This is a genomic window from Rhodoferax sp. SPJ21 (genome assembly GCF_058216335.1).
The window spans coordinates 1-111,540 of the sequence record NZ_JBYZMO010000002.1 but is presented as its reverse complement, the minus strand read 5'-3'; the positions used below and the strand labels follow the sequence as shown (position 1 = coordinate 111,540).

Sequence of the window (111,540 nt, the reverse complement as noted above, 5' to 3'; positions counted from 1 at the left end):
ACGGCGACCCGGCGGCCGACCATGGACGTGACCTGACCGGCTTTGAAGACGGCACCGAAAACCCCGAAGGCGACGAGGCAGTGGCCGCCGCGCTGCAGCAGGACGGCTCCAGTTTTGTCGCCATCCAGCAATGGGTGCACAACCTGGACGCCTTTGACGCACTGGGCACGGACGGGCAGAACAACGCCATGGGCCGGCGCATGGCCGACAACGAAGAGTTGGACGACGCGCCCATCTCTGCCCACGTCAAACGCACCGCGCAAGAGAGCTTCAGCCCCGAGGCCTTTGTGCTGCGCCGCTCCATGCCCTGGGCCGTGGGCCACCAATGCGGCCTGTTCTTTGTGGCCTTTGGCGCCACGCTGAATGCTTTCGAGGCGCAGATGCGCCGCATGGCCGGCCAGGAAGACGGCGTGGTGGACGCGACCTTCACTTATTCCAAACCCGTCACCGGCGCCTACCTGTGGTGCCCGCCGCTGCACCAGGGCCGGCTGGACCTGCGCCAGCTGGGTTTGTGATATTTGCTATTTAATTGATAGCTGCTAGCGCAGGTATTTGCTGCGCTAGCGCCTTGTTTTTTATGAATTCCTCTCCCTCCACGTTGCGCCTGTACCTGAACCTGATCCGCTGGGACCGGCCTGCCGGCTGGCTGCTGCTGCTGTGGCCCACGCTGGGCGCGCTGTGGGTGGCGGCTGGGGGCTTCCCGGGCTGGCATTTGCTGGTGGTGTTTGTGCTGGGCACCATCCTCATGCGCAGCGCGGGATGCTGTGTGAACGATGTGGCCGACCGCGAATTTGACAAGCATGTGAAGCGCACGGCGCAGCGCCCGGTGACCAGCGGCGCGCTGTCGGTGGGCGCGGCCCTGCGCTTTGGTGCTCTGCTGGCGCTGCTGGCGTTTGGCCTGGTGCTCAGCACCAACCCGGCCACGGTGGTGGCATCGTTTGCTGCGCTGGCCGTGACGCTGGTCTACCCCTATGCCAAGCGCTTTGTCTCCATGCCGCAGGCGGTGCTGGGCGTGGCTTTCAGCGCGGGTATTCCCATGGCCTTTACCGCCGTGCATGCCGGGCCCACGGGAGATTGGGGCACGGTGTTTTCCGCGGCGGCCTGGCAGGCGCTGAATCTGCGCCAGGTGTGGGCCAGCATTCCGGCGCTGGCCTGGTGGCTGGTGCTGGGCAATCTGTTCTGGGTCTTGGCCTATGACACCGAATACGCCATGGTGGACCGTGACGACGACCTGAAGATCGGCATGAAAACCTCGGCCATCACCCTGGGCCGTTTCGATGTGGCGGCGGTCATGGTTTTCTATGTGCTGTTTTTAGCCATTTGGGTGCTGGCGCTTATTCCGTATGCGCTGGGTGCTATTTTTTACATAGCAATTGGGGTGGCCGCGCTGCAGGCGCTGTGGCATTGGCAGCTGATACGCAGCCGCCAGCGCGCCGGCTGCTTCAAGGCCTTCCGGCTCAACCACTGGCTGGGCTGCGCGGTGTTTATCGGGGTGGCCGGCGGCTTCGCTTTTTAGGCTGCTGCTTACGAACACTTACAAAGGGTAGGCCTAACTGGCCGATTGGTGTCGCAATTTGGCCAGAGTCACCGTTCCTCCGCACTACGATGGGACGCGCGTCTGCCTGCAGGGCAGATGGCGTATCCGTATTCACGTGTGTATGAAGAACAAAGGAGACAAACGCCATGTCAGATAACAGAGGTGTCGTGTACCTGGGGCAAAACCAGGTCGAGGTGCAATCCATACCCTTTCCCAAACTCATCAACCCGCTGGGCCAGAAGGCCGAGCACGGGGTGATTTTGAAAGTGCTGTCCACCAATATTTGCGGCTCCGACCAGCACATGGTGCGCGGCCGCACCACCGCCATGTCCGGCCTGGTGCTGGGCCATGAAATCACCGGCGAGGTGCTGGAAGTGGGCCGCGACGTGGAGACCCTCAAGAAGGGCGACCTGGTGTCCGTGCCCTTCAACGTGGCCTGCGGCCGCTGCCGCACCTGCAAGGAGCAGCACACCGGCGTCTGCCTCAGCGTCAACCCCTCGCGCGCCGGCGGCGCCTATGGCTATGTGGACATGGGTGGCTGGATCGGTGGCCAGGCCGAGTACGTGATGGTGCCGTACGCCGACTTCAACCTGTTGAAGTTCCCGGACCGCGACCGCGCCCTCGCCAAGATCAAGGACCTGACCTGCCTGTCCGACATCCTGCCCACCGGCTACCACGGCGCGGTGACCGCCGGCGTGGGCCCGGGCAGCACGGTCTATGTGGCCGGCGCCGGCCCGGTGGGCCTGGCGGCAGCTGCCTCGGCGCGCCTGCTGGGTGCGGCCGTGGTCATCGTTGGTGATGTGAACCCGGCCCGCCTGGTGCACGCACGCAAGGTCGGGTTTGAAACCGTGGACCTGTCGCAAGACGTGAGCCTGGCCGACCAGATCGCCGCCATCCTGGGCACGCCCGAGGTGGACAGCGCTGTGGATGCCGTGGGCTTCGAAGCGCGCGGCCACGGCCACGCCGGGTCGCAGGGCGAAGCGCCCGCCACCGTGCTGAATTCGCTAATGGAGATCACCCGCGCCGCCGGCAAGATCGGCATCCCCGGCCTGTACGTGACGGACGATCCAGGTGGTGTGGACAAGGCTGCCAAGAGCGGTGCACTCAGCCTGCGCTTCGGCCTGGGCTGGGCCAAGTCGCACAGCTTCCACACCGGCCAGACTCCGGTGATGAAGTACAACCGTGCGCTGATGCAGGCGATCTTGTGGGACCGCATCCACATCGCCGACATCGTCGGCGTGCAGGTCATTTCGCTCGACGACGCCCCCAAGGGTTACGCCGAGTTCGATGCCGGCGCACCCAAGAAGTTTGTGATCGACCCGCACCAGCAGCTGCGCATGGCGGCTTGAACTGTTTCTGAGGTTTGGATGAAATAGGCTGCTAGCGCAGGTATTACCTGCGCTAGCAGCTATTTTTTATGTAGCAATCTAAATCAGGCCTTGGGCTTGCGCGGCTTGGCCGGCTTGGGCTCCGGCAGCGCATCGGCCGTGGTGCGCACCAGCTGGCACAGCCATTCGCGTTCGTCCCAAGCGTCGGGGGTGATCAGCAGGTAGGGCTTGGCGCCAGGGTAGGGGAAGCCTTCGGTGGGCTTGGGGATCAGGCCACGGCCCTCGGGAGTGGGCTTGAGGAAGAGCTGGTCGTCGCAGACAAAGCCCACCGGTTTGCCGGCCAGGTACACGCAGTATTCACCGAACATCTTGCGGGCTGTGACGCGGCCCGCAGCGCTCAGCTGGTCCAGCAGGAAATCGATCGTGCCTTGCTGCGTGGCCATGGCGCGGTCCGGGCTTAGTCGCCGAACTCGTCGCCCAGCTCGTGGGCGCGGTGCTGGGCGGCCTGCATGGCGCGGATGAAGTGCGCCTTCACCTCGCTCTGGTCCATGGAGGTGGTGGCAGCAAACGTCGTGCCGCCCTTGGAGGTGACGCGCTGGCGCAGGATTTCGGGCGGCTCGTTGGACGCATGGGCCAGGGCCGATGCACCGTAGAAGGTGCCCACGGCCAGCTTGTGGGCCTGGGCGCGGCTCAGGCCCATGTCGGCGCCGGCCTGGATCATGGCTTCGATGAAATAGAACACGTAGGCCGGGCCGGAGCCGGACAGGGCGGTGACCGCGTCCAGCTGGGTTTCGTCGCCCACCCACAGGCTTTCACCGGTGGCGGCCAGCACTTTCTCGATGACATGGCGGTCGCTGTCGGACACGGCGTCGCGGGCGAACAGGGCGGTCATGCCCTTGCCGATCAGCGCGGGCGTATTGGGCATGGCGCGCACGATGCGTTCGCTGTCCAGCCAGCGGGCGATGCTGCTGCTGCGTATGCCGGCGGCCACGCTGAGGTGCAGGGCCTGTTTGGTGTGGAAGCGGGCTTGCAGGGCCGCGTCTTTGAACACCTGGGGCTTGACGGCCCAGACCACGGTGCGGGCGTTGGCCAGCGCGGGGCCGGGCATTTCATGGGCCACCAAGGCGAAGTCGGCCAGCAGTTTGGTGCGGGCCTCCGCCCAGGGCTCGACGACCACGATGTGGTTCGCCGGCACGCCTTTTTTGATCAGCCCGCCGATGATGGCGCTGGCCATATTGCCGCCGCCAATAAACGCGATGTGCTCATGCGCGGCGGTGCTGCCACGGGTGTCGGAGGTGGAGGGAGTGCCTTGCGCGGCCAGGGAGGGTGCCATGGTGGGTCCAAAAATCCAGGGGGAAATTACTTGCCGTTGATGGCCAGCAGCTCGACTTCAAATTGCAGTGTGGCGTTGGGCGGAATGACGCCGCCGGCGCCGCGTTCACCGTAGGCGATGCTGGCCGGGCAAGTCAGCTTGGCTTTGCCTCCGACCTTGATGCGCTGCACGCCTTCGGTCCAGCATTTGATGACGCCATTGAGTGGGAATTCAATGGGTTCGCCGCGCTTGTAGGAGCTGTCGAATTCCTTGCCGTCCAGGAAGGTGCCACGGTAATGGACCTTGACCTTGTCGCTGGCCGTGGGGCTGGCGCCGGTGCCGTCCTTGAGCGAGCGGAACACCAGGCCACTGGATGTGACGACGGCGCCGGGCTCCTTGGCAGCATCGGCGGCGTCTGCTGCCATGGCGCTGAAAGTGCTGCTGATCACGAGGCAGAAGGCGGCGGTACACAGGGGGAATTTCACAAATTACCTTTGGGTGGAGCGTAGAGGCTGCCATTATTGCGATTTATGCGCGGCAGGGCCGCGATGTTTCATTAAAAAAGCTAATGGCGCAGTAAGCGCTTGTTTCTCAAGCTATTTTTTTCATAGCAAAATGTGGCTTTACACGCCGCACACATAGGAGTCTCTGGAATGTCTGCATTCACATTCGATTTATTGGTAGTGGGCGGTGGCAGCGGCGGTGTGCGGGCCGCACGCATGGCGGCCCAGCGCGGCGCGCGGGTGGCGCTGGTAGAGGCCGGGGCCTTGGGCGGGACCTGCGTCAACGTGGGCTGCATTCCCAAAAAGCTCTATAGCTACGCGGCCCACTATGCCGAGTCCTTTGAAGAGGCGGCGGGCTTTGGCTGGCATGTGGAGCGGCCCCGTTTCGATTGGGGTCTGCTGAAGACCCGGCGCGCTGCAGAAATCACTCGGCTCAATGGCGTGTACCGCCAGTTGCTGGTGGGCGCGGGTGTGACGCTCATCACCGGCTGGGCCTCGCTGGTGGACGCGCATACCGTCCAAGTCGGTGACCAGCGCTACAGCGCCCAGAACATCTTGCTGGCCACCGGCGGTACGCCCACCGTGCCCACGGTGCCGGGCGCCGAGCACGCCGTGGTGTCAGACGCGATGTTCGACCTGGACCCGTTTCCGCCGCGTCTGCTGGTGGTGGGCGGTGGCTACATTGCCTGCGAATTTGCCTCCATCTTCAACGGACTGGGCTCCCAGGTGACCCAGGTGTACCGGGGCCAGCAGCCGCTGCGCGGTTTTGACGACGATGTGCGCGCCTTTCTGGCGCAAGAGGTGCGCAAGGCCGGTGTGGATCTGCGCCTGGGGACGGAGGTGGCCAGCATCCTGCGCACCGCCGAAGGCCTGGAAGTGCGCCTGGACAATGGCGGCACGCTGACGGTGGACCAGGTGCTGTACGCCATCGGCCGCGTGCCGAATGTGCATGGTTTGGGCCTGGAGGCCGTGGGTGTGGCAAGGGCGGCAGACGGTGCAATCCAGGTGGACGCGCATTACCAGACCTCGGTGCCCTCGATCTTTGCGCTGGGCGACGTGACCTCGCGCGTGCAGCTCACGCCAGTAGCGCTGGGCGAGGCCATGGTTCTGGTAGACCATTTACTCGGCCCCAAGGCAGGCAAACCTGTGCGGCAGATGGACTACGAGTTGATTCCCACCGCCGTGTTCACCCACCCCAACATCGGCACGGTAGGCCTGACGGAGGCCGACGCGCGCAAACAGTTCGGCCGGGTCAGCGTCTACCGCAGCGAGTTCAAAGCGCTCAAGCACACGCTGAGCGGCAGCACCGAGCGCACGCTGATGAAGCTAGTGGTGGACGACGCGACCGACCGCGTGGTCGGCCTGCACATGGTGGGCGCGGACGCGGGTGAAGTGGTGCAGGGCTTTGCCGTAGCCATGAAGGCCGGCGCGACCAAGGCCGTGTTTGACAGCACCATCGGCATACACCCCACCGCCGCCGAAGAATTTGTAACCATGCGTGAGCCTTTTATCGCCTCTTCTTCTTGACCTTGTTGCGTTGCACAATAGCCTTATGCCCTACCTGCCCCCCTTTATCGCCCCGACCCGTTTCACCGACCCGGATGCTGCATTGGCCCAGGTCCAGCGGATTTATGACCAGCAGATCGAGCACTTGCGCCAGGCCATGCAGCGCTTTGTGGCGGGCGAGACACTGCCCGGCCATGTGCGTGCCTGCTACCCGTTTGTGCGCCTGCATACCGAGACCGTAGCGCGCGCTGATGTGCTGGAAAGCGCCCACCTGAGCTACGGCTTCGTGGCGGGCCCGGGCCGCTTCGAGACCACGCTGACGCGCCCCGATCTGTACCGCAGCTACTACCTGGAGCAGTTCCGCCTGCTGCTGCAAAACCACCGTGTCGAGCTGGAGATCGGTACCAGTGCCTTGCCTATCCCGGTGCATTTCTCGTTTGCCGAGCACGACCATGTGGAGGGCCATATGGACGCTGCACGCCGCATGCTGATGCGCGATGTGTTTGACCTGCCCGACCTGGCCGCCATGGACGACGGCATTGCCAACGGCACCTACGAGCCCAAGGCCGGCGACCCGCTGCCGCTGTCGCTGTTCACGGCGCCGCGCGTGGACTATTCGCTGCACCGCCTGCGCCATTACACCGGCACCGGGCCCGAGCATTTCCAGAACTTCGTGCTGTTCACCAACTACCAGTTCTACATCGATGAATTCGTGCGCATGGGCCACGCCGCCATGGCCGACCCGAATAGCGAATACTGCGCCTTTGTCGAGCCCGGCAACGTGATTACGCGCCGCGTGGGCCTGCCCGCCGAGGCCGTGGATGCGCTGGGCGCCGCGCCGCCGCGCCTGCCGCAGATGCCGGCCTACCACCTGGTGCGCTCGGACAGCGCTGGCATCACCATGGTCAACATCGGCGTCGGCCCGGCAAATGCCAAGAACATCACCGACCACATTGCCGTGCTGCGCCCGCATGCCTGGATCATGGTCGGCCACTGCGCCGGCCTGCGCAACAGCCAGCAGCTGGGCGACTACGTGCTGGCCCACGGCTATGTGCGCGAAGACCATGTGCTGGACGAAGAACTGCCGCTGTGGGTGCCCATTCCGGCGCTGGCCGAAATCCAACTTGCGTTGGAGCGGGCCGTGGCCGACGTGACCCAGGTGAGCGGCGTGGCGCTGAAGAACATCATGCGTACCGGCACCGTGGCCAGCACCGACAACCGCAACTGGGAGCTGCTGCCGAATAACCAACCCCAGCGCCGCTTCAGCCAGAGCCGCGCTGTCGCGCTGGACATGGAGAGCGCCACCATCGCCGCCAATGGCTTCCGCTTCCGTGTGCCTTATGGCACGCTGCTGTGCGTCAGCGACAAGCCGTTGCACGGTGAAATCAAGCTACCCGGCATGGCCAACCACTTCTACCGCGAGCGCGTGGACCAGCATTTGCGCATCGGCATCCGAGCTATCGAGCTGCTGCGCGCCCAGGGGCTGGAGCAGCTGCACAGCCGCAAGCTGCGCAGCTTTGCTGAGGTGGCGTTCCAGTAGGCGCGCCGCATTGGTCAGGCCCCTTACCAATCTTCCCGTAACACGATGCAGTTAGACATACCCACTCTGCTGGTGCTGGCCACTGCCAACCTGTTTGTGTTGTCCCTGGCCTTGCTTGCTTTGATGGGCCGGCACACCACGTCGCCCACGCGCTGTGCGCAATTGGCGGTTGCTATGCATATGCTTGGCGGGGTGTTGGCGATGGCCGCGTCGTACAACTGGCAGACCGTGTGGGGCACCTTGGCTGTTGCCGCTTTTGGCTGCGGCCAGTGGCTGCTGCACCGGGCGCTGGGCGGCTGGCTGGGGCACCGCGCACGTCTCAGCCCGACCCGCAAGCGGCCGCGCCGCCGTGGCCCGCAAGATTGGTTGAGCTACCGTTGGGCCACCCGCTGCATGCTGGTGCTGGTGCCAGCTGTACCCGTGGGCTATGCCTTGGGCTGGGACTACTCGGGCTTCCAAATGGCCTGGTCGCAGGTGGGCCTGGCGGCCATGCTGCTGCTGGTGGCGCGTGCCACGCTGTTCCCTTTGCGTGCTGCGGGGCGGGATTGGCGGTGGTTGCTGTGTGCCTGCTTGGTGGGCATGGCGATGCTTTTGCTGGCGCGCGCTGCGGCGGGTGCGCTTCTGGCCGAACGGGTGCTGCAGTTGTTCAACCTGCTGCTGGCACTGGCTGTGAATGTGGTGTCCTTGGTGGCCACGCTGGCCTTGCTGGCGGCCTGGCGTGATGAGGCCAAGGCCCGTCTGCGCAGTCTGGCCATGACCGACGGCCTCACCGGCCTGCTGAACCGTCGAGGCTGGGAAGAGCGTGCCGAAGGCCTGTTCGCCAATGCGCAGCGCTACCAGCAGCCCATGACCCTGATGATGCTGGACATTGACCATTTCAAGCGCATTAACGACACCCACGGCCACGAGGTGGGCGACATGGCGCTGAAGCTGTTTGCTCGGCTGCTGCGTGAGAGCCGGCGTACCGGTGACCTGGTGGGGCGTTTGGGTGGCGAGGAGTTCTGCATCGTGCTGGCCAACACCCACAAGTCGGCTTGCTATGGTTTTGACCAGCGTTTGCGCAGCGTGCTCAGCCAGCGCGCCGAGCAGGAGCTGGGCTTCCCCCTGGATTTCAGCGCCGGCGTGGCCGTGCTGAAAGATGGCGACGGTACCTTGACCGGTCTGCTGGCCCGCGCCGATGCTGCGCTGTACGAGGCCAAGCGCCAGGGCCGGGGCCGCCTGCTGCAGTCCGAGGGCGGCATGGGGCAGACGGTTATTTAGCTAAAAAGATAGCTGCTCGTGCTGGTGAAATAAGCGCGAACTGCCGATTTCACCTGATTAGCTACTTGCCTCAGACACACCACCACAACCGTTCGCCCTGAGCTTGTCGAAGGGCTCAGTTTGCAAGCCCTTCGACAAGCTCAGGGCGAACGGGGCTCTTTCATGGGCGCGGTTGAGTTCTGAGGCATGCACCTAATCAGGCGATTTCATCACCTATTTTTACGCCGCCGTCAGGCACCGCTGAAGGCCCCCTGGGTACAGGTGTTGACCCGCACTTTCACCCACACCCCCACGCTGTCGGGAAAGCACAGCGTGCCATCAGCAAACACCGACTTCCAGTACGACAGTACCGTGCCCGGCGTCTGCGGCGCGGTGAATTCCACGCTGAGCTGCACCGTCGCCCCCGGCGCGGTGGTGGGCACCGCAATGCGGCTGCTGGCGGGCACCAGGTTGTGCGCCAGATGCAGGGTTTCGCCGGTGCGGGTGGCAACCACCACCTCTTCGTCCATGCACTGTAAGAACCGTCCCTGCCAGGGCACGTTGCCCGCGTTTTGCAGCTCCCAGGTTTTGGTGAAGCGCTGGCCCGGCAGCACCAGCGCGCCATCCGGGGCCGTCACATCCCGCACAAAGGCGCTGCGGTCGCCCTGCTGCTGGGCCCGTTTCACTGCCGGGTTGATGGGCACCACATCAAACACCAGGTGCAGGATGCGCAAGGGGTGTACCTGCAACACATCGGCCAGCGCCACCACCGTTTGCATAGACGGCAGCTTGTCGGGAATGCAGGCCAGGTCGTACAGGGTTTGCCGCCCTATGCCGGCCTGCTTGCACAGTGCGCTCAGGTTCAAACCCAGCTCCCGCGCCCGCTGACGCATCCAACCGTCCAATGTCTCTTGCATGTATTTTTTTGTGTAGAAAGGTGAGGGAATGTGTCGATTGTCCGGTGAAACAGACAGTTAGCTCTGAATAATCCGGCGCAGCCTGTGCCCGCGATGGGGCGAGACCCTTTTGATGAGAAAAACTATGCAAATCCCCCACTGGAATTCCCGTTTCACCTTGTTGGCCAGCGCGGCAGCGGTTGCTGTGTTGGTCAGCGCCTGCGGTGGCGGCAGCGGCGGCGGGGGTGACAGTAGCTCGGCAGGCAGCAGCATCACGCTCTCGGGCTATGCCGCTACAGGCCTGGCCATGGCCGGGGCCACTGTCAACATCAAGTGCGCCACCGGCAACGCCACGGCCAGCACCATTGCCAGCGGTTTCTACACCACGACGCTGGACAATGCCGCGCTACCTTGCGTCTTGCAAGTCCGCTCTGCCGATGGCCTTACCACCCTGCATTCGGTAGCCGCAGGCAGCGGGGGCGGAACTGTGGTGGCCAACGTCACCCCATTGACCGAACTGGTGCTGGCGCAGGCTGCAGGCCAGGCACCTGCTACATTTTTTAATGCTTTCAGCAGCACCCAGACGGCGACGGTCAGCGCAGACAGTTTGGCGGCGGCAGTGACCAAGGTGGCGACCGCGCTGTTTTCCTCGGTGAGCATCACCACGACCAATCCATTCACGGACGCGTTAGTCCCGGCGACCCTGGACAGCCCTGCCACGGGCAACGCCTACGACCGTTTGCTCGACCAACTGGCCGCATCCGTGGCCAACGCCCGGACCACACTGCCGGCGATCGTCAGCCAGGTGGCGGCGGGCAGCACCACCGTCGGCTCCAGCCTGCAATCCACCCTGGCGACCGACTTTGCCGCGGGCATTTTTGGTGTGCACTACGATGACTACCGCAGCCATTGGAATGCCGAAGTACACCGTTCGACCAGCGGCCCGGCCAATGGCGTGTACAGCTTTACCGGCAACAGCTATGTCTTTGCCAACGGTGCCTGGGGCGCGGCTGACAACAGCGATAACAACCGCGTATTGACGGCCAGCGGCTGGGTGCTTGACGGTGCAAATCTGCCTGCCACCGTGAGGCAAACCGGACTGACCAGCTTTTTGTACACCAGCGCCACCCAATCGACCCAGATGACGATGGTGTCCAGCAGCCCTGCGACCTACCGCTACGGCGATTCAACAAACGTCACTTTGCCTACCGGGTCCAAGGTGTTTGAGTTCACCCAAACCTATGTGTCTGAAAAGTACCAGCTCAACGGCGGCACCGGCTTTAGCAATGTGACCTCGTTGGCCGACTTCCGCAGCCAGCACAGCAGCAGCTCTGACCCCGTGCAGTGGTATGGCGGCAGCTTGGCACAGGGTGCCCTGCTGCAATGGCGCTTTGGGCCAGGCACCACCAGCGGTGCGCTGCTGCTGTCCATCAACTACCCTGACCAAAACCCACCCGCGCTGGCCGACGGCACCTGGGAAGTCAAAACCGTGATGGGCACAGAGGTGATGGTGTTGACCATTCCGGCTTCGGTGGATGCCAGTGCATCGACCCACTCCGGCCTGGCCGCTGGCCAAAAGTTCATCTACGCATTGACCCCCGAAGGCAATGTGCAAGAAGGCCGTTACTTCCCTGCGGGCGCCAGTGGCGGCTCGTTCACCAACTTCAACCGCATTGCCGCCAATGCGATCATCGCGGCGATTGGCGGCCTGGCCAGCCTGCCGAACTAACTTTCATGGACTCGGGTGCAGAGCACTCCGGGCCATGCAAGTTACCGCTTGTTAAATCAGGCGCTGTAGCTGCGCATACTGCAGCAGCATGATGGTCTTGCCGTCGCAGATGCGCCCATCTAACCCTCGGAGCTGGCTGGCCCGCGCCTATGCTGTGCGGTATGAGGCCAAGCGCCAGTGCCGGGGCCGCCTGCTGCAGTCCGAGGGCGGCATGGGGCAGACTGCTATTTAGACCGAGGCGGCACTGGACGGATGGTCAAGGGTCGCAGCAGCGCTGGGGTTTTTGTCGATCAGGTGCGCCAGCAGTTCCAGCTGTTGCTTCTGGATAGCCAGCAACTCGCCCCACTGGCCTTGGCGCAGCAGGTCTACCTTTTCATGCAGCAGCATGATTTCCAGTTCGGCCTTCAGGTTGACTTCGTAGTCGTGCTCGGCATGCAGGCGATCCTTCACGGCCTGGCGGTTTTGCGACATCAGAATGATGGGCGCCTGCACTGCGGCCAGCATGGACAGCACCAGGTTCAACAAGATGAACGGGTAGGGGTCAAACACCGCGTTGTAGTGGGTCAGCAGCAAGGTGTTGAGTCCGACCCACACTACCAGCACGGCGGCAAACAGGCTAATGAAGGCCCAGGACCCGCCAAAGCGTGCCACCGCATCGGCGGCTCTTGCGCCTAGAGAGGTGTCTTCGTCCAGGTCGTTGGCCGTGTTGCGGGCGATGTGCTTGTGTTCAGCAATGTGGCGCGCGACCTTTTCGGCATGCAGGTCTATGGCTTGGCCGGACTGGCGGGGCCGTTTGGGGGCGGGGGAGTCAGCTGCTTTCATGGGATGCCCCCACGGGAATGACAAAGCAGGCGGGGCCTGCCAGGGTGCTCCATGGCAGAGCCTCACCGGGCAGCAGCAGACGCGCATCCATAGCGCCTGCTGCTGCCAGCGCGGTGTCTGGTGTGGCACGGACCAGTATGAAGCGCATCTGCAGCGTATCGCGGCGCAGCAGCAGTTCGGCCCGTGGCCAATGCGTGGGCAGGCAGGGCTGGAAGCACAGACTGTGGGCGCCTTGCTGCAGGCCGAAGATCGACCCGATCGCGGCGCGGTGCATCCAGGCTGCCGACCCGGTGTACCAGCTCCAGCCGCCACGCCCCACATACGGCGCATGGGTGTAGACGTCGCCGGCCATCACATAGGGCTCGATGCCGTAGACGGCATTCTGGGCCGTGTTGCCTGCCCGGTGTGCCGGGTTCAGATAGCAGAAATAGCGGTAAGCGGTGTCGCCATCGGCGGCTTGGCCCTGTGCTTGCTGCGTGGCATAGGCCGCCTGGGCCATCACAGCCCAGGCGCCAGCGTGGGAATACTGCCCGCCGTTTTCACGCACCCCCGGCGGGTAGGCCTGGATGTACCCGGCGCTTGGCACGGCATGGGCCAGGGGTGGGTCCAGCAGGCGGATCAGTCCCGCAACCGGGTCCACCAGATGCTCTTCCACCGCAGCCAGGGCCATGCGTTGCAGTGCGGGTGAGGCAGCGCCCGAAAGTACCGCCCAAGCCTGGGCAATCAGGTCAATCTTTGCCTCGGGATTGGCGTCTGAGCCCAGGGGCTCGCCATTGTCGAAAAAGGCGCGCTTGAACCAGCGCCCGTCCCATGCGGGGCCGCTGAGTGCGGCTTTCCAGCCCTCGGCGGCCTGCGTCCAACGCTCGGCTCTGGCTCCGTCTCCGCGTTGGGTGGCAATCGGTGCGAAGCCCGCCACCACCTGGCACAGGAACCAGCCTAGCCATACGGATTCACCTTGGCCCGCAATGCCGACGCGGTTCATGCCGTCGTTCCAGTCGCCGCTGCCCATCAGCGGCAAGCCGTGTACGCCCACCGCCAGGCTGCGGTCTATGGTGCGGGCTGCGTGCTCGTACAGCGTGGCGCTGTCTTTGCCGATGGTGGGTGTGTAGTAGGCATCTTCCGCACCCTCGGGGATGGCCGCGCCCTCCAGGAAGGGCAGGCTGTGTTCCAGCAAGCTGGTGTCACCCGTGGCGTGCAGATAGTGCAGGCAGGCGTGGGGCAGCCACAGCAGGTCGTCCGAGAAGTGGGTGCGCACGCCCGCGCCGCCCGGGTTGTGCCACCAGTGCTGTACATCCCCTTGCGGAAACTGGCGCGCCGCGCACTCGATGATCTGCGCGCGCAACATCTCGGGTGCGGCCCAGGCCAGAGCCATGGCGTCTTGCAGCTGGTCGCGGAAGCCGGTTGCGCCGCCGGCCTGGTAGAAAGCGGCCTTGGCCCACATGCGGCAGGCCACAGTTTGGTATAGCAGCCAGCGGTTGACCATGGCGTCGAACAGCGGGTCGGGCGTGCTCACCGTGGTAGCGCCCAGCAGGCGGTCCCAGTGTTGGTTGGCGTCTGCCAGGCGCTGATGTGCCGGAATGTCGGCGGCGATGCTGGCCAGTTGTTGGGCGGCTTCAGGGCTGTCTGCATAGCCCAGCAGGAACACCCGCTCAATGGCCTCGCCCGCAGGTAGCTCGATGATGCTGGCTATGGCGGCGCAGGGGTCCAGCCCGCCACCGCTGCGTTGGTTGAAATGGTCTGGCATGACCAGGCGGCCCCGGGCATCGAAGCATTCGCGCCGGTCGCAGGTCCAGTCGTCGGCATCTTCATCGGTCGCCGCCAGGGCCAGGAAGGCAGTTCCGTTGCCAAAGCCGGCAGAGCGCTCGGCCTGGGTGCACAGCAGGGCAGTCACACTGTGTTGCCGGCCTGCCAAAGGAATATGCGCGTGCAGGGTGTGGGTGCTGCTGCGGTCACTGCGGTTGGCACCCATCATCCACTCCACCATGCCAATCACACGCAGTTGGACGGCGCGCAAACCCCGGTTTCGTATGTGTAACCGTATCTGCTTGACCGAGCTGTGGATGTCCACGCACCAGCTGGTGGTCACGTCGATATCGCCGTGGCGGTGTCGGATGCTGCTGTGGCCTTGCCCATGGGCGATCTGGTAGCTGACATCTGCGCCACCGCAGCCGTGCGGGGCCACGTTCCAGATGTCCTGGGTCTTGCAGTCTTGCAGCAGAAACCATTCTGCGGGTGGGTCGGCCACCGGGTCGTTGGACCAGGCGGTGAGCTGGTTCATGCGGCTATTGCGTGCCCAGGTAGTGCCGCCCCCGGCTTCCGTCAGTTGGCAGCCGAATGCCGGGTTGGCCAGCAGATTGGTCCAGGGTCGTATCGGACGCTTCTGGGGGCTGACATCGAAGTGAAACTCTCCGTTGTCTGCATCGAAGTGGCCTGTGGGTGGTGCTGGTGTGGTGACCGGGCTGGTAGCGACCGGAATGGCCACGGTAGCGGTGTTTTGCCGTTCCTCCAGCGCCGCTTCATGCAGCGCCGCCCAGGCCTGCACGTGGTGTACCAGGGGGCGGCCATCGGCGCGCAAATGCAGGCGGGCCAGGGCGTGCAAGGTGTTGAGTTCGTCGGCCGAGATTTCTTCCGAGCGCAGCAGGTAGAAGCCGGTGGGGGTAGATTCCGCGCTGCTGTCGGCCAGGTGGCGGTCACGCAGCATGCCGATCTCGCGGTGCAGCTCCATCTGGTAGGACGCGGGCTCGGTATTCACCACCACCAGGTCACAGCCCAGGCCGCCCCAGGACCAGACCCGCAGGGCCTGGGCCAGCGCCCGTAGCAGGCCCAGGCCCTCTGCGGCGCCGGCGGTGACCAGCAGGATGGGGCGGTCGCCCGAGATGTCCAGACGCCACAGCAAGCGCTTGTCGCACACGCCCAGCCAGGGTGACCGGTTGGTAGTGCGCCCCATGCGAGTCAGGTTGAGCAGCAGCGGGGTGGTCATGGTCTGGATGGCCGCCAGGTTGTCAGGCGTCAGGCCCAGCATGCGCAGGCGTATGCCGGTCAGGGTGTCCGACATCAGCGAAGCCCGCTGCACATTGCTGTGCTGGCGGTATTTGTCTATCACTGCCCCCAGGGTGGCCCCTGAGTCTGAGGCGGCCGTGGCAAAGGTGATGCGCGCCTTGCCCAGCGGGGCGATGCGCAGGCGCACCGCGAGCGCGCTGACCGGGTCCAGCCCGGTGTGCAGTGGGCCGGAGGCCGTTGGGCGCGCGTCCATGGCTGCATGGGGTTGGCTGGCGTCCTGGTTGCGGCCCCGCCACTGCTGCCGGTCGGTCTGGATGCGTATGCCTACCACCTGGGGATCGGTATCGACCAGGAAGTGGGCGGCCTGCAAGGCCTGCTCCGTGGGGAGGCGCGGTGTGCGCTGGAATAGCAGCGCCTGGTCTTCGTCCTCCCACTGCGCCTGCACGAACAGGTTGGCGAAGGCAGGGTGGGCCTCGTCCGCGCGTGCATCGCTCAAGGTGACTTCGAAGGCCGACAGCAACTCGATCTCCAGGGGGCGGTCGCCCAGGTTGCGCACCTCCACCTGGCGGAATTCGATATCGTCCTCGGGGCTGACCCATACCGTGGTGTGGGTTTGCATCCCGGGCCAACTGGCGTCGAAGCAGACCCGGTCGGCATGGAAGGTGCTTTGGTAGTGCGCAGCCGGGTCGGGTGCCGGGTGTTGGGTGATGGACACCGGCTGGGCGTGCCCGCTCCAGCGCAGGTAGAAGAAGTGGCCGAAGGCGTCACGCAGCGCATCGTCGCGCCAGCGGGTGATGCCCGTGGTGCGCCAGCGGCTCCAGCCCGCGCCATTGGCCCGCAGTGCCACGTGGTAGTGCCCGTTGGACAGCAGGTGGGTGGGCTCCAGTGCCGTGGCGCCGGGTATGAGTTCGCGCAGCAGGCTGGGGCGGCTGTTCTGCATACCCATCGTCGTGGGGCGCGCGGGCGGGGTGTGCAGCAGCGCCACTTCGCGCGGCGGGCTCTCGTGCAGCAGGGATGCGACCGCTTCGATATGCACATTCGCCATGCCCCAGCGCTGCGCCGGGCCGTTCAGCAGCACATTGGCCAGGGCCACGATCGTCATGCCCTGGTGGTGGGCCATGAAGGTTGCCACGGGGGTGAACACTGCGTTGTCTGACTGCCGTTCGGGCGTGTAGTCCAGTGCCTCGATAAAACCATAGCGGCCGCTTGCCATGATTGCGCTGAGTGCTTCTAAATTTATAGCGGATTGGTGGGGTGAAATCTGTGCGGCCAAGGCGCTGGCATAGGGTGCGATGACCAGTTCGTCGGGGGGCGTGCGGCGCAGCGCCAGCCGTGGCACGCCCTGGGGCGCGTACTGGTAGGCCAGGGTGTAGTCGCGGCCGGCATAGGCCGATTCGGAGATGCCCCAGGGTACTTTGCGGCTTTTGGCGAAGGCGATTTGCTCGCGCAGCGCGCCGTGGCAAGCCTCTTGCAGCACGCTGCCCGGGGGCTCGTTCAGCACCAGGGTGGGCATCAGGTATTCGAACATGGAGCCAGACCACGAGCGCAGGCCGGTGTCCGTGCCCACGGCGAAGAATGGCCGGCCCAGCGAGGCCCAGTGGCGCACTGGCACATCACCCTTGGCAATGGCCAGCAGGCTGGTCAGCCGCGATTCGGACGCCAGCAGATCGTAGAAGCCGGCATCCAGCTGCTGCTCAGCCACCCGGTAGCCAATGTGCAGCAAATGCCGCCTGCGGTGGTACAGAAAGCGGTAGTCCGGCGCCCAGGCCAGCGCCTCGAATGCCAGTGCCAGTGCGTGCAGGCGTTGGGCTGCAGGGTGGTTGCTGGCATGGGCCTGGGTATCCCGCGCCGCCGAAATGCGGGTAGCCCGGTGGTCGGCCAACTGCCATTGCAGCTGTTGGCGCTGCACCGGCGTCAGGGTTGTGCGCTCGGCCAGCAAGGGTGTTAAGCGCTGGCGCACTTGCTGCAGGGCGGCTTGTGTTGCACTGGCGTCGTAGGGTGCGGTTGCCAGTTCTTGGCAGGCCTGGGCGACTGCCAGCAGATGGCCGCTCAAGTTGCCACTGTCCACGGTGGAGATATAGGTTGGCAGCAGGGCTGCGCAGCTTTGCGTGTCGTACCAGTTCAGGAAGTGACCACGGTGGCGTGGCAGGCGTTGCAGTGTGGCCAGCGTGGCCTCCATACGCTCCAGCAGGTCTTGGGTGCCGATCCAGCCGAACTGGCGTGCACAAGCCACACTGAGCAGGTACAGGCCGATGTTGGTGGGCGAGGTGCGGTGGGCCACCATGTCGTGGGGCAGCACCTGCAGATTGTCCGGTGGCAGGTGGTTGTCCTCCGGGCCTACACAGCGTTCAAAGAAACGCCAGGTGGCGCGCGCGGTGCTCTCCAGAATGGCGCGGTCCTTGTCTGGCAGCACGGAGTCGCTGCGCGGTGGACGCGGCATGCTGGTCCACCATGTCCATACTGGGGACGCGGCCCACAGAGCGCACAGGCACAGGCTCAGCACCGGGTAGGGTGTGCCGCCGGCCAGCAGTGCGCCAGCCAGCAGTACGGCCATTGCGGGGATATTCCAATGGGCGCGTAGCAAGGCGGGCAGATGGGTGCTGGCCTGGGACTGCGCGGTGGCGGCCGTGGTCCATTGCAATAGATGGCGGTGGCTAAAGACCATGCGGTACAGCGCCCGCGCAATCGCGTCCAGATTCAGCATGGCTTGCGCCAGTAGTTGGGCCAGATGCCACAGCCCGCCCCAGCATGCGCGCGCCAGGTCGGCGCCGGCGTGGCGGTAAAAGTGCAGTTTGGCCAGGTCGTCACGGCTGGGCGAGAGCCCGGCAATGGCCCCCATCAATGGGCCGGCCGCAAATGCTGCGATGACCAGTGCCAGCGTCCACCCGGGCGGTATGCTGCCGGTGGCCAGGGCCAGCAGCAGCAGGCCCAGCGACATGGGGGCCACCAGCGAACGGCGCAGGTTGTCGAACATCTTCCACAGGTGGATGGGCCGCAGGTGGAACAGCCGTGGCCGCAGCAGAAACGGCAGCAGTTGCCAATCGCCCCGCATCCAGCGGTGCACGCGGGACGCGGCCACATCGGCGTGGAAGGGCGCGTCTTCGATCAGCGTGATGTCGCTGATGGCCGCACAGCGCACCATCGAACCTTCGAGCAGGTCGTGACTGAGCACTGCGCCTTCAGGCAGGCGACGGACCAGCACGGCGTGCAGGGCCTGTACCACCAGCAGGCCTTTGCCTGTGAAGGTGCCTTCGGCAAACACATCCTGGTAAATCTCGGACGAGGCCGTGCTGTAGGGATCGATGCCGCATTGCCCGGCAAACAGCCAGTGGTAGAGCGTGAAGTCTTTGGGGGCGGGCAGCGGTGTGGAGACCCGTGGCTGCAAGATGCCATAGCCAGTGACGACGCGCCTGCCAGTGGCGTCCAGCTGCGGCTGGTTGTAGGGGTGGGCGGCTACGCCGACCAGGTCGCGCAGGCGTCCCGGGGGGAGCTGGGTGTCGCTGTCCAGCGTAAGTATGTAGGGCGTGTCGGCTGCAATGCGCGAGGCTTCGCCCCATTCGATGAAGGCTTGGCGCTCGCCAGTGGCCATGGCTTCCACCAGCAGCTCCAGCTTGCCGCGTTTGCGCTCCCAGCCTATCCAGCGTTGCTCGGTTTCACTGAAGCTGCGTTCCCGGTGCAGCAGGATGAAGCGGGGTGCTGCTCCCGCCGCGACGGGGTAGCGCAAGTTGAGCGTGGCCAGCTGCTCTATGGCCAGCTGTACCAATGCGTTATCAGTCGGCAGGTGCTGGGCGTCTGCATCGGCGTAGTCGCTTAGTAGCGCGAACTGCGCTTCGGTTTCCGGGTTGGCAATATGGTGCAAATGCAGTCGGCGTACCAGGGCCAGCACGGAGGCGGCATCGGTCAGCAGTGCCGGTATGGCCACCAAGACGCGGTGCTCCGCTGGAATTCCGTCCACCAGGCCCATGCGCGGTAGCGGCCGGGGCCGCGCGGACTCGCTGACCAGGCGGTTGATGACCGCCACGATGGCCTCGGACGCAGGCCAGACCATCAACGCGGCTGCCAGCCACATCCAGCCATTGTTGTTCTGGACGCTTAGGGTGGCCACATGCGGTCGTTGCAGCAGCCAGGCCACGACACCGGCACTTCCTAGCAATAGCGACAACAGATACACCGGCAAGGCTGTGCGCTGCCGTACCCTGCGCCAGAGTTCCGATGCCTTCTCCTGCAGGCCCAGGCCCAGAGCTTGGGACAGTGTGGGGCGGCCTGCGCCGCGCATCCAGTAGCTGGCAACCGTGCTGGCGGCGTCAGTGTCCGCTGACTTGCGCATCAGGCCCAGCAGCGTTTGGGCTACGGCGGCTTCGCTGCGGCCGCTGCGCCGCGCCAAGCGCTCGATGCCGTGCAGCGTTTGGTCGCGCGTGCTGGGGTGCTCGGCTTCGAATGCGGCAGAAGTCAGCATGAGCTGCATCAGCACGCTGGCCTGGGCGATGATGTCCGGCCAGTCGGCGTCGCCAATGGCCCGCAATGATTTGACGGCGTTGCTGACACTCAAGTTGTCGGCGGCCTGGTCGGCGTTGTGTTGCGTGTGGGCCGCAGCCGCATCGGGCAGTGCGTGGTTCAGCCAGCTGGTGCACGCCCCGTCGTCACTGCCTTGGCGCTCCTGCAGGCGCAGTGCCATCTGGGCCAAAAATACGCGGCCAACACCGCGTTGGTTCAGTAAGTGCAGCAAGCTGTCCAGGCTCTGCGGGGAGTAGAGCTCAAGTTTGTCGCAGCACAGATTGGCCACTTCGCGTGCAGCCTTGTTGGTGGCAACGCGTTCGGCCAGGCGGCGCAGGTTTTCCACCAGCACCACACGCAAGGTGGTGGGCAGGGCCCAGATTTCGGCCAGATGCAGTTCACGGCTATCTTGGTAGGCAGTCAGGAATTGCTGCAGCAGCTCTTCGTTGAACGCCCCGTCGGTGTGTGCCACGAAGGCCCAGGCCACGCCGTAAATCCTTGGCAGGCCCGCCAGCGGTTCATCCTCCAGAATGGGCAGCGTGCGGAAATAGCTGCGCGGCAGGCCCGTGCGGATTTCTTCGAGCTGGGCCTCGATGAGGTGAAAGTTGTCCAACAGCCACTCGGCTGCGGGGCTAATGTCGTAACCCGTGGCGGCCTGAGCGCCGATGTAGCGGTGGGCTTCCTGCAGCGTGTGGATGTTGTCGCGCAGGCGGGGGAAGAAATTGCCGGCCCGCAGGCTGGGGCGGCTAGCGCGGTGGGTGGCACCCAGGCTGTGGCCATGCTGCGCGAAGCGCTGCAGGCCGAAGATTTCCGAGCGGATGGGGGCCAGCACCGGCCCACGTGCTTCGTCCAGCATCTGGCACACCGCCGGTGGTGCATCGGGTACCAGTTGCTGTAGCTCTGCGATAGACATGGCGTTACAAGGCCAGCAAGCAGCCACCCATCAGCAGTGTCACGATGAATAGGGTCGTTACAAACCTTGCGGCGACGAAGCCGTGCAGCCTCTCACCGCAGTACTGCAGCACAGACAGGCCGCCAGGTGCGGCTCGGCAATGGTCCAGATGCTCGCCCAGGGCAGCGAGTTCCATGGGCGAGGTATCTGCGGTGGCACCAAAAGAAGACGTGCTCCAGCGCGAGGTAAGAAGTGTCTGGCAGCTCATGGGCGTTCCTTATGCCAAGCGCTCGGCCCTTTGGGGCACATGTGGCGCATGTGCTTCAGGGGGAACGCCTTGGCGGGCCCGCGGTGCAGGCCACGTGTAACCAAGCGGCAACCTCAATGTAGGCCGCATGGAGGCGGCTGTATGTCGGAGAGCAGGCTGCGCCCTGTAAGACAACACGCGGTGTATGTCCATGTTGCCTGTGTGGCGGTCTTTGCAATGCGGCCGTAATGGGTGCCGCCGATACACTGGGGTTCGGTGGGATGTCCCGCATATCTGTTTTTTTTCATGGATAAGGTTGTTACACGCATGCCCACTAGCGCTCCTTCTGAACCTTCGGCGCGCCCTGTAGTTTCGCGTACGGCGTCTTTCTCTTGGAGGCCTTGGTCTGCCGCAGTCGTTTGCGTATTGTTGGCGGGCGTTGCGCTGGGCGAGTGGTGGGGTTGGCCGTTTCTGGCGGCGCCGCTGCAGCGCATGCTGGGGGATTCCATGCAGCGGCGTGTGGTGCTGGCTCCGCAGGGTTTTCAGATCCGCTTCGTGGGAGGGCTTAGGCTGCAGACTCCGCTACTGGAAGTGGCAGCGCCGGAGTGGAGCAAGACGCCGCATATGCTGCTGGCGCAAGACCTGGCCCTGGAGCTGCGTTACCTGGACCTGTGGCGTGCCTACCAGGGCCAGCCCCTGCGTATCCAGAGCTTGCAGGCGCGCACGCTGGACAGTGATTTAGAGCGCCTGGCCGATGGCCGGGCCAGCTGGCAATTCGGGCCGGCACAACCCACGACCAAGCCGTCTAATAGGCTGGCACAGTTGCCTTTGTTTGGCCATCTGCAGGTAGACCAGGGTGCTGTGCGTGTTAACGACGCACCGCTGGGCTTGGCGTTGAAAGCCCAGCTTTCGCTGGCTCCTAGCCAGGCCGCGCAAGCGGAGGGGCCGGTGGCCAGCGTGCTGCAACTGCAGGGCAATGGCCGTTACCGCAATTTGCCCTTGAAGCTGGAGGTGCAGTCCTCTGGTGTGCTGCCTTCCGAGCTAGGTGCTGCACCCACGTTGCCGGTCAGCCTGGCACTGGACCTCAGCGTGGGCCGCGCCAAGATCCATTTCAATGGCCGCGCAGCGGACGTGCTGCAGCCCCGCGACTTCCAGGGTAGCTTCAATGTCCAGGGGCCGTCACTGGCCGCCGTGGGCGACCCGCTGGGCGTGACGCTGCCGACCACATCAGCGTTCCGTACCACCGGTGCCATCGCCCGCAAAGGAACAACCTGGAGCGTGGTGGTGGGCGATGCCACCGTAGGCACCAGCAGTCTGAACGGCGCTTTCACCTATGAGACCGCGCGCCCTGTGCCGCTGCTGGCCGGCCGCCTGGGCGGCAAACGCCTGCAATTGGCCGACCTGGGCCCGGTGGTTGGGACCACGCCGGCCACCATGGCTGCCAGCGAGGACGCCAGCGTAGCCGTGCCAGCGACGCACGGCAAAGGGCGCGTGTTGCCAAACCGCCCGTTCGACCTGGCGGCCATGCGCGTTATGGATGCGAATGTGCTGATCGACATCCAGCAGGTGGACCTGAATTCCCGCCTGCTGGAGCCTCTGCAGCCGCTGAGCGGCCATCTGCAGCTCCAGGCCGGCTTGTTGACTTTGCAGAATATGGTGGCGCGTACGGCCCAGGGCCAAGTCATGGGCGCGTTTTCACTGGACGGGCGGGCGGACGAGGCTTTGTGGAAGACCGATTTGCGTTGGAGCGGTGTGCAGTTGGACCACTGGCTGCGCCAGACGCGGGACGAGGGCCAGCCACCCTATGTCAGCGGCCAGTTGCAGGGCCAGGCCCAGTTGCAGGGCAAGGGGCGTTCCACCGCCGAGATCCTGGCCAGCCTGCAGGGACAGCTGCGCATGGACTTGCGCAATGGCGCGGTGTCGCACCTGGGCGTGGAGTTGCTGGGGCTGGATCTGGCGCGCAGTCTGGGGGTTTGGATCAAGGGAGATGATGCGCTGCCCGTGTCTTGTGCGGTGGCCGACTTGACGGCTGCGGGCGGCGTGTTCCGTCCCAAGGTGATGGTGGTGGACACTGACAATTCGACCGTGTGGACGGAGGGCTCACTCTCGTTGGCCAGCGAGACCATGGATCTGCGCCTGGTGGTCAGCCCCAAGGATTTCAGCCCGCTGGCCCTGCGCACTCCCATCCGCGTAAGTGGCAGCTTCAGCAAGCCCGATGTGTCGCTGGAGAAAGGCCCCTTGGGCCTGAAGGCCGCCAGCGCCGTGCTGCTGGGCTTGATCAACCCGTTTGCAGCGCTGATTCCGTTGATGGACCTGGGTGACAGTGAGAAGGCCCAGCAGGGGGCTGCCGGTTGCCAGGGCCTGCGCCAGCGCACTACGGCACTGGTGAAGAAGCCGGCCAAGTAGGCAAGGTAGGCCTACACCAGCGGCCTGGGGGGCGGCTTGCCGTCGCCATACAGGTCGGCAAGCCGGGTCAGTGCCTTGACGTCGCGCAGGTACAGGCGCCCATTGTCGATACGGTGTAGTCCGCGTTTCTCCAGCTTGCGCAGGGTCTTGTTGGTATGCACCAGCGACAGACCCAGCCCGTCGGCTACATGCTGCTGCGTCAGGGGGAATGGCACGCCATGCGCACCACCATCCGGCTGTAAGGCAGCGGCCCGCTTGAACAGCAGTATCAGCAACGTCGCAATGCGCTCTTCGGCGCTGCGCCGCCCGACCGACAGCAGGGTGTCATCCACCAGCGACTCTTCATGGGCCGTCAGCCAGGTGATGTTGAAGCCCATGGTGGGCGAGCGGCGGTGCAGCTCCCAGAGCGCATCGCGCTGGAACACGCACAGGCTGGCGTCGGTCAGGGTCTGCACGCCGTGGGCCGATGCGTCGCCCATCTTTTGCTGTACACCCACAAAGTCACCGGCCAGCAAAAAAGACAGGATCTGGCGCCGCCCGTCGCTCAGGGTTTTGAAGCGAAAGGCCCAGCCCGTCAGCAAGGTGTACAGCGGTGCATCGGTCTGACCTTCGTGGATCAGCGTCTCACCCGCAGTCAACTGAACCTCGCGCCGCTTCAATGACTGCACCAAGTCGAGCTCGTCCCCGCTGTGAGGTATGAACAGAGGAAGTTGCCGCAAAGGGCAGGCACTGCAATGGGTTTCACTCATGGGGGCCTCGTGGTCGGCAGTGTTGTTTGGTGTGCCGTCATGTCTTATGACACATGGCTTGCGCACCAGCACACCTACATTGCAGTTTTGGTCTTCTATTCCGCTTACATGCAAGTATCTTACCCACCAGATAACGCGCCCCAGCTTGCGCCAGAGGCGGTTGTGCCCGCAGAGGACTGGGATGTCTTGTTTCGTGCCGTACTGGAGCGGCTATGCGCGGCAGTCGCCTCCCAGCGCGTCGATGCGTCGGTGCGTGCCTGCGTGTATGAGTGCGTGGAGTCGTTGAAGCTGCTGCAACATACATTGCCGGGTGCGCGCGCAAGCCATGCGCCGTAGCCATTGGCCACGCGGAGCACGGCTTCTGCGTCCGACTGAAACGCTGTGTCGCAAGACTCTATAGCCGGCCGGTTAGCAGCAGCACGATCAGCACGATCAGCACCAAGCCCAGCCCGCCGCTGGGCCCATAGCCCCAGCCCGAACTGTGCGGCCAAGTGGGCAAAACGCCAATCAGCATCAGAATCACAACGATCAATAAAATGGTGCCTAAGCCCATGGTCATCTCCTGGTTAAAAAACAAGTGAGGGCGGTACAAACCTAGCGCAGTGCGGGACCTCCCCGTCATCCGAATGGGTGGCGCGGCTGCCCAAGGATGGGAGCTTGGTCAGGCAGGTACTCAGGGCTTGCCGGTAGGAGATGCGGGTGCCATGATTTCCACCTCGTGCATTTCACGCAGAATGCCGCCGCCGGCTACGCTGCCAGAGGCCGTTCCCTGGCCTTCGATACGAGCCCGGCAGGCAGCCTTATCGGCTCCATTCAGAGCGTCGCATCGCTGCAAGGCATTGGCTTGAAGATCTGCCTGGGCAGCGGTGCTCAGGCTTTGCTTCGGCACCGCATGGGCACTGCGTGCCTCGGTCAAACAGGTTGCCTTGTCTTGCTGGGTTTTGCCGTTGTTGCATGCCAAGACTTCCTGTTGGTAGTCCCCCGAGGCGTCCATGCTCACCTGTGCGGTGGCCGCCGTCACTGCCATCAGTATGGCTGCGCCAAAGTAGATATAGCTGCTAAGAGTGGGGCGTGCGTTGGCGGTGCGCATGGTGTGCTCCGGCACGTGCTTAGTTGCGCTGGCTGGAGCGGCGCGCCAGACCGGCAAAGACGGTCAGCAGGGCACCTGCGGCTACCGCAATGGCTACCGACTTGACTGGCTGCTCCTTGATGTAGTCGATAGTGTGGTCGGTGGCCCGGCGTGCCTGAGCGCGCAATTTCTCAGAACTGTCATGCAGTGCTGCCGAGCTGGATTGCAGCAGGGCGCTGGCTTTGGCTGCGGCACGGTCGAAGGCCTGGGTGCTCTGGCCGTGCAAGTCGTCCACTGTGTCGGCCAGGCCGTCCAGGGCGTTGTTGGCCGCGCGTCGGGTGGATTGGATGGCTTTTTCTGCGGACACTGCAGCTTCGTCGGCCAGGGTGCTGGTGTGGTCTGAGAGTTTGTTGTTAAACATGGGGTTTCCTTTGCAGAGTGGATAAAACGGTGTGGTCGGCTTGGATATCTGTGTGGGGCGAGCGATTGCTTAGCCCGACTTGATCAGGCTGAACAAGAAGCTGGCGACTGCCATGACGGCAAAGACGACGAACAAAATCTTGGCAATGCCCACGGCACTGGCAGCGATGCCGGTGAAGCCGAACAGGGCTGCAATCAAGGCGATGACAAAGAAGACGACGGCGTAATGCAACATGGCTTGGTTCCTGGTAAGGGGCCGCAAGGCCCCGGGTTTCAATGTTGTCGCAGCCTGTCACGTTGCGATGCCTTGAGTGTGAACCGGGGGGCGCTTGCGGCCCATAGGCGGCGTTGCCGCAGCCATGTCGGGAGAGGGCGACTGCCCGCGTAGGACGTTGCTGACAGGAGGGCGGCACACCCCCAGGCTGCACGCTGCGTGGTGTAACCATCCCCCTTGCAGGGGGCGAATCGGGTGGCCCGGCAAAGCCGGTTCAATGGCTCGCTGGGCTGAAAACCGTGGTGCCTTAAGTCGCCAGGACTTTCGACTCGGGCAGCGAGACGTGGATGCGCGTGCCCAGGCCCGGGGCGGAGTTCAGCGTCAGCACGCCGCCTTCGGCTTCCACGCGAAAGCGCATGCCCATCAGGCCGTAGGCGGAGATGGGTTTGATGCTGGTGTCGAAGCCCGCGCCATCGTCGCGTACCGAAACCTCTACACGGCCTTCCTGGGCAGTGAGGGAGATCCAGATGTTCTTGGCGTTGGCGTATTTGGTGATGTTGGTGATGGCCTCCTGCACCAGGCGGTAGACCACCAGCTCGGCGGACTTTGTCAGCTGCACGGCATCCAGGGTGCAGTGCACTGCCACGTCGGAGTGCTCGGCAAACTCCTTGGTCAGGATGTCCAGTGTGGCCACCAGGCCCAGGTTGCTCAGTGCGGACGGGCGCAGGTCTTCGATGATGCGCCGGCCCAGCGAGATGCAGCTGTTGATGGTGGAGACCAGGTGGCCCAGCAGGTCTAGCGCTTCAGGTGACGTGGCGCTGATGCGCGACTTGATGCGGGCCGCATCCAGCTTGGCCGAGGTCAGCAGCGAGCCCAGGTCGTCGTGCAGATTGCGCGCCAGCCGGTTGCGCTCGTCTTCGCGGGCGCTTTGCAGGTGGTGGGTCAGCTCGGTGAGTTGCGCCGTGCGCTGCACCACTTCGACCTCCAGCCGGTCGCGCTCTACCTGCACCATGTGCCGCAACTCCTGCTGCTGCAGGCTGAACAAGAAAATCTGGCGTAGGTACATGAACAGGGCCACCAGACTGAGCAGTGTCAGCGCGGCCACGCCTAGGCGGTTGAACATCAGCGTGGTGTAGATGCTTTTACGGCTTTGCGTGATGTTGTTCAGCTCGTATTCATGCAGGCTGCTGCAGAGCAGGCGGAACGCATCCATCTGCTCCTTGCCAATACCGCTCAGCATTACTTCCTTGACTGCATCCAGCTTGTCGGTTTCATACAGATGCAGGGTCAGGGAGAGCTCGGACAGCTTGGTCTCCGACACCGCATGCAGCTGGGCCATCATGGCCTCTGGCTCGGGTCTGCCTTTGTAGTACTGGTCCAGGAAATCGAACGCGGTCTTGATCTTTTTGAGCGCACCGTCGTAGGGCGCCAGGTATTCCTTGCGACCGGTCAGCAAATAGCCGCGCTGCCCGGTTTCTGCATCCACCAGGCTTTGGGACAGGATCTGCATATTGGTGCGTGCCTGTGACATGGTGGTCAGCGTGTCCAGACGGTCCACCGACTGGAAGTAGGAAACCTCACTGATCAACACCATGGACAAGGCCACGGCGCAAGCCAGTACAAACACGATGCGGTTGCGTTTGACGACCGTGAGGAATCTCATCTCCATCCCTTTGCCAAAAATGTGGGATCATGCAGCAGAAAGTACTGCTTCATACCATGATCCGAATTGCTATTGTTGATGACCACGCCATGGTGCGTGCTGGACTGCGCCAGTTCTTCGCGGACCAGATCGACTTCGCCGTCGTAGCCGAGGCTACCAATGGCCGCGAGGCGCTGGACATTGTCCGCAGGGGCGATGTGGATGTGATCGTGATGGACATCTCCATGCCCGACCACAGCGGCGTGGACGCCCTGGTCGCCATCAAGGCCCGCGAGCCGGATCTGCCGGTGCTCATACTCAGTGGTTTTGCCGAAGCGCATTACGCCACCACCTTGCTGCGCCAGGGCGCCAGCGGATACCTGAACAAGGACTGCGACCCCGAAGAGATCGTCAAGGCCATACGCACCGTGCACCGTGGCCGCAAGTACATTACCGCCGCCGTGGCCGAGCGCCTAGCCGACGGCCTGGGTGGCGACACCGACAAGCCCTTGCATGAGCAATTGTCCGAGCGCGAGTTGCAGGTGTTTTTGCGACTGGCCAAGGGCGAAACCATTGGCAACATGGCCGTCAGCATGTCACTCAGCGTGAAGACTGTCAGCACCTACCGTACCCGGGTAATGGAAAAGATGCAGCTGGAGTCGAATAGCGATCTGACCTACTACGCGCTGAAGAACGGCCTGATCCAGTAAGCCGCTTGCGCGGGCTCATGCCAGCGCGCCGGGGCCGGTACCACCGTTTGCCAGGTGGTCGCAGTAGGTGATCAGCGCGTCAATATCGTTGGATTTGTCAAACACCCGGTCGGCGCCCAGGTCCAGGCATTTGCGCCGCATGTCCTGGGTGGCGTAGTTGCTCAGCACCACCAGCTTGTGGTGCAGCGTGGGCGTATGCAAGGCCCGCAAAACCCCCAGTCCCGAGCCTGATTTCAGAAAAATATCCACGATCACCAGGTCCACCGCGTGGCTGGCATCGGTGAGCCACTGTACTGCCGTGCTTTCGTCTTCCGCCGTGCCTATCACCTGGACGGGGACGAGCTCCTCCAGTGTGGCGATCAGACTTTCCCGGATGACCGGGCTGTCTTCGACGATATAGGTTTTGAGCGGTGGCATGGCGGTGGCAATACTTTCGTTGGCTCCAGAACCTGCGTAGTGGCTCTGCAAGAGCGCATCAGGGGTGGAGTGGGGTCCACAGCTCACAGTAGATATATTCAAAAACGATGGTTGGAGTATGCCTGTCACCAGCTTGGTGCCACCATCGGGCATACGCGCAGCTACTTGTAAGACTTTTCCTACGCGGCTGTCAGTGCCGTGTTTTTTTGTAGGATTTCTACTACCCCCGGCCAAGCCACCGTCTGCTGGTTGCGCCGACTGGCTTGTAAGACACTGGACGGGAGGCGGAGTCCTATCCGCACATCTTCCATCCAGACAGAGGCAAGCATGCACACATTCTTCAAAACCGGCTTTACCCTGGCCACCCTGGTGCTGGCCGGCCATGTTGCCGCCCAGGTGACCTTTTACGAAAACGAAGGCTTCCAGGGCCGGGCCTTTACCGTAGAACAGCCTGTGGAGGACTTCCGCAGCCTTGGCTTCAATGACCGGGCCTCGTCGGTGGTGGTGCTGGGTGAGCGCCGCGAGGTGTGCGACGACGTGCGCTACGGCGGCCGCTGCGTGGTCTTGCTGCCTGGGCAGTACCCCTCATTGGCGGCCATTGGCCTGAACGACCGCATCTCCTCCGAGCGCCCACTGCGCGGCAATGAGCGCGCGGGTGATCACCGCTACGCGCCCCTGCCGCAGCCTGCCTACGACAACCGCCGCCGCGACAACGAGCGTCTGTTCCAGGTCCCGGTGACTTCGGTGCGCGCCATCATGGGTACGCCGCAGCAGCGCTGCTGGACTGAGCGCCAGCAGGTGGAGCAAAGCGGCGGGGCGAACATCCCCGGCGCCTTGGTCGGCGCACTGATTGGCGGCGTACTGGGGCACCAGGTGGGCGGCGGACGGGGTAAGGACATTGCCACCGCCGGGGGCGCCGTGGCCGGTGCGGCGGTCGGGTATGGCGTGGGCGGTGGCTATGGCGCCGCACAGACGCAGGATGTGCAACGCTGCAGCAGCGTGCCCGCCTCAGCCCGCCCCGCCTACTGGGACGTTAGCTACAACTTCCGGGGCCAAGAGCACCGCGTGCAGATGACCACCCAGCCCGGCCCCACCATCACGGTGAACCGCCAGGGCGAGCCGCGCGCTTAGACGTTTTTTAGCAAGCCCTGCAGCTGCGCGTACTGCAGCAGCAGGATGGTCTTGCCGTCGCAGATGCGGCCATCGGCCACCATCTGCACGGCTTCCGTCAGGGGCAGCTCCAGCACCTGGATGTCTTCGCCCTCGTGGTGCTCCCCGCCGCCGTCGGACACCTTGTCCGCAGCGCTGTATTCGCCGACGAAGAAAAACACCTTTTCCGTCACCGAGCCGGGGCTCATATACGCCTCGAACACCTTGCGCACCTGCTGGATGCGGAAGCCGGTTTCCTCCTCGGTTTCGCGGCGTATGCAGGTGGCCGGGTCGTCCTGGTCCAGCAGGCCGGCGCAGGTTTCGATCAGCATGCCGTCGGCATTGCCATTCACATAGGTGGGGAAGCGGAACTGCCGCGTCAGCACCACCGTGCCCTGCGCCGGGTTGTACAGCAGGATGGTGGCGCCGTTGCCCCGGTCATAGGTCTCGCGGCTCTGGCGCTGCCAGCTGCCGTCGCGCCGGCGCAGCTCGAAGCTGGTTTTCTTCAGCACATACCAGTCGTTGGACAGGACTTTTTCTTCGATAACGCGCAGGTTTGGCAGGGCTTGCATGCGGGCTCCAGGGGGTAGATTTGCCCACAGTCTAGCAAGTCGTGCAAAATCATGCAAAACGAGCAACTTCGTGCAGATTGACTATCCATGCTGACCCAGCAACGCAAACAACTCATCCTCGACACCCTGCGCCGCGACGGCCGCATCGTCGCCGCCGACCTCAGCGCCAGCCTAGGCCTGTCCGATGACACCATCCGCCGTGACCTGCGCGCCCTGGCCGCACTTGGCTTGCTGCAGCGCGTGCACGGCGGTGCCTTGCCGGCATCGCCTGCGGTGGGCAATTTCGCCGTACGCAGCCAGCTGCAAATGCCCGGCAAGCAGGCGATTGCCACAGCGGCCGCCGCCATGGTCCAGCCTGGCCAGGTGGTGTTCATCGACGGAGGCACCACCTGCCAGCAGCTGGCGCAGCGCCTGCCGCCCACGCTGCGGGCCACCGTGGTTACGCACAGCCCCACCATCGCCCTGGCCCTGGTGGAGCACCCGCTGGTCGAGGTGCAGCTGATCGGCGGCCACCTGTTCAAGCACTCGGTGGTGGCGGTGGGCGCGGCGGCTATCGAGGCGATTCGCCAGGTGCGCGCTGACCTGTATTTCATGGGCGTGACCGGCATCAGCGCCACCGCCGGCCTGAGCACCGGCGATATGGAGGAAGCCCATGTGAAACGCGCGCTGATGGCCCAGGCGGCCGAGACCTGGGTGCTGGCCTCGGCCGAAAAGCTGCACGCCGCCTCGCCCTATGTGATCGCTGCCTGCACCGAAGCCACCGGCCTTGTAGTCGAGCCCCAGACCACCGACCAGAAGGTGGCGGCGCTGACCGGCTTGGGCCTTGCTCTGGTGCGCGCTGGGTAAGGGGGGGCTGTGCCCGTCTTGTCTCTGGCTACATTTCTACAAGCATTTAAGGCCTGTGGCGCAGGTTTTGTCTGCGCGGCTAGCTATCAAATAAATAGCTGATAGTTTAGGGGGGGGAGGGCGGTGCGTCGCCCGACCGGAGGCTGCCGGGCCGCATTGCGCTCTGCGCAGGCCATGCACTGGGCTCCAGCGACACCACCAGGCGCTTGCGGGCAATGGCCTGCTGCCCGGCGCTTAGCTGGGCATACAGCGGTTTGACAGCATCCAGCACATCTTCCCAGGCGGCGCTGCGGTTGTTGGCGCGGTCGATCTGCGCGCCTATGCTGGCAATCGGGTTGGCTTCTGCCAGCGGCGCGCGTACCGCCCAGCTGTTTTCATCCAGCATCAGGCGCTGCAGGGCCTGCGCGTAGCGCTCAAACAGCGGCAGCTGGGCCGGCACCAGCGCCAGTTCTTCCGGCAGGGTGCGCAGCCTTTCCTCGGCATACAGCTTGATCAGCATGCTGCCCGCCGGCTCGGTCGCGCTGGACGCGCATTTGCTGCTGTCCGACTCGCGCACCCCGGGTGGCCGGCCACCACCCATGCCGCCGGGGGTTTGGGCCCAGCTGCTGTGCACCGCCAGCAGGCCCAGCAAGGGCAGGCTGAGCCAGGTGCGGCGCGGGCGCATGGAAGGTCGCTGGGAGGCCGGGGCAAAGAGCTGCATCAATACACTTTCGGGCTGTGAATTCAGCCGCTGATGCTAGGCCGGCAGCCGTACGCTGCGTATGTCCTTCGGGTGAAAAACTGCAAAGCCCTATAAGCCAAATGGGCCTGTAGTGCAGGCGCTATGTGAGCGAGTGGCTATGAATAGTGTAGCAATTGGGCTTCGGGCAGTAGGACATCTACTACAGCGATTCGACGCCCTGTCCGCTGTGTGCGCAACCGACAGAAGAACACACTGACCGCAGCACTTTTGCCTGTTCACCAAGGATCTCCATGCGTTCACTTTTCAAGCTCAAATCTTCTCTCGCCATTGCCGCTCTGCTGGCTCTGCCGCTGGCCCAGGCTGCGAACATCAGCAAGGACGAATACGCCAGCGGCAAGACACGCGTTGGCGCCGAATACAAGACCGCCAAGGCCGCCTGCGACTCGCTGGCCGGCAACACCAAGGACATCTGCCAGGAAGAGGCCAAGGCCAAGCACAAGGTGGCCCTGGCGGACATGAAGTACAGCTACACCGGCAAGCTGTCTGACCGCACCAGTGCGCTGGAAACCAAGGCTGAAACCGAATACGCCGTCGCCAAAGAGAAGTGCGACGACAAGGCCGGCAATGACAAGTCGGTCTGCGTGAAGGAAGCCAAGGCCATCGAAGTCAAGGCCAAGGCGGATGCGCGCACCAACGAAAAGGTCAGTGACGTGAAGGCCGATGCAACGGCAGAAAAGCACGACGCCGACTACGACGTCGCAGCGCAGAAGTGCGACGTGCTGGCCGGCGACGCCAAGACCAGCTGTATCAGCGCTGCCAAGGCCAAGTTCGGCAAGAGCTGATGGCTATAAGCCAGGGGGCTTTTTAGGCCTCTGGCGCTTATGAAACAAGCGCGGACTGCTGTCAAAGTGATAGCAGTCCGTGTACTTATTTGTGCCGCTGCAGCCAGCCCAGCCCGGCCGATGTGCCGCCTGGCACCGCGCCGCGCTGCGCCCGGTACTCGCAGCCCACGTGGCCGGCATAGCCCAGCTGGTCCAGCAGGGTGAACAGGTAGTCGTGGTTGATCTCGCCCACATCCGGCTCATGCCGCTCGGGCACGCCTGCGATCTGGATGTGGCCGACCTGGCCGGTCGGCAGGTACTGGCGCAGCTTCATGGCCAGGTCGCCTTCCATGATCTGGCAGTGGTACAGGTCCATCTGCACCTTCAGGTTGGGTGCGCCTACCGAGGCCACGATGGCATGCGCCTGGGACTGGTGGTTCAGGTAGAAGCCGGGCATGTCGCGGGTGTTGATGGGCTCGATCAGCACGTCCAGCCCAGCGCTAGCGGCCTGCGCTGCGGCCCAGGCCAGGTTGGCCTCGTACACCGGGTGCAGGCTGTCACGCGTCTGGCCTTCGGGCAGCAAGCCGGCCATCACATGGATGCGCGGGCAGGCCAGGGCGCGGGCGTAGTCCAGCGCCTGGGCAAAGCCTTGGCGGAACTCGGCCTCGCGTCCCGGCAGGCAGGCGATGCCGCGCTCGCCCGCGTCCCAGTCACCGGGCGGCGCGTTGAACAGCACTTGCTGCAAGCCGTGCTGCTTGAGTTGTGCGGCGATGTCGCTGGCCGAGAAGGCGTAGGGGAACAGGTATTCCACCGCCTTGAAGCCATCGGCGGCGGCGGCGGCAAAGCGGTCCAGAAAAGCGTGCTCCTGGTAGAGCATGCTGAGGTTGGCGGCAAATTGGGGCATGGTGGCGGCAGCGGGTTACAGCATGGAGCTGGCCACCGGCCCCTGCTCTTCCAGCGCCATGCGGTTGCGTGGCAGGTACTGCGGGTAGTCGCGCTGCAGGTAGGCTACCAGGCCTTCGCGTACGTCGCAGCGCACGCGCCACAGCAGGTCGGCATTGGCGGCGGTGACTTCCAGGCGGATCTGCACGCCGTTGGCGGCGGTATCGGTCACGTCCAGCTTGCAGTGGCGGCCGTCCCAGGCGGGCGATGCCAGGCAGATGCGCTGGGCCTCGCGGCGCAGCGGCTCCATGGGCATGCCGTAGTCCACCCACAAAAATACCGTGCCGATCAGCTCCGGGTTGCGGCGCGACCAGTTCTGGAACGGGTTTTCAATGAACCACTGCAGCGGAATGATCAGGCGGCGCTGGTCCCAAATCTTCAACACCACGTAGGTGCCGGTGATCTCTTCCACCCGGCCCCATTCGCCCTGCACGATCAGCACGTCGTCTATGCGCAGCGGCTGGCCCAGTGCGATCTGCAGGCCGGCCAGCAAGTTGCCCAGCACCGGCCGCGCGGCGATACCCACCACCAGGCCGACCACGCCGGCCGAGGCCAGCAGGCTGGCGCCAAACTGGCGGGCACCGGGGAAGGTCATCAGGATCGACGCCAGCCCGGTGACCAGGATGCCGAACACCAGGGTGTTGGCCAGCACCCGGGCCTGGGTGTGCACGCGGCGGGCGTTGAGGTTGTCCTCCACCTGCAGCGGGTGCATGGCGATCAGGCCCTTGGTGGTGCCGCGCACCACGCGCAGGCCCAGCCAGGTCAGGCAGGCCAGCAGCAGCAAGACGTTGGCGTGGCGCACGCCGGCAATCAGCGGGAAGTCGGGTGGTGCCACCTGCCACACCGCCTGCAGGGCTAGCAGCGGCAGCACGAAGCGGGTAGGCGCTTTGCACTCCCCGGCAATCGTCGACGCCATGGGCATGGTGCGCGTGACCCGCCGCACCAGGGCCACGCCGACGGTGTGCAGTACCAAAGCCAGCACCAGCACTACGCCCGCCGCGAGCAAAATGCGCAGCGCCGAGTCGTCGGCCCAGGCTATTAAATGGCTCACCCCCAGGCTCCACGCTGCGCCCCGGAATCGGCGGACGCCGAGAACGCAATTCCGCCAACCCCCCTCGCATCGGTTTGCAAAAACCGATGCGACACGCAGGGGGCGAACCCAGTGGCCCGGCCGAGCCGGTTCCACGGGTTCCTGGTGTGCGTGCCGTTGTGCCCGATACGGATTGGTTGCTCGACAAGCTGCATGGCGTTCAAGCGGTGCGGGGCTTGACCAGCGCGGCGGCCTGCTTGGCGCGGGTGCGGGCGACTTCCACGTCGGCGTCAAAGGCCAGTGCCACGCCCATGCGGCGCTTGACAAAGCTCTCGGGCTTGCCGAACAGGCGGATGTCGGTGTTGGGCACGCGCAGTGCCTCGGCCACGCCGTCGAACACGATGCCCTGGGCGTCCACGCCGCCGTAGATCACCGCGCTGGCGCCCGGGCTCTTCAGTGCAGTGTTCACCGGCAGGCCCAGGATGGCGCGGGCGTGCAGCTCGAACTCGTTTTGCCACTGGGTGCACAGCGTGACCATGCCGGTGTCGTGCGGGCGGGGGCTGACCTCGCTGAACCAGACTTCATTGCCCTTGACGAACAGCTCCACGCCGAACAGGCCCTGGCCGCCCAGGTTGTCGGTCACGGCCTTGGCGATCTGGCGCGAGCGCTGGATGGCAGGCAGCGGCATGGGGTGGGGCTGCCAGCTTTCCACGTAGTCGCCGCTGACCTGGATGTGGCCGATGGGGTCGCAGAAATGCGTTTCCACCTTGCCATCGGCGCCCAGGGCGCGCACGGTGAGCTGGGTGATTTCGTAGTCGAAGTCGATAAAGCCTTCGACGATGACGCGGCCGTGGCTGACGCGGCCGCCGGCCATGGCGTAGTCCCAGGCGGTCTTCACATCGGCCGGGCCGCTGATCTTGCTCTGGCCTTTGCCCGAGCTGCTCATCACCGGCTTGACGATGCAGGGGTAGCCGATCTTGCTGTCGATGGCGGCCTGCAGCTCGTCCAGCGAGTCGCAGAACACATACGGGCTGGTGGGTAGGCCCAGGGTTTCGGCGGCCAGGCGGCGTATGCCTTCGCGGTCCATGGTCAGGCGGGCGGCGCGGGCCGTGGGGATCACGCGCACGGTGCCGGCGGCTTCCAGCTCTTCCAGCATGGGGGTGGCGATGGCTTCAATTTCGGGCACCACCAGGTCGGGCTTTTCGGCCTCGATCAGCGCCTTCAGCTGCGCCGGGTCGCTCATGGTGATGGTGCGGGCGTGGTGGGCCACCTGCTGGCCAGGGGCGTTTTCGTAGCGGTCTACCGCAATGGTTTCCACGCCCAGGCGCTGCAGGGCGATCAGCACCTCCTTGCCGAGCTCGCCGGAGCCGAGCAGCATGACTTTGGTGGCAGAGGGGGACAGGGGGGTACCGAAGGTGGTCATGGGGAAATCCGTACAGAGAAAAAGGGCAGGGCGCGGACGCGCTGGTGGCCGGGATGGCGGAATTTACCGCATATATGGCCCGATAGACTCCCCTTTATGGGCTTTCCTGCGCGGCCGGCTTGTGGCCCAATCGCGGTCCCAGCCTTGCGCATCTTCCTACCTCCGTACTATCCATGAAGACTCGTTACTCTTTTGGCTTTGCCGTGTTGTTAACCTGCAGCGGCCTGGCGGCCCAGGCGCAGATCTGGATCGGCCAGACCGCCGGCTTCTCCGGCGCGGTGGCTGCGGGGGTGAAGGAAACCACCGACGGCGCCAAGCTGTACCTTGACCGCGTCAACGCCAAGGGCGGAGTGGCCGGCCAGAAGATCGAGCTGATCTCCATGGACGACAAGTTCGACACCCAGCAGGCGGTGGAAAACGCCCGCGCGCTGATCGAGGAAAAGAACGTGGTGGCCCTGTTCCTGACCCGTGGCACGCCGCATACCGAGGCCATCATCCCGCTGCTGGAAAAACACCGCGTGCCGCTGGTGGGGCCGTCCTCCGGCGCCATGGTGCTGCACCAGCCGGTGCGCAAATATGTGTTCAATGTGCGGGCCACCTACCAGCGCGAGGCCGAGAAGGCGATCGCCCAGCAGGTCAGCAGCGGCTTCACCAAGATCGCCCTGGTCTACACCGACGACAGCTTTGGCCTGGACGGCCTGGCCGGCGCACAAAAAGGCCTGCAGACCGCCAAGCTGGCGCCCAGCGGCGAATACAAGTTCGACCGCAGCAAACCCGATTTCTCGAAGATTGCACCGGCGGTGGCGCAGTCGGGCGCGCAAACCGTGTTGCTGGTGGCTTCGGGTGGCGCCACGGCGGAGGCCATCCACGCGTTGAGGGCGGCCGGCAGCAATGCCCAGTTTGTGACCCTGTCGAACAACGCCTCGGCCGGTTTCATTGCCAGCCTGGGGGCGAATGCGCGTGGCGTCATCGTCAGCCAGGTGTTTCCGCAGTCGCCGTCCTACGGTCTGGTGAAGGAATGCGCCGAGCTGTCCCGCGCCAAGGGCCTGGGCGACCCCAGCCCGGCCATGCTGGAAGGCTTTACCGCTGCCAAGGTGCTGGTCGAGGGGCTGCACCGCAGTGGCGGTAAACCCACACGCGAGCGCTTGCAGGCGGCGCTGGAGGGCTTGACCAAGTTCGACCTGGGCGGCCTGGAGCTGAGTTACAGCCCCACCGACCATTCCGGCCTGGACTTTGCCGACCTGGCCATCATTGGTATGGACGGAAAATTTAAACGCTAGGTACGTCGCTTACGCGATGCTGCAAGCCGTATCGAACGGCAGGCGCGGGCCGCGTGGGTAGGTGCTACCTACTTCGCCATAGCCCAGGTTGACCAGGAAATTGGCCTTGAAGCGGCCGTCGGGGAAGAACTGCTCGTTCACCTTGGTGGCGTCAAAGCCGCTCATGGGGCCGCAGTCCAGCCCCAGCTGGCGTGCCGCGATGATCAGGTAAGCGCCTTGCAGCGAGCTGTTGCGGAAGGCCGTGGCTTCGGCCATTGCGGCGTTGTTTTCGAACATGGGCTTGGCGTCCATGACCGGGAACTGCTCTGGCAGGTGGTCGTAAAAGCGGGTGTCCAGGGCCACGATGGCGGTGACCGGGGCGGCCATGGTCTTGTCGGCATTGCCCGGTGCCAGCGCCAGCTTCAGCTTGGCTTTGGCTTCGGGGGTACGCACAAAGACCAGGCGTGCAGGCTGGCAGTTCATCGAGGTCGGCCCCCACTTGGCCAGCTCGTACAGCTGGTGCAGGATGGCATCCGTCACCGGCTGGTCGGTGAATTTGCTGAAGGTGCGGGCGTTCAAAAAGCTTTGTTCCAGGGCGGCTGCGGGCAGGGGAGTGGACATGGTTTTCCTTGGGTTGGTGGGCTAGGGTTGCTATTGATTCAGTAGCTGCCAGCGCAGGTATTGCCTGCGCTGGAGGCCTATTTTCTCTAAATTTTGCAAGCTGCGCAGAGCCGGCCCCTAGCGCTGCTTCACCCGGCGCTGCGAGCTGCGCGCATGCGGTAGCCAGCCGTGCCAGTTCCAACGCGCCCACATCAGCAGGCCGCGCACCCATTCGTCGGCCGCATAGGCAATGAAGATGCCCGGCAGGCCGAAGTTGCGGCCCATGATGTACGAGCCCGCGCCCAGCACCAGAAAGAACGAGCCCAGGCTGGCCGCCACTGGGTAGATCACGTCGCCGGTGGCGCGCAGGGCGCCGGTGATGATCAGGTTGAAGGCGCGGCCGGTCTCTAGCGCTACGGCAATCCACAGCAGGGTGTGGGCGGCCTCGATCACATGCACATCCTTGGTGAAGACGCGCATCAGCCAGGGCGAGGCCAGTGCCGCCATCAGCGCCATGCCCCCTGAGGCCATGATGCCGTTGCGCAGGCCCTTGCGCACCAGCATGTGGGCCTGCGTGAACTGGCCTGCGCCGACCAGTCGGCCCACCATGATCTCGCAGGCCCAGCCAATCGCCAGGCTGATCAGCAGCACATAGCGCAGCAGCTGCAGGGTGTAGGCATGGGTGGCCAGGGCTGCCACGCCCAGGCGCGCCGCGCTGGCCAGCGACACCATGAAGGCCACCCGGTAGCCCAGCTCGGCACTGGCGCCCGGCACGCCGATGCGCAGCACTGGCGCCAGCATGCGCGGTTGCAGCACCCACCAATGGCGGGCGCTGGGTACCAGGTCCATACGCTTGCGCCACAGTATCAGGTGCAGCGCCAGGCCCAGGGCCCGGCTGATCAGTAGCGCCACCGCAAAGCCGTACAGGCCCAGGCCTTCCCAGGGCCCCATGCCCAGCATCAGCGGCACGGCCAGTGCCAGGTGCGTGCTGTGCATCACCACCATCACCTTCAGCGAGTCGCGCACATGCAGGTGCGCGCGCAGGATGGAGGCCATGGTCAGGTTGTAGCCGTCCAGCAGCGCGGCCGGTGCCAGTAGTTGCAGATAGGGACTGACCAGGGGCAGAATTTCGTCGGGCGCGTTCAGCAGGTCCAGGATGGCGTCGTTGCCCAGCACCAGAATGGCAACCACCAGCGCGCCGGCCCAGGTGCATGCGCCCAGCCCGGCCAGCGCGGTGCGCCGCACCAGTTCCAGCTGCTTGCCGCCCAGCAGCTGGGTGATGACCACGCCCATGCCGATGGCCAGCACGCGGAACACCACATACAGCGACTCCAGCACCTGGTTTGCCAGGCCCAGGCTGCCGGCTGCGCCGTCCGAGGTGTGCGATGCCAGCCACAGGCCGCCGATGACCACGGTGTAACCCAGTAAAAACTCCCCAAAGATGGGGCCGGCTACGGCATTCAGCCGGGGGCGTTCTATGAAGTTCATGCGGTGCGGTGCTTGGCAGCGGGTGGCAGGCGGCGGTGCACCATTATTGGAGCGATAAGTGCGAGCGTCAGACTATTTTTTCAAAATTCATAGCACTTCTGTGTGCGCTTGCAACATGCTGGCGGCCTTCTCGGCCAGCATGGCCACAGCGCCCTGGGTGGGGCCGCCCACGGTGCTGGGCATGACCGCTGCGTCCACCACCCGCAGGCCCTGCATGCCGTGCACCCGCAACTGACTGTCCACCACGTCCAGCGGGCCGTTGCCCATGCGGCAGCTGCCCACCGGGTAGCCCGCGGCAGTGGCATGGTCGCGGATCAAGTATTCGGTTTGCAATTCGCCCTGCTGCGCGGCCGAGCGGCGGGTTTCGCGCGCACCCAGGGCCGCCATGGCCGGCTGGGCGGCAATGTGGCGCAGCAGGCCCAGGCCGCGTTGCAGGCATTCCACGTCCTCGCGTTCGCCCAGCAGGTGCGGGTCCAGGCGTGGCGCCAGGAACGGGTCTTTGCCTTCCAGCAGCACCGTGCCTCGGCTGCGCGGGCGCAGCACCGTGGCCTGCAGGGTGAAGCCCAGGCCGGGCAGGATCTGGCGGCCATGGTCCAGCAGCTTGGCGCAGCCCAGGCCCAGCTGCAGGTCGGGGATGGCTTCGTCGGGCCGGCTTTTCACGTAGCCGCCGGCCTCCAGCAGGTTGCTGGTCAGCGGGCCGCTGCGGGTCTGGCGCCACTGCCAGGCGGCCCGCGCCAGGCGCAGCAGACCGGTGGGGGAGAGGCCCAGCAGGTCTTTGACGCGGGGTGCGTCGAACACCAGGGCTACCGTGGCCTGGTCGTGCAGGTGCAGGCCCACGCCGGGCAGGGCGTGGCGGGTGGCGATGCCATTCGCCACCAGATGCGCGTGCGGACCTATGCCGGACAGCATCAGCAGCTGTGGCGAGTGGTAGGCCCCGGCGCACAGCAGCACCTCGCCCTGGGTGTGTAGCTGCTGCAGCAGGCCGTCCTGCGCAAACTCCACGCCGGTGGCACGCGCGCCGCGCAGCAGCACGCGGGTGCAGTGCGCGTGGGTGAAAAGGTGCAGGTTGCTGCGCTGCAGCTGTGGCAGTACATAGGCCGCCGCCGTGCTGCAGCGCTCGCCCGCGCGGCGCAGCACCTGGTGCAGGCCTATGCCTTCGGGCTGCGGGTTGTGGAAGTGCGGCAGGTGCGGCCAGCCGGCCTGGCCGGCGGCGTCCACAAAGGCCTGGCTACAGGCCTGGGCGGGCGCCGCGTCGGCAATGGCCAGCGTGTCCTCCACGCGCTGAAGGAAGGGCCGCAGGTCGGCAAAGCCCCAGCCGAGGTTGCCCTCAGCGGCCCACTGGTCGTAGTCGCTGGGGTGACCCCGGCTGTAGAGCATGGCGTTGCTGGCACTGGCGCCGCCCAGCATGGGGGCGTGCGGCAGCTTGGCTACGCGGCCATTCAATCCCGGCTGGGGTGTGCTGTGCAGGCCTGTACGGCGCGCTAACAATGGCGCGGCGGCGGGGCAGCGCGACAGCAGGCTGGCGTCCAAGGGGCCGGCTTCTATCAGCGCCACGTTGACCTGCGGGTCTTCGCTCAGGCGGGCGGCCAGTACGCAGCCTGCGGTGCCGCCGCCGATGATGATGTAGTCGAACATGGAGATGGCGCAGCTTCTGCTTATTCAGTGCTTCTATGATGGCGGCAACCTTAAGGATGCTCTGCAAAACTCAAGCGAGGATGTGGTAGTGCGGATCGGGATGGGATGCAAGGCGCATTTTGCGGCCAATAGCCATAGCTATTGGCAAGAAATGCAACGCCGCAGACCGCCCGAGGCCGTGCTGCCACAGACCGCTGGGAGTTTTGCAGAGCGTCCTTAACCCATCTGCTCTTCAATTACCTATCTGTCAGGAGTTTGCTATGACCAGCACTTTCAACATCAGCACGGTCGGCGTCGTCGGCGCCGGCACCATGGGCAACGGCATTGCGCAGACCTGCGCGGCGGCGGGGCTGAGCGTGGTGATGGTCGATATTTCCGACGAAGCCGTGGCCAAGGGCCTGGCCACCATCGCCGGCAGCCTGGACCGGCTGATCAAGAAGGAAAAGCTCACGCCCGCCGACAAGACAGCCATCCTGGCGCGCATCCAGGGCTCGACCCGCTACGAAGACTTCCAGTCCGCCCAGCTGGTGATCGAGGCCGCTACCGAGAACTACGCGCTCAAAGTCAAGATCGTGCAGCAGCTCGATGCGCTGCTGGCGCCCGAGGTGCTGATTGCCTCCAACACCTCGTCCATCTCCATCACCAAGCTGGCGGCGGTGACGAAGCGGCCAGACCGCTGCATCGGCATGCACTTCTTCAACCCGGTGCCGCTGATGGCCCTGGTGGAAATCATCCGTGGCCTGCAGACCAGCGACGCCACCCATGATGCGGTGCACGCCATGGCGCTGGCGCTGGGCAAGACCCCGATCACCGTGAAGAACGGCCCTGGCTTTGTGGTGAACCGCGTCCTCATGCCCATGGTGAACGAGGCCTTCTTCGTGCTGGCCGAGGGTGTGGCCACGCCGGAAGACATCGACGCCGGCATGACCCTGGGCTGCAACCAGCCCATCGGTCCGCTGGCGCTGGCCGACATGATTGGCCTGGATGTGTGCCTGGCGGTGATGGAGGTGTTCCTCAACGAGTTTGGCGACAGCAAATACCGCCCCAGCCCGCTGCTGAAAGAAATGGTGGCGGCCGGCCGGCTGGGCCGCAAGACCAAGCAGGGCGTCTACACCTACTGATGGCGGGCATGCGGGTATTGCCGGTATTACCGATATTTCGTGATGCGCGGGTGGCGGACGCCACCCGGCTGTGTGCCGCCGAGCGCAGCACGGCCGCTGCGGCCGCCGGCCGGTTGATTGCCGAACCCGAGGAACTGCTGGTGGCCAGCTTTCAGAAACGTATCGCCTTCCTGGCTGAAGGTGCTGGAGGGCGTGGCAAATACCTGGTGGCCGAGGTGGACGGCCGCATGGTCGGCCATGCCAGCCTGATGCCCTTGCCCCGCCGCAACATCGCCCATGTGGTCACGCTGGACATCTGCGTGCACCCCGGCCAGTCGCGGCGCGGCTATGGCAAAGCCTTGCTGAGCGCGCTGGTGGACTGGGCACGCCAGCGCCCCGAGGTGCGCAAGATTGAGCTCTGGGTACGCGCCAGCAACCACCCCGCCATCGCCCTGTACCAGGGCATGGGCTTCGTGGAGGAGGGCCGGCTGCGCGAGCATGTACGGGTGGCCGATGGCGTGTATGTCGATGATGTGTGCTTTGGCTTGTCGGTGGCTTGATACAACTTTTTGCAATTAAGTTGCGAGCAATTTAATTGCTCGCTATAATTCAACCCATGGCACACACAGAACCCACCACTTACACAGCGTCCGAGATGCTGCAACTGGACAACCAGCTGTGTTTTGCGCTGTATTCCACTTCGCTGGCCATGACCAAGATGTACAAGCCCCTGCTGGACAAGCTGGAGCTGACCTACCCCCAGTACCTGGTGATGCTGGTGCTATGGCAAAACGACGGTTTGATGGTGTCTGCCCTGGGCGAGCGCCTGTTCCTGGACTCCGGCACGTTGACCCCGCTGCTCAAGCGCATGGAAACGGCCGGCTGGTTGACCCGCCAGCGCGACGCGCAAGACGAGCGCCGCGTCACCATACGCCTGACATCTGCCGGACGTAGCCTGCAGGCCCAGGCCGAAAAAATACCCGGCTGCATCCTGGATGCCAGCCAGTGCGCCCTGCCCGAATTGATTTCACTCACGCAGCAAGTACAGGCCCTGCGCGAGCGACTGACGAGTTTTCGCGCCTGACACACCCGTTTTTTCACCCACCCCTAAAGGAAACACCATGGTTACCAAACTCGACAAAGTGCTCTACACCGCCCACGCCCACACCACCGGCGGCCGCGAAGGCAAGTCAGTCAGCGACGACGGCAAGCTCAGCGTGACCCTGGCTCCCCCACCAGCCCTGGGTGGCAATGGCAACGGCACCAACCCCGAGCAGCTGTTCGCCGCTGGCTACTCCGCCTGCTTCATGGGCGCCATGAAGCACGTGGCCGGCATGAAGAAGATCAGCGTGCCCGCTGACGCCAGTATTGACGCCAGCATCGACATCGGCCCCATCCCCGCCGGCTTCGGCATCGCTGCCCAGCTGAAGATCAGCCTGCCCGGCATGGACCGCGCCGTCGCCCAGGACCTGATCGACACCGCCCACGGCGTGTGCCCTTACTCCAACGCGACCCGTGGCAACATCGAAGTCACTTTGACTCTGGTCTGAACTAGGCTCACCCCCAGGCTCCACGCTGCGCGTTTCCGCCAACCCCCTCGTATCGGTTTGAAAAACCGATACGACACGCAGGGGGCGAACCCGACGGCCCGGCAAAGCCGGTTCCGTGGGTTCCTGCGAAGGGGCTTGCTGCGCTCGCCTGGTGGCAGTGCGTTAGTTCTCTAAAAAGCCCGCGCCATACCCATGGCGTGGGCTTTTTGTTTTGCAGCGGTGACAATCAAAGCATGTCCACCCCCCATGCTTCCTCCAACGCCGCCCACCCTTACGAAACGCTCACCCCCGACGTGGTGATGGACGCGCTGGCCAGCGTCGGCCTGTATGGCGACGGCCGGCTGATGGCGCTCAGCTCGTACGAGAACCGGGTCTACCAGTTGCACCTGGAAGACGGCAGTGCGGTGGTGGCCAAGTTCTACCGGCCCGGCCGCTGGAGCCAGGCGCAGATTCTGGAAGAGCACAGCTTTGCCGCCGAGTTGATGGAGGCCGAAATCCCCGCCGTAGGCCCGCTGGTGCTAGAGGGCCGCACCCTACACGACTTTGCCGGCTTTGCCTTCAGCGTCAGCCCGCGCCGGGGTGGCCGCCCACCCGAGCTGGACGACTTCGAAGTGCTGGAGTGGATAGGCCGCTTCCTGGCGCGCATCCACACCGTGGGCGCCAAAAAAGCCTTTGTGCACCGCCCCGCGCTGGACCTGCAAAGCTTCGGCATCCACTCGCGCGACTGGCTGCTGAAGCATGAGATCGTGCCGCTGGACGTGCAAGGCGCCTGGCACAAGGCCTGCAATGAAGCTCTCGATTTGATAGCTGCCAGCGCACTACCTACAAGCGCTGGAGGCATAAAAGACACTGACGCCAAAATCCTGCGCCTGCACGGCGACTGCCACCCCGGCAACATCCTTTGGACGCCCACCGACGGCGCTAATGGCGGCCCGCACTTTGTGGACCTGGACGACGCCCGCACCGGCCCGGCCGTGCAAGACCTGTGGATGCTGCTCAGCGGCGACCGCGCCCAGCGCACCGGCCAGCTCAGCGGCCTGGTCGACGGCTACGAGCAGTTCCGCAGCTTTGACCGGCGCGAGCTGGCACTGATCGAGCCGCTGCGCACCCTGCGCCTCATCCACTACAGCGCCTGGCTGGCCCGGCGCTGGAGCGACCCGACCTTCCCCATCAACTTTCCTTGGTTTGGCAGCAGCGACTACTGGACCGGCCAGGTGAACATGCTGACCGAGCAGATCGAGGCCATGCAGGAAGAGCCGCTGTACGTGTAAATACCGGGGCAGGGCGGCCAAAATGTTGCGTCCATTTGTAACCGCAGTGCCATACTGCGGAAAGAGACAACCCGTTGCGGCACACCTGCCCTTGTATTCCTTGACGTTATGGCCGACCTGATACCACCCACCCCGGCCCCCAGCGACGCACCAGCGCCCGGCACGGACCACGGCACCTTGCTGGCCCTGCTGGCGCGCATGCGCCTGCAAAGCGACTTTCCGGCCATGTCGGACTCCATCATCCGCATCCAGGGCATGGCCAGCTCCGAGACCGAAAGCGTGGGCAGCGTCACCAATGAAATTTTGAAAGATGTGGCGCTGACCAACAAGCTGCTGCGCCTGGTCAACAGCGCGCACTTCGCAGCGCGCGGCGGCAGCATCAGCACCGTGTCGCGGGCCGTCAGCCTGGTGGGCTTCAACGGCATCCGCAATATGGCGCTCAGCCTGGTGCTGCTGGAGCACATGCGCGACAAGGTCCATGCCAGCCTGCTGAAGGAAGAGTTCGTGCGCTCGCTGATGGCCGGCGCCATCGCCAGCGAGCTGTGCACCGCGTCCAACGAGAGCGAAGAAGCCTTCATCGGCGCCATGTTCCAGAACTTGGGCCGCATGCTGGCCGAGCTGTACTTCCCGCAGGAGGCGCGCGCCGTGCGCAGCCTGCTGGCCGCGCCGCAGCAGCACCTGACCGAAGCCGCCGCATCCACCAGCGTGCTGGGCCTGAGCTTTGAAGCGCTGGGCGTGGGCGTGGCCCAATCCTGGGGCTTGCCCGAGGGCATGCGCCGCTGCATGCGCAAACCCGGCGGTGAACCTCCCCTGCGCCCGCCTGTCGGCCTGGAGGAGCGGCTGCGTTGGATCGCCACTGCTGCCAACGACATCGCCGACACCCTGCAGCGCGCCGACCCCAAAGACCTGCCGGTACGCCTGGCCCTGCTGTCGCGCCGCTACGCCAAAACCCTGGGCCTGAGCCCGGAAGCGGTACAAAAGGCCACGCTGCTGGCCCGCAAAAAGCTGATTGAAATGGCCGATGCCATGGAGATCCAGCTGCCGGCCAGCTCGGGCTCGGCCCAGCTGCTGAAGACGCCCAGCGACGACAGCATCCTGCCCACCGAAGACTTCACCGACACTTTGGCCCCGATGGCGCTGCAAGCCACCCCTGTGGAACCGGCCGAGGCGACCGCCGCTGCGCCAGAGCCCAGCGCCGCCGACATCCTGACCGCCGGCATCCTGGACATCACCCACGCCATGGTGGAAGACTTCAAGCTCAGCGACGTGCTGCGCATGATCCTGGAAACCATGTTCCGCGCCATGCGCTTTCAGCGCATCATCTTCTGCATGCGCGACACCAAGACCGACGCGCTGACCGGCCGCTTCGGCCTGGGCGAGGGCGTGGAAGCCCTGGCCAAATCCTTCCACGTGCCGCTCAAGGCGAGCGACAACCCCGACCTGTTCTCCGCCGTCTGCCTCAAAGGCGCCGACACCCTGATTAACGACGCCACGGAAGCCCGCATCGCCGAGCGCCTGCCCGCCTGGTACCGCCAGCAGTTCCACGCCCCTACCTTTCTGCTGCTGCCCCTGGCCATCAAAGGCCGGCCGCTAGGCCTGGTTTACGCAGACACCGCCCAGCCCGGTGGCCTGGTGGTGGACGAAAAAGAGCTGGCCCTGCTACGCACCCTGCGCAACCAGGCGGTGATGGCGTTCAAGCAGTCGGCGTAATGGCTTAGCTGGAGTTGCTATCTATTTTGTAGCTGCTGGCGCAGGTAATATATGCGCTAGAGGCCTAAAACATCCATTATTCTGCGCAGATCACGCCGCCACCCAGGCACACCTCGCCGTCGTACAGCACGGCCGACTGGCCGGGCGTCACGGCCCATTGCGCGTCGGGAAACTGCAGTGCAAAGCCGTCGGCGCTGGCGCTGGTCAGCGTGCAGGGCGCGTCCGCCTGGCGGTAGCGGCTCTTGGCGGCGTAGGCGCCGGGTGTGGGCGCATGGCCGGCGACCCAGCTGGCGTCGTCTGCGGTCAGCTGGTGCGACTGCAGCCAGGGGTGGTCGTGGCCTTGCACCACCCACAGGGTGTTGCGTTCCATGTCCTTGCGGGCCACAAACCAGGGCGCGTGCTCGCCGCCGCCGCGTAGTGCGCCTTTTTCCTTGATGCCGCCAATCCCTAAGCCCTGGCGCTGGCCCAGGGTGTAGAAGCTCAGGCCCACATGCTTGCCCAGCACACGGCCTTTTTCGTCCTTGATGGGGCCCGGTTCCTTGGCGATGTAGCGGTTCAGAAAGTCGCGGAACGGCCGCTCGCCGATGAAGCAGATGCCGGTGGAATCTTTCTTGGCGGCGTTCGGCAGCGCCATCTCGGCGGCGATACGGCGCACCTCGGTCTTGTGCAGCTCACCCACCGGGAACAGCGTTTTGCTCAGCTGCGCCTGGTTCAGACGGTGCAGAAAGTAGCTTTGGTCCTTGCCCGGGTCCAGGCCCTTGAGCAGTTGGAACTGGCTGCCCACCTCACGCACACGGGCGTAGTGGCCGGTGGCGATCTTCTCGGCGCCCAGGCGGATGGCGTGGTCCAAGAAGGCCTTGAACTTGATCTCGGCGTTGCAGAGTATGTCGGGGTTGGGTGTGCGGCCGGCCTGGTATTCGCGCAGGAATTCGGCGAACACGCGGTCTTTGTATTCGGCGGCGAAGTTGACGTGCTCGATCTCGATGCCGATCACATCGGCCACGGCGGCTGCGTCCACGAAGTCGATGTTCGACGAGCAGTACTCGCTGTCGTCATCGTCCTCCCAGTTTTTCATGAAGATGCCGATGACCTCGTAGCCTTGCTTTTTCAGCAGATAGGCGCTGACGGCCGAATCCACGCCGCCGCTCAAGCCGACCACCACCCGTTGTTTGCTGTGTGTTCCCATGGCTCGATTGTAAAAACCTGGGGCGCACCGTACAGGCCGGCGCCGCAGTGGCGCTAGACTGGCAAGGGTCTTACTTCAAAAATCGTAGCGCCTTGCGCAGGCGCTGATTGCGCTAGAGGTCTTTTTTATGAAAATCTGTATTTACGGTGCCGGCGCCATCGGCGGCTGGATGGGCGCACGCCTGGCGGCCCAGGGCGCGCAAGTGAGCGTGCTGGCGCGTGGTGCCACGCTGCAGGCGCTGCGCACGCATGGCCTGCGCCTGCAGCAGGACGGCAGCCTGTTGCAGATGCCCGTGCAGGTGGCCGACAACGCCGCCGCCCTGGGCGTGCAAGACCTGGTGGTGGTCGCCGTCAAAGCCCCTGCACTGGCAGAGGTGGCGCGCGGCATCGCCCCGCTGCTGGGGCCGCACACCGTGGTGCTGACGGCGATGAACGGCGTGCCGTGGTGGTTCTTCCAGGGCTTTGGCGGTGCTTACCAGGGCACACCGCTGCACGCCGTGGATGCCTCGGGCGCGATTGCGGCGGCCATACCGGCAGAGCAACTCATTGGTTGCGTGGTGCACGCAGGCACGTCCGTGCCTGAGCCCGGCCTGGTGCAGCACCATTTCGGCAACAAGCTGATCCTGGGCGAGCCGGCCGGCGGGCGCAGCCCACGGGTGCAGCAGCTGGCGGAGTTGCTCACGCGCGCGGGTTTCGAGGCTCCGGTGTCCGACTGCATCCAGAAAGACATCTGGTTCAAGCTGTGGGGCAATATGACCGTCAACCCGGTGAGCGCTCTGACCGGAGCCACCACCGACCTGATCATGGCCGACCCGCTGGTCTGCGGCTTCACCACCCGGGTGATGCTGGAGGCCAAGGAGATCGGCCTGCGGCTGGGTATTCCCATCGACCAGCAGCCGGAGGACCGCCACGCCATCACCCGCAAGCTGGGGGCTTTCAAAACCTCGATGCTGCAGGACGTGGAGGCCGGCAAATCTGTGGAGCTGGACGCGCTGGTGACGGCGGTGCAGGAGCTGGGCCGGCTGACCGGTGTGGACACCCCGTTCATGGATGCACTATTGGGCATGGCCCGCTTGCACGCGCGGGTGCGGGGCCTGTACCCGGGGGCCTAGCTTATTTCGGGCGCGGTGTACACCAGGTCCAGCGGGTAACGCCGCCCGGCCAGGTAGTCCTCCACGCAGCGCAGCAGCAGGGGGCTGCGGTGGCGGGCAGTGCTGGCGCGGATCTCGTCGGGCGTCATCCACAGGGTACGCACAATGCCACGGTCCAGCTTGCGCTGCGGCTGCAGGGCACCCAGGTCGCCGCAGAAGGCAAAGCGCAAATAGGTCGTGGTTTCCTGCGTACTGGCGTTGCGCAGCTGGGCCTGGTAGATGCCGACCAGGGCCGTGGGGGTGAACCGGTAGGTGGTTTCCTCCAGTGCTTCGCGCGCGCAGGCGTCCACCAGCGATTCACCCGACTCTAGGTGGCCAGCCGGATTGTTCAGGCGCAGGCCTTCGGGGGTGTGCTCTTCCACCAACAGGAAGCGGCCGTTGTGTTCGACCACGGCGGCCACCGTGACACTGGGTTTCCATCTGCTTTTCATGCACCGCATTATGCGGACTGGCTGTCGCCTGGGCGTCGGCGCGTCTGGCAGGCCTGCCAAACTCAGTTAAGCTAGCCGGCAGAAGACATTCACTTTGGCGAAATTCCGCGAAAAGTATGGATGTACACCATCCCTGATTCCATCCAGAGGAGACATATATGCTGATTGGCGTACCCGCCGAAACAGCGACCGGCGAGACCCGCGTTGCTGTCACCCCCGAAACCGCCAAAAAGCTCAAAGCCCAGGGCCACACGGTGCGCATCCAGTCGGGAGCCGGCGTGGCCGCCAGCGTGACGGACGAGGCCTACCAGGCCGCCGGCGCTGAGATCACCGACGCAGCCGGCGCTCTGGCCTGCGACCTGGTGCTCAAGCTGCGCAGTCCCTCTGAATCCGAATTGACGCAAATGCGCCCCGGCAGCGCCCTGGTCGGCATGCTCAATCCCTTTGATGCCGAAGGCCTGCAACGTCTGGCCGCTGCCGGCCTGACCAGCTTTGCCCTGGAAGCCGCCCCCCGCACCAGCCGTGCGCAAAGCATGGACGTACTCTCCAGCCAGGCCAACATCGCCGGCTACAAGGCCGTCATGATGGCCGCCGACAAATACCAGCGCTTCTTCCCCATGCTGATGACCGCCGCCGGCACCGTCAAGGCTGCGCGCGTCGTCATCCTGGGCGTCGGCGTCGCCGGCCTGCAAGCCATCGCCACCGCCAAGCGCCTCGGCGCGGTGATCGAAGCCAGCGACGTACGCCCCAGCGTCAAGGAACAGGTCGAGTCTCTAGGCGGCAAATTCATCGAAGTTTCTTACGACACGCCGGAAGAGAAAGAAGCCGCAGTTGGTGTCGGCGGCTACGCCAAGCCCATGCCGCCGAGTTGGTTGGCGCGCCAGCAGGTCGAAGTGGCCAAGCGTGTCGCACTGGCCGACGTGGTGATCTCCACAGCGCTGATCCCTGGCCGAGCCGCTCCCACGCTGATCACCGAGGACATGGTCAAAAGCATGAAGCCCGGCTCCGTCATCGTCGACATCGCCGCAGGCAAGGGCCCGAACGGTGGCGGCAATTGCCCACTGTCCGAAGCCAACAAGACCGTGGTCAAGCACGGCGTGACCCTGATTGGCGAAACCAATCTGCCCGCCCTTGTCGCAGCCGACGCCTCGGCCCTGTATGCCCGTAACGTGCTGGACTTCCTCAAGCTCGTCCTGACCAAGGAGGGCACGCTGAACGTGGACCTGGCCGACGACATCGTGGCCGCCTGCCTGGTTACGCAGGGTGGTGAAGTCAAGCGCAAGTAAAGAAACAAGGAGACAAGAGCATGGACATACTTTCCCACACGGTCACCAACCTGATCATCTTCGTACTGGCCATCTACGTGGGCTACCACGTGGTCTGGACAGTGACCCCGGCGCTGCACACCCCGCTGATGGCGGTGACCAATGCCATTTCCGCCATCGTCATCGTCGGCGCCATGCTGGCTGCTGCGCTGACCGAAACCGGCCTGGGTAAAACTATGGGCGTGCTGGCCGTGGCGCTGGCGGCGGTGAATGTGTTCGGCGGCTTTATGGTCACCCGGCGCATGCTGGAGATGTTTAAGAAGAAGGATAAGAAGGCGCCCGCCAAGGAGGCAGCATGAGCCTGAACCTTGTCACCCTGCTGTACCTGTTCGCCAGCGTCTGCTTCATCCAGGCGCTCAAGGGCCTGTCGCATCCCACGACATCTATCCGGGGTAATGTCTTCGGCATGCTGGGCATGGCGGTGGCGGTGCTCACCACCATCGCGTTGATCTTCAAGCTGGCCGGCCAGATGGGCGTGGACGGCGGCACCGGCATTGCCTGGGTGCTGGGCGCACTGGTGGTCGGCGGTAGCGTCGGCACGCTGATGGCCAAGCGCGTCGAGATGACCAAGATGCCCGAGCTGGTCGCCTTCATGCACAGCATGATTGGCCTGGCGGCGGTGTTCATCGCCGTAGCGGCTGTGGCCGAGCCCTGGGCGTTTGCGATTGTGGAAAAGGGTGGACTAATTCCCGGCGGCAACCGTATCGAACTGGCGCTGGGTGCCTTCATTGGCGCGGTGACCTTCAGCGGCTCGGTGATTGCATTTGGCAAGCTCAGCGGCAAGTACAAGTTCCGCCTGTTCCAGGGCACGCCGGTCAGTTTTGCTGGCCAGCACAAGCTGAACCTGGTGCTGGGCCTGGCGGCGGTGTTCTTTGTGTTCGGCTTCTGGCATTCGCAAAGCTGGCTCGACATCTGCCTGGTGATCGCGCTGGGCTTCCTGCTGGGCGTGCTGCTGATCATCCCCATCGGTGGTGCAGACATGCCAGTGGTGGTGTCCATGTTGAACAGCTATTCCGGCTGGGCTGCGGCCGGCATCGGCTTCAGCCTGAACAACAGCATGCTGATCATTGCCGGTAGCCTGGTGGGCTCCAGCGGTGCCATCCTGAGCTACATCATGTGCAAGGCCATGAACCGCTCGTTCTTCAACGTGATCGGCGGCGGCTTTGGCGGCGATGCGGCAACTGCATCAGCCGGCGCGGCTGTGCAGCGCGCGGTGAAGAGCGGCAGTGCCGATGATGCGGCGTTTGTGCTGGGCAATGCCGAAACCGTGGTCATCGTGCCCGGCTACGGCCTGGCCGTGGCGCGGGCCCAGCACGCGGTGAAAGAGCTGGCGCAAAAGCTCACGGCAAAGGGTGTGAACGTCAAATACGCCATCCACCCGGTGGCCGGGCGTATGCCGGGTCACATGAACGTGCTGCTGGCCGAGGCTGAAGTGCCGTACGACCAGGTGTTTGAGATGGAAGACATCAACGGCGAATTCGGCCAGGTGGACGTGGCCATCATCCTGGGCGCCAACGACGTGGTGAACCCAGCCGCGCATGTGAAGGGCAGCTCCATCTACGGCATGCCCATCCTGGAGGCCTATAAAGCCAAGACCATCATCGTCAACAAGCGCAGCATGGCCGCCGGCTATGCGGGGCTGGACAATGAGCTGTTCTACATGGACAAGACCATGATGGTGTTTGGGGATGCCAAAAAGGTGGTTGAGGATATGGTCAAAGCCATTGAGTAGGTGGGCGACGCTGCCTTTTTTTGTATTTTTCAAGGAATGTGAATGACCGAGCGCATTTGGCTCAACAGCTACCCACCGGGCGTACCCGCTGACATAGATCCGGCTTGCTACCCCTCTTTGCAGGCGCTGATCGAGGAGAGCTTCCAGAAGTATGCCGACCGCACGGCCTACAGCTTCATGGGCAAGGACTTGCGCTACAGCGAGACCGATGCGCTGAGCCGCAAGTTCGCCGCCTATCTGCAGGGCCTGGGCCTGGTCAAGGGCGACCGCGTGGCGGTGATGATGCCCAATGTGCCTCAGTACCCTGTGGCCGTAGCGGCCCTGCTGCGGGCCGGTCTGGTGCTGGTCAACGTGAACCCGCTGTACACCCCGCGCGAGCTGGAGCACCAGCTCAAGGACTCGGGCGCCAAGGCCATCGTGATCCTGGAGAACTTCGCCGCCACGCTGGAGCACTGCATTGCCGCCACGCCGATCCAGCATGTGGTGCTGTGCGCCATGGGTGATCAGCTAGGGCTGCTCAAGGGCGCGCTGGTCAACTACGTGGTGCGCAAACTCAAGAAGCTGGTGCCACCCTTCCAGCTGCCGGGCGCTGTGCGCTTCAATGCGGCACTGGAAAAGGGCAGCCAAGGTGTTTTCAAACCAGTGCCGGTGCAGCACGACGATGTGGCCGTGCTGCAGTACACCGGTGGTACCACCGGCGTGTCCAAGGGCGCTGTGCTGCTGCACCGCAATGTGATCGCCAATGTGTTGCAGTCCGAGGCCTGGAACCAGCCGGTGATGGACGCCGTGCCGGCCGACGAACAGCCCACCAGCGTCTGCGCGCTGCCGCTGTACCACATCTTCGCTTTTACCGTGGGCATGATGCTGTCCATGCGCACCGGCGGCAAGCTGATCCTGATCCCGAATCCGCGCGACCTCAAGGCCGTGCTGAAGGAGCTGTCGCAACACCGCATCCACAGCCTGCCGGCGGTGAATACGTTGTTCAACGGCCTGGCCAATCACCCCGACTTCAACACCGTGGACTGGAGCCATTTGAAGGTGTCCATCGGCGGCGGCATGGCGGTGCAGGCGGCCGTGGCCAAGCTCTGGCTGGAGAAGACCGGTTGCCCCATCACCGAAGGCTACGGGCTGAGCGAAACCTCGCCCACCGCCAGCTGCAACCCGCCCACCAGCAAGTCCTACAGCGGCTCGATTGGTGTGCCCCTGCCCAGCACCTATTTCAAGCTGCTGGACGATGCGGGTGTGGAGGTGCCCATGGGCCAGCCGGGCGAGATTGCCATTAAAGGTCCGCAGGTCATGGCCGGCTACTGGCAGCGCCCGGACGAAACGGCGTCGGCCATGACGGCCGACGGCTATTTCAAAACCGGCGACATCGGCACCATGGATGAGCGCGGTTACTTCAAGATCGTGGACCGCAAAAAGGACATGGTGCTGGTCAGTGGCTTCAACGTCTACCCGAACGAGGTGGAGGATGTGGTGTCGGCCATGCCCGGGGTGCTGGAATGCGCCTGCGTGGGCGTGCCGGACGAAAAGACCGGTGAAGCCGTGAAGCTGGTGATCGTCAAGAAGAACCCCGAGCTGACCGAAGCCCAGGTGCGCGAATACTGCAAGTCCAAGCTCACCGGCTACAAGCAGCCGCGCGTGATCGAGTTCCGTACCGAGCTACCGAAGACCCCGGTAGGCAAGATACTGCGTCGCGAGTTGCGCGCCAAGGCATGATCTGACATGACCTTGGCCATCTTGAGTGCCCTGGCAGAAGAGCAGCAGGGCATCTTCGAGCAGCTGGAGCAGCCCCGGCGTGTGCACCACGCGGGGCGTGCATTTGGTTTGGGCGTCTGGTACGGCCAGCCCGTGGTGCTGGCGCTGTCGCGCATAGGCAAGGTGGCCGCGGCCACCACGGCCACGGCGCTGATCGAGAAATTCCAGGTCAGCCGCATCGTCTTTACCGGCGTGGCTGGTGGCGTAGGCGAGGGCGTGCAGGTGGGGGATGTGGTGGTGGCCCGCGACTTCATCCAGCACGACATGAACGCCGCACCGCTGTTTCCCACCTTCGAAATACCGCTTTATGGCCAGTCCCGCTTTGTCTGTGATCCGGCGCTGAATGCTATGCTTTTGGAAGCTGCCTTCGCAGGTATCACCTGCGCTAGCGGCCTTTTTTATTTAAATGCGTCCAAACCCCAGGTGCACCAAGGCCTGGTGGCCAGCGGTGACCGTTTCGTTTCTGCTGCCACTGAAGTGCAGCGCTTGCAAGCTGCTTTGCGCGACGCCGGCCATGAGGCCTTGGCCGTGGAAATGGAAGGCGCCGCCGTGGCCCAGGTCTGCCATGACTACGGCATCCCATTCGCCGCCATGCGCACCATCTCCGACCGCGCCGACGACAGCGCGCATGTGGACTTCCCCGAGTTCGTCCGCACCGTAGCCAGCCGCTACGCGCAGGCCATCCTCACAGAGTTCGTGCAGCGTTTGTGATCACCCTGGGTGCCAAGGCCTGAACGGATCTTTCCAGGGACACTGCGGGACCGGCTTTGCCGGACCGCTGGTGTCGCCCCCTGCAAGGGGGAGCCGCAGCGAAGCTGAGGCATGGGGGTGTGTCTAAGATAACCAGCCGCGCTTGTAGAAGTACCACATCGGCACCAGCGCGCTGGCCACCATCATCGTGACGGTGTAGGGGTAGCTCCAGCCGCCCAGAAACTCCAGCTCGGGGAATTTCAGGTTCATGCCGTACACGCTGGCCACCAAGGTCGGCGGCAGCAGGGCCACGCTGGCCACGGAGAAGATCTTGATGATCTTGTTCTGGTTGATGTTGATGAAACCGACGGTAGCGTCCATCAAGAAGTTGATCTTGTCGAACAGGAAGGCGGTGTGCGAGTCCAGTGAGTCGATGTCGCGGTGGATCTGCCGGGCCTCTTCAAACTGCTCGGCATTCAGCATCTTGCTGCGCATCATGAAGCTCAAGGCGCGGCGCGTGTCCATCATGTTGCGGCGGATGCGGCCGTTCAAATCCTCGTGGCGCGCGATGGAGGCCAGCACCTCGCCGGCCAAGGCGTCGGTCATATTGCCGGCGAGTACCCGGCGGCTGACCTTTTCCAGGTCCACGTAGATGTCTTCCAGCGTGTCGGCGGAGTACTCTGCGTCGGCATCGAAAAGTTTCAGTAAAACTTCTTTCGCGTCTTCGATCAAGCCCGGTGCCCGGCGCGCGCGCATGCGCAGCAGGCGGAACACCGGCACGTCTTCATCGTGGATGGAAAAAAGCACGCCGCGGCTTTTCAGTTCGGTGTTGTGTTGGTTCAAGATGAAAGCCACCCGTACGGTGCGCGGATCGGACTCGTCGGCTACCAAGAAGTCACTGCGGATATGCAACTCGCCGTTGTCTTCCTGGTAGAAGCGGGCGGATTCTTCGATATCTTCGTCCATCGCGTCTTCCGGGATGGACAGGCCGTAGTACTGCTTGATCCAGCGCTTTTCTTCCAGTGTGGGCGACTCCAGGTCTACCCAGATCGGCTGAAAGCGGGACAACTCTTCCAGCGATTCGATTTCCTCCTGGAACAAACGACCGTTGGCGAGCGAAAAAATATTGAGCATGGGGCACTCCCTGGAAATGATGGCTACGGGCGGGGGAATGGGTTGGCTTTCAACCCCCGTGCAGCGCAGGGAGGTGAAAGCTACCGACTAGGTATGCTTTCCATGGGTTATTTCCGATGTGGTGAGGCTATGGATTATGGCATCGCAAAAGTGCTGGTTTCGGTGTGCTTTTTGCGGCGCGGAATGTTGTATTGACGTACTTATTCACGTTTTCGTTAGCCGTTGTAACAGCCACGTCATCAGGTCGGGTTATCGCTTGCGTTCCGCCTGCATCGGGCGCATAGTTAATTGACTTTCAACGGTGAAAGTAATGCACTAGGAGGCTGTACATGAACTTGACGATCAGCGGACACCATCTGGAGGTGACTCCCGCACTGCGTAGCTATGTGACCACCAAGCTAGACCGAATAACCCGGCATTTTGACCAACTGGTGGATGTCAAAGTTCTTCTGACCATCGAGAAGCAAAAGGAAAAGCAGGGACGACAACGCGCCGAGTGCAACATCCACGTCAAAGGCAATGACATGTTCGCCGAGAGTTCCCATGCGGATTTGTACGCCGCCGTGGACGAGTTGGTAGATAAGCTGGACCGCCAGGTGGGACGCCACAAAGACCGTGTGCAAGACCACCACCACGAAGCGCCCAAGCGTCTGATGTAATCTCTGGCGCTGCGCGCCAACCATAAAGCCGCCCGCATAATCAGGCGGCTTTTTTGTTGTGCGGCGCAGCACGTGCATAATTCACTCCCCACCATGAACCGACTCGCCTCCATCCTGCCCTCCGCTCAAGTGCTCGTGAGCGTTGATGCGTCCAGCAAAAAGCGTGCTTTTGAAGAAGCCGGCTTGCTGTTTGAAAATCTGCACGGCCTGAGTCGCGCCCTGATCACGGACAGTCTGTTTGCCCGTGAGCGCCTGGGTTCCACCGGTTTGGGGCACGGAGTGGCTATTCCGCACGGCCGTATCAAGGGACTGAAGTCGCCTATGGCCGCTGTGGTGCAGCTGGCCCAACCCATCGGTTTCGATGCGCCCGACGAATTGCCCGTGGGCCTGTTGATTTTTCTACTGGTGCCCGAGGCGGCTACCCAGAAGCATCTGGAAATTCTTTCTGAAATCGCCGAGTTGCTCAGCGACGCGCCCCTGCGCGAAAAAATCAAGACCGCCGAAGACGCCACTGCGCTGCACGGCCTGATCAGCACCTGGCAGTCGGCGCAACCCGCCTAGGCCATTGGCTATTTACTAGCTGCTAGCGTTCAGGTTCGGTACCGTCCTTGAAACCCACCGTCGTCAGTGCTGACGTTCTGTTTGAAGCTTTCCGCGGTTTGCTGCGCTGGGAGTGGATTGCGGGTCTGGGTGCGTCGGAACGGCGTTTTGACGAGGTGGCCGTACGTGCGGCCCGCTCGGGTGCCGATCTGGTTGGCTACCTGAACTACATCCATCCTTACCGCGTGCAGATTTTGGGCGAGCGCGAAGTCGCCTACCTGACCAGTGCGTCTGCGGAAGACTGTGCCCGGCGCATCGCCCGCATCGTCACCCTGGAGCCGCCGGTGCTGGTGATTGCCGACGGCCAGGTGGCGCCGGACGCGCTGCTGTCCATGTGCGAACGCGCGCAAATCCCGATGTTCTCCACCCAGGATTCGTCGGCTTTTGTGATTGATGTGCTGCGCGCCTACCTGTCCAAGCATTTCGCCGACCGCACCTCGATGCACGGCGTGTTCATGGACATTCTGGGCCTGGGCGTGATGATCACCGGCGAATCCGGTCTGGGTAAAAGTGAGCTGGGCCTGGAACTGATTTCACGCGGCAACGGCCTGGTGGCCGACGATGCGGTGGACCTGTACCGCATCAACCAGACGACCATCGAAGGGCGCTGCCCCGAGCTGCTGCAAAACTTGCTGGAAGTACGTGGCATCGGTTTGCTGGACATCCGCGGCATCTTTGGCGAGACGGCGGTGCGCCGCAAGATGCGGCTCAAGCTCATCGTGCACTTGGTACGCAAAGAGACCATGGAGCGCGAGTACGAGCGCCTGCCCTACGAGCCGCTGACCCAGGACGTGCTGGGTGTACCAGTGCGCAAGGTCATCATCCAAGTGGTGGCCGGCCGCAACATCGCTGTGCTGGTAGAGGCTGCCGTGCGCAATACGATCTTGCAGCTGCGCGGCATCGACACCTACCAAGAGTTTGTCGAGCGCCACCGCAAGGCCATGGAAAACGAGGGTTAGGGCCGCTTAGGCCCTTTGGTAGGTTCTCAGGGCTGCTTTGCGCTGCAGTCTGCGCACAGCCCGTACAGTGACATCGCGTGGTCCTGCACCGTCCAACCTTTTTCTTTGGCCACGATTTTTTGTCGCTGCTCGATATCTGCGTCGTAGAACTCTTCCACTTTGCTGCAAGATGTGCAGATGAAGTGGTCGTGGTGGCGGCCCTCGTTCAGCTCGTACACCGACTTGCCCGATTCGAAGTTGCTGCGCGACAAAATCCCCGCCTGTTCAAACTGGGTCAGCACGCGGTAGACGGTAGCCAGGCCGATGTCTGAATGCTCCAGCAGTAAAACCCGGAATACATCTTCTGCCGTCATGTGGCGCAGCTCCCCTTTCTGGAAAATTTCCAGAATCTTGAGTCGGGGCAGGGTGGCTTTCAGGCCGGTATTTTTGAGTTCGTCGATGTTGGCCATGGTGTCGTATCTTTCGGGTGCAGGGCGGCTAGGAGGCAGCCGCTACAATCGTTTGATCATATCGCCAGAGCCTTTATCCATGTTCGAACCTATATTGCGCGGTACCCGTTGCGCCCTCGTGCTTGCTGTCTGCGCGGCCTCGGTGGCGTGCAGCGGAGTGGATACGAAAACGCGTAGTTTGCTGGCTGTCGTGTCGCCCTACAAGATCGAAGTGGTGCAGGGTAATTTTGTTTCCAAGGAGCAGGTCGAGGCTATCAAGCCCGGCATGTCCCGCGAGCAGGTCAAGGACATCCTGGGCACCTCTTTGCTGCAAAGCGTCTTCCACGCCGACCGGTGGGACTATGTCTTTACCTTGGACCGCCAAGGTACCGAGCCTCAGTCGCGCCAGCTGACCGTGTATTTCAAGGGTGACGCGGTAGACCGCGTAGAAGGCGACCCGATGCCCAGCGAGAGCGAATTCGTGGGCTTGCTGGCCCGCTCCCGTTCAGTCAAGGCTGTGCCCTTGCTGGAGGCCGATGAAAGCAGCCTGAAATCCTTCCCCGCACCCACTGCAGCGGCGTCTGCACCGGAGGCGCCTGCCACCCCAGTGACGGCGGCCACGGCCTACCCTCCTTTAGAAGCCCCTGCGGCTCCTTAATTCTGGCTTTTCCATGACCGATTCTCTTTTCTCGCAGGCCACAACTGTTGGCGTGCCCCACGCGATTGCCGTTGCTGGCGCTTCTGGCCGTATGGGCCGCATGCTGGTGGAGGCCATCCACAATGCCGACGACTGCGTGCTGGCTGGCGCCCTGGGTTTGGCTAGCGACCCGAATGTGGGTGCCGATGCCGCTGCGTTTCTGGGCCACAGCACGGGCGTGGCCATTACGGCGGATGTAACCGCCGGTTTGCAGAATTCCCGCACCCTTATCGACTTCACCCGACCCGAAGGCACCATGCACCATCTGCGCATCTGCCGCAGCCTGGGTGTGAACGCCGTGGTGGGTACTACCGGTTTCAGCGAAGAACAAAAGGCCGAAATCGCCGAGATCGCGCAAGATATCGCCATCATGCTGGCGCCGAATATGAGCGTGGGCGTCAACGTCACACTGAAGTTGCTGGAAATGGCGGCCAAGGCGCTGTCCACTGGCTACGACATTGAGATCGTCGAGGCCCACCACCGCCACAAGGTGGATGCACCGTCCGGCACCGCTCTGAAGATGGGCGAAGTCATCGCCGACGCGCTGGGCCGCGACCTGAAAGACTGTGCTGTTTACGAGCGCTATGGCGTGACCGGCGAGCGCGACCCGTCCAGCATCGGCTTTGCCACCATTCGCGGCGGCGACATCGTCGGCGACCATACCGTGCTGTTTGCCGGCACCGGCGAACGCATTGAGATCAGCCACAAGTCCTCCAGCCGCGCGACCTACGCACAGGGCAGTCTGCGTGCAGTGCGCTTCCTGGCCGACAAGCGCCAGGGCTTGTTCGACATGTTCGACGTCTTGGGCCTGAAGTAACACCATGGACCCGCTACAGGTGCTGCTGCGCGGAGACATCGTCAGCCGCATCGTGGCGCTGGTGCTGCTACTGATGTCAGTAGCCAGCTGGATGGTGATCCTGTGGAAGGGCTGGCTGCTGCGCCGTGCACGCACCGATGTTGCCCGCAGCACCGCTGCTTTTTGGCAGTCGCCTAGCGTTGCAGAGGCGTCGGAGCGCTTGGCATCTTTTGACCCTCTGGCGCTGGTGCTGCCTTTGGTTGTAGCTACAAAAATGGAAGCGAGCGGCACTTTGGCTGCAGCCGGTGACCGCGCCCAGCAACTGACCCGCGTATTGCGCAATGCTTTGCATGCCGTGCTGCACAAGCTGCAGTTTGGCCAGGTGCTGCTGGCGACTGTGGGTTCCACCGCGCCGTTTGTCGGCCTGCTGGGTACGGTCTGGGGCATTTACCACGCGCTCGGCGCCATTGCGCTGGAAGGCCAGATCAGCATTGACAAGGTGGCCGGCCCGGTGGGCGAATCCCTGGTCATGACGGCCGCCGGTCTGGCGGTAGCGATTCCGGCGGTGCTGGCCTATAACGTGTTTGGCCGTCTGATCGGCAGCATCGAAGCCGATCTGGAAGGTTTCGCCCGCGACCTGCGCGAGCTGTTGGCCAGCCATACGGGCTGAGACCTGGCATGGCATTCGGCCGTCTTGAGCGCACCAAGGGTTCGGAGCCCATGAGCGACATCAATATGACGCCGCTGGTGGACGTGATGCTGGTGCTGGTGGTGATCTTCATCATCACCGCGCCGCTGCTGTCCAGTTCCATCAAGCTGGACCTGCCCAAGACCGATGCTGCCAAGTCGCAGGCCGCGCCCCAGTCCGTCACCTTGGTGGTGGATAAGTCGGGCCAGGCCTTTCTGGACGACAAGCCCGTCAACGCGGCGCAGTTGGCGGCCCAGTTGGCGGCCGTGGCCGAGCAGAACCCCGATACTGAGGTGCAATTGCGCGCCGACACCACCGTGCCCTATGGCCGCGTGGTCGAAGTCATGGGCGCCGCGCAGGCCGCCGGCCTGAATCGCATAGGATTTGTGGCCCAGCCCACGGCCACGCCCTAAAATCAGCCCCTTGCGGCTTTTGCGCCGCCCCGTGTTTGTCCGCCTTTCTGCTTCTTCCCGCTTTTTACGCCTGCCATGCTCGAAAAATACAACCATCTCGAAGTCGAACCGTCCGCGCAAAACTATTGGAACGGCCGTGACGCCTACCGCGTCACCGAAGATTCGCGTGACGCGCGGGGTAACCTAAAGAAGAAGTTTTACGCCTGCTCCATGCTGCCTTACCCCAGCGGCAAGCTGCACATGGGCCATGTGCGTAACTACACCATCAACGACATGCTGGCGCGCCAGCTGCGCATGCAGGGCTACAACGTGCTCATGCCCATGGGCTGGGACGCGTTCGGCCTGCCGGCGGAAAACGCCGCGATGAAAAACGGCGTACCCCCCGCGCAGTGGACCTTCGACAACATCGCCTACATGAAGAAGCAGATGCAGGCCATGGGCCTGGCTATCGACTGGAGCCGCGAGATCGCCACCTGTACGCCCGAGTACTACAAGTGGAACCAGTGGCTGTTCCTGAAGATGCTGGACAAGGGCATTGCCTACCGCAAGACCCAGGTGGTCAACTGGGACCCGGTGGACATGACAGTGCTGGCCAACGAGCAAGTCATCGACGGCAAGGGCTGGCGCACCGGCGCCGTGGTCGAGAAGCGTGAAATCCCTGGCTACTACCTAAAAATCACCGACTACGCCGAGGAGCTGCTGGGCCAGGTCAAGGACGATTTGCCCGGCTGGCCCGAGCGCGTCAAGCTGATGCAGGAGAACTGGATCGGCAAGAGCGAAGGCGTGCGCTTTGCCTTCCCGCACACCATCCAGGACAGCAGCGGCCAGCTGATTGGTGACGGCAGGATGTATGTTTTCACCACCCGTGCCGACACCATCATGGGCGTGACCTTTTGCGCCGTGGCGCCCGAGCACCCGCTGGCTACGCATGCAGCGCAAACCAATCCCAAGCTGGCGGCCTTCATTGAGAGCTGCAAGCAGGGCGGCACCACCGAGGCCGAACTTGCGGTGCGTGAAAAAGAAGGCATGCCCACCGGCCTGCAAGTCATTCACCCGCTGAACGGCCACAAGATTGACGTCTGGGTCGGCAACTATGTGTTGATGGGCTATGGCGACGGCGCCGTGATGGGCGTGCCCGCGCACGACGAGCGCGACTTTGCCTTCGCGCTGAAATACGAGCTGCCCATCGTCCAGGTGGTGCACGTAGACCACCTCCATTACGACTACCACCACTGGAACGACTGGTACGGCGACAAGCAGCGCGGCGTCACCATCAATTCCGATAGCTTCAGCGGCCTGAACTACCAGGACGCGGTGAATGCCGTGGCCCACGCATTGCAGATCAAGGGCCTGGGCGAGAAGAAGACCACCTGGCGGCTGCGCGACTGGGGCGTGAGCCGCCAGCGCTACTGGGGCACGCCCATCCCCATCATCCACTGCGAGGAACACGGCGCAGTGCCGGTGCCCGAGAAGGATCTGCCCGTGGTGCTGCCGCAGGATTGCATCCCCGACGGCTCCGGCAACCCGCTGCACAAGCATGAAGGCTTCCACGCCGGCGTGGTGTGTCCGATCTGCGGCGCCAAGGCCCGGCGCGAGACCGACACCATGGACACCTTCGTGGATTCCAGCTGGTACTTCATGCGCTACTGCGACCCGCACAACACCGACAAGATGGTGGCCGAGGGCGCCAATTACTGGATGCCTATGGACCAGTACATCGGCGGCATCGAGCACGCCATCCTGCACCTGCTGTACGCGCGCTTCTGGACCAAGGTGATGCGGGACCTGGACCTGGTCAAGGTGGACGAGCCCTTCAGCAAGCTGCTGACCCAGGGCATGGTGCTCAACGGCGCCTTCTCGCACAAGCCGGCCAGCGGCGGCATTCAGTACCACTGGGAAAGCGAAGTCGATGTGACGCGCAATGAGCGCGACCAGATCACCGGCGGCACGCTGAAGGCCGACGGCACGGTGCTGGACTACGAGCTCACCACCATGAGCAAGAGCAAGAGCAACGGCGTCGATCCGCAGGAGTTGATTGAAAAGTACGGCGCCGACACCGCCCGCCTGTACACCATGTTCACCGCGCCGCCCGAAGCCACGCTGGAGTGGAACGACGCATCCGTCGAAGGCAGCTACCGCTTCCTGCGCCGAGTATGGAACTTCGGCGTCAAGCTGTCTGCTATGGATTCCGTAGCGGCTGTCGCAAGTGTTACGGGCGTTAGCAGCCTGAAAGATGTGGAATTCAGCAAAGAGGCCAAGGCCTTGCGGCTGGAGGTGCACACCGTGCTGCGCCAGGTGGACTACGACTACCAGCGCATGCAGTACAACACCGTGGTGTCTGGCTGCATGAAGCTGCTGAATGCGTTGGAAGGAACAGCGGAATTACTCTCTGTGTCTGCAGATGATTTGGCTAAGTTGAATGCTACTGAGCAGGCTACTTTGAGCTCCATGAAAAAGGGTCTTGAGGTTGCGGCCACTGAAGGTTTTGGGATTCTGCTGCGCTGCCTGTACCCAGCCACCCCGCACATCACCCACGCGCTGTGGACCGAGCTCGGCTATGCCGACCGTTTTGGCGACCTGCTGGATGCACCCTGGCCTGTGGTGGACCCGCTGGCCCTGGTGCAGGACGAGATCGAACTGATGTTGCAGGTCAACGGCAAACTGCGCGGTTCCATCTTCGTGGCCGCTACCGCCGCCAAGTCCGAGATCGAGGCTGCGGCCCTGGCCTGCGAGGCGTTCACCAAGATTGCCGCCGGAGCAGCACCTAAAAAGATCATCGTGGTGCCCGGGCGCCTGGTGAACCTGGTGCTGTGATGCGCCGCCGCCTGCTTCTGACACTGCCCGTTGCGATCTCCGCTCTGGGTCTTGCTGGCTGCGGCTTCCAGCTGCGCCAGGCGCCCAACTATGCGTTCACTACCATTTTTGTGCGTGTGGCCGAGGCGTCTTCGCTGGGAAATGAGCTCAAACGCAACATCAAGGCCAGTGGCAAGGTAGAGGTCATTACCGACCCGGCTAAGCTTGCGACGGCCCAGGTGGTGCTGGAGGTGCTGCAGGACCAGCGCGAGAAAACTGCGGCCTCGCTCACCTCGTCGGGCCAGGTGCGTGAATTCCAGCTGCGCGTGCGCATGAAGTTCCGTTTGCGCACGCTAGACGGTAAAGAGCTGATCCCTGATGCCGAGATCGTGCAACAGCGTGACATCAGCTACTCAGAAAGCACGGCCCTGTCCAAGGAAGCCGAAGAGCAACTGCTCTACCGCAGTATGCAGACCGACGTGGTGCAGCAGGTCATGCGCCGGCTTGGCTCCGTCAAAGAACTCTAGCCGCCGCGATGCAATTGGCCCCGGGTCAACTCACGGCGCAGCTGCAAAAAGGGCTGCGCTCGCTCTACACCCTGCACGGCGACGAGCCGCTGCTGGTGCAAGAGGCGCTGGACGCGATCCGTGCCGTGGCGCGCAGCCAGGGCTTTACCGAACGCACGGTGCACACCGTGTCCGGCGCGCATTTCGACTGGAGCGAGGTGCTGGCTGCCGGCGGCTCGCTGAGCCTGTTTGCCGATAAGCAGATGCTGGAGGTACGTATCCCGTCCGGCAAGCCGGGCAAGGAAGGCAGCCCGGCCCTGCAGCGCCTGGCCGAGCAGGCCGAGGGCAATACCGACACCCTGACCCTGGTGGTCTTGCCGCGCCTGGACAAGCAGGCCAAGTCCGCCGCCTGGTTTGTGGCATTAGAGCGCTATGGCGTGACCGTGCAGGTGGAGCCGGTGGAGCGCGGCGCCCTGCCGCAATGGATAGCCCAGCGCCTGCAGGCCCAGGGCCAGCGGGTAGAAGCCGGCGTCGAGGGCCAGCGCACTTTGCAGTTCTTTTCCGACCGGGTGGAAGGCAATCTGCTCGCGGCGCACCAGGAAATCCAAAAACTCGCGCTGCTGTACCCGGCGGGTGAGCTGCAGTGGCAGCAGGTGGAGGCAGCGGTGCTGAACGTGGCCCGTTACGACGTGTTCAAGCTGTCCGAAGCCGTGCTGGCCGGCCAGCGCCTGCGGGTGCAGCGCATGCTCGACGGCCTGCAGGCCGAGGGCGAGGCCGAGGTGCTGGTGCACTGGGCCATTGCCGAAGACATCCGCGCGCTCAAGCGAGTGAAAGACGCCATGGATGCCGGCAAACCCCTGCCCATGGCCTTGCGCGACAACCGCGTATGGGGTGCCAAAGAGCGCTTGTTCGAGCGCGTGCTGCCACGCCTGGGCGCCAACACCATCGCTGATCTGCTGGCAGCCGCGCACCAGGTGGACGGCATCGTCAAAGGTCTGAAGCTGCCGAATTGGCCGGCCGATTCCTGGCAGGCCTTGCACCGTCTGGCCTGCATGCTATGCCAGGCCTGTGCGCCCCAAGCTGGACGCTAATTTTTTCTGCGTGAGAAAATAGAGCGATGAACGCTCTGAACATCGCCGAATACGCCCAGGCTTTGGGTTTGCAAGCAAAAGTGGCTTCTGCGCAGATGGCGCGTGCGCAGGCAGCTACTAAAAACATAGCATTGCGCACCCTGGCCCGTCTGCTGCGCGACAACACCGCCGCGCTGCAGATTGAAAACGCCAAGGACCTGGACCGCGCCCGCGTCGCCGGCCTGGCCGCGCCCATGGTGGACCGCCTCAAGCTCAGCCCGCAGACGCTGGAAACCTGCGCCCAGGGCTGCGAGCAGCTGGCCGCCATGCCCGATAGCATCGGTGAGATCATCGGCCTGCAGCAGCAGCCCAGCGGTATCCGCGTGGGCCAGATGCGCGTGCCGATTGGCGTGTTCGGCATGATTTTTGAGAGCCGCCCGAATGTAACTATCGAAGCCGCCAGCCTGTCGATCAAGAGCGGCAATGCCTGCATCTTGCGCGGCGGCTCCGAGGCGATCGACTCCAACAAAGCCCTGGCTTTGTTGGTTCAGCAAGCCTTGGTTGAGGCCGGTTTGCCTGCCGACGCGGTGCAGCTGGTGCAGACCACCGACCGCGAAGTGGTGGGCCAACTCATCACCATGCCGCAGTACGTAGACGTGATCATCCCGCGCGGCGGCAAGAGCCTGATCGAGCGCATCAGCCGCGACGCCAAGGTGCCGGTGATCAAGCATCTGGACGGCAACTGCCACGTGTATGTGGACGACCCTTGCGACATCGCTATGGCCGTCAAGGTGGCCGACAACGCCAAGACCCAAAAGTACAGCCCCTGCAACGCCACCGAGAGCCTGCTGGTGGCGCGTGGCGTGGCGGCCGAGTTCCTGCCGCTGATCGGCGCCATCTACGCCGCCAAGGGGGTGGAAATGCGGTGTGATGCGGCTGCAGTGCAGATACTATCTGCGCAAGCAGCTACTAAAGATGTAGCAAACATCGTGGCCGCCACCGAGCAGGACTGGTACGAGGAATACCTGGCACCGGTCATCAGCATCAAGATCGTCGAGGGAGTGGACGAGGCGATTGCCCACATCAACCAGTACTCATCGCACCACACCGACGCCATCCTGACGCGCGATCACATGCATGCGCAGCAGTTCTTGCGCGAGGTGGATTCGGCCAGCGTGATGGTGAACGCCAGCACCCGTTTTGCCGATGGTTTTGAGTACGGCCTGGGCGCAGAAATCGGCATCAGCACCGACAAGTTCCACGCGCGTGGCCCTGTCGGCCTGGCCGGCCTGACCTCGCTCAAATATGTGGTGCTGGGTCAGGGCGAAGTACGTAGCTAGTTCAAGTCTCCGACTTTGTCGCTGGGGTACTTGAACGAGTCGCGCAGCACATAGGGCATGGGTAGCGCCAGGTTGATGCCCTTGGGCGGTATCGGCAGCTGGAACCAGCGTGCATACAGGGCGTTGATCTCGCCGCTTTGGATGATGCGGCGCATCTCCTGGTCCACGACTTTCTTGAACGGCGCGTCGTCCTTGGGCAGCATGATGGCGTAGGGCTCGATGGTCAGTGGCTTGCCCGTCACCATGAAGTCGTCGGGCTTGCTGGCATTGGCGCGCAGGCCCGACAACAGTACATCGTCCATCGCAAACGCCGCCGCCTTGCCGGCCGCCACCATGGCGAAAGCCTGCGCGTGGTCGGCCGCTTCCACCACGTTGATGTGCAGTGACTGCTCATTGTTGATGCGCCGCAGGCGCTCCAGTGGCGTCGTGCCCTTGGTCGAGACCACGGTCTTGCCCGCTAGCTGGACCAGGGTTTCGATGTGGTCATTGCTGCGCACCAGCAGGCGCGCGGTGGAGATAAAGTGCGGAATCGTGAAGTCCACCGTCTTGCGGCGCTCCGCATTGTTGGTGGTGGAGCCGCATTCCATGGCGGCCTGGCCTTCGGAGATGGCGCTGAGGCGCTTGTCGGGCGTGACCAGCAGGTATTTCACCGCCAGCTTGTCCATCTTCAGCTCGTGCTTGATGGCGTCCACCACTTTCAGGCACAGGTCCATGGCGTAACCCAGGGGCCGCCCGTCGGCATCCACATACGAGAAGGGGATAGAGGCATTGCGATGCGCCAGGGTGATTTCACCGCTGGCGCGGATGTTCTCCAGTGTGCCGGCGCCTGCAGGCAGCGTGCAGCAAAAGGCCACACAAGCGAACAAGCAAAAAGAGCGATAAGGCATGGCAGGTGCAGGGGTGGGGAAAAAGTTGCGAATGGGCAGCGTCTGTATCTTGCAGAGCAGCAAAGAATCCGCATATTCTGTGCCAATGCCTTGGCTCGTGCGGGGATTTTTGCGTTAATCCATCCGACTGCCCGGCTCGGGGTATGTCTTGTCAGCTTCCTACAATGCGCTTATATCCTTCAAAGAAAAATCCATGGTTCCCCATCTCATTACCGCGTTGACCGGCCCTATCAATGAACTGGAGCAGCGCATCCTGGACTCCATGCCCGCGATCGAGCGCTGGTTTCGGTTGGAGTGGATGGAGCACACCCCGCCGTTTTATTGCGCAGTGGATATCCGCAACGCTGGTTTCAAGCTGGCACCGGTGGACACCAACCTGTTTCCCGGCAGCTGGAACAACCTGACGCCGCAGATGCTGCCGCTGGCCGTGCAGTCGGCCATGGCCGCCATCGAGAAGATCTGCCCCGAGGCCAAGAACCTGCTGCTGATTGCCGAAAACGACACGCGCAGCACCTTCTATCTGGCGAACCTGGCCCAGCTGCAGCGCATCTTCCACATGGCCGGCCTGAATGTGCGCATTGGCTCCATCAGCCCCGATGTGAAGGAAAGCACGGTCATCAACCTGCCCAACGGCGAACAGGTCACCCTGGAGCCTGTGGTGCGCAGCAAGCGCCGCCTGGGCCTGAAGGATTTCGACCCCTGCACGATTCTGCTGAACAACGACCTCTCGGCCGGTCCCCCGGGCATCCTGGAAGACCTGCACGAGCAGTACTTGCTGCCACCGCTGCACGCGGGGGGCTCGGTGCGGCGCAAGAGCACCCATTTCCGCAGTTATGAAGAACTGGCCAAGCGCCTGGGTAAGCTGCTGGGCATAGACCCCTGGCTGATCAACCCGATGTTCAACCAGTGCGGCGCGGTGGACATGGCCGAAGGCCACGGCATGGACTGCCTGACCACCAATGTGGACGCGTTATTGGGCAAGATCCGCCGCAAATACAAGGAATACGGCATCCACGAGAAGCCCTTCGTCATCGTCAAGTCCGACTTTGGTGCCCCCGGCATGGGCATTCTGACGGTGCGCGACGTGAAAGACCTGGCTGTGCTGCACCACCGCGCCAAGACCCGCAAGGACGACCTGCCGGTGCGCGACACCATCATCCAGGAAGGCGTGCTGACCAATGAACGCATCAACGACGCCGTGGCCGAGCCGGTGGTCTACATGATGGACCGCTACGTGGTGGGCGGCTTCTACCGCATCCATGCCGAGCGTGGTGTGGACGAGTATTTGAACGCTCCCGGCTCCAGCTACGTGCCCTTGGCGTTTGCAGAGAGCGCCCATCTGCCCCAAGTGGGCGTGAGGCCCGGCGCGAGCGCGCCCAACCGCTTCTACATGTACGGCGTGGTGGCGCGCCTGGCCATGGCCGCCGCCAGCTACGAGCTGGAAGCCACCGACCCGGACGCCGAAACCTACGATTGAGCGGGGCAGGGGAATGAGTTGCTGCGTTGCAACATTTCTCTACTTTCCCCTGATTAGGCGCTTTGCACGGCTTGCAAGCCGGGGCGCAAGGCGCAAAATACGCATCCCAAAGTTTATGGAACCCCGCTGACTCCCCCTGGAGTCTCCCCCGCGGGACCTTATTTGTGCAAAGTTCAAAATCTTCGCTTACGGCGCTCACACTCGGTGCGCTTGGTGTGGTCTACGGCGATATCGGTACCTCTCCCCTCTACGCATTCAAAGAAGTTTTTGCCCACGGCCATGTGCAGGTAAACGAGTTCAATGTGCTCGGCGTCCTGTCCCTCTTCTTCTGGGCGCTGATGGTCGTGGTGTCACTCAAATACGTGGTGCTGATCATGCGGGCCGACAACAACGGCGAGGGCGGGCTCATGGCCCTGCTGGCGCTGGCGGCCGAATCGGTCAAGACCAGCCCCCGCTTACGGCGCGCCTTGTTGATGCTGGGCGTGTTCGGCTTGGCCTTGTTCTTTGGCGATGGCGTGATTACCCCGGCTATTTCCGTTTTGTCGGCGGTTGAGGGGGTAGAGATCATCACGCCTGGCGCGGCACCCTATGTGAAAGCCATTTCGCTGGTGATCCTGGTGCTGCTGTTCATGGTGCAGCGCCGTGGCACGGGCGATATCGGCAAGTTTTTCGGCCCGGTGACCTTGTTGTGGTTTGGCGTGCTGGCGGTGATGGGTGTCGCCCAGATCGTGCGCTACCCTGCAGTGCTGATGGCTTTTTCGCCGATTTACGCGCTGCAGTTCTCTTTCCAGAACCTGCATATCGCTTTTATTACCTTGGGTGCGGTGTTCTTGTGCTTGACCGGCGCCGAGGCTCTGTATGCCGACATGGGCCACTTCGGCAAGCAGCCTATTCGCCTGGCCTGGTTTGCGGTGGTGATGCCCGCGCTGACCCTGAACTACTTTGGCCAGGGCGCGTTGGTGCTGATGGACCCTGCGGCTGCGGACAATCCCTTTTATCTGATGGTGCCCGACTGGGCGCTGATCCCCACCGTGGGCCTGGCCACTGCCGCCACCGTGATCGCCTCGCAGGCGCTAATTTCCGGTGCTTTTTCGGCCACCAAGCAAACCATCCAAATGGGTTACCTGCCCCGTCTGAGCATTTTGCATACCTCGGTGCGGGATACCGGCCAGATTTATGTACCGGTGGTGAACTGGACGCTATTGGCCGGCGTGGTGGCAGCGGTGCTGATGTTCGGCTCGTCGGACGCCTTGGCTGCGGCCTATGGCATCTCGGTTAGCTTGTTGATGGTGATTACGACTGCATTGACATTTTTTGTTGTGCGCTATGGCTGGGGCTATTCCTTGCCGCTGTGTCTGGCGGCAACAGGCTTCTTTCTCGTGGTGGATTTTGTCTTCTTGGCATCCAATTCGCTCAAGATTCTGCAAGGCGGATGGTTCCCCTTGGCCATGGCCATCGTGCTGTACATCGTGATGTCCACCTGGAAGGATGGCCGCCGGCTGCTGGCCCTCAAGCAGCGTGAAAACGCCATGGACCTGCAAAGCTTTTTGGACTCGGTGTTCATCAGCCCGCCGGTGCGCGTGGAAGGCACGGCCGTGTTCATGACGGCCGACAAGGGCATGGTACCCAACGCCTTGCTGCACAACCTCAAGCACAACAAGGTGCTGCACGAGAACAACCTCTTCGTCACCGTGCACAACCACCCGATTCCCTGGGTGGGCATGGACAAGCGCCTGGAGGTGATCGCCCTGGGCCACAACTGTTGGCAGATCACCATCCACTACGGCTTTAAGAATGGCCCTGACATCCCGCGCGCCCTGGAGCTGATCCGTGGTCGTGGCTGTGAACTGGAGGTCATGACCACCAGCTACTTCCTGTCGCGCGACACCGTCATCCCCACCCTGGGCGGCGGCATGGCGCCCTGGCGTGAAAAGCTGTTTGCCCAGATGCACCACAACGCCAGCGACGCGGCCGACTTCCTGCGCCTGCCGAACAACGCGGTGGTTGAGCTCGGCTCGAAGATCGAGATTTAGCACACCCCCAGGCTCCACACTCCGTGTTTCCGCCACCCCCCTTGCAGGGGGCGAACCCAGTGGCCCGGCAAAGCCGGTTCCACGGGTTCCTAGTGTGGGAGGCGCTCTGGTTAGCGATGGGCCTTAAATAAAAAAACCTAGAGACATAAATTGACCTCCACCGCCTCGTCTTCTCCCCAGGATTTCGATGTCTTGATCGTGGGCAGCGGCCTGGCCGGCCTGAGCGCCGCGCTGCTGCTGGCCCCCACCCACCGCGTAGCGGTACTCACCAAGCGCGGGCTGAACGACGGCGCCAGCGCCTGGGCCCAGGGCGGTATTGCCGCAGTGCTGGGCCAGGGCGACAGCTTCGCCGCGCATGTGGACGACACCCTGGTGGCCGGCGGCGGCCTGTGCGATGTGGACGCCACCCGCTTTGTGGTCGAGCACGCGCCCGAATGCATCGCCTGGCTGCAGTCCATGGGCGTGCCGTTTTCCATGGAAGACGGCCAGCTGCACCTGACCCGCGAGGGCGGGCACAGCCACCGCCGCATCGTGCACGCCACCGATGCCACCGGCGCGGCCGTGCAGCAGACCATGATCGAGCAGGTGCTCCACCACCCGCACATCAGCCTGTTTGAAAACCATACCCTGGTGGACCTGATTGTGGGCAGCAAACTGGGCCTGGCCGAGCAGGGCTGCGTAGGCCTGTACGCGCTGGACGGCGATAGCGACACCGTGCGCACCTTCAGCGCGCCCAACACCATCTTGGCCACTGGCGGCGCGGGCAAGGTCTATCTGTACACCTCCAACCCCGATACCGCCACCGGCGACGGCATTGCCGCCGCCTGGCGCGCCGGCTGCACGGTGGCGAACATGGAATTCATCCAGTTTCACCCCACCTGCCTGTACCACCCGCAGGCCAAATCGTTTCTGATTACCGAGGCTGTGCGCGGCGAAGGCGGCCGCCTGCTGCGCCCCGACGGCAGCCGCTTCATGCCCGAGCACGACGAACGCGCCGAACTCGCCCCGCGCGACGTGGTGGCCCGCGCCATCGACTTCGAGATGAAAAAGGGCGGCTTCGACTGCGTCTACCTCGACATCTCGCACCAGCCCAAGGCATTCTTGCTGGAGCACTTTCCAAACATCTACGCCCGCTGCCTGGAGCTGGGCATCGACATGGCGCGCCAGCCCATCCCGGTGGTGCCCGCCGCCCACTACACCTGCGGTGGCGTGCTGACCGACCTGCAAGGCCGCACCGGCGTGCCCGGGCTGTACGCGCTGGGCGAAACCGCCTGCACCGGCCTGCACGGCGCGAATCGCCTGGCCAGCAACTCGCTGCTGGAATGCATGGTGTTTGCCCGCGCCGCCGCCCAAGCCCTGGAGCTGCTGGAGCGCAAACCCGCCCCTAAGCTGCCAGACTGGGACGACAGCCAGGTCACCGACAGCGATGAGCTGGTCGTGCTGTCGCACAACTGGGACGAGCTGCGCCGCTTCATGTGGGACTACGTCGGCATCGTGCGCACCACCAAACGCCTGGAGCGCGCCGCCCACCGCATCGCGCTGCTGCAAAGTGAAATCCACGAGTTCTATGCCCGCTTCCACGTCACCCGCGACCTGCTGGAGCTGCGCAATCTGCTGCAGGTGGCCGACCTGATCGTGCGCAGCGCCCGCTCCCGCCTGGAAAGCCGCGGCGGCCACTTCAGCCGCGACTACCCGGAGCTGGCGGCAGCCTCGGAGCCCACGGTGCTGGTGCCCGGGAATTTATAAGAAATAAGGCGCTGGCGCAGGTACTAGCTGCGCCAGTAGCTACAAAAACCGTAGCTAAACCAAATCCGCGTCTATCCAGCCGCGCAGGCTGTTCACAAACGCAAAGGCCTGCACGCGCGGCAGGTCGTCTACCCGCACCACGGCCTCAATCAGGCGGCCTTGTTGCAGGGCTGCGGCCCGGCCTATGCCGCCCAGTAGGCCGCTGGCCAGCGGCGGCGTGACCCAGCGGCCATCCAACAGCAGGGCGATATTGCCGCGCGTGCATTCCGTGATTTCGCCGGCCGGGTTCCACAGCAGGGTGTCGAACACGCCGGGCGGTGTGGTGAAGGCGTCGTAGTGGGCGCGGCGGGTGGTTTTGAAGCGCACGAATTCGCTGTGGGCCTCGGCCAGCGGGCGGTCGGCCAGCTGCAGGCGCACGCGCGGGGGCGAGGCTTCCAGGGCATAGGCCTCGGCGCTGGGCTGGCCTTGGCCGTCGAGCAGCAGGCGTACGCGCCAGGCGCCTGTGGGGTGCTGGGTGCTCAGGGCGTGCAATGCCTGGGTGAGTCGCTCGGCATGCCAGGGCGTGCCGAAGTGCTGCGCTGCGGCGGCCATGCGGGCCAGGTGCAGGTCGCGGTGGCGCAGCTGGCCGTCCACCAGGGCCAAGGTTTCCAGCAGCGAAAACGGTGCGCTGGCGCGTTGCACAAAAGCCTGCTTGTCGGCCCATTCCTGCCATTCGCCGGCGGGGCGGGCGTCGCTGGTGATACCGCTGCCGATGCCGCAGCGCGCCTGTGCACCGCGCAGGGTGACGGTGCGTATCGGCACGTTGAAAGTTGTGTGGCCGCCCGGCCGCACCACGCCGATGGCGCCGCAGTACACGCCGCGTGCCGTGGGCTCCAGCGCGGTCAGGGTGCGCATGGCCTGCACCTTGGGCGCGCCGGTGACGGAGCCGCAGGGGAACAGGGCGCCAAACACATCGGCCAGGCTGCAGCCGGGGCGGGTGCGGGCCGTCACGTCAGAGGTCATCTGCCACACGCTGGGCAGGGCCTGGGTCTGGAACAGCTGCGGCACCTGCACGCTGAAGGGCTGGGCGATGCGCGACAGGTCGTTGCGCAGCAGGTCCACGATCATCACGTTTTCGGCGCGCTCCTTGGGCGCTGTGCGCAGGTGTTCGGCCTGGGCCTGGTCGGCCTCGGGGCTGGCACCGCGCCTTGCCGTGCCCTTCATGGGGCGGGTCAGGATGTGCTCGCCGTGCCAGTCAAAAAACAGCTCGGGCGAGACGGACAGCAGCTGCTCTTCGCCGGTATCCAGGTAGGCCGCATAGCCGCCTGGCTGGGCGCGCTGCAGCGCGGCGAACAGGGCTTGCGGCTCTCCGCTGAAGCGGCCCCGCATCTGCGCGGTGAGGTTGGCCTGGTACAGCTCGCCATCGGCAATCGCCTGCAGCAGTGTCGCCATCGCGGCGTCGAAATCCGTGCGGTCTATGAAGCTCTGCCAATCGATCTGCGCGCCGCCAGCAGCAGCTTCCGGCCAGCGCAGGGCTTGGTCGAATACCGCGAACCAGGCCAGCGGCCCGTCGGCGGTGTGCACGGCCAGCGCGGTATCAAAGGCTGGTGAGGCCTCATAGCGCAGATAGCCCAGGCACCACTTGCCCTGGGCGCTGGCGGCCTGCACGGCATCCATTACCGGCCGCACCTGTTCCGGCGTATGCGCTACCAGGGTCTGCAGCGGCGTGCCAAAGGCGTGGCGCAGGCGCGGCGCGCCGGGGTCGGTCGCGTCGCTGAAGTCGATCAGCGCGGTGATGGGGTCCATCGTCTGCTCAATCAGGCTGCGCCGATATGGGGTACCAGGCCGGCCGTGGACTGGCCGCTCTTCAGCGCGGCGGTGAAAGCCAGCATGCGGTCAATCGGCACGCGGGCGCGCAGGCCCAGTGCGGGGTCGATATGGATTTCATTGGCGCCGGTTTCCAGCACATGGGCCAGGCCGGCCAGGCCGTTCATCGCCATCCAGGGGCAGTGCGCGCAGCTCTTGCAGGTGGCGCTGTTGCCGGCGGTGGGGGCTTCGATGAAGCGCTTGTGCGGGTTCTGCGTGCGCAGCTTGTGCAGCATGCCGTTGTCGGTAGCGACGATGAAGGTGGTCGCATCCATGGTTCGCGCGGCGTTCAGGATGGCCGAGGTGGAGCCCACGGCATCGGCCAGCGCCACCACGTCGGCGGGCGACTCGGGGTGCACCAGCACCTTGGCCTCGGGGTGTTCGGCTTTCAGCGCCTGCAGCTCGAAGGCCTTGAACTCGTCGTGCACGATGCAGGCACCGTTCCAGAACAGCATGTCGGCACCGGTTTCGCGCTGGATGTAGCTGCCCAGGTGCTTGTCGGGTGCCCACAGGATTTTGTGGCCCTGGTCCTTCAGTGCGCGCACCACGTCGAGCGCGCAGCCGGAGGTGACCAGCCAGTCGGCGCGGGCTTTGACCTCGGCGCTGGTGTTGGCGTAGACCACCACGGTGCGGTCCGGGTGGGCGTCGCAAAACGTGTTGAACTCGGCGGCGGGGCAACCCAGGTCCAGCGAGCAGGTGGCGTCCAGGTCGGGCATCAGGATGCGCTTTTCGGGCGACAAAATCTTCGCCGTTTCGCCCATGAAGCGCACGCCGGAGACCACCAGGGTCTGGGCCGCATGGTCGCGGCCGAAGCGGGCCATTTCTAGCGAGTCGCTGACCAGGCCGCCGGTTTCCTCGGCCAGGTCTTGCAGGTCGGGGTGCACGTAGTAGTGCGACACCAGCACGGCGTTGCGCTCTTTCAGCAGGCGGCGGATGCGGTCCTTCAGCGCCAGGCGTTCGCTGGGGCTGGGCTCTACCGGCACGCGGGCCCAGGCGTGGCGCGGGGTGCAGGCCGCGCCCTCTGCCGGTTGCTCGTATTCGACTTCCATCATCGTGTGCATGGCCGTCTCCTTACAGGTCCAGAAAGCGCATGGAATAGTCGGTGGCCTTGACGTCCTTGGTCAGGCCGCCGATGGAGATGCGGTCCACGCCGACCTCGGCCAGGCTGCGCAGGCTCTCCAGCGTGACGCCGCCAGAGATTTCCAGAACGGCTTTCTGCGCGCCGCGTGCAGCGTTGCGGCGCACTGCCTCATGCAGGGTGGCCAGGTCCATATTGTCCAGCAGCACCATGCGGGCGCCAGCGTTCAGCGCCTCGTCCAGCTGGGCCAGGGTTTCGACCTCGATCTCGATGAAGCTGGCCTGCTGGGCCAAGGCGGCAGCGCGCTGCAATACCTGGGTCACGCCGCCAGCGGCTGCGATGTGGTTCTCTTTGATCAGCACCGCGTCATACAGGCCAATACGGTGGTTGGTGCCGCCGCCGGTGCGCACCGCGTACTTTTGCGCCAGGCGCAGGCCGGGCAGGGTTTTGCGGGTGTCCACGATCTGCGTGCCGGTGCCGGCCACGGCCTGCACATGCAGGGCGGTGCGGCTGGCCACTGCGCTCAGCAGCTGCAGAAAGTTCAGGGCGGTGCGCTCGGCCGTGAGCAGGGCCTGGGCCGGGCCTTCCAGCTCCAGCACCACCTGGTCGGCGGCGCAGCGCTCGCCTTCATGGACCAGCCAGCGCCAGGTGGCGGTGGGGGCGATTTGGCGCAGCGTGGCCTCGACCCAGGGGGCGCCGCAGACGGTGGCGGCTTCGCGGGCCAGCACGCGGGCATGGACTTGCCGGGTGGGGTCTACCAGGGCGGCGGTCAGGTCGCCGGAGCCCACGTCTTCGGCCAGGGCGCGGGCCGCGTCGGCCTCGGCCAGGGCCTGGATCTGCGCGGGAGAAAAGTCAAAAACCGTTGTCTTCATTGTGGTGGAGCGAGGGTCGGGCAGCTAGGAAGGAACGGAAGTGTGTCACATCTGTGTCGCACTTTTCCCACCGTGGTTTCCCAGCACTGGCACTATGGGGGCTATGCATACCCCAGAAACTGAACTTCAGCGCCTGCTGACCTTGCAGCGCCAGGCCCATGCGGCCGACCCGGCACCCGCTTACGCCCTGCGCCTGGACCGCCTGCAGCGGCTGGACGCGCTGCTGGAGAAGCATGGCGAGCGCCTCGCAGCCCTGGTCAGCCAGGACTTTGGCAACCGCTCGGCGGTGGAGACCCGGCTGACTGAGTTGCTGCCGGTGCGTGGCGCCATACGCCATGCGCGGCGCCATCTGCGTGGCTGGATGCGGCCCCGGCGGGTGGCGACTGCGCTGGCCTTCTGGCCCGGGCGCAGCCGTTTGCTGGTCCAGCCGCTGGGCGTGGTGGGCATCGTCAGCCCCTGGAACTACCCGCTGCTGCTGGCCTTGTCGCCGCTGGTGGATGTGCTGGCGGCGGGTAACCGGGCGCTGCTCAAGCCGTCCGAGCTCACGCCCTTGTTTGCCGATGCGCTACAGGCGGCGGTGGCCGAATTCTTTGCGCCTGAAGAGGTGGCGGTGCTGACCGGCGATGCGGCCCTGGGCCAGGCCTTTTGCGCCACGCCGTTTGACCACCTGGTGTTCACCGGCTCCACCGCCGTGGGGCGGCTGGTGGCGCAGGCGGCAGCCAAGAACCTTACGCCGGTGACGCTGGAGCTGGGCGGCAAGTCGCCGGCCATCGTGGATGCGTCTTGCGATCTGGACCAGGTGGTGGACCGGCTGGCCTGGGGCAAGCTGATCAACGCCGGCCAGACCTGCATTGCGCCCGACTACGTGCTGGTGCCGCGCGGCCAGCAGACGGCTTTGGTGGATGCGCTGCGCGCCAGCATGCTGCGCCTGTACCCGCGCTTCCTGGGCAACCCCGACTACACCAGCATTGCCAGCGACCGGCATTTGCAGCGCCTGCACGCCTTGGTGGACGATGCGCGCCAGCAGGGCGCCCGGGTGGTGGAGCTGGAGCCGTCCGCCGTGCCTGGCGTGGGCCGCCAGCTGGCGCCGGTGCTGCTGCTGGATGTGCACGCCGGCATGCGCGCGCTGCAGGAGGAAATCTTCGGACCCATCCTGCCCATCGTGCCCTACGACACGCTGGACCAGGCGATTGCCTATGTGAACGCCCACGACAAACCGCTGGCCCTGTACTGGTTTGGCACGGACACGGCCCACCGCGACCAGGTGCTGGCGCAGACCCTGTCGGGCGGGGTGTGCATCAACGACACGCTGGTGCATCTGGCGCAGGATGGCATGCCGTTTGGCGGCGTGGGCCCGTCGGGCATGGGGCACTACCACGGGGAATATGGCTTTCGCCAGTTCAGCAAGGAAAAGCCGGTGTTCCTGCAGTCGCGCTGGTCGGGTGGCAGCCTGGTGTACCCGCCGTACCGGCCGCGCATCCAGAAGCTGCTGAAGTGGATGGGCCGGTTGAACTAAGCCTTGCTATTTTTTAGATAGCTGCTTGCGCAGGTGCTACCTGCGCTGGAGCCTGTTTTCCTTTAAATGCTTCAGGACGCGTCATTCGGCTCCCAGCCGCCGCCCAGGGCCAGGAACAGCTGCACCTGGTCGTCGGCCAGCTGGGCCTGGGACGCGGCCAGGGCGGCCTCGCTGCTGGCCAGGGCGCGCTCGGCGTCCAGAGCTTCCAGGTAGCCGGTCTTGCCGTTGCGGTAGAGCTGGCGCGCTTGCTGGGCCACGGCGGCGTTTTCTCGGGCGGCTGCTTGCAGTGCGGCGTGGCGGTCCAGCTCGCGGGCATAGGTGTTCAGGGCGGTCTCGGTCTCGCGCAGGGCGGTCAGCACCGTGCCGTCGAACTTGGCCAGCGCGCCACGGGTGGTCGCCTCGGCCTGGGCGATGCGGGCCTGCACCACGCCGTTGATGGGAATGCTCCAGCTGATCAGCGGGCCTATGCCCCAGCTCAGCGTGTCTTTGCGGCCAAAGCCCACGGCCTCGCCCTCGGACGCGCCCTGCAGGCCAAAGCTGATCTTGGGGTACAGGTCGGCTGTGACCACACCGATGCGGGCCGTGGCTTCGGCCAGGTTGCGTTCGGCCTGGCGGATGTCGGGCCGGCGGCGCAGCAGAGCTGCACCGTCGCCCACCGGCAGCGTGCCGGCGACCTGCGGCGGCGTGCTGCAGCCGGCCACGTCGCGCGGGAAGTCCTGCGGCAGCGCACCGGTGAGCGTGGCCAGCCGGTACAGCGCGCTTTGGCGCTCGGCCTGCAGCGGTGGCAGGCTGGCGTTCAGCTGCTGCAGCTGGCCCCGGGCGCGGCCGGCGTCCAGGCTGCCAGCGCGGCCGGCGTGCTGCAGCTTCTCGGAGATGTCCACCGCTTCTTTTTGCAGGGTGATGGATTTCTCGGTGGCGGCGATGCGCAGCCCGCTGGAGCAGACCTCGGCATAGGCGCGGGTGGTGCCTGCGGCCACGTTGACGCGGGCCAGGTCCAGCGCGGCCTGGGCGCTGTCGCCGGCGGCGTTGGCGGCCTCGATGCCGCGGCGGATCTGGCCGAACAGATCGATCTGGTAGGACAGGCCGGCGCTGGCGCTGTACAGATAGCTATTCGGCGGCTCGTAGTCCTTTTGCAGCAGCGACAGGCCGGACACATGGCCGAACTCGGGGCCGGCCTTGGCGTTCAAGCTGGGCTTTTGGGCGCCGGCGGCTTCGCTTTCCAGCGAGCGCACACGCTCCAGATTGGCTACGGCCTGGCGCAGGTCGGTGTTGTGCTCCAGGGCCTGCTGCACCAGCCGGTCCAGCAGCGGGTCCTGGTACAGCCGCCACCAGTGGGCTGGTAGGGGCTGGGCGGAGAACGGGGCCTGGCCGTCCACGCCAGCAAACGGCTTGGCGGCGGCAGGCTGGCTGGCAAGTGCCTGGGGCGGCAGCTGGTAATCGGGGCCTACGGGTGCAGTGCTGCAGGCCGTCAGGGTGGCCAGTGCGGTTGCAGCTAGCAAGGCCAGCAGCGGCCGCATGGGTGTAGGGCGGAATGTCGCTTGCATGGCTTCAACCTTTGGGGGCGGCTGGCGCGGCATTGCTGGCCAGGGGCTTGGCTTTTTCGGGCGCGGCCTCTTCCTGTTTTTCCTGCACCTGCACGGTGACGGTTTCGCCGGCCACCAGGCGCACGCCGGCGGGCAGTGGGTCGAGCTGGATGCGTACCGGTATGCGCTGCGGCAGGCGTACCCAGTTGAAGGTGGGGTTCACATTGGGTAGCAGGTTGCTGCTGGGGCTGCGGTCGTGGTCGGCAATGCCGGCGGCCACGCTTTCCACCACACCGGGCAGTGCCGCGCCGCCGCCCATGGGGGTCACGCCCACGCGGTCGCCGACGTGGATGCGGGCCAGCTTGGTTTCTTCAAAGTAGCCCTCGACGTAGAAAGAGCGTTCGTCCACCAGGGCCAGTACCGGGTGGCCGGCGCTGGCGTAGCTGCCGGTGTGCAGGTCCAGGTTGGTGATCCAGCCGTCGCTGGGCGCGCGCACCAGGGCGCGTTCCAGGTTCAGCCGGGCAGCGTCTACCGCCAGTTCACCCTGGGCCACGGTGGCCTGGGCCTGTTCAGCGCGGGTGCGGGCCTGCTCGCGCAGCTCTTGGGACACCAGCGTGCCCAGGCCGGCATCGCGCTCGCTTTCGCGTTGCGCCTGGGCCAGGGCAATGCGCTGGGCACCCAGCACGGCCTGGGCTTGGCGCAGGGCTAGCGCGTAGCGGGCGCGGTCCACCTCAAACAGCAGCTCGCCGGCATGCACCTGCTGGTTGTCGCGCACGGCGACGGTGGTGACCAGGCCGGACACATCGGCCGCCAACTGGACCACGTTGGCGCGCACCCGGCCGTCGCGCGTCCAGGGCTCCAGTTCATAGTGGTCCCATAGGCGCAGCGCGGCCCAGATGGCGGCGGCCACCATCAGCAGGGTGACGAGGATGCGGGCGCCGCGCAGGGCCCAGGCGTTGGGGGTGGTGAAGCTAGTCATGGTGGTTTCAATGCAAAAAAGTGGAGACGCGGCTGATCGCATACAGCAGCAGCACATACAGGGCGAGGTCGAACAGCGCCGGGTGCCAGACCCAGCGGTACAGGCCGGCGCTGGCCAGCAGCCGGCGCACGCCCCATAGCGCGAACAGGGCGCCCAGGGCCAGCAGCATCAGCCAGGGCAGGTACAGGCCGTAAACACTGGTTTGGCCGATCATGGGGTGGCTCCTTCGGGGCTGAGTGCCGCTGGGGCATGGGGAAACAGGTTGCGGCGCAGGCCGACCAGCGCGGTTACGGCGCTGCGGCCATCTGCATGCGGACTGGCCAGGGCTGCGGCCAGGCTGTGGTCTATATGCGCCAGCAGGCTTGACGGCCAGGGGCTGCTGCGGCCGGCGCTGCGCTGGCGGAAGAAGCCGGCAATGCTCGCCAGTACAGTGCCGACCGACTGCGCTGGGAACTGGGCGCGGCTGCCTTGCAGGCCGGCAATGTCTATGCCCACACGCAAATCGCGCAGGGCGTCATTCGTCACCAGGTTCGGGTCGTCCGGGCTGGCCAGGGCCACGCGCGGCGCCAGCAGGCCGATGCGGTCCAGCATGCGCACGGTGTAGTCGGTATTGCCAGGCGCGCCACGTGCAGCGGCCATATCACCCAGTTCTCGCCATATGGCCCGCTGGATGCGCCGGGCGCTCCATTCAGCGCCAACGGATCGCACCAGCCGGGTCACCCGGGCGGCGACCACAATGCCGACGATCTGCCCCACCATGGCGTTGAAGAACACCGCCAGGTCCACATTCGAGGTGTCGTGCAGCGCCAGGGTGCCGGCTACGCCGAACAGCAAAGCGAGTGCGCTGCCCATGGTGGCGGGGCGGGCCATGTAGCAGCCGGCCAGCAGAAACAAAGGTGAGCAAACCAGCACCAGCATGCCGAAGTCGTGCACCAGCGGCAGCAGCACCAGCACGTAGACGACGGAGATGGGCATGGACCACAGCGTGAACTTCAGGAAGCCGTGGATGGCCGGCACCGGGTCGTCCATGCTGGCGAAGAAGCTGCAAAACACCGCCGCCATCATCGCGGCGGCCGAGCCGGAGGACCAGCCGGTGGCGATCCAGAAGGCGCTGCACAGGCAGATCGCCAGCACGGCTGCCAATGCCGACAACAGGGCCATGCCGTAGTCGCGGTGCAGCACGCGGTTGCTGCTGGCCTGGTGGCGTGGCATGGCTGTACCCGACAGACCGGCGTCAATGTCGCGGCGCAGCTGGGCGCAGGCGCGCCAGCCCTGCACCAGATCTTCCAGCCCGGTGGCCAGCCCCATGCGCAACGCGCGTTCCCAGGCGGGTAGTGCGGTTTGCCCGGCGATGGCATGGATGGCGGCTTGCAGCGCGGGCAGTTCCGCCGACTGGTCCGGCGTGGCTGCTTCCAGCCACCGGCCTATCTGTGCCAGCAGCGCGGAGACATCGGCGCTTAGCGTGCCGCCTTGGGCTTGTTCCAGCGCGGCCAGCCGGTCTTCGACGGAGGACAGGGCGGGGGTCAGCGCGGCGACGCGGTCCTGCATGGCGCGGATGGCGTCGGCGGTCCAGCGCAAATGGGTGGTGTCAAACGGTACGTGGGTAGACAGCAGGCGCAGCTGGGTGATGTCCATCGCCAGCCGGCGCCGGTCGGTACCCAGTGCATGCGGGTCCTGGGTGCCTTGGCGCGGGCCGGGGCGCAGCAGGTCGCGCAGCCAGCGTTGGGCGTCGCCCAGCGTGCGGTCCATCAGCCCCAGCAGCGTGGGTGCCAGGCTGGTAGGCAGGATGATGCTATGTACCAGGCTGGCGCAGAGGATGGCCAGGCCGATTTCTTCCACCCGCGCCACGGCGGTGTCGAATATCTGCAGCGGTGCCTGCACCGAGGGGAAGCCGATCAGCGCAGCGGTGTAGCCCGCCAGCAGAAAGATGTAGGCGCGCGGTGTGCGGTCCAGCAGCGAGATGAACAGGCACAGGCCGGTCCACAGTGCCAGCGCCAGGGTCAGCAGCTCGGGCGCGTTGGACAGTGTGGGCACCAGCAACACGGCGGCGCTGCTGCCCAGCAAGGTGCCCAGGAAGCGGAACAGCGCCTTGGAGCGCACCGCGCCGGCCAGCGGGTTGGCCACCACGTAGGCCGTCAGCAGGGACCAGAACGGGCGCGGCAGGCCGGCGCGGTTGGCGATGTACATGGCCAGCATGCCGGAGCCGAAAGTCTTCAGGGAAAACAGGACTTCGGCCTGGCTGAAGCGCGGCAGCTTCATGGCGCTTCGGCTTTGGCGGGGGCTGCTACGCCGAGCTCGGCCGTGTTGCGCCGGCCCAGGCGCTGCTCCAGCGTGGCGAAGACGCGCAGGCAGGCGGCCACGTCGTCGTCGCTGACACCTTCGTACAGCACGGCGCGCATGTCTTCCAGGGCCGCTTCGATGTGGGCGCGGGAGATGGCGCCGGCTGCTGTCATGTGCAGCGTCTTGGCGCGGCGGTCGGCCGGGTCTTCATGGCAGCTGATGAGCCCGGCCTTTTCCAGCTGGGCGATGGACCGCACCAGGGACGGGCCTTCGATGTTCAGCAGGTTGGCCAGCACCCCCTGGCGCAGGCCGTCGCCATGGCGGCCGATCATCACCAGCGGCAGGGCCAGCGCCTGGGACAGGCCGGCGTGCGCCACGGTCTTGTCCACCGCCGCCCGGTAGCCGCGCTGCAGGCCGGCCAGGGACACCGACAAAGCCATCAGGGATGCCGTGCGCTGGGCACTGTCTGCGGGGGACGGGGAGGCCATGGCAGGTATTAAATTAGTTAGCTTGCTATCTAGTTTAGCGGATTTTGCGAAACTGTGCGTCGGAGACAATGCCGCATGCGATTTTTCAGAGACATCAATCTTTCGGCCGCCACCGCCGGCTTTGTGGCCGTGCTGGTGGGTTTCACCAGTTCCGTGGCCATCGTTTTCCAGGCCACACAGGCCTTGCATGCCACGCCCGAGCAAACCACTTCCTGGATGTGGGCGCTGGGTTTGGGCATGGGCCTGTGCACGCTGCTGCCCTCGTTGTGGCTGCGCATGCCGGTGATGGTGGCTTGGTCCACCCCCGGTGCGGCGGTGGTGGCCACGGCGGCAGTGGCGGGGGGCTTCAGCATGGCCGAGGCGGTGGGGGCTTTCATGGTCAGCGCGGCGCTGATCGCGCTGTGTGGCGTGACCGGCTGGTTCGAGAAGGTGATGGACCGCATCCCCATGGCGATTGCTGCCGCGCTGCTGGCCGGCGTGCTGGCGCGCTTCGGGCTCAATGGTTTTGCCGCCGCCCATAGCGCCCTGCCGCTGGTGTTGCTGATGCTGGCGGTGTACCTGCTGGCGCGGCGCTGGCTGCCGCGCTACGCAGTGGTGCTGACGCTGCTGGTTGCTATTGCTTTTGTAGCTGCTCGCGGAGAAGTGGCCAGCGCCAGCATCGTATTTTCTGTGGCGACTCCAGTGTGGGTAACGCCGCAGTTCAGCTGGGCCGCCACCATCGGCATGGCCTTGCCGCTGTTTGTGGTGACCATGGCCTCACAGAACCTGCCCGGCGTGGCGGCGATCCGCGCGGCCGGCTACCCCATGCCGATCTCCAAGCTGATCAGCATCACCGGCCTGGCGACCCTGGTGCTGGCGCCGTTTGGCGGCTACGCGCTGTGCCTGAGCTCCATCACCGCCGCCATGTGCATGGGCCCCGAGGCGCATGCCGACAAGGCCAAGCGCTATACCGCCGCCGTGTCCTGCGGCCTGATCTATGTGCTGATCGGCATCTTTGGCGCGGCCATCACCGGCCTGTTGACGGCCTTCCCGCGTGAGCTGATCGCTGCGATTGCCGGGCTGGCGCTGCTGGGCACCATCGGCAATGCCTTGACGGCCGCGCTGCAGGACGTGCAGCACCGCGAGGCCGCTACCATCACTTTCCTGGTTACGCTCAGCGGTGTGGTGATAGCCGGCATCGGCTCGGCGTTTTGGGGTGTGGTGGCGGGCACGCTGGCCCTGCTTGTGCAACAGTACCGCCGTCCCGCAGTTTGAAGTCTTGTTTGAAAGCTCCCATGAATATCCTCTTCGTCGCCGACCCGCTTGAGTCTTTCAAGATCTACAAAGACAGCACCTTTGTGATGATGCGCGAGGCCCAGCGCCGGGGCCACACCATCTCGGCCTGCGAGCCGCAAGACTTGCAGTGGCAGACCGGCGGCGTGGTGACGGCCCAGGTGCGGGATATCCATCTCACGGGTGACAAGACCGACTGGTTTAGCGTCAGCCAGCCGCTGTTTGCCGGCAGCCCGCGTGCGCTGAAGGACTTTGGCGCCATCATCATGCGCAAGGACCCGCCGTTCGACTCTGAATTCTTCTACGCCACCCACCTGCTGGAGCAGGCCGAGCGTGAAGGCGCCAAGGTCTTCAACAAGCCGCGTGCGCTGCGCGACCACCCGGAAAAGCTGGCCATCATGGAGTTCCCGCAGTTCAGCGGCCCCACGCTGGTGACGCGCAGTGCCGAGGCCATCCGCCGCTTTCACGCCGAGCACAAGGACGTGATCCTGAAGCCGCTGGACGGCATGGGCGGCATGGGCATCTTCCGCGTCAAGGAAGATGGCCTGAACCTGGGCAGCATCATCGAGACCCTGAACAAAAACGGCGCCGAGAGTGTGATGGTGCAGAAGTTTCTGCCCGCCATCGCCCAGGGCGACAAGCGCGTGCTGGTGATCGGCGGCAAGCCCGTGCCGTTTTGTTTGGCACGCATTCCGCAGGGCGGCGAGGTGCGCGGCAACCTGGCCGCCGGCGGCAAGGGCGTGGCCCAGCCGCTGTCGGCGCGTGACCGCGAAATCGGCGAAGCCCTGGGCCCTATCCTGGCCGCGCGCGGCCTGTTGCTGGTGGGTGTGGACGTGATCGGCGACAGCGTGACCGAGATCAACGTCACCAGCCCCACCTGCTTCCAGGAAATCTTCGACCAGACGGGTTGCGATGTAGCGGCGCTGTTTGTTGATGCGCTGGAAGCGGCGCTGGGCTTGGGTCCCGCCGCCTAGGCCCGCAGCGGTCAGGGCAGGTTGTAAGGCGTCACCACCTGCACTGCGGACGGGGTGGCCGAGATGCCCGCAGGCGCCGCGCCGTGTGCCGCCATGATGTGTAGGCAGGCCTGGCGCATGTCTTGTTGCAGGTCGTGGTGCAGCACCGCTTGCAGCGTGCCGTCGCGCAGCAGCGCCAGGTTGTCGGCATCCAGGTCGTGGGCGATGAACACCCGGCATGGGCGCTGCAGCTGCGCAAAGGCTTGCTGTATCGCCGCGTTGGCGCCGCCAATCGAATACACCGCCTCTACATCCGGCAGCTGCTTGAGCCGCTTGCGCACCAGGGCTACCGTAGCATCGTGCAAGCCGAGGCCCTCGCTGACCTCGTGCAGCACCAGGTTTTTGAATTGGGAGCGCACAGCCTGGCGAAAGCCGATTTCCCGCTCCTCCTCGCCCCGGAAGCGGTTGCTGCTGATGGACACCAGCACACCGGTTTTGCGCTTGCCCAGCCATTGCGATACCAGGTAAGCGGCGGTGTGGCCGGCGGCCCGGTTGTCCATGCCTACATAGGCCAGTCGTGCCGAACCCGGCAGGTCGGTCACCAGCGTCACCACGGGGATGCCCTTGGCCTGCAGGCGGGCAACAGCTTGGGACACCTCGGGCACATCGGGCGCTTTCAGCAGCACGCCGTGGCTGCCTTGCTGCAGGATCTTGTCCAGCGTGGCCACCAGCTGCGTGGTGGTCTGGTCTTCGCCCAGGTGGTAGCGGGCGCGGAAGATGGCCGGGTGCAGGCCCGGCAGCACCTGCTCCAGCGCCGTGCGTACCAGCAGGCTGAAGCGCTGCGGCGCCTGCATCACCACATCCACCAGGAACTTGCGCCCCACCAGCCCTACCTGGTTTTTCTGCCGGTCTAGTTCCTGCAGTGCCTGCTCAACCCGCCGCACCGTGTGCTGGCGCACGCCGCCGCGCTGGTTCAGCACCCGGTCTACCGTGGCCAGGCTGGTGCCAGCCTGCGAGGCGATGTCTTTCAGAAGGTGCATATGGGCCATTTTTTGATGTATTTCTGAGGTGTTTTTGAAGGCTTTTGAGCCCCAATTATTCCTCTGAAATACCTACACTGGCGCATCTTTCACCGATGGACTCCCGCCATGCCTTCCCTGCCAAACGACACAGCCGCATCCCGCTCGCACCACTGGCTCAGACCCGAAGACTGCAAGGTGGCTGAGCTGGATGCGGTGCTTCGCAGCCCCGCCGATCCCGCCGAATACCCGCTGGCCAGCGGCATGGATAAAGGCGTGCCGCAGTACGACTGCGCCCGGTTGCGGCAGCAAATGGCGGCGACGTCCCAGCCGGCGCTCTTGCAGCAGCAGTTGATGGCCGAATGGAGCCGCGTGTGGAGTGACGGCCCGGGCGTGCTGGCCTTGCAAGGCCTGTTTGCCGACCTGGCCGTGGTGGACGCCGCCACTGCCGTGTTCCAGCGCATGATTGCCGCCGAGCGGCTGCAGGGCGCCAAGGCCGACCATTTCGCCAAGCCCGGTGCCAACGACCGGGTGTGGAACGCGCTGGAGAAGTTTTGCGTGGAAGCGCCCGAGGTTTTTGCCGCCTACTACGGTAACGAGCTGCTGGCGCTGGTCTGCGAGGCCTGGTTGGGCCCGGCTTACCAGATGACCTCGCAGATCAACAGCGTGAACCCTGGCGGCGCAGCGCAAATGGCGCACCGCGACTACCACCTGGGCTTTTTGACCGCAGCGCAGGCGGCGCGCTACCCGGCGCCGGTGCACCGCTTGTCGCCCTATCTGACGTTGCAGGGCGCGGTGGCGCATGTGGACATGCCTCTACACAGCGGGCCCACGCTGTACCTGCCGCACTCGCACAAATACCTGCCGGGCTACCTGGTGGCCGGCCAGCCGGAGTTCCAGTCCTACTTTGATGCCCACCATGTGCAGCTGCCGCTGCGCAAGGGCGATGCGGTGTTTTTCAACCCTGCATTGATGCACGCTGCGGGCCATAACCGATCTACCGATATCTGCCGTATGGCGAACCTGCTGCAGGTGTCGTCCGCCTTTGGCCGCACCATGGAGTCGGTGGACCGGCAGCGTATGGCGCAGGCGCTGTACCCGGCGCTGCGCGCACTGCAACAGGCGGGGACCGCAACAGACGCAGCTTTGGCCAGTGCCGTCGCCGCCTGTGCCGAGGGCTATGCCTTCCCGACCAATCTGGACCGCGATCCGCCCGTGGGCGGCCTGGCGCCGGAAAGCCAGCAAGGCCTGGTGCTGCGTGCCCTGGCGGAGTGTTGGCCGGCGCAGCAACTGAACCAGGCCCTGCAGCAGCAGGCTGACAAAAAACGAACTACCCACTAGGAGACAACTGAATGAACACATCCCTTCCCTTGCACGGCAAAGTCGCCGTGGTCACCGGCGGTACCCAGGGCCTGGGCGCAACCATTGCGGCACTGCTGGCCGAGCGCGGCGCCCGCGGCATCGTCATCTGCGGGCGCAACCGCGCCAAGGGCGAAGCCCAGGCGCAGCAGATCCAGCAGGCCAGTGGCGCGCAAACCTTGTATGTGCAGGCCGATCTGGGGCTGGTGGAGGATTGCCGCGCGGTGATCGCCGCTGCCGACAAGGCGTTTGGCCGTATCGACATCTTGGTCAACGCCGCTGCCGTCACCGACCGCGGCAGTATTCTGGACACCGACCCGGCCCTGTTCGACCAGATTTTTGCGGTGAATGTGCGGGCGCCTTTTTTCCTGATGCAGGAAGCCATCAAGGTGATGCGCCGTGAAGGCATAGAAGGCAGCATCGTCAACATTGGCTCCATGTCGGCTTTGGCTGGCCAGCCTTTCATCGCCGCCTACTGCGCCTCCAAGGGTGCGCTGGCCACGCTGACGCGCAACACCGCCTACGGCCTGCTGCGCAACCGCATCCGAGTCAACGGGCTGAACATTGGCTGGATGGCGTCGGAAGGCGAGGATCGCATCCAGCGTGAATTCCACAGTGCCGATGCCGACTGGCTGGACAAGGCCGCCGCTGCCCAGCCTTTTGGCCGCTTGGTGGACCCGAAAGAGGTGGCGCGTGCCGTGGCCTTCTTGTGCTCGGACGAGTCTGGGCTGATGACCGGCTCGGTGGTGGAGTACGACCAGTCGGTATGGGGCGGCTACGACGGCTCGCCGCAGCCGTTGGCGCCTCTGTGATTTGCTATTGAATAAATAGCTGCTTGCGCAGGTAGTGCCTGCGCTACAGGCCGATTTTGCTTGAAACCACTCAGCCGACCAGCGCGCCGTCTACAAACACCTTCAGCTCACCCGGAGCGAAGGCCGTCCAGGCCTCGTTGGTGGTCAGTGGCGCGGTGGCCACCAGGGCCACGCGGTCCTGGGCGGTGGTGTGTTCGGCAAAGTTGACGCTCAGGTCTTCGTCTTTCAGCGTGGCGTGCGCGAACGGGTGCTGGCGCTCCAGGTAGTGCAGCTGCGTGGAGGCGTGGGCCCACAGCGCTTCGCCGTTGCTCAGCAGAAAGTTGAAGGTACCGTGGCGGGCGATGCGGGCCGCCAGCTCGCGCAGGGTCAGCGTCAGCTCGGCCACGCTGGGTACGCCGGCGTGGGACTTGGCCAGCTCTTGCATCACCCAGCAGAACGCGCGTTCGCTGTCGGTATTGCCCACGGGCTGGAAGCTGCTGTGCAGGCGCGGGTGGAAGTCTTTCAAATCGCCGTTGTGGGCAAACACCCAGTAGCGGCCCCAGAGTTCGCGCACAAAGGGGTGGCAGTTTTCCAGCGCCACCACGCCTTGCGTGGCTTTGCGGATGTGGGCGATGACATTGCGGCTCTGGATGGGGTAGCGGCGTATCAGCTCGGCCACCGGCGACTCGCAGGCCGCCTGGTGGTCCACGAAATGGCGCAGGCCCCGGCCTTCGAAAAAGGCGATACCCCAGCCGTCGCTGTGGTGGTCGGTGCGGCCGCCGCGTTCAGCAAATCCGCTGAAGCTGAACACCACATCGGTCGGCGTATTGCAGTTCATTCCAAGAAGTTGGCACATGGGGTTAGTCTTTCGGCGTAGGGAAGAGGCCCGCCGCACAGCGCGGGCACAGGCAGGCCCGGTTCAGTGCTTCGGGCGGCAATTGGGCCAGCGCTTGGGGGGCCACGCTTTGCCTTGTGCACCAGCAGGGTGGTTGTGCCATGCCGCTGCTACGCTCCAGTTCCATGGCGCAGCGGTTGGCCTGGCCACATAACGGGCATTGGCTGGGCTGGATGGCGGTGGGCGGCGTATCGGCGGGCATGGGGAATCCTGGGTGTACGGGGCTAGGCCGGCTGGGGGTGGGTGGAAAATCCGTGTTTCGTGCTTTATTTACGTGCACTTGATGCTACTTATTTTGTAGTATTGCCCGCGCCGTTCGGTAGGCCTCGGCATAAATATCTGGCGCTGGCGGTTTTCCCTAAAATCAAATGTATCAATACCTTACACAATCGAACGTGGGGCAGACAATATTTACTATGCGGTGAGATCGCAAAGTAGTGCAAAGGCCGGATATGCGCATGAATTTCACAATAAAAGCACTGTTTACGCTGGTCGGTATGGGCCTGGGGCCCATAGTTTTAGCCGCTACGGTGGCCGGCTCTGCAAGCCCCTTGGCTGAAAACCCCGCGACCGCGGCGGCTTTGGACTTTTCGACGGGCCATGATGCCGGTTCAGCCGATGGGGCGCACAAGTCCTCAGCCGCCAAGACGGACGAGACGGCTTCGATGGTCCGCACCGCCCCCGACGCACCAGCCCCCTTGGGCAATGCGAATGCCGCCATTGGTAAGCCCGCCCATGACGAGTCGATTAGCGCGGCCTACAAAGACCTGTTGAAGGCAACTGGCGCCCAAGACACCTACCAGAACCTGAGTGCCGACCCGAGCCTGGAAAAGGCCCGCCAGGTACTGGATGCCGGCAGCGAAGAGGAGATCGATGCAGCGCGCAGAGCCCGGGTGAATAGCGAGGCATCTGCCAACATGCGCACCGGCGGCCCGGAGCGCACAGAAGAGCAAATACGCCAGGACGAGGCCCGCGCATCCTTGCTGGCCGCGCAACTGCTGGACGAGGTTGCGCCCTGGGTGGGCGGTGCCGTCGTCCTATATGTAGGCATGAAGATCGCGCGCTATTTCTTGCTGCGCAGCCGGGCAAAGGCGTCCCGGCGACGCAAGAGCCGCCGCTCCATGGTCCGTTCCCGCTGAGTTCTCTACCCGGCGGTGTGGCTTTGTACTGTTTGCCGCATACGGGCGAGAGTACAATGCAGATGCAATTAATTCGTATTTGCATTTTTGCGGAGCGGGCATAGGGTCTGCGCCCTTGGAATGCAGCTTCTATCCCCATCCTTCTCATGAAAATTTCCATTCCGTTTTTGGCACGGGCTGCGGCACTGGCAGTGGGTGTGTTGGCGACGTCCGTGTGGGCGCAAGCGTCTGATCCGCTGGTGGTGTACAACGCCCAGCACGTCAGCCTGACCCAGGCCTGGGCCGATGGTTTCACCAAGGAAACCGGCATCAAGGTGATTTTGCGCAACGGTGGCGACAGTGAATTGGGCAACCAACTGGTGCAAGAAGGCGCGGCCTCCAATGCCGACGTGTTCCTAACCGAAAACTCCCCCGCCATGGCCCTGGTGGATGCCGCTGGCCTGTTCGCGCCGCTGGACCCTGCCACCCTGGCCCAGGTGCCTGCCAGCTTCCGCCCAGAGCATGGCCGCTGGATTGGCGTCGCTGCCCGCACCACGGTGTTTGTGTACAACAAGAAGAAGTTCACCCCCGAACAGTTGCCCAAGTCCATGATGGACCTGGCCAACCCCAGCTGGAAGGGCCGTTGGGCTGCATCGCCTGCGGGCGCAGATTTCCAGGCCATCGTCAGCGCCATGCTGGAACTCAAGGGTGAGCCCGCGACGGCCGCCTGGCTCAAGGCCATGAAGGAAAACGCCACGCCTTACAAGGGCAATAGCGTTGTGCTGAAGGCGGTGAACGCAGGCCAGATCGATGGCGGCATCATCTACCACTACTACCGTTTCGGCGACCAGGCCAAGACCGGTGAAAACAGCAACAACACCGCCCTGTACTACTTCCGCAACGAAGATCCGGGCGCTTTTGTCAGCATCTCCGGCGGCGGCGTGCTGGCTAACAGCAAGCGCCAGGCCCAGGCCCAGGCGTTCGTCAAATGGGTGACGGGCAAGGGCGGTCAAGAGATCCTGCGCACCGGTGACTCGTATGAATACGCCGTAGGTTTCGGTGCCCCATCCAACTCCAAACTCGTGCCACTGGCCGAGTTGCAGTCGCCCAAAGTCGAGCCTTCTAAACTGAATAGCAAAAAAGTGTCGGACCTGATGACCCAGGCGGGCTTGCTATAAAACTTGAGTGTCAGTCGTACCTTCGGTCCTCTCTAGCGCGCCTGCCATGCCAGGCGCGCTGCCGCATTGGTTGCGCCGCATGCGGCGCTTTTCTGCGTCCTGGGTGGGCGCAGCGGCCATTGCGGTGTCCTTGTTTGCGCTGCTGCCACTGGGCTTTGTAGTCTGGGTGGCCTGGAACACGGGCTGGGAGGTTGCGGCTCCGCTGGTGTTCCGTCCGCGCGTTGGCGAGCTTCTGGTCAACACGGCCTGGCTGGTGGCCTGCACCGTGCCCTTGTGCGCGATCTTGTCATTGGCGCTGGCCTGGCTGACCGAGCGTAGCGATCTGCCCGGCGCCCGCACCTGGGCCTGGCTGGCGGTGGCGCCCTTGGTGGTACCGGCTTTTGTCCATAGCTACGCTTGGATCACCGTGGCGCCGGGTCTGCATGGTTTGGCCGGCGGCATGCTGGTGTCCATCCTGGCGTATTTTCCGTTTATGTACCTGCCCCTGTCTGCCGCGCTGCGCCGCCTGGACCCGGGCATGGAAGACGCTGCTGCATCCCTGGGCCTGGGGCCCTGGGCGGTGTTTTTCCGTGTAGTGCTGCCGCAGCTGCGCCTGGCCCTGTGTGGCGGCGGCCTGCTGGTGGGCCTGCATCTGCTGGCCGAATACGGTCTGTTTGTGATGATCCGGTTTGACACCTTCACTACCGCCATCGTGGACCAGTTCCAGTCCACCTATAACGGTCCCGCCGCGAACATGCTGGCGGGCGTGCTGGTAGTGTGTTGCTTTGCCTTGCTGGCGCTGGAGTCCGGCCTGCGCGGCAATGAGCGCTATGCCCGTGTGGGCGCGGGTGCTGCCCGCATGCCCATGCGCGCCCGTCTGGGCCGCTACACGGTACTTGCCTGGCTGCTGCCGGCCGTGACGGCCTTGCTGTCTTTGGGTGTGCCGCTGTTTACATTGGGGCGCTGGCTGATTGCCGGTGGCGCGGCGGTTTGGCACTGGGAGGTGATGGCCTCGGCCCTGGGCCAAACCCTGGCGCTGGCTGTGGCCGGCGGCGTGCTGACCACGCTGGTGTCCGTGCCCATGGCCTGGCTGTCCATCCGCGCACCGGGTCGCCTGCAGCGCCTTACCGAGGCGTGCAACTACATGGTTGGCTCGCTGCCCGGCGTGGTGGTGGCCCTGGCCCTGGTCACCGTGACTGTGCGCGTAGCCCTGCCGATTTACCAAACCGTTTTCACTGTGCTGCTGGCTTATGCGCTGATGTTTTTGCCGCGCGCCTTGGTCAGTCTGCGTGCGGGCATTGCCCAGGCGCCGGTAGAGCTGGAATATGCGGCGCGCAGCCTGGGCCGCTCGCCCGCACAGGCGCTGTGGTCCGTGACCTTGCGCCTGGCCGCGCCGGGGGCTGCGGCCGGTATGGCCATGGTGTCCCTGGGCATCACCAACGAGTTGACGGCCACCTTGCTGCTGGCGCCCAGCGGCACGCAAACCCTGGCGACGGCCTTCTGGGCTTTCAGCAGCGAAATCGACTACGCCGCAGCCGCACCGTATGCGCTGACCATGGTGCTGCTGTCCATGCCTATGACCTGGCTTTTGTATGTGCAATCGAAACGGACCGCCGGAAGATGAGTTTTCTTGAATTGAATGCGGTGCGTAAAAGCTATGGCCCGGTGGTGGCGCTGGACGGCGTGGACCTGCATGTGCCCGCCGGCAGCCGCACCGCCATCGTTGGGCCTTCTGGCTCCGGAAAAACCACGCTGCTGCGCCTGATCGCCGGCTTTGAGGCGCCCGATGTGGGCCGCATCAGCCTGGGGCGCCAGCAACTGGCCCAGGGTCTGCAATCCGTGCCGGCCCACCAGCGCGGCATCGGCTTTGTGCCGCAGGAAGGGGCTTTGTTTCCACACCTCAGCGTGGCTGACAACATTGGCTTCGGCCTGGCCCGCAACGCGCCCGACCGCAGCCAGCGCATCACCGAGCTGATGCAGATGGTGGCCCTGGACCCGGCCATGCTGTCGCGCCGCCCGCACGAACTGTCGGGCGGGCAGCAGCAGCGCGTGGCCCTGGCCCGCGCCCTGGCCTTGCGGCCGCGCCTGATGCTGCTGGACGAGCCGTTTTCGGCGCTGGACACAGGTTTGCGTGCCAGCACCCGCAAAGCCGTGGCCCAGCTGCTGGGTGCCGCCGGTATCACCACCATTCTGGTCACGCACGACCAGGCCGAGGCCTTGTCCTTCGCCGACCAGGTCGCTGTGATGCGTGGCGGCAAGCTGGTCCAGGTCGGCGCGCCGAACGCGCTGTACCTGCGCCCGGTAGATGCTGCCACCGCCCAGTTTTTGGGTGAAACCATTCTGCTGCCGGCCCAACTGGCGCAGGGTTGGGCGACCTGTGCGCTGGGCGTGATCGCTGTTAACGACAGTGAACGCAGCGGTCCGGCGCAAATCATGCTGCGCCCGGAGCAGCTGCAGCTGACCCCCGTTCCGACGGAACAGCTGGACCCAGACGCTGAAGCCTGCTGCGGCGTGGTGGAAGACATCGACTTCGGCGGTGCCTTGTGCGGCCTGACCGTACGCCTGCTGGACGAGGCCCAGGCGGGCACCGAGCCGCTGCTGGTGCGCAGCCCGGCCATCCACATCCCGCCGCTGGGTTCTACCGTGCAAATTACCGTCATGGGCCAGGCCCACGTATTTGCCAACTTTGTCACGGTATAAAAAACTTGTAAAAACTTTGTCAACCGGTCGTTGGGGCAGCTCGTTGTAGGTGCACAAGGAGTTTCCCATGACCACGATAGCCCAACGCAACGAATACAACTGGCCCTCTGACGATCGCGATCGTCGCCGGATGCCCGCACGCTAAAGTGCAGGCGGCCCACCCCCCGGTGCCACGCCGGGCGAGCAGTGGGTTTGTAAACAAGATCGGCAGCGCAAGCTGCCGTTTTCTATTGTGGGGGAAATGCCCTCCAGCGCAGGTTCTACTTGCGCTGGTAGCTGCATATTCCATAGCAAATACAGCTTGGATCGGCTCGCTGCAAGTCAAAAAAATGGCACCCTAGGGTGCCATTTTTGTGCATGAAATCAGGCGCTGGCGCAGGTATTACCTGCGCGGGCAGCTACTGATTCAATAGCAAGCCATCAGGCCGTGCCTGCCTTCACCTTCAGGCGCCAGGCATGCAGCAGCGGCTCGGTGTAGCCGCTGGGTTGCTCCAGGCCCTTGAACACCAGGTCGCAGGCTGCTTTGTACGCGGCGCTGGTGGCAAAGTGGCCAGCCATGTTTTTGTAAAGCTTGTCGCCCGCGTTCTGCTTGTCCACCACGGCGGCCATCCGCTCGAAGGTTTCGGTGATCTGCTCTTTGGTCACCACACCATGGTGCAGCCAGTTGGCCATGTGCTGGCTGCTGATGCGCAGCGTGGCGCGGTCTTCCATCAGGCCCACGTTGTGGATGTCGGGCACCTTGGAGCAGCCCACGCCCTGGTCCACCCAGCGCACCACATAGCCCAAGATGCCCTGGGCGTTGTTGTCCAGCTCTTGTTGCTTCTCGGCGGCGCTCCAGTGGGGTGTGGGGGTGACCGGGATTTGGAGCAGGTTGTCCAGAATGCCGTCGCGGGCCTTCTCGTAGTTGGTCTTTTCCAGTTCCTTCTGCACGTCGCGCACCAGCAACTGGTGGTAGTGCAGGGCGTGCAGGGTGGCGCCGGTGGGGCTGGGCACCCAGGCGGTGTTGGCGCCGGCCTTGGGGTGGGCAATTTTTTGCTCCATCATGGCCTTCATCAGGTCGGGCATGGCCCACATGCCCTTGCCGATCTGTGCCTTGCCGCGCAGGCCGCTGCTCAGGCCGGCCAGCACATTGTTCTTTTCATAGGCCTGGATCCAGGCGCTGGTCTTCATGTCGCCCTTGCGCACCATGGGGCCGGCCAGCATGGCGGTGTGCATCTCATCACCCGTGCGGTCCAGAAAGCCGGTGTTGATGAAGGCCACGCGGCTTTCGGCGGCGGCGATACAGGCTTTCAGGTTGACGCTGGTGCGGCGCTCTTCGTCCATGATGCCCAGCTTGACCGTGCTGTCGGCCAGGCCCAGCATCTTTTCCACGCGGCTGAAGAGCTCGGCGGCAAACGCCACCTCGGCGGGGCCGTGCATCTTGGGCTTGACGATGTAGACCGAGCCCTTGCGCGAGTTGCGGATGGCGTCCTTCTTGGTCTTCTTCAGGTCGTGCAGGGCGATGGTCGTGGTGATGACCGCGTCCATGATGCCCTCGGGAATCTCTTGCGTGCTGCCGTCGGCGGCGGTGTAGGTGATGGCCGGGTTGGTCATCAGGTGGCCCACATTGCGCACGAACATCAGGCTGCGGCCATGCAGCTTCACGTCCTTCTTGCCCTCGGGCGAGGTGTAGATGCGGTCGGCGTTCAGGCCGCGGGTCAGCGTCTTGCCACCCTTGTCAAAGCTTTCGGTCAGCGTGCCTTGCAAGATGCCCAGCCAGTTGCCGTAGGCCTGCACCTTGTCTTCGGCGTCCACCACGGCCACCGAGTCTTCCAGGTCCAGGATGGTGGACAGCGCGGCTTCCAGCACCAGATCGCTCACGCCAGCTGCGTCGCTCTTGCCGATGGGCGTGGCGCGGTTGATGATGATGTCCAGATGCAGGCCGTTGTGCTCCAGCAGCACGGAAGAGGGCGCCTTGGCCTCACCCTGGAAGCCCACGAACTGCGACTTGTGCTCCAGCTTGGAGCTGCTGCCGTCCTTCAGCGTGACGACCAGCTCGCCGCCCTTGACGCGGTAGCCGGTGGAGCCCACGTGCGTGCCCTTCTTCAGCGGCGCGCAGCGGTCCAGCACATTGCGTGCGTACTCGATGACCTTCTTGCCGCGCTTGGGGTTGTAGCCTTTCGGCCCCACTTTCTCGCAGCCTTTTTCTTCGCTGATCACGTCCGTGCCGTACAGCGCGTCGTAGAGCGAGCCCCAGCGCGCGTTCGCGGCGTTCAGCGCGTAGCGCGCGTTCAGCACCGGTACCACCAACTGCGGGCCCGCCTGGATGGCCAGCTCGGCGTCCACATTCTTGGTGCTGATCTTCACCTTCTTAGGGCTGGGCACCAGGTAGCTGATCTCTTCCAGAAAGGCCTTGTAGGCAGGCATGTCGGCGATGGGGCCGGGGTGGGCCTTGTGCCAGCTGTCCAGCGCCGTTTGCAGGCGGTCGCGCTCGGCCAGCAGGGCGATGTTCTTGGGCGCCAGGTCCGCCACGATCGCACTGAACCCGGCCCAGAAGCTGGCGCTGTCCACACCGGTACCGGGTAGCACTTTGTCTTCAATGAACTGGTCCAGAACGGTGGCTACCTGGAGCTGGTGGCGGGTGGTGCGTGCTGTCATAGTGGTGCGCCTTTGCGAGGGTGGGTCGGAGAATAATGGCTTAAGCAAACGATGGGCCTATCGTATTCGATACTTAATCGGCCATTAATTCAGTTAAATTGCATTTATATGTGACAAAAATAGATGCAATGGAGCCTTGCTTCCTTATTGTCACCAATCCGGGGAAAAACCTGCATGTCCGCTGTCCACAATGAAGAAAACCCAACGCCCGCACTGCCCTACGCTGGCCTGCGCGTCGTCGAATTCACCCACATGGTCATGGGCCCCACCTGCGGCCTGGTGCTGGGGGACTTGGGGGCCGAGGTGATCAAGGTCGAGTCGATCGGCCATGGCCGCGAGGGCGATGCCACGCGCCAGCTGCTGGGCGCGGGGGCCGGCTTTTTCGCGCTGTTCAACCGCAACAAGAAAAGCCTGGCGCTGGATCTGCAGACGCCCGAGGGCAAGGAGGCGGTGCTGCGTCTGATCGCGACGGCCGACATCGTGAGCGAGAACTTCAAGCCCGGCACCATGCAAAAGCTGGGGCTGGACTACGCCAGCCTGAAGACGCTGAACTCGCGCCTGATCTATATCAGCCACAAAGGCTTTCTGCCCGGCCCCTACGAGCACCGCACGGCGCTGGACGAGGTGGTGCAGATGATGGGCGGCCTGGCCTATATGACAGGCCGCTCCGGCGACCCGCTGCGCGCCGGCACCAGCGTGAACGACATCATGGGTGGCATGTTTGGCGCCATCGGGGCCATGGCGGCGCTGGCGCAACGTGAGAAAACCGGCCTGGGCCAGGAGGTGCAAAGCGCGCTGTTTGAGAACAACGTCTTCCTGGTGGCCCAGCACATGATGCAGTACGCCGTGACCGGCAAGCCCGCCGCGCCCATGCCCGAGCGCCTGTCGCCCTGGGCCATCTACGACGTGTTCAAGGTCAAGGACGGCGAGCAGATTTTTCTGGCCGTGGTCAGTAATTCCGCCTGGGCCGTATTCTGCGAGGTCTTCGGCTTTGCCGACCTGTTTGCTGACGAGCGCCTGAAGTCCAGCAACGACCGGGTGCGTGCCCGCGAATGGATGATGCCCATCCTGCGCGAGCGCATGGCGCCGTTCAGCGCGGCGCACATCGCCGAGGTATTTGAAAAGCACGCGCTGCCCTACGCGCCTATCACCCGCCCGCAGGACCTGCTGGACGACCCGCATTTGCTGGCCACCGGCGGCCTGGCGCCCATGGAGTTGCCCGATGGCCGCGCCAGCCAGACCGTGCTGCTGCCGTTGACGCTGGACGGCCAGCGCCCCGGCGTGCGCCTGAACCCGCCCAAGCTGGGCGAGCACAGCGCCGAGCTGCTGCGCGGGCTGGGCTATGGCGAGGCCGAGATAGCCGCCTTGATGCTATTAAATACATAGCTGATTGCGCAGGTATTACCTGCGCTGGAGCCTTTTTTCCTGATTGGATACATGTCTCGGATCGCGACCACGCGCATTCAAAACCCCGTTCGCCCTGAGCCTGTCGAAGGGCTTGCTGATAGAGCCCTTCGACAGGCTCAGGGCGAACGGGTGTGGTGATACGTCTGATGTATGTTGCTAATCAGGCTTGTTTTATTAGATTTGTGAACCGATGGATCGCCTCAAAACCCTGGAAACCTTTGTCGCCGTCGTGGCGCGCGGCAGCCTGACGGCGGCGGCCCAGGCAGAAGGTGTGGCCCCGGCCATCATCGGCCGCCGGCTGGACGCGCTGGAAGAGCGCCTGGGCGTCAAGCTGCTGCTGCGCACCACCCGGCGCATCAGCCTCACGCACGAAGGCTCGGCTTTTTTGGAGGACTGCCAGCGCGTGCTGGCCGACCTGGCGAATGCCGAGGCCAGTGTGTCAGCCGGCGGTGTCAAGGCCAGCGGGCATTTACGCATCACCGCGCCGGCCGGCTTTGGCCGCCGCCATGTAGCGCCGCTGGTGCCCTGGTTCCGCGAGCGGCACCCGGAGGTGACGGTGTCGCTGAACCTGAGCGACCGCGTGGTGGACCTGGGCGGTGAAGGCTTTGACTGCGCGGTGCGGGTGGGCGACCTGCCCGACTCCAACCTCGTCAGCATGCGCCTGGCCGACAACCGCCGCCTGTGCGTGGCCACGCCTGCTTTTTTGCAGCGCTTTGGGACGCCGCAGCACCCCAGTGAGTTGTCGCGTTTTGCCTGCCTGGCCTTGTCCAGCGAGTCTTCACAGACGCGCGGTTGGGCCTTTCAGCTGCCAGTGGCGGGTGGCGACAAAGATGCGGTTGAGCTGTTCTATACCAAGCCCAGCGGCCCGCTGGCCTGCAGCGACGGCCAGGTTTTGCACGACTGGTGTCTGGCCGGCTACGGCATTGCCTGGCGCAGCACCTGGGAGGTGGAGGCCGAGATTGCCAGCGGCCAACTGGTGTCGGTGCTGGACGCATTTGCCGCGCCGCCGAATGGCATCTACGCGGTGTTCACGCAGCGCAAGCACCTGCCGCTGCGGGTGCGGCTGTGGATAGACTTTTTGAAGCTCCACTACAGCCAACCGGGCTTCTGGACGGCTGCGGACCGCAGCGGACGGGCCTGAAAACACAAAAACCCGGCGAACCGGGTTTTGCATGGGGAGGGCGGGGGGTTTAGCCTTTTAAGCAGTCGCTCATGAACTTCTTGCGCTCGTCGCCCTTGAGCGCCTTGGTTTTGGCGTCGGCGTTGCAGGTCACCATCTTGTTTTGCTGGGCGGTCTTGCCATCGGCTGCTGCTGGCGCGTCGGCGCTCAGGCAGGCTTTCACGGCAGCCTTGTATTCATCGCCTTTTTTTCCTTTGGCTTCTTTGCTGCAGGCCGACATCTTGGCTTGCTGGGGAGTTGGCTCCTTGTCGGCCGCATGGACCAGGCCCATAGACAGAGTCAGACCCAGGGCGGCTAGGAGAGGTAATAGTTGTTTCATGCAAGCTCCAGAAGAGATGTTTGTGGGGGTAAATCCAGTGCGCGAGGTCCGAAGACGACTGGATTGCAACCCATAACGCCGCAATGCGCAAGCCGGAGGACCGGGGTAGCAATGACCCCCCGGTAAAATCCGGCCATGCTCTCAGTCAAACACGAATTGCTCGCGGCGCTGGCCGTCGGGCTGGAAAAAATTGCCCCCGGCGCTGGCGCTAAAGCCGCGTTCGAGTCCCCTAAAGTGGCCGCGCACGGCGATTTCGCCTGCACCGCCGCCATGCAACTGGCCAAGCCGCTCAAGCTGAACCCGCGCCAGCTGGGTGAAAACCTGCGCGTGGCTCTGCTGGAGCAGCCAGCTTTCGAAAAATGGGTCGAGGCCATCGACATCGCCGGCCCGGGCTTCATCAACATCAAACTCAAGCCCGCCGCCAAGCAGGAAGTGGTGCGCGAGGTGTTGGCCGCCGGACTCAGCTTCGGCGTGCAGCCCAGCAACAACCAGCATATCCTGGTGGAATTCGTCTCTGCCAACCCCACCGGCCCGCTGCATGTGGGCCACGGCCGCCAGGCAGCGCTGGGCGACGCCATCTGTAACCTGTACGCCACCCAGGGCTGGGACGTGTACCGCGAGTTCTATTACAACGATGCTGGCGTGCAGATCGGCACCCTGGCCACCAGCACGCAGATGCGCGCCAAGGGCTTCAAGCCCGGCGACGCCGAATGGCCCGAAGCCGCCTACAACGGCGACTACATCGGCGACATCGCGCAGGACTTCCTGACCGGCAAGACCGTCAAGGCCGACGACCGCGAAGTCACGGCCTCGGGCAATGTGGACGACCTGGATTCCATACGCGAATTCGCCGTGGCTTATCTGCGCCGCGAGCAGGATCTGGACTTGCAAGCATTTAAGGTGAAGTTCGACAACTTCTACCTGGAGTCCAGCCTGTACACCAGCGGCCGTGTGGACGCCACCGTCAAGCGCTTGCAGGAAGCCGGCAAGACCTACGAGCAAGACGGCGCGCTGTGGCTGCAGTCCACCGACTACGGCGACGACAAGAACCGCGTGATGCGCAAGACCGACGGCAGCTACACCTACTTTGTGCCCGACGTGGCCTACCACATCGCCAAGTGGGAGCGCGGCTTCACCAAGGTGGTGAACATCCAGGGCACCGACCACCACGGCACCATCGCCCGCGTGCGCGCCGGCCTGCAGGCGGCCAATGTGGGCATCCCTCAGGGCTACCCAGACTACGTGCTGCACACCATGGTGCGCGTGGTGCGCGGCGGCGAAGAGGTGAAGATATCCAAGCGTGCCGGCAGCTACGTGACCCTGCGCGACGTGATCGACTGGACCAGCAAGGACGCGGTGCGCTTCTTCCTGCTGAGCCGCAAGCCGGACACCGAATACACCTTCGACATCGATCTGGCGCTGGCCAAGAACAACGACAACCCGGTGTACTACGTGCAGTACGCCCACGCCCGCATTTGCAAGATGCTGCGCGACTGGGGTGGCGATGTGGCGAAACTGCAGGGCGTGGACTTGTCCAGCCTGCTGGTTCCCCAGGCACAGACTTTGATGCTGCAACTGGCCAAGTACCCCGAGATGCTGACCGCAGCAACCGATGGCTTTGCCCCGCACGACGTGACTTTCTACCTGCGCGAGCTGGCCGCCAACCTACACAGCTACTACGACGCCGAACGCGTGCTGGTGGACGACGAGCCGCTCAAGCTGGCGCGCCTGGCCTTGGTCGCCGCGTGTGCGCAGGTATTGCACAATGGCTTGGCAGTTCTGGGCGTGGATGCTCCAGAAAAAATGTAATTGACAGCAAGCATGACAAAACACAAGCAAAGCGGCGGCACCATCCTGGGCTTCATCATCGGGGTGGTGGTCGGCCTGGGCTCGGCGCTGGCGGTGGCGGTCTATGTCACCAAGGTGCCGGTGCCGTTCATGAGCGGCAAAACCCAGGCCAATGGCGCAGACCACGACGCGGTCGAAAGCCAGAAAAACAAGGACTGGGACCCGAACACCCCCTTGCACGGCAAAAACACGGTGCGCCCTGCTGCGCCCGTGGCATCCGGTGCGGTGGATGCGGCGGCCCCGATGGTGGTGCCACCACCAGCCCCGGCGGCGACTCCGGCTGTGGTGCCCGCACCCCCGGCGGCAGTTGCCGCCAAGCCAGAAGCGAAGCCAGAAGCCAAGCCATCGGCGGCCGCTTCCGCGGATCCGTTGGGTGATCTGGCCAAGGTTAAAGCCAAGGCAGCTGCGTCGGCGACTGTGGCCACGGCGCCTGCGCTGGCACCCACGGCTGAGCCGTTTGAGTATTTCGTGCAGGCCGGTGCCTACCGCACGCCCGAAGATGCCGAGGCCCAGCGCGCCAAGCTGGCGATGATGGGCATGGAGGCCAAGGTCACCGAACGCGAGCAGTCCGGCCGCACCGTCTACCGGGTGCGTATGGGCCCTTATGCCAAGCGCGATGATGCCGACCATGCCAAGGACCGGCTGGAAAGTGCCGGTAACGAAACCACCCTGGTGCGAGTGCAGCGCTGACCAGCCCTATTGAAGCTGGTGCCGCGCGCTGAACTTTTGCGCCCGGCGCCGGTCCGACCCCCCACAAGGAGTGATTTGCAATGAAACGTCGTGAGTTTTCGCTGGCTTCAGCGGGTGTGCTGGCTGGTTCCACGCTGGCTGTGGGCCACACCGGTAGCGCCTTGGCGCAGGGCAAGCCGCCCGTGGCAGGCACGGATTATCTGGTGCTGGACAAGCCGGCGCCTACCGAAGCCCCGGCCGGCAAGATTGAGGTGATCGAGTTCTTCTGGTACGCCTGCCCGCATTGCAATGCGTTTGAGCCCGCACTGGTGGAGTGGCTCAAGCGCCTGCCCAAGGATATTTCCTTCAAACGCGTGCCTGTGAACTTTCAAGACAGCTTCATTCCGCCGCAAAAGCTCTACTACACGCTGGAGGCCCTGGGCCAACTGGATGCCCTGCATGGCAAGGTGTTCAACGCCATCCATGTGGAGCACCAGCGTCTGGACAAAGATGATCTGGTGATCGCCTGGGCCGTGAAGCAGGGCCTGGACAAGACCAAGTTCACCGAGACCTACCAGTCCTTCGGTGTCAGCACCAAGGTGCGCAAGGCGTCCCAGTTGCAGCAGGCCTACCAGGTGGCGGGCGTGCCCGCGCTGGGCGTGGCCGGCAAGTTCTACACCGACGGCAGCCAGGCGCAGAACATGCCGCGCGCACTGACCATCGTGGAATATCTGGTGGCCGAGCAGCGCAAGAAAGCCTGATTCCGTCAAGGCCAGAGAGATGAAAAAGCCCGCGTCAGCGGGCTTTTTTCTGGCTACGTCCAACTCAGGGTGGCTGGCCGTTACAATGGATTGCAAGATTCGTGCCTCTATGAAAATCAACACCCTACTCTCATTGCTCTTGGTTTGTTTCGTCGGCCTAGGCGGAGCAGCCCACGCGGAAAAAGCCGACAAACTTAAGCCTATGAATATCGAGGCGGACGCGGCGCGCTATGACGATCTGAAGCAGACCAACGTTTTTACCGGCAAGGTGGTGATGACCAAGGGCACCATCATCATCCGTGGCGCCCGCGTCGATGTGCGCCAGGACGCCGAGGGCAACCAGTTCGGCGTGGTGACGGCCGAGCCGGGCAAGCTGGCGTATTTCAAGCAGAAGCGCGACGGCCTGGACGAATACATAGAAGGCGAGGGCGAAACCATCGAGTACAGCAGCAAGCTGGACAACGTGCGTTTCATCAAGCGGGCCATTTTGCGCCGCCTGGTTGGCAGCAAGGTGAACGACGAAATCACCGGTGAACTGATCGTCTACGACAACACCACCGACGTATTCACCGTGGACAGTGGCACAGCCGGCAGCAATCCCGGTGGCCAGAATGGCCGCGTACGCGCCATGTTGACCCCCAAGGCCGCAGCGTCGGCCCCTAGCGGCACGGCGCCTGCCGGTGCTGCACCGGTGCTGCGCTCCACTACCACGCTGGAGGGCATGAAGAAGTGACGGCGGTGGTGGAGTCGGGAGAAAGCCGCCTGGAGGCGCGCCATCTGCAAAAAGCCTACGGCAAGCGCAAGGTCGTGAAAGACGTGACCCTGGCCGTCAAAAAAGGCGAGGTGGTGGGCCTGCTAGGCCCCAACGGTGCGGGCAAAACTACTTCCTTCTACATGATCGTGGGCCTGGTGCGGGCCGATGGCGGCCATATTTCCATCGACGGCCAGTCGGTGGAGCACATGCCCATCCACCGGCGTTCGCGCCTGGGCCTGAGCTATCTGCCCCAGGAAGCCTCGATTTTCCGCAAGCTCACGGTGGAAGAGAACGTGCGCGCCGTGCTGGAACTGCAGCACGACGAGGCCGGCAAATCCCTCACCCACGCCGAGATCGAAAAGCGCCTGACGGCCCTGCTGCAGGATCTGCGGGTGGAGCATTTGCGTGAGTCGTCGGCCATGGCCTTGTCCGGTGGCGAGCGCCGCCGTGTGGAAATCGCCCGTGCCCTGGCCACCCAGCCCCGTTTCATTCTGCTGGACGAGCCCTTTGCCGGTATCGACCCGATTGCCGTGATCGAGATCCAGCGCATCATCGGCTTCCTGAAGTCGCGCGGCATTGGCGTGCTGATCACCGACCACAACGTGCGTGAAACGCTGGGCATTTGCGACCACGCCTACATCATCAGCGACGGCCATGTGCTGGCCGAGGGCACGCCGTCCGAGATTGTGGACAACGCCGATGTGCGTCGCGTCTACCTCGGCGAACATTTCAAGATGTGATGTCCCGATGAAGCAAGGCTTATCCCTACGCGTTTCACAGCATCTGGCGCTGACGCCCCAGTTGCAGCAGTCCATCCGCCTGCTGCAACTGTCCACCCTGGAACTGAGCCAGGAAGTGGACCAGATGCTGGACGACAACCCGTTTCTGGAACGCAATATGGACGAGGCTCCACGCGAGGAGTTCGGCCTGGCCCAGTCCGATACGCCGGTCAGCACAGGGGAGCGTGAGGCTGAGGTTGCTACAAGTTCTATAGCTGAATACGCAAGTGAATCCAGCGCGGAAGCCCCAAATGATGCTGAATCCCCTTTGACCGGCGGTGACGACACCAGCTGGGATGGCGACGGCACTTCCGAGATCAAACCCGACGACAGCGAATGGGGTGGCGATGCCCCGGCGCGCCAGAACAACCTGGGCGATGACGGCGAGATGGACGCCACCGAGCTGGCCCGCAACCAGGAGTCGCTGACCAGCTATTTGCACCGCCAGGCCCTGGCCCTGCGGCTGGGCGAGGTGGACCAGGCTGCGCTGCGCTTTTTGATCGAGTCGCTGAACGACGACGGCTACCTGGAAGACGATTTCGAAACCCTGGCGCGTGGCCTGGCCGGCGACGACGCCGAGAGCGTGGAAGAGCTGGTACACCGCTTCACCGTGGCGCTGAGCTTGCTGCAAAGCCTGGAGCCGGCGGGCGTGGGCGCACGGCATCTGGGCGAATGCCTGTTGCTGCAGCTGCAGAGTTTGCAGTCCGTGCTGGGCGAGGACCCTGCACGCAAGGTGGCTATGCGCATCTGCCGCCAGTCCATGGATCTGCTGGCCCGGCGCGACGTGAAGCGCCTGGCCCAGCTGTGCCGCGCCACCGAGACCGACATCAAGGCCGCCATGGCGCTGATCGCTAGGCTGGAGCCCAAGCCGGGGCGGCGCTTTGTCGATGTGGAGCGCAACATCGTGGTGCCCGACGTGATTGTGGTCAAGGTCGGGCGTGGTGGCCAGGCCCGCTTCCGCGTGCAGCTGAATGCCGAGGTCATGCCGCGCTTGCGCGTGCACGACATCTACGCCAATGCGCTGCGCCAGCACAAGGGCGGCGGCAAGGACTCGTCGAACAATGCCGCGCTGCAGCAACGCTTGCAGGAGGCGCGCTGGTTCATCAAGAACATCCAGCAGCGCTTTGACACCATCTTGCGGGTCAGCAACGCTATCGTCGAGCGGCAGAAGAACTTCTTCAGCCACGGTGCGTTGGCCATGCGCCCCCTGGTGCTGCGCGAGATCGCCGACGAGCTGGGTCTGCACGAGTCCACCATCAGCCGCGTCACCACCGCCAAATACATGGCCACGCCCTACGGTACCTTCGAGCTGAAGTATTTCTTCGGTTCGTCCCTGGGGACCGAGACCGGCGGCAATGCGTCCAGCACTGCGGTGCGCGCGCTGATCAAACAGTTTGTTTCGTCTGAAGACCCCAAGAAGCCGCTCAGCGACAGCCAGCTGTCCGACATGCTGAAAGAGCAGGGCATTGAATGCGCGCGCCGCACCGTGGCCAAGTACCGCGAAGCGCTCAGAATTGCTCCGACGAATCTGCGCAAGGCTTTGTAATGGACGGCACCGGACAAGCCCGGTGACGCTATGAAACGATTGATATGAACCAACTTCAACTATTTTTACCCTGCGCCGCCGGCGTGGAAGAGCTGCTGGCCGAAGAGGTGCATGGCATTACCGGCCTGCAGGGCGAAGACCTGCGCGTGATGCGGGGCGGCACGCTGGTGCGTTCCTCCTGGCGCGACGCGATGCGCCTGAATCTGCACAGCCGCCTGGCGCAGCGTGTGCTGATCGAGCTGTCCAACACCGAATACCGCAGCGAAAAAGACCTGTACGAAGCCGCCAGCAATGTGGCCTGGGAGATCTGGTTCACGCCCAAGCAAAGCTTCAAGATCGAGGTCACGGCCCAGCACAGCCCGCTGAATTCGCTGAACTTCGCCGCGCTCAAGGTGAAGGACGCGGTGGCCGACCGCTTCCGCTTCAAGACCGGCGTGCGCCCTGACGTGAACGTGCAGTGGCCCGATGTGCGCATCTACCTGCACCTGACCACCGAGCGCGCCACCATCTACATCGACACCTCGGGCGACGCGCTGTTCAAGCGCGGCTGGCGTGAAGACAAGGGCGACGCGCCGCTGAAAGAGACGCTGGCTGCGGCCATGATCGCCGCCAGCGGCTGGGACGGCACCACGCCCCTGTACGACCCCTGCTGCGGCAGCGGCACCATCGCGATCGAGGCCGCGCAGATCGCCTGCAATATTGCGCCCGGCAGCCTGCGCCGCTTTGGCTTTGAGAAGCTGCTGCCGTTCCAGCCCCATGTGTGGTCCATCATCCAGGACCAGGCCCACGAGGCTGAGCACGAGCCCCAGACGCAGATCTTCGGCAGCGATGTGGCCTTCCGCATGGTCGATTTCGCGACCCGCAATGCCGAGCGCGCGGGTGTCAGCGGTGTGGTCGAGTTCCGTGGCGGCGATGCCTTGCAGCGCATGCCGCCAGCCGAGTCCGGCGTGATGCTGCTGAACCCGCCCTACGGCGAGCGGATTGAAGTCGCCGGTGTCGCTGGCCGGCGCGAAGCCGCGCAGACCGAAGACGGCAGCGCCGACTTCTTCCCCCAGCTGGCCACCCACTGGAAGCGCAACTACGCCGGCTGGACCGCCTGGATGCTGACGCCCGACCTCAAGCTGCCGGGCAAGATGCGCCTCAAAGAGTCGCGCCGCGTACCGATGTGGAACGGCCCCATCGAATGCCGCCTGTTCCGCTTCGACATGGTTGCTGGCTCTGCACGTCGTGGTGCGGACGTTCCCAAGGATGTCTGAGCCGCAGGCAGTGCGCAATGCAGTGCTGGACACCAACATCGTGCTGGACATCTTTTTGTTCGACGACAAGGTGGCCAAGCCGCTGAAACCTGCGCTGGAGGCGGGCCAGTTGCGTTGGCTGGCAACTCGGCACATGCGCAACGAGCTGGAGCGGGTGCTGGACTACGCCCACCTGGTGCCCAAGCTGGCGTTCTACCAGCTGACCGCTGCCGATGTGCTGGCCGCGTTTGACCGCCACACCACGCTGGTCGATGTGGCGCCCCGCGTCCATTTGGTTTGCAAGGACCCTGACGACCAGTGTTTCATCGACCTTGCCGTGGCCCACCGCGCCCTGTTGTTGAGCAAGGACAAGGCCGTGCTTTGTATGAAAAAACGCCTGCTAGCGCATGAAGTATCTGTGCAGGCAGCTATATAAAATGTAGCAATACGGATCGGGCGATGCGCAGCGAGCCGCGTAGCCCAGGTATGCCGCAGAACCGGCTTTGCCGGGCTGCTGGCATCGCCTCCTGCATGTCATATCGGTTTTTCAAACCGATATGAGGGAGGTGGCGAAAACATGCGTTGTCGGACTTGCAGTCCGACCCCGGGGCAGTGTGGAGCCTGGGGGTGTTCCCACTATTCCATTTGTAGTTTGAAGCTGTCCGCGCTGGCGTGTGGCCAGTAGAACTTGAACACATTTGGCAGGCCGCTGATGTCGCGGTCCAGCAGCGCGTTCAAGGGCAGCGGCGGCATGATGGTCACCAGCAGCTTGACCCCGGTTTCATTCACCCTGCGCACGATGTGGTGGGCGGTGATCTCATTCGGATGCAGCAAGCCCGCGGCCTGCACCATCTCCTTCAGTGCCTTCAGCGTGTTCTGGTGGAACTGGTGTACCCGTTCGGCCTTGTCGGGCACGATCAGCGCCTGCTGGCGCACCGGGTCTTGCGTGGTCACGCCGGTCGGGCAGTGGCCGGTATGGCAAGCCTGGGCCTGCAGGCAGCCCAGCGCAAACATGAAGCCGCGCGCTGAATTGCACCAGTCGGCGCCCAGCGCCATCATGCGTGCGATATCGAAGGCGCTGACCACCTTGCCCGCACAGCCCAGCTTGATACGGCTGCGCAGGCCCACGCCGCGCAGTGTGTTGTGCACCAGTTGCAGGCCTTCCTGCAGGGGGGCGCCCACGTGGTCGGTGAACTCCAGTGGCGCTGCGCCGGTGCCGCCTTCGGCCCCATCGACCACGATGAAGTCGGGCGTGATGCCGGTGACCTGCATGGCCTTGACCATGGCAAACCATTCCCAGGGGTGGCCTATACACAGCTTGAAGCCGGTGGGCTTGCCGCCCGAGAGTTCGCGCAGCCGGGCTATGAACAGCATCATCTCCACCGGCGTATTGAAGGCACTGTGGGCAGACGGCGACACGCAGTCCACGCCCTCGGGCACGCCACGGGCTTCGGCAATCTCGGCGCTGACCTTGGGGCCGGGCAGCACACCGCCGTGCCCTGGCTTGGCGCCCTGGCTCAGCTTGAGTTCGATCATCTTGACCTGCGGCTGGCTGGCGTTCACGGCGAAGCGCTCGGGGTTGAACGTGCCGTCGTCGTTGCGGCAGCCAAAGTAGCCCGAGCCAATTTCCCACACCAGGTCGCCGCCATGCACCTTGTGGTGTGCCGAGATCGAGCCCTCGCCGGTGTCGTGTGCAAAGCGCCCGCGCTGCGCGCCCTTGTTCAGCGCCAGGATGGCGTTGGCCGACAGTGCGCCAAAACTCATGGCCGAGATGCTGAATACGCTGGCGTCATACGGCTGGGTGCAATTGGAGCTGTCGGCCTGCATACCGGTCTGGCTGTCCAGGCCGATGGTGATGCGGAAGTCGTGGGTCGGCACCTCGGTGGGTGACACGGAATGGTTGATCCACTCGTAGCCCTCGGCCAGCACATCCAGCTGGGTGCCGAAAGGGCGCTTGTCGATATCGCCCTTGGCGCGTTGGTAGACCAGGGCGCGCTGCGAGCGTGAGAACGGTGTCGCGTCGTTGTCCGCCTCGATGAAATACTGGCGGATCTCCGGGCGCACGAACTCCAGCATGTAGCGCATATGGCCTATCACCGGGTAGTTGCGCAGTACCGATTTTTTGGTCTGCTGCAGGTCATACAGGCCCAGGCCGACCAGACCCAGAAACACCAGCCCGGGCAGGGCACCGGTGTGGAACGCCACCAAGCTGAAAATGCTCAGCAACAGGCCCATAACGCACATGCCGAACACGGTGTAGCGGATCGGATAAATCGAATTCAAATAGTCCAGCATCGGGGTGTTTTCTCCTGGCGCGATGCTACTGGCTAAACTTGGGGTTTGCTATCCGAGAACACCATGACCGCCCTGACCGCTGCCCCTTTACAACCCGACGACTTCGAAGCCCTGGACCTGATTCTGGAGGACTTGCGCGAGCGGTATGACGAAACCCCGCAGTGGGAGTTTTGTGAAGGCTTCATGGCCGCCGTGGTGTGCTGCCGCCGAGCCATTCCGGCCAGCGAATATCTTTCGGTGCTGCTGGATATCGGCGAAGACGGTGAAGGTAGTTTTGCCGACGACGCCCAGCGCGCGCGCTTCATGGAGCTGTGGGACCGCCGCTGGAACGAGGTGAAGTCCGCACTGGACGAAAAAGACGTCAACAACCTATCCGACGAGCGCGCCTACACCCCCGAGGTGCTGGACGTGCGCGCCATGATGCTGTCGCTCAGCCCCGAAGAGCGTGCCGAAGCCTTGGTTGGTGAGGAAGAAGGCCCGCTGCCTTCTTTCGGCCAGGTCTGGGCGCTAGGCTTCATGTTTGCGGTCGAGGCCTGGCCCGACGAGTGGGAAGCGCCGGCCAAAGACAAGGAAGCCGTGCAGTGGCTGGACGGCGCCCTGAGCGCCATCGTGGCTCTGACCGAAGATGACACCGGCCCTGCCGAGGTGTCGGCTTTTGGTCCGGACGAAGAGGGTGGTGAAGAGCCCCCGCCCAGCATGTCCGAAGCGCGCATGGAGGCCTTTGGCGAAGCCATGTGGGCGGTATATGACTTGCGCGAACTCTGGCGCTCGCTCGGCCCCCGCGTGGAGCAGGTGCGCAAGGAACCTACTCCTGGCCGCAACGATCTGTGCCCCTGCGGCAGCGGTAAAAAGTACAAGAAGTGCCACGGCGCAACTTGATGTGCGCCGCTCCCTAGCAGGCTGCTGAAATACCGCCCACCGACATGCACGCCGACCCCGCCGTTGCCGGAATTTTGAGGATTCGGCGCGCAACGAAGGTCAGACTGCTCGCTTCGAAGCCGATTCGGGCCTTCTGAA

Annotated in this window: 101 protein-coding genes (1 of these 101 only partly in view); 60 read left to right on the top strand and 41 right to left on the bottom strand. The window is 64.3% G+C overall.

Translation table 11 applies throughout. From position 1 onward, the window contains the following. The 3 genes from AC4BBN_RS08260 to fdhA form a co-directional block, all read left to right on the top strand. Nucleotides 1–515, top strand: the 3' portion of a protein-coding gene (locus tag AC4BBN_RS08260; RefSeq protein ID WP_490591511.1) for a Dyp-type peroxidase. The gene continues 373 nt to the left of window position 1, outside the view; the window shows 515 of its 888 coding nt (coding positions 374–888); the start codon falls outside the window, past its left edge; its stop codon occupies nt 513–515. 62 nt (nt 516–577) lie between these two features. Continuing rightward, entirely contained in the window at nt 578–1,516 is a 939-nt protein-coding gene (locus tag AC4BBN_RS08255) for a 4-hydroxybenzoate octaprenyltransferase (protein WP_490591510.1), read from the top strand. A gap of 167 nt (nt 1,517–1,683) precedes the next feature. After that, nucleotides 1,684–2,886, top strand: a complete 1,203-nt coding sequence (gene fdhA / locus AC4BBN_RS08250; RefSeq protein ID WP_490591509.1) for a formaldehyde dehydrogenase, glutathione-independent — start codon at nt 1,684–1,686, stop codon at nt 2,884–2,886. Between the two features lie 83 nt (nt 2,887–2,969). On the opposite strand, the gene AC4BBN_RS08245 is transcribed toward fdhA, so the two are convergent. From AC4BBN_RS08245 to AC4BBN_RS08235, 3 genes are read right to left on the bottom strand one after another with little or no spacing between them, the layout of a single operon-like run. Beyond that, nucleotides 2,970–3,308, bottom strand: coding sequence for a TfoX/Sxy family protein (locus AC4BBN_RS08245; protein ID WP_490591508.1), 339 nt, complete (start codon nt 3,306–3,308; stop codon nt 2,970–2,972). Nucleotides 3,309–3,322: 14 nt separating this feature from the next. Beyond that, nucleotides 3,323–4,198 carry a pyrroline-5-carboxylate reductase gene (proC, locus tag AC4BBN_RS08240; protein ID WP_490591507.1) on the bottom strand — a complete coding sequence of 292 codons (876 nt, stop codon included), beginning with the start codon at nt 4,196–4,198 and terminating at the stop codon, nt 3,323–3,325. A gap of 26 nt (nt 4,199–4,224) precedes the next feature. Further along, the gene (locus tag AC4BBN_RS08235; protein WP_490592842.1) at nt 4,225–4,602 is read right to left on the bottom strand and encodes an FKBP-type peptidyl-prolyl cis-trans isomerase; all 378 of its coding nucleotides are present in this window, start codon (nt 4,600–4,602) and stop codon (nt 4,225–4,227) included. A gap of 228 nt (nt 4,603–4,830) precedes the next feature. Here AC4BBN_RS08235 and gorA point away from each other — a divergent pair, with 228 nt between their 5' ends. The 3 genes from gorA to AC4BBN_RS08220 are packed head-to-tail and all read left to right on the top strand — an operon-like array spanning nt 4,831 to nt 8,986. Beyond that, the gene (gene gorA / locus AC4BBN_RS08230; protein WP_490591506.1) at nt 4,831–6,207 is read left to right on the top strand and encodes a glutathione-disulfide reductase; all 1,377 of its coding nucleotides are present in this window, start codon (nt 4,831–4,833) and stop codon (nt 6,205–6,207) included. A 25-nt stretch (nt 6,208–6,232) separates the two neighbouring features. Then, entirely contained in the window at nt 6,233–7,726 is a 1,494-nt protein-coding gene (locus AC4BBN_RS08225) for an AMP nucleosidase (RefSeq protein ID WP_490591505.1), read from the top strand. 45 nt (nt 7,727–7,771) lie between these two features. After that, on the top strand, nt 7,772–8,986 hold the full coding sequence (locus tag AC4BBN_RS08220) for a GGDEF domain-containing protein (RefSeq protein ID WP_490591504.1): 1,215 nt from the start codon (nt 7,772–7,774) through the stop codon (nt 8,984–8,986). A gap of 230 nt (nt 8,987–9,216) precedes the next feature. Here the strand turns inward: AC4BBN_RS08220 and AC4BBN_RS08215 are convergent, their stop codons facing one another. Further along, nucleotides 9,217–9,882: an NBR1-Ig-like domain-containing protein gene (locus tag AC4BBN_RS08215; RefSeq protein ID WP_490591503.1), complete on the bottom strand. Its 666-nt coding sequence runs from the start codon at nt 9,880–9,882 to the stop codon at nt 9,217–9,219. 124 nt (nt 9,883–10,006) lie between these two features. Between AC4BBN_RS08215 and AC4BBN_RS08210 the strand changes: the two genes are divergently transcribed. Then, complete coding sequence (locus AC4BBN_RS08210) at nt 10,007–11,590, top strand: hypothetical protein (RefSeq protein ID WP_490591502.1); 1,584 nt, start codon at nt 10,007–10,009, stop codon at nt 11,588–11,590. A 228-nt stretch (nt 11,591–11,818) separates the two neighbouring features. Here the strand turns inward: AC4BBN_RS08210 and AC4BBN_RS08205 are convergent, their stop codons facing one another. Genes AC4BBN_RS08205 through AC4BBN_RS08195 form a run of 3 tightly spaced genes read right to left on the bottom strand, consistent with a single transcriptional unit; the run spans nt 11,819 to nt 21,066 of the window. Then, nucleotides 11,819–12,412, bottom strand: a complete 594-nt coding sequence (locus AC4BBN_RS08205) for a DUF1003 domain-containing protein (RefSeq protein WP_490591501.1) — start codon at nt 12,410–12,412, stop codon at nt 11,819–11,821. Beyond that, entirely contained in the window at nt 12,399–20,819 is an 8,421-nt protein-coding gene (locus AC4BBN_RS08200) for a glycoside hydrolase family 94 protein (protein WP_490591500.1), read from the bottom strand. Before AC4BBN_RS08200 ends, AC4BBN_RS08205 begins: the two co-directional genes overlap by 14 nt. Nucleotides 20,820–20,823: 4 nt before the next feature. Then, the gene (locus AC4BBN_RS08195) at nt 20,824–21,066 is read right to left on the bottom strand and encodes a hypothetical protein (protein ID WP_490591499.1); all 243 of its coding nucleotides are present in this window, start codon (nt 21,064–21,066) and stop codon (nt 20,824–20,826) included. 405 nt (nt 21,067–21,471) lie between these two features. Between AC4BBN_RS08195 and AC4BBN_RS08190 the strand changes: the two genes are divergently transcribed. Then, the gene (locus tag AC4BBN_RS08190) at nt 21,472–23,451 is read left to right on the top strand and encodes an AsmA family protein (RefSeq protein WP_490591498.1); all 1,980 of its coding nucleotides are present in this window, start codon (nt 21,472–21,474) and stop codon (nt 23,449–23,451) included. An 11-nt stretch (nt 23,452–23,462) separates the two neighbouring features. On the opposite strand, the gene AC4BBN_RS08185 is transcribed toward AC4BBN_RS08190, so the two are convergent. Next, nucleotides 23,463–24,200 carry a Crp/Fnr family transcriptional regulator gene (locus AC4BBN_RS08185; RefSeq protein ID WP_490591497.1) on the bottom strand — a complete coding sequence of 246 codons (738 nt, stop codon included), beginning with the start codon at nt 24,198–24,200 and terminating at the stop codon, nt 23,463–23,465. A 108-nt stretch (nt 24,201–24,308) separates the two neighbouring features. Here AC4BBN_RS08185 and AC4BBN_RS08180 point away from each other — a divergent pair, with 108 nt between their 5' ends. After that, nucleotides 24,309–24,536 (top strand): hypothetical protein, encoded by a 228-nt coding sequence (locus AC4BBN_RS08180; protein WP_490591496.1) that lies wholly within the window; start codon nt 24,309–24,311, stop codon nt 24,534–24,536. 58 nt (nt 24,537–24,594) lie between these two features. On the opposite strand, the gene AC4BBN_RS08175 is transcribed toward AC4BBN_RS08180, so the two are convergent. The 5 genes from AC4BBN_RS08175 to AC4BBN_RS08155 form a co-directional block, all read right to left on the bottom strand. Beyond that, nucleotides 24,595–24,753, bottom strand: coding sequence for a DUF3309 family protein (locus tag AC4BBN_RS08175; protein WP_490591495.1), 159 nt, complete (start codon nt 24,751–24,753; stop codon nt 24,595–24,597). A 120-nt stretch (nt 24,754–24,873) separates the two neighbouring features. Beyond that, complete coding sequence (locus AC4BBN_RS08170) at nt 24,874–25,290, bottom strand: hypothetical protein (protein ID WP_490591494.1); 417 nt, start codon at nt 25,288–25,290, stop codon at nt 24,874–24,876. Between the two features lie 19 nt (nt 25,291–25,309). Continuing rightward, complete coding sequence (locus AC4BBN_RS08165) at nt 25,310–25,690, bottom strand: ElaB/YgaM/YqjD family protein (RefSeq protein ID WP_490591493.1); 381 nt, start codon at nt 25,688–25,690, stop codon at nt 25,310–25,312. Nucleotides 25,691–25,759: 69 nt separating this feature from the next. Then, entirely contained in the window at nt 25,760–25,924 is a 165-nt protein-coding gene (locus tag AC4BBN_RS08160; RefSeq protein ID WP_490591492.1) for a DUF1328 domain-containing protein, read from the bottom strand. Between the two features lie 286 nt (nt 25,925–26,210). Next, nucleotides 26,211–27,566: a CHASE3 domain-containing protein gene (locus tag AC4BBN_RS08155; protein ID WP_490591491.1), complete on the bottom strand. Its 1,356-nt coding sequence runs from the start codon at nt 27,564–27,566 to the stop codon at nt 26,211–26,213. A 56-nt stretch (nt 27,567–27,622) separates the two neighbouring features. Between AC4BBN_RS08155 and AC4BBN_RS08150 the strand changes: the two genes are divergently transcribed. Next, complete coding sequence (locus tag AC4BBN_RS08150; RefSeq protein WP_490591490.1) at nt 27,623–28,255, top strand: response regulator; 633 nt, start codon at nt 27,623–27,625, stop codon at nt 28,253–28,255. 15 nt (nt 28,256–28,270) lie between these two features. Here AC4BBN_RS08150 and AC4BBN_RS08145 read toward each other — a convergent pair whose 3' ends face one another. Continuing rightward, on the bottom strand, nt 28,271–28,672 hold the full coding sequence (locus tag AC4BBN_RS08145) for a response regulator transcription factor (protein ID WP_490591489.1): 402 nt from the start codon (nt 28,670–28,672) through the stop codon (nt 28,271–28,273). A gap of 327 nt (nt 28,673–28,999) precedes the next feature. Here AC4BBN_RS08145 and AC4BBN_RS08140 point away from each other — a divergent pair, with 327 nt between their 5' ends. Then, nucleotides 29,000–29,803, top strand: coding sequence for a beta/gamma crystallin-related protein (locus AC4BBN_RS08140; RefSeq protein ID WP_490591488.1), 804 nt, complete (start codon nt 29,000–29,002; stop codon nt 29,801–29,803). Here AC4BBN_RS08140 and nudK read toward each other — a convergent pair. Further along, entirely contained in the window at nt 29,800–30,393 is a 594-nt protein-coding gene (gene nudK, locus AC4BBN_RS08135) for a GDP-mannose pyrophosphatase NudK (RefSeq protein WP_490591487.1), read from the bottom strand. The two genes, AC4BBN_RS08140 and nudK, sit on opposite strands and share 4 nt — an antisense overlap. A gap of 87 nt (nt 30,394–30,480) precedes the next feature. Here nudK and AC4BBN_RS08130 point away from each other — a divergent pair, with 87 nt between their 5' ends. Then, a complete protein-coding gene (locus AC4BBN_RS08130) occupies nt 30,481–31,239 on the top strand; it encodes a DeoR/GlpR family DNA-binding transcription regulator (RefSeq protein ID WP_490591486.1) in 759 nt (252 codons plus the stop codon). A gap of 106 nt (nt 31,240–31,345) precedes the next feature. On the opposite strand, the gene AC4BBN_RS08125 is transcribed toward AC4BBN_RS08130, so the two are convergent. After that, nucleotides 31,346–31,939 (bottom strand): hypothetical protein, encoded by a 594-nt coding sequence (locus AC4BBN_RS08125; RefSeq protein ID WP_490591485.1) that lies wholly within the window; start codon nt 31,937–31,939, stop codon nt 31,346–31,348. Between the two features lie 272 nt (nt 31,940–32,211). Between AC4BBN_RS08125 and AC4BBN_RS08120 the strand changes: the two genes are divergently transcribed. Then, nucleotides 32,212–32,763 carry a hypothetical protein gene (locus AC4BBN_RS08120; RefSeq protein WP_490591484.1) on the top strand — a complete coding sequence of 184 codons (552 nt, stop codon included), beginning with the start codon at nt 32,212–32,214 and terminating at the stop codon, nt 32,761–32,763. An 85-nt stretch (nt 32,764–32,848) separates the two neighbouring features. Here the strand turns inward: AC4BBN_RS08120 and otnI are convergent, their stop codons facing one another. The 3 genes from otnI to purT all read right to left on the bottom strand — a co-directional run bounded on the left by otnI (nt 32,849) and on the right by purT (nt 36,137). Beyond that, nucleotides 32,849–33,646 carry a 2-oxo-tetronate isomerase gene (otnI, locus tag AC4BBN_RS08115; RefSeq protein ID WP_490591483.1) on the bottom strand — a complete coding sequence of 266 codons (798 nt, stop codon included), beginning with the start codon at nt 33,644–33,646 and terminating at the stop codon, nt 32,849–32,851. A 15-nt stretch (nt 33,647–33,661) separates the two neighbouring features. Beyond that, complete coding sequence (locus tag AC4BBN_RS08110) at nt 33,662–34,735, bottom strand: mechanosensitive ion channel family protein (protein ID WP_490591482.1); 1,074 nt, start codon at nt 34,733–34,735, stop codon at nt 33,662–33,664. 199 nt (nt 34,736–34,934) lie between these two features. Continuing rightward, entirely contained in the window at nt 34,935–36,137 is a 1,203-nt protein-coding gene (gene purT, locus AC4BBN_RS08105; protein WP_490591481.1) for a formate-dependent phosphoribosylglycinamide formyltransferase, read from the bottom strand. A 173-nt stretch (nt 36,138–36,310) separates the two neighbouring features. Between purT and AC4BBN_RS08100 the strand changes: the two genes are divergently transcribed. Next, a complete protein-coding gene (locus tag AC4BBN_RS08100; protein WP_490591480.1) occupies nt 36,311–37,417 on the top strand; it encodes an ABC transporter substrate-binding protein in 1,107 nt (368 codons plus the stop codon). A 9-nt stretch (nt 37,418–37,426) separates the two neighbouring features. Here AC4BBN_RS08100 and AC4BBN_RS08095 read toward each other — a convergent pair whose 3' ends face one another. The 3 genes from AC4BBN_RS08095 to AC4BBN_RS08085 form a co-directional block, all read right to left on the bottom strand. Further along, nucleotides 37,427–38,017, bottom strand: a complete 591-nt coding sequence (locus tag AC4BBN_RS08095; protein WP_490591479.1) for a malonic semialdehyde reductase — start codon at nt 38,015–38,017, stop codon at nt 37,427–37,429. 117 nt (nt 38,018–38,134) lie between these two features. Beyond that, nucleotides 38,135–39,484 (bottom strand): MATE family efflux transporter, encoded by a 1,350-nt coding sequence (locus AC4BBN_RS08090; RefSeq protein WP_490591478.1) that lies wholly within the window; start codon nt 39,482–39,484, stop codon nt 38,135–38,137. Between the two features lie 87 nt (nt 39,485–39,571). Next, entirely contained in the window at nt 39,572–41,119 is a 1,548-nt protein-coding gene (locus AC4BBN_RS08085; RefSeq protein WP_490591477.1) for a GMC family oxidoreductase, read from the bottom strand. A 260-nt stretch (nt 41,120–41,379) separates the two neighbouring features. Here AC4BBN_RS08085 and AC4BBN_RS08080 point away from each other — a divergent pair, with 260 nt between their 5' ends. The 6 genes from AC4BBN_RS08080 (at nt 41,380) to AC4BBN_RS08055 (ending at nt 46,750) form a co-directional block, all read left to right on the top strand. Further along, complete coding sequence (locus AC4BBN_RS08080; RefSeq protein ID WP_490591476.1) at nt 41,380–42,240, top strand: 3-hydroxybutyryl-CoA dehydrogenase; 861 nt, start codon at nt 41,380–41,382, stop codon at nt 42,238–42,240. An 8-nt stretch (nt 42,241–42,248) separates the two neighbouring features. Next, nucleotides 42,249–42,779, top strand: a complete 531-nt coding sequence (locus AC4BBN_RS08075; RefSeq protein WP_490591475.1) for a GNAT family N-acetyltransferase — start codon at nt 42,249–42,251, stop codon at nt 42,777–42,779. A 56-nt stretch (nt 42,780–42,835) separates the two neighbouring features. Further along, nucleotides 42,836–43,303 carry a MarR family winged helix-turn-helix transcriptional regulator gene (locus AC4BBN_RS08070; RefSeq protein WP_490591474.1) on the top strand — a complete coding sequence of 156 codons (468 nt, stop codon included), beginning with the start codon at nt 42,836–42,838 and terminating at the stop codon, nt 43,301–43,303. A 37-nt stretch (nt 43,304–43,340) separates the two neighbouring features. Beyond that, complete coding sequence (locus tag AC4BBN_RS08065) at nt 43,341–43,769, top strand: organic hydroperoxide resistance protein (RefSeq protein WP_490591473.1); 429 nt, start codon at nt 43,341–43,343, stop codon at nt 43,767–43,769. A gap of 233 nt (nt 43,770–44,002) precedes the next feature. Beyond that, complete coding sequence (locus AC4BBN_RS08060; RefSeq protein ID WP_490591472.1) at nt 44,003–45,040, top strand: serine/threonine protein kinase; 1,038 nt, start codon at nt 44,003–44,005, stop codon at nt 45,038–45,040. A gap of 108 nt (nt 45,041–45,148) precedes the next feature. Then, entirely contained in the window at nt 45,149–46,750 is a 1,602-nt protein-coding gene (locus AC4BBN_RS08055) for an HDOD domain-containing protein (protein WP_490591471.1), read from the top strand. A gap of 76 nt (nt 46,751–46,826) precedes the next feature. On the opposite strand, the gene mnmA is transcribed toward AC4BBN_RS08055, so the two are convergent. Next, a complete protein-coding gene (gene mnmA / locus AC4BBN_RS08050) occupies nt 46,827–47,936 on the bottom strand; it encodes a tRNA 2-thiouridine(34) synthase MnmA (protein WP_490591470.1) in 1,110 nt (369 codons plus the stop codon). Nucleotides 47,937–48,063: 127 nt separating this feature from the next. Here mnmA and AC4BBN_RS08045 point away from each other — a divergent pair, with 127 nt between their 5' ends. Then, nucleotides 48,064–49,047 carry a 2-dehydropantoate 2-reductase gene (locus AC4BBN_RS08045; RefSeq protein ID WP_490591469.1) on the top strand — a complete coding sequence of 328 codons (984 nt, stop codon included), beginning with the start codon at nt 48,064–48,066 and terminating at the stop codon, nt 49,045–49,047. Here the strand turns inward: AC4BBN_RS08045 and AC4BBN_RS08040 are convergent. Continuing rightward, complete coding sequence (locus tag AC4BBN_RS08040) at nt 49,044–49,517, bottom strand: NUDIX hydrolase (RefSeq protein ID WP_490591468.1); 474 nt, start codon at nt 49,515–49,517, stop codon at nt 49,044–49,046. The genes AC4BBN_RS08045 and AC4BBN_RS08040 overlap by 4 nt on opposite strands. Nucleotides 49,518–49,675: 158 nt before the next feature. Between AC4BBN_RS08040 and AC4BBN_RS08035 the strand changes: the two genes are divergently transcribed. From AC4BBN_RS08035 to AC4BBN_RS08015, 5 genes are read left to right on the top strand one after another with little or no spacing between them, the layout of a single operon-like run. Then, nucleotides 49,676–50,803: a Re/Si-specific NAD(P)(+) transhydrogenase subunit alpha gene (locus AC4BBN_RS08035; RefSeq protein ID WP_490591467.1), complete on the top strand. Its 1,128-nt coding sequence runs from the start codon at nt 49,676–49,678 to the stop codon at nt 50,801–50,803. A 20-nt stretch (nt 50,804–50,823) separates the two neighbouring features. Continuing rightward, a complete protein-coding gene (locus AC4BBN_RS08030) occupies nt 50,824–51,141 on the top strand; it encodes an NAD(P) transhydrogenase subunit alpha part 2 (protein ID WP_490591466.1) in 318 nt (105 codons plus the stop codon). Then, nucleotides 51,138–52,574 carry an NAD(P)(+) transhydrogenase (Re/Si-specific) subunit beta gene (locus tag AC4BBN_RS08025; RefSeq protein ID WP_490591465.1) on the top strand — a complete coding sequence of 479 codons (1,437 nt, stop codon included), beginning with the start codon at nt 51,138–51,140 and terminating at the stop codon, nt 52,572–52,574. Before AC4BBN_RS08030 ends, AC4BBN_RS08025 begins: the two co-directional genes overlap by 4 nt. 42 nt (nt 52,575–52,616) lie before the next feature. Next, complete coding sequence (locus tag AC4BBN_RS08020) at nt 52,617–54,293, top strand: long-chain-fatty-acid--CoA ligase (RefSeq protein WP_490591464.1); 1,677 nt, start codon at nt 52,617–52,619, stop codon at nt 54,291–54,293. A 6-nt stretch (nt 54,294–54,299) separates the two neighbouring features. Further along, entirely contained in the window at nt 54,300–55,043 is a 744-nt protein-coding gene (locus AC4BBN_RS08015) for a 5'-methylthioadenosine/adenosylhomocysteine nucleosidase (RefSeq protein ID WP_490591463.1), read from the top strand. Between the two features lie 123 nt (nt 55,044–55,166). Here AC4BBN_RS08015 and AC4BBN_RS08010 read toward each other — a convergent pair whose 3' ends face one another. Beyond that, on the bottom strand, nt 55,167–56,156 hold the full coding sequence (locus tag AC4BBN_RS08010; protein ID WP_490591462.1) for a magnesium and cobalt transport protein CorA: 990 nt from the start codon (nt 56,154–56,156) through the stop codon (nt 55,167–55,169). 329 nt (nt 56,157–56,485) lie between these two features. Between AC4BBN_RS08010 and hpf the strand changes: the two genes are divergently transcribed. The 3 genes from hpf (at nt 56,486) to hprK (ending at nt 58,374) form a co-directional block, all read left to right on the top strand. Then, entirely contained in the window at nt 56,486–56,815 is a 330-nt protein-coding gene (hpf, locus tag AC4BBN_RS08005; protein ID WP_490591461.1) for a ribosome hibernation-promoting factor, HPF/YfiA family, read from the top strand. Between the two features lie 93 nt (nt 56,816–56,908). Continuing rightward, the gene (locus tag AC4BBN_RS08000; RefSeq protein WP_490591460.1) at nt 56,909–57,376 is read left to right on the top strand and encodes a PTS sugar transporter subunit IIA; all 468 of its coding nucleotides are present in this window, start codon (nt 56,909–56,911) and stop codon (nt 57,374–57,376) included. A 47-nt stretch (nt 57,377–57,423) separates the two neighbouring features. Then, nucleotides 57,424–58,374: an HPr(Ser) kinase/phosphatase gene (hprK, locus tag AC4BBN_RS07995; protein ID WP_490591459.1), complete on the top strand. Its 951-nt coding sequence runs from the start codon at nt 57,424–57,426 to the stop codon at nt 58,372–58,374. A gap of 26 nt (nt 58,375–58,400) precedes the next feature. Here the strand turns inward: hprK and fur are convergent, their stop codons facing one another. After that, complete coding sequence (gene fur, locus AC4BBN_RS07990) at nt 58,401–58,823, bottom strand: ferric iron uptake transcriptional regulator (protein ID WP_490591458.1); 423 nt, start codon at nt 58,821–58,823, stop codon at nt 58,401–58,403. A 79-nt stretch (nt 58,824–58,902) separates the two neighbouring features. Between fur and AC4BBN_RS07985 the strand changes: the two genes are divergently transcribed. The 8 genes from AC4BBN_RS07985 to AC4BBN_RS07950 all read left to right on the top strand — a co-directional run bounded on the left by AC4BBN_RS07985 (nt 58,903) and on the right by AC4BBN_RS07950 (nt 67,105). Further along, entirely contained in the window at nt 58,903–59,460 is a 558-nt protein-coding gene (locus AC4BBN_RS07985; protein WP_490591457.1) for an outer membrane protein assembly factor BamE, read from the top strand. Nucleotides 59,461–59,473: 13 nt separating this feature from the next. Next, nucleotides 59,474–60,316: a 4-hydroxy-tetrahydrodipicolinate reductase gene (gene dapB, locus AC4BBN_RS07980; RefSeq protein ID WP_490591456.1), complete on the top strand. Its 843-nt coding sequence runs from the start codon at nt 59,474–59,476 to the stop codon at nt 60,314–60,316. Nucleotides 60,317–60,320: 4 nt separating this feature from the next. After that, on the top strand, nt 60,321–60,965 hold the full coding sequence (locus AC4BBN_RS07975) for a MotA/TolQ/ExbB proton channel family protein (protein ID WP_490591455.1): 645 nt from the start codon (nt 60,321–60,323) through the stop codon (nt 60,963–60,965). 8 nt (nt 60,966–60,973) lie between these two features. Beyond that, nucleotides 60,974–61,396 carry an ExbD/TolR family protein gene (locus AC4BBN_RS07970; protein WP_490591454.1) on the top strand — a complete coding sequence of 141 codons (423 nt, stop codon included), beginning with the start codon at nt 60,974–60,976 and terminating at the stop codon, nt 61,394–61,396. A 75-nt stretch (nt 61,397–61,471) separates the two neighbouring features. Next, nucleotides 61,472–64,210 carry a leucine--tRNA ligase gene (gene leuS / locus AC4BBN_RS07965; RefSeq protein ID WP_490591453.1) on the top strand — a complete coding sequence of 913 codons (2,739 nt, stop codon included), beginning with the start codon at nt 61,472–61,474 and terminating at the stop codon, nt 64,208–64,210. Further along, a complete protein-coding gene (locus AC4BBN_RS07960; RefSeq protein ID WP_490591452.1) occupies nt 64,210–64,716 on the top strand; it encodes an LPS-assembly lipoprotein LptE in 507 nt (168 codons plus the stop codon). Before leuS ends, AC4BBN_RS07960 begins: the two co-directional genes overlap by 1 nt. Nucleotides 64,717–64,724: 8 nt before the next feature. Then, nucleotides 64,725–65,786, top strand: a complete 1,062-nt coding sequence (gene holA, locus AC4BBN_RS07955; RefSeq protein WP_490591451.1) for a DNA polymerase III subunit delta — start codon at nt 64,725–64,727, stop codon at nt 65,784–65,786. Nucleotides 65,787–65,812: 26 nt separating this feature from the next. Beyond that, nucleotides 65,813–67,105: a glutamate-5-semialdehyde dehydrogenase gene (locus AC4BBN_RS07950; protein WP_490591450.1), complete on the top strand. Its 1,293-nt coding sequence runs from the start codon at nt 65,813–65,815 to the stop codon at nt 67,103–67,105. Here AC4BBN_RS07950 and AC4BBN_RS07945 read toward each other — a convergent pair. After that, nucleotides 67,102–67,992, bottom strand: coding sequence for an amino acid ABC transporter substrate-binding protein (locus tag AC4BBN_RS07945; RefSeq protein WP_490591449.1), 891 nt, complete (start codon nt 67,990–67,992; stop codon nt 67,102–67,104). The two genes, AC4BBN_RS07950 and AC4BBN_RS07945, sit on opposite strands and share 4 nt — an antisense overlap. Before the next feature lie 193 nt (nt 67,993–68,185). Between AC4BBN_RS07945 and gshA the strand changes: the two genes are divergently transcribed. From gshA to nadB, 3 genes are all read left to right on the top strand, one after another. Then, the gene (gshA, locus tag AC4BBN_RS07940; protein WP_490591448.1) at nt 68,186–69,469 is read left to right on the top strand and encodes a glutamate--cysteine ligase; all 1,284 of its coding nucleotides are present in this window, start codon (nt 68,186–68,188) and stop codon (nt 69,467–69,469) included. 164 nt (nt 69,470–69,633) lie between these two features. After that, nucleotides 69,634–71,502 carry a potassium transporter Kup gene (locus tag AC4BBN_RS07935; protein WP_490591447.1) on the top strand — a complete coding sequence of 623 codons (1,869 nt, stop codon included), beginning with the start codon at nt 69,634–69,636 and terminating at the stop codon, nt 71,500–71,502. A 150-nt stretch (nt 71,503–71,652) separates the two neighbouring features. Next, nucleotides 71,653–73,248, top strand: coding sequence for an L-aspartate oxidase (gene nadB / locus AC4BBN_RS07930; RefSeq protein ID WP_490591446.1), 1,596 nt, complete (start codon nt 71,653–71,655; stop codon nt 73,246–73,248). 54 nt (nt 73,249–73,302) lie between these two features. On the opposite strand, the gene pabB is transcribed toward nadB, so the two are convergent. From pabB to nadC, 3 genes are read right to left on the bottom strand one after another with little or no spacing between them, the layout of a single operon-like run. Continuing rightward, nucleotides 73,303–75,033: an aminodeoxychorismate synthase component I gene (gene pabB, locus AC4BBN_RS07925; protein WP_490591445.1), complete on the bottom strand. Its 1,731-nt coding sequence runs from the start codon at nt 75,031–75,033 to the stop codon at nt 73,303–73,305. An 11-nt stretch (nt 75,034–75,044) separates the two neighbouring features. Continuing rightward, a complete protein-coding gene (nadA, locus tag AC4BBN_RS07920; protein WP_490591444.1) occupies nt 75,045–76,154 on the bottom strand; it encodes a quinolinate synthase NadA in 1,110 nt (369 codons plus the stop codon). Nucleotides 76,155–76,164: 10 nt separating this feature from the next. Further along, nucleotides 76,165–77,043 carry a carboxylating nicotinate-nucleotide diphosphorylase gene (gene nadC, locus AC4BBN_RS07915; protein WP_490591443.1) on the bottom strand — a complete coding sequence of 293 codons (879 nt, stop codon included), beginning with the start codon at nt 77,041–77,043 and terminating at the stop codon, nt 76,165–76,167. Between the two features lie 103 nt (nt 77,044–77,146). Here nadC and AC4BBN_RS07910 point away from each other — a divergent pair, with 103 nt between their 5' ends. Beyond that, entirely contained in the window at nt 77,147–78,559 is a 1,413-nt protein-coding gene (locus AC4BBN_RS07910; RefSeq protein ID WP_490591442.1) for a coniferyl aldehyde dehydrogenase, read from the top strand. A gap of 71 nt (nt 78,560–78,630) precedes the next feature. On the opposite strand, the gene AC4BBN_RS07905 is transcribed toward AC4BBN_RS07910, so the two are convergent. From AC4BBN_RS07905 to AC4BBN_RS07885, 5 genes are read right to left on the bottom strand one after another with little or no spacing between them, the layout of a single operon-like run. Next, complete coding sequence (locus tag AC4BBN_RS07905) at nt 78,631–80,103, bottom strand: efflux transporter outer membrane subunit (protein ID WP_490591441.1); 1,473 nt, start codon at nt 80,101–80,103, stop codon at nt 78,631–78,633. 4 nt (nt 80,104–80,107) lie between these two features. Then, complete coding sequence (locus AC4BBN_RS07900) at nt 80,108–81,061, bottom strand: efflux RND transporter periplasmic adaptor subunit (protein WP_490591440.1); 954 nt, start codon at nt 81,059–81,061, stop codon at nt 80,108–80,110. Nucleotides 81,062–81,068: 7 nt separating this feature from the next. Then, on the bottom strand, nt 81,069–81,275 hold the full coding sequence (locus tag AC4BBN_RS07895) for a DUF1656 domain-containing protein (protein WP_490591439.1): 207 nt from the start codon (nt 81,273–81,275) through the stop codon (nt 81,069–81,071). Beyond that, nucleotides 81,272–83,320 (bottom strand): FUSC family protein, encoded by a 2,049-nt coding sequence (locus AC4BBN_RS07890; RefSeq protein WP_490591438.1) that lies wholly within the window; start codon nt 83,318–83,320, stop codon nt 81,272–81,274. The genes AC4BBN_RS07895 and AC4BBN_RS07890 overlap by 4 nt, the downstream gene beginning before the upstream one ends. After that, nucleotides 83,317–83,829: a MarR family winged helix-turn-helix transcriptional regulator gene (locus tag AC4BBN_RS07885; protein ID WP_490591437.1), complete on the bottom strand. Its 513-nt coding sequence runs from the start codon at nt 83,827–83,829 to the stop codon at nt 83,317–83,319. The genes AC4BBN_RS07890 and AC4BBN_RS07885 overlap by 4 nt, the downstream gene beginning before the upstream one ends. A 75-nt stretch (nt 83,830–83,904) precedes the next feature. Here AC4BBN_RS07885 and AC4BBN_RS07880 point away from each other — a divergent pair, with 75 nt between their 5' ends. Further along, nucleotides 83,905–85,083, top strand: coding sequence for a benzoate/H(+) symporter BenE family transporter (locus tag AC4BBN_RS07880; protein WP_490591436.1), 1,179 nt, complete (start codon nt 83,905–83,907; stop codon nt 85,081–85,083). A gap of 20 nt (nt 85,084–85,103) precedes the next feature. Then, on the top strand, nt 85,104–86,075 hold the full coding sequence (gshB, locus tag AC4BBN_RS07875; protein WP_490591435.1) for a glutathione synthase: 972 nt from the start codon (nt 85,104–85,106) through the stop codon (nt 86,073–86,075). A gap of 11 nt (nt 86,076–86,086) precedes the next feature. Here gshB and AC4BBN_RS07870 read toward each other — a convergent pair whose 3' ends face one another. Beyond that, on the bottom strand, nt 86,087–87,094 hold the full coding sequence (locus AC4BBN_RS07870; protein WP_490591434.1) for a LacI family DNA-binding transcriptional regulator: 1,008 nt from the start codon (nt 87,092–87,094) through the stop codon (nt 86,087–86,089). Nucleotides 87,095–87,202: 108 nt separating this feature from the next. Between AC4BBN_RS07870 and AC4BBN_RS07865 the strand changes: the two genes are divergently transcribed. Both AC4BBN_RS07865 and AC4BBN_RS07860 read left to right on the top strand, forming a co-directional pair. Continuing rightward, on the top strand, nt 87,203–88,414 hold the full coding sequence (locus tag AC4BBN_RS07865) for a phytanoyl-CoA dioxygenase family protein (protein ID WP_490591433.1): 1,212 nt from the start codon (nt 87,203–87,205) through the stop codon (nt 88,412–88,414). Between the two features lie 11 nt (nt 88,415–88,425). Next, the gene (locus AC4BBN_RS07860; RefSeq protein ID WP_490591432.1) at nt 88,426–89,244 is read left to right on the top strand and encodes an SDR family oxidoreductase; all 819 of its coding nucleotides are present in this window, start codon (nt 88,426–88,428) and stop codon (nt 89,242–89,244) included. 70 nt (nt 89,245–89,314) lie between these two features. Here AC4BBN_RS07860 and AC4BBN_RS07855 read toward each other — a convergent pair whose 3' ends face one another. Together AC4BBN_RS07855 and AC4BBN_RS07850 are read right to left on the bottom strand one after the other, a co-directional pair. Further along, nucleotides 89,315–90,079, bottom strand: a complete 765-nt coding sequence (locus AC4BBN_RS07855) for a class II glutamine amidotransferase (protein WP_490591431.1) — start codon at nt 90,077–90,079, stop codon at nt 89,315–89,317. 4 nt (nt 90,080–90,083) lie between these two features. Next, complete coding sequence (locus tag AC4BBN_RS07850; RefSeq protein WP_490591430.1) at nt 90,084–90,320, bottom strand: cysteine-rich CWC family protein; 237 nt, start codon at nt 90,318–90,320, stop codon at nt 90,084–90,086. Nucleotides 90,321–90,576: 256 nt separating this feature from the next. On the opposite strand from AC4BBN_RS07850, the gene AC4BBN_RS07845 reads away from it, so the two are divergent. From AC4BBN_RS07845 to AC4BBN_RS07830, 4 genes are all read left to right on the top strand, one after another. Next, nucleotides 90,577–91,257 (top strand): hypothetical protein, encoded by a 681-nt coding sequence (locus tag AC4BBN_RS07845; protein ID WP_490591429.1) that lies wholly within the window; start codon nt 90,577–90,579, stop codon nt 91,255–91,257. Between the two features lie 146 nt (nt 91,258–91,403). After that, complete coding sequence (locus AC4BBN_RS07840) at nt 91,404–92,414, top strand: iron ABC transporter substrate-binding protein (RefSeq protein WP_490591428.1); 1,011 nt, start codon at nt 91,404–91,406, stop codon at nt 92,412–92,414. 79 nt (nt 92,415–92,493) lie between these two features. Then, a complete protein-coding gene (locus AC4BBN_RS07835) occupies nt 92,494–94,017 on the top strand; it encodes an ABC transporter permease (RefSeq protein ID WP_490591427.1) in 1,524 nt (507 codons plus the stop codon). After that, nucleotides 94,014–95,093, top strand: a complete 1,080-nt coding sequence (locus AC4BBN_RS07830; protein WP_490591426.1) for an ABC transporter ATP-binding protein — start codon at nt 94,014–94,016, stop codon at nt 95,091–95,093. Before AC4BBN_RS07835 ends, AC4BBN_RS07830 begins: the two co-directional genes overlap by 4 nt. A 420-nt stretch (nt 95,094–95,513) precedes the next feature. Here the strand turns inward: AC4BBN_RS07830 and AC4BBN_RS07825 are convergent, their stop codons facing one another. Continuing rightward, complete coding sequence (locus AC4BBN_RS07825) at nt 95,514–97,730, bottom strand: malate synthase G (protein WP_490591425.1); 2,217 nt, start codon at nt 97,728–97,730, stop codon at nt 95,514–95,516. A gap of 174 nt (nt 97,731–97,904) precedes the next feature. On the opposite strand from AC4BBN_RS07825, the gene AC4BBN_RS07820 reads away from it, so the two are divergent. Further along, a complete protein-coding gene (locus tag AC4BBN_RS07820; RefSeq protein WP_490591424.1) occupies nt 97,905–99,116 on the top strand; it encodes a CaiB/BaiF CoA transferase family protein in 1,212 nt (403 codons plus the stop codon). A gap of 211 nt (nt 99,117–99,327) precedes the next feature. Then, complete coding sequence (locus AC4BBN_RS07815; RefSeq protein ID WP_490591423.1) at nt 99,328–100,278, top strand: LysR family transcriptional regulator; 951 nt, start codon at nt 99,328–99,330, stop codon at nt 100,276–100,278. A gap of 49 nt (nt 100,279–100,327) precedes the next feature. Here AC4BBN_RS07815 and AC4BBN_RS07810 read toward each other — a convergent pair whose 3' ends face one another. Further along, a complete protein-coding gene (locus AC4BBN_RS07810; protein ID WP_490591422.1) occupies nt 100,328–100,636 on the bottom strand; it encodes a PsiF family protein in 309 nt (102 codons plus the stop codon). A 135-nt stretch (nt 100,637–100,771) separates the two neighbouring features. Between AC4BBN_RS07810 and argS the strand changes: the two genes are divergently transcribed. The 8 genes from argS to AC4BBN_RS07770 all read left to right on the top strand — a co-directional run bounded on the left by argS (nt 100,772) and on the right by AC4BBN_RS07770 (nt 108,664). Further along, complete coding sequence (argS, locus tag AC4BBN_RS07805; protein WP_490591421.1) at nt 100,772–102,445, top strand: arginine--tRNA ligase; 1,674 nt, start codon at nt 100,772–100,774, stop codon at nt 102,443–102,445. Nucleotides 102,446–102,457: 12 nt separating this feature from the next. After that, nucleotides 102,458–103,174 carry an SPOR domain-containing protein gene (locus tag AC4BBN_RS07800; RefSeq protein ID WP_490591420.1) on the top strand — a complete coding sequence of 239 codons (717 nt, stop codon included), beginning with the start codon at nt 102,458–102,460 and terminating at the stop codon, nt 103,172–103,174. Between the two features lie 80 nt (nt 103,175–103,254). Further along, nucleotides 103,255–103,914, top strand: a complete 660-nt coding sequence (locus AC4BBN_RS07795; RefSeq protein ID WP_490591419.1) for a thiol:disulfide interchange protein DsbA/DsbL — start codon at nt 103,255–103,257, stop codon at nt 103,912–103,914. A gap of 109 nt (nt 103,915–104,023) precedes the next feature. Beyond that, entirely contained in the window at nt 104,024–104,647 is a 624-nt protein-coding gene (lptA, locus tag AC4BBN_RS07790; protein WP_490591418.1) for a lipopolysaccharide transport periplasmic protein LptA, read from the top strand. A gap of 8 nt (nt 104,648–104,655) precedes the next feature. Further along, nucleotides 104,656–105,408: an LPS export ABC transporter ATP-binding protein gene (lptB, locus tag AC4BBN_RS07785; RefSeq protein WP_490591417.1), complete on the top strand. Its 753-nt coding sequence runs from the start codon at nt 104,656–104,658 to the stop codon at nt 105,406–105,408. Nucleotides 105,409–105,415: 7 nt separating this feature from the next. Continuing rightward, the gene (locus AC4BBN_RS07780) at nt 105,416–106,993 is read left to right on the top strand and encodes an RNA polymerase factor sigma-54 (protein WP_490591416.1); all 1,578 of its coding nucleotides are present in this window, start codon (nt 105,416–105,418) and stop codon (nt 106,991–106,993) included. A 44-nt stretch (nt 106,994–107,037) separates the two neighbouring features. After that, nucleotides 107,038–108,249, top strand: coding sequence for a THUMP domain-containing class I SAM-dependent RNA methyltransferase (locus AC4BBN_RS07775; protein WP_490591415.1), 1,212 nt, complete (start codon nt 107,038–107,040; stop codon nt 108,247–108,249). Then, nucleotides 108,242–108,664: a putative toxin-antitoxin system toxin component, PIN family gene (locus AC4BBN_RS07770; RefSeq protein WP_490591414.1), complete on the top strand. Its 423-nt coding sequence runs from the start codon at nt 108,242–108,244 to the stop codon at nt 108,662–108,664. The genes AC4BBN_RS07775 and AC4BBN_RS07770 overlap by 8 nt, the downstream gene beginning before the upstream one ends. Before the next feature lie 200 nt (nt 108,665–108,864). Here the strand turns inward: AC4BBN_RS07770 and AC4BBN_RS07765 are convergent, their stop codons facing one another. Next, on the bottom strand, nt 108,865–110,523 hold the full coding sequence (locus AC4BBN_RS07765; protein WP_490591413.1) for an FMN-binding glutamate synthase family protein: 1,659 nt from the start codon (nt 110,521–110,523) through the stop codon (nt 108,865–108,867). A gap of 63 nt (nt 110,524–110,586) precedes the next feature. On the opposite strand from AC4BBN_RS07765, the gene AC4BBN_RS07760 reads away from it, so the two are divergent. Further along, a complete protein-coding gene (locus AC4BBN_RS07760; protein WP_490591412.1) occupies nt 110,587–111,402 on the top strand; it encodes a UPF0149 family protein in 816 nt (271 codons plus the stop codon). Nucleotides 111,403–111,540 lie beyond the last annotated feature (138 nt).

What these genes read in the sequence shown, in the direction of transcription:
- AC4BBN_RS08255 (WP_490591510.1), top strand. Translation starts at nt 578, where the DNA reads ATGAATTCCTCTCCCTCCACGTTGCGCCTGTACCTGAACCTGATCCGC.
- fdhA (WP_490591509.1), top strand. Translation starts at nt 1,684, where the DNA reads ATGTCAGATAACAGAGGTGTCGTGTACCTGGGGCAAAACCAGGTCGAG.
- AC4BBN_RS08245 (WP_490591508.1), bottom strand. Translation starts at nt 3,308, where the DNA reads ATGGCCACGCAGCAAGGCACGATCGATTTCCTGCTGGACCAGCTGAGC.
- proC (WP_490591507.1), bottom strand. Translation starts at nt 4,198, where the DNA reads ATGGCACCCTCCCTGGCCGCGCAAGGCACTCCCTCCACCTCCGACACC.
- AC4BBN_RS08235 (WP_490592842.1), bottom strand. Translation starts at nt 4,602, where the DNA reads ATGGCAGCAGACGCCGCCGATGCTGCCAAGGAGCCCGGCGCCGTCGTC.
- gorA (WP_490591506.1), top strand. Translation starts at nt 4,831, where the DNA reads ATGTCTGCATTCACATTCGATTTATTGGTAGTGGGCGGTGGCAGCGGC.
- AC4BBN_RS08225 (WP_490591505.1), top strand. Translation starts at nt 6,233, where the DNA reads ATGCCCTACCTGCCCCCCTTTATCGCCCCGACCCGTTTCACCGACCCG.
- AC4BBN_RS08220 (WP_490591504.1), top strand. Translation starts at nt 7,772, where the DNA reads ATGCAGTTAGACATACCCACTCTGCTGGTGCTGGCCACTGCCAACCTG.
- AC4BBN_RS08215 (WP_490591503.1), bottom strand. Translation starts at nt 9,882, where the DNA reads ATGCAAGAGACATTGGACGGTTGGATGCGTCAGCGGGCGCGGGAGCTG.
- AC4BBN_RS08210 (WP_490591502.1), top strand. Translation starts at nt 10,007, where the DNA reads ATGCAAATCCCCCACTGGAATTCCCGTTTCACCTTGTTGGCCAGCGCG.
- AC4BBN_RS08205 (WP_490591501.1), bottom strand. Translation starts at nt 12,412, where the DNA reads ATGAAAGCAGCTGACTCCCCCGCCCCCAAACGGCCCCGCCAGTCCGGC.
- AC4BBN_RS08200 (WP_490591500.1), bottom strand. Translation starts at nt 20,819, where the DNA reads ATGTCTATCGCAGAGCTACAGCAACTGGTACCCGATGCACCACCGGCG.
- AC4BBN_RS08195 (WP_490591499.1), bottom strand. Translation starts at nt 21,066, where the DNA reads ATGAGCTGCCAGACACTTCTTACCTCGCGCTGGAGCACGTCTTCTTTT.
- AC4BBN_RS08185 (WP_490591497.1), bottom strand. Translation starts at nt 24,200, where the DNA reads ATGAGTGAAACCCATTGCAGTGCCTGCCCTTTGCGGCAACTTCCTCTG.
- AC4BBN_RS08180 (WP_490591496.1), top strand. Translation starts at nt 24,309, where the DNA reads ATGCAAGTATCTTACCCACCAGATAACGCGCCCCAGCTTGCGCCAGAG.
- AC4BBN_RS08175 (WP_490591495.1), bottom strand. Translation starts at nt 24,753, where the DNA reads ATGGGCTTAGGCACCATTTTATTGATCGTTGTGATTCTGATGCTGATT.
- AC4BBN_RS08170 (WP_490591494.1), bottom strand. Translation starts at nt 25,290, where the DNA reads ATGCGCACCGCCAACGCACGCCCCACTCTTAGCAGCTATATCTACTTT.
- AC4BBN_RS08165 (WP_490591493.1), bottom strand. Translation starts at nt 25,690, where the DNA reads ATGTTTAACAACAAACTCTCAGACCACACCAGCACCCTGGCCGACGAA.
- AC4BBN_RS08160 (WP_490591492.1), bottom strand. Translation starts at nt 25,924, where the DNA reads ATGTTGCATTACGCCGTCGTCTTCTTTGTCATCGCCTTGATTGCAGCC.
- AC4BBN_RS08155 (WP_490591491.1), bottom strand. Translation starts at nt 27,566, where the DNA reads ATGAGATTCCTCACGGTCGTCAAACGCAACCGCATCGTGTTTGTACTG.
- AC4BBN_RS08150 (WP_490591490.1), top strand. Translation starts at nt 27,623, where the DNA reads ATGATCCGAATTGCTATTGTTGATGACCACGCCATGGTGCGTGCTGGA.
- AC4BBN_RS08145 (WP_490591489.1), bottom strand. Translation starts at nt 28,672, where the DNA reads ATGCCACCGCTCAAAACCTATATCGTCGAAGACAGCCCGGTCATCCGG.
- AC4BBN_RS08140 (WP_490591488.1), top strand. Translation starts at nt 29,000, where the DNA reads ATGCACACATTCTTCAAAACCGGCTTTACCCTGGCCACCCTGGTGCTG.
- nudK (WP_490591487.1), bottom strand. Translation starts at nt 30,393, where the DNA reads ATGCAAGCCCTGCCAAACCTGCGCGTTATCGAAGAAAAAGTCCTGTCC.
- AC4BBN_RS08130 (WP_490591486.1), top strand. Translation starts at nt 30,481, where the DNA reads ATGCTGACCCAGCAACGCAAACAACTCATCCTCGACACCCTGCGCCGC.
- AC4BBN_RS08125 (WP_490591485.1), bottom strand. Translation starts at nt 31,939, where the DNA reads ATGCAGCTCTTTGCCCCGGCCTCCCAGCGACCTTCCATGCGCCCGCGC.
- AC4BBN_RS08120 (WP_490591484.1), top strand. Translation starts at nt 32,212, where the DNA reads ATGCGTTCACTTTTCAAGCTCAAATCTTCTCTCGCCATTGCCGCTCTG.
- otnI (WP_490591483.1), bottom strand. Translation starts at nt 33,646, where the DNA reads ATGCCCCAATTTGCCGCCAACCTCAGCATGCTCTACCAGGAGCACGCT.
- purT (WP_490591481.1), bottom strand. Translation starts at nt 36,137, where the DNA reads ATGACCACCTTCGGTACCCCCCTGTCCCCCTCTGCCACCAAAGTCATG.
- AC4BBN_RS08100 (WP_490591480.1), top strand. Translation starts at nt 36,311, where the DNA reads ATGAAGACTCGTTACTCTTTTGGCTTTGCCGTGTTGTTAACCTGCAGC.
- AC4BBN_RS08095 (WP_490591479.1), bottom strand. Translation starts at nt 38,017, where the DNA reads ATGTCCACTCCCCTGCCCGCAGCCGCCCTGGAACAAAGCTTTTTGAAC.
- AC4BBN_RS08090 (WP_490591478.1), bottom strand. Translation starts at nt 39,484, where the DNA reads ATGAACTTCATAGAACGCCCCCGGCTGAATGCCGTAGCCGGCCCCATC.
- AC4BBN_RS08085 (WP_490591477.1), bottom strand. Translation starts at nt 41,119, where the DNA reads ATGTTCGACTACATCATCATCGGCGGCGGCACCGCAGGCTGCGTACTG.
- AC4BBN_RS08080 (WP_490591476.1), top strand. Translation starts at nt 41,380, where the DNA reads ATGACCAGCACTTTCAACATCAGCACGGTCGGCGTCGTCGGCGCCGGC.
- AC4BBN_RS08075 (WP_490591475.1), top strand. Translation starts at nt 42,249, where the DNA reads ATGCGGGTATTGCCGGTATTACCGATATTTCGTGATGCGCGGGTGGCG.
- AC4BBN_RS08070 (WP_490591474.1), top strand. Translation starts at nt 42,836, where the DNA reads ATGGCACACACAGAACCCACCACTTACACAGCGTCCGAGATGCTGCAA.
- AC4BBN_RS08065 (WP_490591473.1), top strand. Translation starts at nt 43,341, where the DNA reads ATGGTTACCAAACTCGACAAAGTGCTCTACACCGCCCACGCCCACACC.
- AC4BBN_RS08060 (WP_490591472.1), top strand. Translation starts at nt 44,003, where the DNA reads ATGTCCACCCCCCATGCTTCCTCCAACGCCGCCCACCCTTACGAAACG.
- AC4BBN_RS08055 (WP_490591471.1), top strand. Translation starts at nt 45,149, where the DNA reads ATGGCCGACCTGATACCACCCACCCCGGCCCCCAGCGACGCACCAGCG.
- mnmA (WP_490591470.1), bottom strand. Translation starts at nt 47,936, where the DNA reads ATGGGAACACACAGCAAACAACGGGTGGTGGTCGGCTTGAGCGGCGGC.
- AC4BBN_RS08045 (WP_490591469.1), top strand. Translation starts at nt 48,064, where the DNA reads ATGAAAATCTGTATTTACGGTGCCGGCGCCATCGGCGGCTGGATGGGC.
- AC4BBN_RS08040 (WP_490591468.1), bottom strand. Translation starts at nt 49,517, where the DNA reads ATGAAAAGCAGATGGAAACCCAGTGTCACGGTGGCCGCCGTGGTCGAA.
- AC4BBN_RS08035 (WP_490591467.1), top strand. Translation starts at nt 49,676, where the DNA reads ATGCTGATTGGCGTACCCGCCGAAACAGCGACCGGCGAGACCCGCGTT.
- AC4BBN_RS08030 (WP_490591466.1), top strand. Translation starts at nt 50,824, where the DNA reads ATGGACATACTTTCCCACACGGTCACCAACCTGATCATCTTCGTACTG.
- AC4BBN_RS08025 (WP_490591465.1), top strand. Translation starts at nt 51,138, where the DNA reads ATGAGCCTGAACCTTGTCACCCTGCTGTACCTGTTCGCCAGCGTCTGC.
- AC4BBN_RS08020 (WP_490591464.1), top strand. Translation starts at nt 52,617, where the DNA reads ATGACCGAGCGCATTTGGCTCAACAGCTACCCACCGGGCGTACCCGCT.
- AC4BBN_RS08015 (WP_490591463.1), top strand. Translation starts at nt 54,300, where the DNA reads ATGACCTTGGCCATCTTGAGTGCCCTGGCAGAAGAGCAGCAGGGCATC.
- AC4BBN_RS08010 (WP_490591462.1), bottom strand. Translation starts at nt 56,156, where the DNA reads ATGCTCAATATTTTTTCGCTCGCCAACGGTCGTTTGTTCCAGGAGGAA.
- hpf (WP_490591461.1), top strand. Translation starts at nt 56,486, where the DNA reads ATGAACTTGACGATCAGCGGACACCATCTGGAGGTGACTCCCGCACTG.
- AC4BBN_RS08000 (WP_490591460.1), top strand. Translation starts at nt 56,909, where the DNA reads ATGAACCGACTCGCCTCCATCCTGCCCTCCGCTCAAGTGCTCGTGAGC.
- fur (WP_490591458.1), bottom strand. Translation starts at nt 58,823, where the DNA reads ATGGCCAACATCGACGAACTCAAAAATACCGGCCTGAAAGCCACCCTG.
- AC4BBN_RS07985 (WP_490591457.1), top strand. Translation starts at nt 58,903, where the DNA reads ATGTTCGAACCTATATTGCGCGGTACCCGTTGCGCCCTCGTGCTTGCT.
- dapB (WP_490591456.1), top strand. Translation starts at nt 59,474, where the DNA reads ATGACCGATTCTCTTTTCTCGCAGGCCACAACTGTTGGCGTGCCCCAC.
- AC4BBN_RS07975 (WP_490591455.1), top strand. Translation starts at nt 60,321, where the DNA reads ATGGACCCGCTACAGGTGCTGCTGCGCGGAGACATCGTCAGCCGCATC.
- AC4BBN_RS07970 (WP_490591454.1), top strand. Translation starts at nt 60,974, where the DNA reads ATGGCATTCGGCCGTCTTGAGCGCACCAAGGGTTCGGAGCCCATGAGC.
- leuS (WP_490591453.1), top strand. Translation starts at nt 61,472, where the DNA reads ATGCTCGAAAAATACAACCATCTCGAAGTCGAACCGTCCGCGCAAAAC.
- AC4BBN_RS07960 (WP_490591452.1), top strand. Translation starts at nt 64,210, where the DNA reads ATGCGCCGCCGCCTGCTTCTGACACTGCCCGTTGCGATCTCCGCTCTG.
- holA (WP_490591451.1), top strand. Translation starts at nt 64,725, where the DNA reads ATGCAATTGGCCCCGGGTCAACTCACGGCGCAGCTGCAAAAAGGGCTG.
- AC4BBN_RS07950 (WP_490591450.1), top strand. Translation starts at nt 65,813, where the DNA reads ATGAACGCTCTGAACATCGCCGAATACGCCCAGGCTTTGGGTTTGCAA.
- AC4BBN_RS07945 (WP_490591449.1), bottom strand. Translation starts at nt 67,992, where the DNA reads ATGCCTTATCGCTCTTTTTGCTTGTTCGCTTGTGTGGCCTTTTGCTGC.
- gshA (WP_490591448.1), top strand. Translation starts at nt 68,186, where the DNA reads ATGGTTCCCCATCTCATTACCGCGTTGACCGGCCCTATCAATGAACTG.
- pabB (WP_490591445.1), bottom strand. Translation starts at nt 75,033, where the DNA reads ATGGACCCCATCACCGCGCTGATCGACTTCAGCGACGCGACCGACCCC.
- nadA (WP_490591444.1), bottom strand. Translation starts at nt 76,154, where the DNA reads ATGCACACGATGATGGAAGTCGAATACGAGCAACCGGCAGAGGGCGCG.
- nadC (WP_490591443.1), bottom strand. Translation starts at nt 77,043, where the DNA reads ATGAAGACAACGGTTTTTGACTTTTCTCCCGCGCAGATCCAGGCCCTG.
- AC4BBN_RS07910 (WP_490591442.1), top strand. Translation starts at nt 77,147, where the DNA reads ATGCATACCCCAGAAACTGAACTTCAGCGCCTGCTGACCTTGCAGCGC.
- AC4BBN_RS07905 (WP_490591441.1), bottom strand. Translation starts at nt 80,103, where the DNA reads ATGCAAGCGACATTCCGCCCTACACCCATGCGGCCGCTGCTGGCCTTG.
- AC4BBN_RS07900 (WP_490591440.1), bottom strand. Translation starts at nt 81,061, where the DNA reads ATGACTAGCTTCACCACCCCCAACGCCTGGGCCCTGCGCGGCGCCCGC.
- AC4BBN_RS07895 (WP_490591439.1), bottom strand. Translation starts at nt 81,275, where the DNA reads ATGATCGGCCAAACCAGTGTTTACGGCCTGTACCTGCCCTGGCTGATG.
- AC4BBN_RS07890 (WP_490591438.1), bottom strand. Translation starts at nt 83,320, where the DNA reads ATGAAGCTGCCGCGCTTCAGCCAGGCCGAAGTCCTGTTTTCCCTGAAG.
- AC4BBN_RS07885 (WP_490591437.1), bottom strand. Translation starts at nt 83,829, where the DNA reads ATGGCCTCCCCGTCCCCCGCAGACAGTGCCCAGCGCACGGCATCCCTG.
- AC4BBN_RS07880 (WP_490591436.1), top strand. Translation starts at nt 83,905, where the DNA reads ATGCGATTTTTCAGAGACATCAATCTTTCGGCCGCCACCGCCGGCTTT.
- gshB (WP_490591435.1), top strand. Translation starts at nt 85,104, where the DNA reads ATGAATATCCTCTTCGTCGCCGACCCGCTTGAGTCTTTCAAGATCTAC.
- AC4BBN_RS07870 (WP_490591434.1), bottom strand. Translation starts at nt 87,094, where the DNA reads ATGCACCTTCTGAAAGACATCGCCTCGCAGGCTGGCACCAGCCTGGCC.
- AC4BBN_RS07865 (WP_490591433.1), top strand. Translation starts at nt 87,203, where the DNA reads ATGCCTTCCCTGCCAAACGACACAGCCGCATCCCGCTCGCACCACTGG.
- AC4BBN_RS07860 (WP_490591432.1), top strand. Translation starts at nt 88,426, where the DNA reads ATGAACACATCCCTTCCCTTGCACGGCAAAGTCGCCGTGGTCACCGGC.
- AC4BBN_RS07855 (WP_490591431.1), bottom strand. Translation starts at nt 90,079, where the DNA reads ATGTGCCAACTTCTTGGAATGAACTGCAATACGCCGACCGATGTGGTG.
- AC4BBN_RS07850 (WP_490591430.1), bottom strand. Translation starts at nt 90,320, where the DNA reads ATGCCCGCCGATACGCCGCCCACCGCCATCCAGCCCAGCCAATGCCCG.
- AC4BBN_RS07845 (WP_490591429.1), top strand. Translation starts at nt 90,577, where the DNA reads ATGAATTTCACAATAAAAGCACTGTTTACGCTGGTCGGTATGGGCCTG.
- AC4BBN_RS07840 (WP_490591428.1), top strand. Translation starts at nt 91,404, where the DNA reads ATGAAAATTTCCATTCCGTTTTTGGCACGGGCTGCGGCACTGGCAGTG.
- AC4BBN_RS07835 (WP_490591427.1), top strand. Translation starts at nt 92,494, where the DNA reads ATGCGGCGCTTTTCTGCGTCCTGGGTGGGCGCAGCGGCCATTGCGGTG.
- AC4BBN_RS07830 (WP_490591426.1), top strand. Translation starts at nt 94,014, where the DNA reads ATGAGTTTTCTTGAATTGAATGCGGTGCGTAAAAGCTATGGCCCGGTG.
- AC4BBN_RS07825 (WP_490591425.1), bottom strand. Translation starts at nt 97,730, where the DNA reads ATGACAGCACGCACCACCCGCCACCAGCTCCAGGTAGCCACCGTTCTG.
- AC4BBN_RS07820 (WP_490591424.1), top strand. Translation starts at nt 97,905, where the DNA reads ATGTCCGCTGTCCACAATGAAGAAAACCCAACGCCCGCACTGCCCTAC.
- AC4BBN_RS07815 (WP_490591423.1), top strand. Translation starts at nt 99,328, where the DNA reads ATGGATCGCCTCAAAACCCTGGAAACCTTTGTCGCCGTCGTGGCGCGC.
- AC4BBN_RS07810 (WP_490591422.1), bottom strand. Translation starts at nt 100,636, where the DNA reads ATGAAACAACTATTACCTCTCCTAGCCGCCCTGGGTCTGACTCTGTCT.
- argS (WP_490591421.1), top strand. Translation starts at nt 100,772, where the DNA reads ATGCTCTCAGTCAAACACGAATTGCTCGCGGCGCTGGCCGTCGGGCTG.
- AC4BBN_RS07800 (WP_490591420.1), top strand. Translation starts at nt 102,458, where the DNA reads ATGACAAAACACAAGCAAAGCGGCGGCACCATCCTGGGCTTCATCATC.
- AC4BBN_RS07795 (WP_490591419.1), top strand. Translation starts at nt 103,255, where the DNA reads ATGAAACGTCGTGAGTTTTCGCTGGCTTCAGCGGGTGTGCTGGCTGGT.
- lptA (WP_490591418.1), top strand. Translation starts at nt 104,024, where the DNA reads ATGAAAATCAACACCCTACTCTCATTGCTCTTGGTTTGTTTCGTCGGC.
- AC4BBN_RS07780 (WP_490591416.1), top strand. Translation starts at nt 105,416, where the DNA reads ATGAAGCAAGGCTTATCCCTACGCGTTTCACAGCATCTGGCGCTGACG.
- AC4BBN_RS07775 (WP_490591415.1), top strand. Translation starts at nt 107,038, where the DNA reads ATGAACCAACTTCAACTATTTTTACCCTGCGCCGCCGGCGTGGAAGAG.
- AC4BBN_RS07770 (WP_490591414.1), top strand. Translation starts at nt 108,242, where the DNA reads ATGTCTGAGCCGCAGGCAGTGCGCAATGCAGTGCTGGACACCAACATC.
- AC4BBN_RS07765 (WP_490591413.1), bottom strand. Translation starts at nt 110,523, where the DNA reads ATGCTGGACTATTTGAATTCGATTTATCCGATCCGCTACACCGTGTTC.
- AC4BBN_RS07760 (WP_490591412.1), top strand. Translation starts at nt 110,587, where the DNA reads ATGACCGCCCTGACCGCTGCCCCTTTACAACCCGACGACTTCGAAGCC.